This window comes from Polaromonas sp. P1_A2, from assembly GCF_056406895.1.
Map to the genome: position 1 here is coordinate 1 of NZ_JBFTZI010000002.1, position 113,240 is coordinate 113,240.

At 65.0% G+C, this 113,240-nt stretch carries 101 protein-coding genes, 6 tRNA genes and 1 pseudogene (1 of these 108 running past the window's edge); 69 read left to right on the forward strand and 39 right to left on the reverse strand.

The window, feature by feature from the left end; genetic code table 11:
* Together AC1D09_RS06970 and trhA are read left to right on the forward strand one after the other, a co-directional pair.
* Positions 1-719, forward strand: a pseudogene (locus tag AC1D09_RS06970) (DUF349 domain-containing protein); the annotation flags it as partial.
* Positions 716-1,393: a PAQR family membrane homeostasis protein TrhA gene (gene trhA, locus AC1D09_RS06975; RefSeq protein WP_477664043.1), complete on the forward strand. Its 678-nt coding sequence runs from the start codon at positions 716-718 to the stop codon at positions 1,391-1,393. The pseudogene AC1D09_RS06970 and the gene trhA, both read left to right, overlap by 4 nt.
* A gap of 33 nt (positions 1,394-1,426) precedes the next feature.
* Here trhA and AC1D09_RS06980 read toward each other — a convergent pair whose 3' ends face one another.
* The 10 genes from AC1D09_RS06980 to AC1D09_RS07025 all read right to left on the reverse strand — a co-directional run bounded on the left by AC1D09_RS06980 (position 1,427) and on the right by AC1D09_RS07025 (position 10,330).
* Positions 1,427-2,032, reverse strand: coding sequence for a DUF4337 domain-containing protein (locus AC1D09_RS06980; RefSeq protein ID WP_477664044.1), 606 nt, complete (start codon positions 2,030-2,032; stop codon positions 1,427-1,429).
* 90 nt (positions 2,033-2,122) lie between these two features.
* Positions 2,123-3,283 carry an ankyrin repeat domain-containing protein gene (locus tag AC1D09_RS06985; protein WP_477664045.1) on the reverse strand — a complete coding sequence of 387 codons (1,161 nt, stop codon included), beginning with the start codon at positions 3,281-3,283 and terminating at the stop codon, positions 2,123-2,125.
* Positions 3,280-3,876 (reverse strand): sigma-70 family RNA polymerase sigma factor, encoded by a 597-nt coding sequence (locus AC1D09_RS06990; RefSeq protein ID WP_477664046.1) that lies wholly within the window; start codon positions 3,874-3,876, stop codon positions 3,280-3,282. The genes AC1D09_RS06985 and AC1D09_RS06990 overlap by 4 nt, the downstream gene beginning before the upstream one ends.
* Positions 3,877-4,027: 151 nt before the next feature.
* On the reverse strand, positions 4,028-4,906 hold the full coding sequence (locus AC1D09_RS06995; RefSeq protein WP_477664047.1) for a hypothetical protein: 879 nt from the start codon (positions 4,904-4,906) through the stop codon (positions 4,028-4,030).
* A 116-nt stretch (positions 4,907-5,022) separates the two neighbouring features.
* Positions 5,023-5,793: a M90 family metallopeptidase gene (locus tag AC1D09_RS07000; RefSeq protein WP_477664048.1), complete on the reverse strand. Its 771-nt coding sequence runs from the start codon at positions 5,791-5,793 to the stop codon at positions 5,023-5,025.
* A 49-nt stretch (positions 5,794-5,842) separates the two neighbouring features.
* On the reverse strand, positions 5,843-6,646 hold the full coding sequence (locus AC1D09_RS07005; protein WP_477664049.1) for a UDP-2,3-diacylglucosamine diphosphatase: 804 nt from the start codon (positions 6,644-6,646) through the stop codon (positions 5,843-5,845).
* 17 nt (positions 6,647-6,663) lie between these two features.
* Positions 6,664-7,173 (reverse strand): peptidylprolyl isomerase, encoded by a 510-nt coding sequence (locus AC1D09_RS07010; RefSeq protein WP_007873399.1) that lies wholly within the window; start codon positions 7,171-7,173, stop codon positions 6,664-6,666.
* Positions 7,174-7,199: 26 nt separating this feature from the next.
* Entirely contained in the window at positions 7,200-7,910 is a 711-nt protein-coding gene (locus AC1D09_RS07015; protein WP_477664054.1) for a peptidylprolyl isomerase, read from the reverse strand.
* Positions 7,911-7,933: 23 nt separating this feature from the next.
* Positions 7,934-9,172: a L,D-transpeptidase family protein gene (locus tag AC1D09_RS07020; protein WP_477664050.1), complete on the reverse strand. Its 1,239-nt coding sequence runs from the start codon at positions 9,170-9,172 to the stop codon at positions 7,934-7,936.
* A gap of 72 nt (positions 9,173-9,244) precedes the next feature.
* The gene (locus AC1D09_RS07025; protein ID WP_477700990.1) at positions 9,245-10,330 is read right to left on the reverse strand and encodes a L,D-transpeptidase Cds6 family protein; all 1,086 of its coding nucleotides are present in this window, start codon (positions 10,328-10,330) and stop codon (positions 9,245-9,247) included.
* Between the two features lie 322 nt (positions 10,331-10,652).
* Between AC1D09_RS07025 and cysS the strand changes: the two genes are divergently transcribed.
* The 6 genes from cysS (at position 10,653) to AC1D09_RS07055 (ending at position 16,332) form a co-directional block, all read left to right on the forward strand.
* Positions 10,653-12,029: a cysteine--tRNA ligase gene (gene cysS / locus AC1D09_RS07030; protein ID WP_477664632.1), complete on the forward strand. Its 1,377-nt coding sequence runs from the start codon at positions 10,653-10,655 to the stop codon at positions 12,027-12,029.
* 61 nt (positions 12,030-12,090) lie between these two features.
* Complete coding sequence (locus AC1D09_RS07035; RefSeq protein ID WP_007870432.1) at positions 12,091-12,816, forward strand: DNA-3-methyladenine glycosylase family protein; 726 nt, start codon at positions 12,091-12,093, stop codon at positions 12,814-12,816.
* A gap of 10 nt (positions 12,817-12,826) precedes the next feature.
* Entirely contained in the window at positions 12,827-13,804 is a 978-nt protein-coding gene (locus tag AC1D09_RS07040) for an acetyl-CoA carboxylase carboxyltransferase subunit alpha (protein WP_007870434.1), read from the forward strand.
* A gap of 30 nt (positions 13,805-13,834) precedes the next feature.
* Positions 13,835-14,803 carry a tRNA lysidine(34) synthetase TilS gene (gene tilS, locus AC1D09_RS07045; protein WP_477700991.1) on the forward strand — a complete coding sequence of 323 codons (969 nt, stop codon included), beginning with the start codon at positions 13,835-13,837 and terminating at the stop codon, positions 14,801-14,803.
* 132 nt (positions 14,804-14,935) lie between these two features.
* Positions 14,936-16,204, forward strand: coding sequence for an aspartate kinase (locus AC1D09_RS07050; protein WP_477664634.1), 1,269 nt, complete (start codon positions 14,936-14,938; stop codon positions 16,202-16,204).
* 35 nt (positions 16,205-16,239) lie between these two features.
* Positions 16,240-16,332, forward strand: a tRNA-Ser gene (locus AC1D09_RS07055).
* Between the two features lie 49 nt (positions 16,333-16,381).
* Here AC1D09_RS07055 and bla read toward each other — a convergent pair.
* A complete protein-coding gene (gene bla / locus AC1D09_RS07060; protein WP_477664635.1) occupies positions 16,382-17,290 on the reverse strand; it encodes a class A beta-lactamase in 909 nt (302 codons plus the stop codon).
* A 111-nt stretch (positions 17,291-17,401) separates the two neighbouring features.
* Between bla and AC1D09_RS07065 the strand changes: the two genes are divergently transcribed.
* The gene (locus AC1D09_RS07065) at positions 17,402-18,265 is read left to right on the forward strand and encodes a LysR substrate-binding domain-containing protein (RefSeq protein ID WP_477664636.1); all 864 of its coding nucleotides are present in this window, start codon (positions 17,402-17,404) and stop codon (positions 18,263-18,265) included.
* Positions 18,266-18,286: 21 nt separating this feature from the next.
* On the opposite strand, the gene AC1D09_RS07070 is transcribed toward AC1D09_RS07065, so the two are convergent.
* Positions 18,287-18,682, reverse strand: coding sequence for a response regulator (locus AC1D09_RS07070; protein WP_074575365.1), 396 nt, complete (start codon positions 18,680-18,682; stop codon positions 18,287-18,289).
* A 207-nt stretch (positions 18,683-18,889) separates the two neighbouring features.
* On the opposite strand from AC1D09_RS07070, the gene AC1D09_RS07075 reads away from it, so the two are divergent.
* Positions 18,890-19,789 (forward strand): LysR family transcriptional regulator, encoded by a 900-nt coding sequence (locus AC1D09_RS07075; protein WP_477664637.1) that lies wholly within the window; start codon positions 18,890-18,892, stop codon positions 19,787-19,789.
* Positions 19,790-19,798: 9 nt separating this feature from the next.
* On the opposite strand, the gene AC1D09_RS07080 is transcribed toward AC1D09_RS07075, so the two are convergent.
* Entirely contained in the window at positions 19,799-21,010 is a 1,212-nt protein-coding gene (locus AC1D09_RS07080; RefSeq protein ID WP_477664638.1) for a D-amino acid dehydrogenase, read from the reverse strand.
* Between the two features lie 257 nt (positions 21,011-21,267).
* Between AC1D09_RS07080 and AC1D09_RS07085 the strand changes: the two genes are divergently transcribed.
* Both AC1D09_RS07085 and AC1D09_RS07090 read left to right on the forward strand, forming a co-directional pair.
* Positions 21,268-22,161, forward strand: a complete 894-nt coding sequence (locus tag AC1D09_RS07085; RefSeq protein ID WP_007870531.1) for a transporter substrate-binding domain-containing protein — start codon at positions 21,268-21,270, stop codon at positions 22,159-22,161.
* A gap of 181 nt (positions 22,162-22,342) precedes the next feature.
* Entirely contained in the window at positions 22,343-23,080 is a 738-nt protein-coding gene (locus AC1D09_RS07090) for an aspartate/glutamate racemase family protein (RefSeq protein WP_477664639.1), read from the forward strand.
* A 7-nt stretch (positions 23,081-23,087) separates the two neighbouring features.
* Here AC1D09_RS07090 and AC1D09_RS07095 read toward each other — a convergent pair whose 3' ends face one another.
* Genes AC1D09_RS07095 through AC1D09_RS07105 form a run of 3 tightly spaced genes read right to left on the reverse strand, consistent with a single transcriptional unit; the run spans position 23,088 to position 25,661 of the window.
* On the reverse strand, positions 23,088-23,489 hold the full coding sequence (locus AC1D09_RS07095) for an RNA-binding S4 domain-containing protein (RefSeq protein ID WP_477664640.1): 402 nt from the start codon (positions 23,487-23,489) through the stop codon (positions 23,088-23,090).
* Positions 23,490-23,541: 52 nt separating this feature from the next.
* Positions 23,542-24,975, reverse strand: a complete 1,434-nt coding sequence (locus AC1D09_RS07100; RefSeq protein WP_477664641.1) for a sensor histidine kinase — start codon at positions 24,973-24,975, stop codon at positions 23,542-23,544.
* The gene (locus AC1D09_RS07105; protein ID WP_477664642.1) at positions 24,972-25,661 is read right to left on the reverse strand and encodes a response regulator transcription factor; all 690 of its coding nucleotides are present in this window, start codon (positions 25,659-25,661) and stop codon (positions 24,972-24,974) included. Before AC1D09_RS07105 ends, AC1D09_RS07100 begins: the two co-directional genes overlap by 4 nt.
* Before the next feature lie 168 nt (positions 25,662-25,829).
* Between AC1D09_RS07105 and AC1D09_RS07110 the strand changes: the two genes are divergently transcribed.
* From AC1D09_RS07110 to AC1D09_RS07130, 5 genes are all read left to right on the forward strand, one after another.
* Entirely contained in the window at positions 25,830-26,789 is a 960-nt protein-coding gene (locus tag AC1D09_RS07110) for a Bug family tripartite tricarboxylate transporter substrate binding protein (RefSeq protein WP_413328371.1), read from the forward strand.
* 148 nt (positions 26,790-26,937) lie between these two features.
* The gene (locus tag AC1D09_RS07115) at positions 26,938-27,462 is read left to right on the forward strand and encodes a tripartite tricarboxylate transporter TctB family protein (RefSeq protein ID WP_477664643.1); all 525 of its coding nucleotides are present in this window, start codon (positions 26,938-26,940) and stop codon (positions 27,460-27,462) included.
* A 1-nt stretch (position 27,463) separates the two neighbouring features.
* On the forward strand, positions 27,464-28,966 hold the full coding sequence (locus tag AC1D09_RS07120) for a tripartite tricarboxylate transporter permease (protein ID WP_477664644.1): 1,503 nt from the start codon (positions 27,464-27,466) through the stop codon (positions 28,964-28,966).
* Between the two features lie 25 nt (positions 28,967-28,991).
* Entirely contained in the window at positions 28,992-30,017 is a 1,026-nt protein-coding gene (locus tag AC1D09_RS07125; RefSeq protein WP_477664645.1) for a Bug family tripartite tricarboxylate transporter substrate binding protein, read from the forward strand.
* A gap of 151 nt (positions 30,018-30,168) precedes the next feature.
* On the forward strand, positions 30,169-31,143 hold the full coding sequence (locus AC1D09_RS07130) for a Bug family tripartite tricarboxylate transporter substrate binding protein (protein ID WP_477664646.1): 975 nt from the start codon (positions 30,169-30,171) through the stop codon (positions 31,141-31,143).
* 21 nt (positions 31,144-31,164) lie between these two features.
* Here AC1D09_RS07130 and hemH read toward each other — a convergent pair whose 3' ends face one another.
* Positions 31,165-32,295, reverse strand: a complete 1,131-nt coding sequence (gene hemH, locus AC1D09_RS07135; protein WP_477664647.1) for a ferrochelatase — start codon at positions 32,293-32,295, stop codon at positions 31,165-31,167.
* A gap of 33 nt (positions 32,296-32,328) precedes the next feature.
* Here hemH and AC1D09_RS07140 point away from each other — a divergent pair, with 33 nt between their 5' ends.
* On the forward strand, positions 32,329-33,024 hold the full coding sequence (locus tag AC1D09_RS07140) for an HAD family hydrolase (RefSeq protein ID WP_477664648.1): 696 nt from the start codon (positions 32,329-32,331) through the stop codon (positions 33,022-33,024).
* Between the two features lie 36 nt (positions 33,025-33,060).
* Entirely contained in the window at positions 33,061-33,693 is a 633-nt protein-coding gene (locus AC1D09_RS07145; protein WP_477664649.1) for a glutathione S-transferase family protein, read from the forward strand.
* Positions 33,694-33,703: 10 nt separating this feature from the next.
* On the opposite strand, the gene hpnE is transcribed toward AC1D09_RS07145, so the two are convergent.
* From hpnE to hpnC, 3 genes are read right to left on the reverse strand one after another with little or no spacing between them, the layout of a single operon-like run.
* The gene (gene hpnE / locus AC1D09_RS07150) at positions 33,704-34,984 is read right to left on the reverse strand and encodes a hydroxysqualene dehydroxylase HpnE (RefSeq protein ID WP_477664650.1); all 1,281 of its coding nucleotides are present in this window, start codon (positions 34,982-34,984) and stop codon (positions 33,704-33,706) included.
* A 2-nt stretch (positions 34,985-34,986) separates the two neighbouring features.
* Entirely contained in the window at positions 34,987-35,829 is an 843-nt protein-coding gene (gene hpnD / locus AC1D09_RS07155) for a presqualene diphosphate synthase HpnD (RefSeq protein ID WP_477700992.1), read from the reverse strand.
* A 42-nt stretch (positions 35,830-35,871) separates the two neighbouring features.
* A complete protein-coding gene (gene hpnC / locus AC1D09_RS07160; RefSeq protein WP_477664565.1) occupies positions 35,872-36,735 on the reverse strand; it encodes a squalene synthase HpnC in 864 nt (287 codons plus the stop codon).
* A 122-nt stretch (positions 36,736-36,857) separates the two neighbouring features.
* Here hpnC and AC1D09_RS07165 point away from each other — a divergent pair, with 122 nt between their 5' ends.
* The 11 genes from AC1D09_RS07165 (at position 36,858) to AC1D09_RS07215 (ending at position 48,889) form a co-directional block, all read left to right on the forward strand.
* Complete coding sequence (locus AC1D09_RS07165) at positions 36,858-38,018, forward strand: efflux RND transporter periplasmic adaptor subunit (protein ID WP_477664564.1); 1,161 nt, start codon at positions 36,858-36,860, stop codon at positions 38,016-38,018.
* Between the two features lie 7 nt (positions 38,019-38,025).
* Positions 38,026-41,271, forward strand: a complete 3,246-nt coding sequence (locus tag AC1D09_RS07170) for an efflux RND transporter permease subunit (RefSeq protein ID WP_477664563.1) — start codon at positions 38,026-38,028, stop codon at positions 41,269-41,271.
* A 117-nt stretch (positions 41,272-41,388) separates the two neighbouring features.
* Positions 41,389-41,475, forward strand: a tRNA-Leu gene (locus tag AC1D09_RS07175).
* A 115-nt stretch (positions 41,476-41,590) separates the two neighbouring features.
* Positions 41,591-42,901, forward strand: coding sequence for a trigger factor (tig, locus tag AC1D09_RS07180; protein ID WP_413328385.1), 1,311 nt, complete (start codon positions 41,591-41,593; stop codon positions 42,899-42,901).
* Positions 42,902-43,059: 158 nt separating this feature from the next.
* Positions 43,060-43,716 carry an ATP-dependent Clp endopeptidase proteolytic subunit ClpP gene (gene clpP / locus AC1D09_RS07185; RefSeq protein WP_477664562.1) on the forward strand — a complete coding sequence of 219 codons (657 nt, stop codon included), beginning with the start codon at positions 43,060-43,062 and terminating at the stop codon, positions 43,714-43,716.
* 150 nt (positions 43,717-43,866) lie between these two features.
* Positions 43,867-45,132 carry an ATP-dependent Clp protease ATP-binding subunit ClpX gene (gene clpX / locus AC1D09_RS07190; RefSeq protein ID WP_074575347.1) on the forward strand — a complete coding sequence of 422 codons (1,266 nt, stop codon included), beginning with the start codon at positions 43,867-43,869 and terminating at the stop codon, positions 45,130-45,132.
* A gap of 116 nt (positions 45,133-45,248) precedes the next feature.
* Positions 45,249-47,678: an endopeptidase La gene (gene lon / locus AC1D09_RS07195; RefSeq protein ID WP_477664561.1), complete on the forward strand. Its 2,430-nt coding sequence runs from the start codon at positions 45,249-45,251 to the stop codon at positions 47,676-47,678.
* Positions 47,679-47,748: 70 nt separating this feature from the next.
* A tRNA-Gly gene (locus AC1D09_RS07200) sits at positions 47,749-47,824 on the forward strand.
* A gap of 98 nt (positions 47,825-47,922) precedes the next feature.
* Positions 47,923-47,996: transfer RNA gene (locus tag AC1D09_RS07205), tRNA-Cys, on the forward strand.
* 104 nt (positions 47,997-48,100) lie between these two features.
* Positions 48,101-48,193, forward strand: a tRNA-Leu gene (locus AC1D09_RS07210).
* A gap of 63 nt (positions 48,194-48,256) precedes the next feature.
* Complete coding sequence (locus AC1D09_RS07215; RefSeq protein ID WP_007870593.1) at positions 48,257-48,889, forward strand: DUF6806 family protein; 633 nt, start codon at positions 48,257-48,259, stop codon at positions 48,887-48,889.
* Here AC1D09_RS07215 and AC1D09_RS07220 read toward each other — a convergent pair.
* The gene (locus tag AC1D09_RS07220) at positions 48,886-49,563 is read right to left on the reverse strand and encodes a TetR family transcriptional regulator (RefSeq protein ID WP_477700993.1); all 678 of its coding nucleotides are present in this window, start codon (positions 49,561-49,563) and stop codon (positions 48,886-48,888) included. The two genes, AC1D09_RS07215 and AC1D09_RS07220, sit on opposite strands and share 4 nt — an antisense overlap.
* A 171-nt stretch (positions 49,564-49,734) precedes the next feature.
* Between AC1D09_RS07220 and AC1D09_RS07225 the strand changes: the two genes are divergently transcribed.
* The 8 genes from AC1D09_RS07225 (at position 49,735) to oppF (ending at position 61,670) form a co-directional block, all read left to right on the forward strand.
* Positions 49,735-51,006 carry an efflux RND transporter periplasmic adaptor subunit gene (locus AC1D09_RS07225; protein ID WP_477700994.1) on the forward strand — a complete coding sequence of 424 codons (1,272 nt, stop codon included), beginning with the start codon at positions 49,735-49,737 and terminating at the stop codon, positions 51,004-51,006.
* 12 nt (positions 51,007-51,018) lie between these two features.
* Positions 51,019-54,198 carry an efflux RND transporter permease subunit gene (locus AC1D09_RS07230; RefSeq protein WP_477664558.1) on the forward strand — a complete coding sequence of 1,060 codons (3,180 nt, stop codon included), beginning with the start codon at positions 51,019-51,021 and terminating at the stop codon, positions 54,196-54,198.
* Positions 54,191-55,693 (forward strand): efflux transporter outer membrane subunit, encoded by a 1,503-nt coding sequence (locus tag AC1D09_RS07235; protein ID WP_477664557.1) that lies wholly within the window; start codon positions 54,191-54,193, stop codon positions 55,691-55,693. The genes AC1D09_RS07230 and AC1D09_RS07235 overlap by 8 nt, the downstream gene beginning before the upstream one ends.
* A 341-nt stretch (positions 55,694-56,034) precedes the next feature.
* On the forward strand, positions 56,035-57,648 hold the full coding sequence (locus tag AC1D09_RS07240) for a peptide ABC transporter substrate-binding protein (protein ID WP_477700995.1): 1,614 nt from the start codon (positions 56,035-56,037) through the stop codon (positions 57,646-57,648).
* 165 nt (positions 57,649-57,813) lie between these two features.
* On the forward strand, positions 57,814-58,734 hold the full coding sequence (oppB, locus tag AC1D09_RS07245) for an oligopeptide ABC transporter permease OppB (protein WP_477664555.1): 921 nt from the start codon (positions 57,814-57,816) through the stop codon (positions 58,732-58,734).
* A gap of 11 nt (positions 58,735-58,745) precedes the next feature.
* Positions 58,746-59,675, forward strand: a complete 930-nt coding sequence (locus AC1D09_RS07250) for an ABC transporter permease subunit (RefSeq protein ID WP_477700996.1) — start codon at positions 58,746-58,748, stop codon at positions 59,673-59,675.
* 8 nt (positions 59,676-59,683) lie between these two features.
* Complete coding sequence (locus AC1D09_RS07255) at positions 59,684-60,688, forward strand: oligopeptide/dipeptide ABC transporter ATP-binding protein (protein ID WP_477664553.1); 1,005 nt, start codon at positions 59,684-59,686, stop codon at positions 60,686-60,688.
* Positions 60,681-61,670 (forward strand): murein tripeptide/oligopeptide ABC transporter ATP binding protein OppF, encoded by a 990-nt coding sequence (oppF, locus tag AC1D09_RS07260; RefSeq protein ID WP_477664552.1) that lies wholly within the window; start codon positions 60,681-60,683, stop codon positions 61,668-61,670. The genes AC1D09_RS07255 and oppF overlap by 8 nt, the downstream gene beginning before the upstream one ends.
* Before the next feature lie 15 nt (positions 61,671-61,685).
* On the opposite strand, the gene AC1D09_RS07265 is transcribed toward oppF, so the two are convergent.
* The 5 genes from AC1D09_RS07265 to AC1D09_RS07285 form a co-directional block, all read right to left on the reverse strand.
* Positions 61,686-62,696 carry a YeiH family protein gene (locus AC1D09_RS07265; protein ID WP_477664551.1) on the reverse strand — a complete coding sequence of 337 codons (1,011 nt, stop codon included), beginning with the start codon at positions 62,694-62,696 and terminating at the stop codon, positions 61,686-61,688.
* 105 nt (positions 62,697-62,801) lie between these two features.
* A complete protein-coding gene (metC, locus tag AC1D09_RS07270; RefSeq protein ID WP_477663773.1) occupies positions 62,802-64,010 on the reverse strand; it encodes a cystathionine beta-lyase in 1,209 nt (402 codons plus the stop codon).
* A gap of 27 nt (positions 64,011-64,037) precedes the next feature.
* Complete coding sequence (locus AC1D09_RS07275; protein WP_477663772.1) at positions 64,038-65,033, reverse strand: Bug family tripartite tricarboxylate transporter substrate binding protein; 996 nt, start codon at positions 65,031-65,033, stop codon at positions 64,038-64,040.
* Positions 65,034-65,098: 65 nt separating this feature from the next.
* Entirely contained in the window at positions 65,099-66,685 is a 1,587-nt protein-coding gene (locus tag AC1D09_RS07280) for a rhodanese-like domain-containing protein (RefSeq protein ID WP_477663771.1), read from the reverse strand.
* A gap of 54 nt (positions 66,686-66,739) precedes the next feature.
* On the reverse strand, positions 66,740-67,330 hold the full coding sequence (locus AC1D09_RS07285) for a cysteine dioxygenase family protein (protein WP_477663770.1): 591 nt from the start codon (positions 67,328-67,330) through the stop codon (positions 66,740-66,742).
* Between the two features lie 130 nt (positions 67,331-67,460).
* On the opposite strand from AC1D09_RS07285, the gene AC1D09_RS07290 reads away from it, so the two are divergent.
* The gene (locus AC1D09_RS07290; protein ID WP_477663769.1) at positions 67,461-68,372 is read left to right on the forward strand and encodes a LysR substrate-binding domain-containing protein; all 912 of its coding nucleotides are present in this window, start codon (positions 67,461-67,463) and stop codon (positions 68,370-68,372) included.
* A gap of 258 nt (positions 68,373-68,630) precedes the next feature.
* Positions 68,631-69,620, forward strand: coding sequence for a Bug family tripartite tricarboxylate transporter substrate binding protein (locus tag AC1D09_RS07295; protein WP_477663768.1), 990 nt, complete (start codon positions 68,631-68,633; stop codon positions 69,618-69,620).
* A gap of 21 nt (positions 69,621-69,641) precedes the next feature.
* Here AC1D09_RS07295 and murI read toward each other — a convergent pair whose 3' ends face one another.
* Positions 69,642-70,439, reverse strand: a complete 798-nt coding sequence (murI, locus tag AC1D09_RS07300) for a glutamate racemase (RefSeq protein WP_477663767.1) — start codon at positions 70,437-70,439, stop codon at positions 69,642-69,644.
* Positions 70,436-71,986, reverse strand: coding sequence for a fumarate hydratase (locus tag AC1D09_RS07305; protein WP_477663766.1), 1,551 nt, complete (start codon positions 71,984-71,986; stop codon positions 70,436-70,438). Before AC1D09_RS07305 ends, murI begins: the two co-directional genes overlap by 4 nt.
* Before the next feature lie 138 nt (positions 71,987-72,124).
* On the opposite strand from AC1D09_RS07305, the gene fumC reads away from it, so the two are divergent.
* Together fumC and nhaA are read left to right on the forward strand one after the other, a co-directional pair.
* Positions 72,125-73,516, forward strand: a complete 1,392-nt coding sequence (fumC, locus tag AC1D09_RS07310; protein WP_477700997.1) for a class II fumarate hydratase — start codon at positions 72,125-72,127, stop codon at positions 73,514-73,516.
* A 164-nt stretch (positions 73,517-73,680) separates the two neighbouring features.
* Positions 73,681-74,883: a Na+/H+ antiporter NhaA gene (gene nhaA, locus AC1D09_RS07315; RefSeq protein ID WP_477663764.1), complete on the forward strand. Its 1,203-nt coding sequence runs from the start codon at positions 73,681-73,683 to the stop codon at positions 74,881-74,883.
* A gap of 3 nt (positions 74,884-74,886) precedes the next feature.
* On the opposite strand, the gene AC1D09_RS07320 is transcribed toward nhaA, so the two are convergent.
* Entirely contained in the window at positions 74,887-75,501 is a 615-nt protein-coding gene (locus AC1D09_RS07320) for a YqhA family protein (RefSeq protein WP_477663763.1), read from the reverse strand.
* A 152-nt stretch (positions 75,502-75,653) separates the two neighbouring features.
* Here AC1D09_RS07320 and acs point away from each other — a divergent pair, with 152 nt between their 5' ends.
* The gene (acs, locus tag AC1D09_RS07325) at positions 75,654-77,651 is read left to right on the forward strand and encodes an acetate--CoA ligase (protein WP_477700998.1); all 1,998 of its coding nucleotides are present in this window, start codon (positions 75,654-75,656) and stop codon (positions 77,649-77,651) included.
* Positions 77,652-77,834: 183 nt separating this feature from the next.
* Here the strand turns inward: acs and AC1D09_RS07330 are convergent, their stop codons facing one another.
* A complete protein-coding gene (locus AC1D09_RS07330) occupies positions 77,835-78,149 on the reverse strand; it encodes a c-type cytochrome (protein ID WP_477663761.1) in 315 nt (104 codons plus the stop codon).
* A 126-nt stretch (positions 78,150-78,275) separates the two neighbouring features.
* Here AC1D09_RS07330 and AC1D09_RS07335 point away from each other — a divergent pair, with 126 nt between their 5' ends.
* Positions 78,276-78,524 carry a TIGR04438 family Trp-rich protein gene (locus AC1D09_RS07335; protein ID WP_477663760.1) on the forward strand — a complete coding sequence of 83 codons (249 nt, stop codon included), beginning with the start codon at positions 78,276-78,278 and terminating at the stop codon, positions 78,522-78,524.
* Positions 78,525-78,665: 141 nt separating this feature from the next.
* Here the strand turns inward: AC1D09_RS07335 and ilvD are convergent, their stop codons facing one another.
* Positions 78,666-80,366 carry a dihydroxy-acid dehydratase gene (ilvD, locus tag AC1D09_RS07340; RefSeq protein ID WP_074575323.1) on the reverse strand — a complete coding sequence of 567 codons (1,701 nt, stop codon included), beginning with the start codon at positions 80,364-80,366 and terminating at the stop codon, positions 78,666-78,668.
* A 130-nt stretch (positions 80,367-80,496) separates the two neighbouring features.
* On the opposite strand from ilvD, the gene AC1D09_RS07345 reads away from it, so the two are divergent.
* On the forward strand, positions 80,497-81,468 hold the full coding sequence (locus tag AC1D09_RS07345; protein WP_477663759.1) for a LysR family transcriptional regulator: 972 nt from the start codon (positions 80,497-80,499) through the stop codon (positions 81,466-81,468).
* Here the strand turns inward: AC1D09_RS07345 and AC1D09_RS07350 are convergent.
* The gene (locus AC1D09_RS07350) at positions 81,455-82,024 is read right to left on the reverse strand and encodes a DUF4124 domain-containing protein (RefSeq protein ID WP_477663758.1); all 570 of its coding nucleotides are present in this window, start codon (positions 82,022-82,024) and stop codon (positions 81,455-81,457) included. The genes AC1D09_RS07345 and AC1D09_RS07350 overlap by 14 nt on opposite strands.
* Positions 82,025-82,117: 93 nt before the next feature.
* Here AC1D09_RS07350 and lgt point away from each other — a divergent pair, with 93 nt between their 5' ends.
* The 6 genes from lgt to AC1D09_RS07380 all read left to right on the forward strand — a co-directional run bounded on the left by lgt (position 82,118) and on the right by AC1D09_RS07380 (position 88,778).
* Positions 82,118-82,933, forward strand: coding sequence for a prolipoprotein diacylglyceryl transferase (lgt, locus tag AC1D09_RS07355; RefSeq protein ID WP_477663757.1), 816 nt, complete (start codon positions 82,118-82,120; stop codon positions 82,931-82,933).
* A 255-nt stretch (positions 82,934-83,188) separates the two neighbouring features.
* Positions 83,189-83,857 carry a GntR family transcriptional regulator gene (locus tag AC1D09_RS07360; RefSeq protein ID WP_477663756.1) on the forward strand — a complete coding sequence of 223 codons (669 nt, stop codon included), beginning with the start codon at positions 83,189-83,191 and terminating at the stop codon, positions 83,855-83,857.
* Positions 83,854-85,323 (forward strand): malonyl-CoA decarboxylase domain-containing protein, encoded by a 1,470-nt coding sequence (locus AC1D09_RS07365; RefSeq protein ID WP_477663755.1) that lies wholly within the window; start codon positions 83,854-83,856, stop codon positions 85,321-85,323. The genes AC1D09_RS07360 and AC1D09_RS07365 overlap by 4 nt, the downstream gene beginning before the upstream one ends.
* A gap of 111 nt (positions 85,324-85,434) precedes the next feature.
* Positions 85,435-86,433: a Bug family tripartite tricarboxylate transporter substrate binding protein gene (locus AC1D09_RS07370; RefSeq protein WP_477663754.1), complete on the forward strand. Its 999-nt coding sequence runs from the start codon at positions 85,435-85,437 to the stop codon at positions 86,431-86,433.
* Positions 86,434-86,440: 7 nt separating this feature from the next.
* Positions 86,441-87,271 (forward strand): enoyl-CoA hydratase/isomerase family protein, encoded by an 831-nt coding sequence (locus tag AC1D09_RS07375; protein WP_477663753.1) that lies wholly within the window; start codon positions 86,441-86,443, stop codon positions 87,269-87,271.
* Entirely contained in the window at positions 87,258-88,778 is a 1,521-nt protein-coding gene (locus AC1D09_RS07380) for a malonate--CoA ligase (RefSeq protein ID WP_477663752.1), read from the forward strand. The genes AC1D09_RS07375 and AC1D09_RS07380 overlap by 14 nt, the downstream gene beginning before the upstream one ends.
* Positions 88,779-88,785: 7 nt before the next feature.
* Here the strand turns inward: AC1D09_RS07380 and AC1D09_RS07385 are convergent, their stop codons facing one another.
* Positions 88,786-90,921, reverse strand: a complete 2,136-nt coding sequence (locus AC1D09_RS07385) for an acyl-CoA dehydrogenase (protein WP_477663751.1) — start codon at positions 90,919-90,921, stop codon at positions 88,786-88,788.
* 244 nt (positions 90,922-91,165) lie between these two features.
* On the opposite strand from AC1D09_RS07385, the gene AC1D09_RS07390 reads away from it, so the two are divergent.
* The 4 genes from AC1D09_RS07390 to AC1D09_RS07405 all read left to right on the forward strand — a co-directional run bounded on the left by AC1D09_RS07390 (position 91,166) and on the right by AC1D09_RS07405 (position 95,419).
* The gene (locus AC1D09_RS07390; protein ID WP_074575313.1) at positions 91,166-92,329 is read left to right on the forward strand and encodes an extracellular solute-binding protein; all 1,164 of its coding nucleotides are present in this window, start codon (positions 91,166-91,168) and stop codon (positions 92,327-92,329) included.
* Between the two features lie 110 nt (positions 92,330-92,439).
* Complete coding sequence (locus AC1D09_RS07395) at positions 92,440-93,546, forward strand: ABC transporter ATP-binding protein (protein ID WP_477663750.1); 1,107 nt, start codon at positions 92,440-92,442, stop codon at positions 93,544-93,546.
* Positions 93,547-93,582: 36 nt separating this feature from the next.
* Positions 93,583-94,527 (forward strand): ABC transporter permease, encoded by a 945-nt coding sequence (locus AC1D09_RS07400; protein ID WP_477663749.1) that lies wholly within the window; start codon positions 93,583-93,585, stop codon positions 94,525-94,527.
* Position 94,528: 1 nt separating this feature from the next.
* Positions 94,529-95,419: an ABC transporter permease gene (locus AC1D09_RS07405; RefSeq protein ID WP_477663748.1), complete on the forward strand. Its 891-nt coding sequence runs from the start codon at positions 94,529-94,531 to the stop codon at positions 95,417-95,419.
* Here the strand turns inward: AC1D09_RS07405 and AC1D09_RS07410 are convergent.
* Positions 95,364-96,311, reverse strand: coding sequence for a DMT family transporter (locus tag AC1D09_RS07410; protein WP_477663747.1), 948 nt, complete (start codon positions 96,309-96,311; stop codon positions 95,364-95,366). The genes AC1D09_RS07405 and AC1D09_RS07410 overlap by 56 nt on opposite strands.
* Before the next feature lie 139 nt (positions 96,312-96,450).
* Here AC1D09_RS07410 and AC1D09_RS07415 point away from each other — a divergent pair, with 139 nt between their 5' ends.
* The 12 genes from AC1D09_RS07415 (at position 96,451) to AC1D09_RS07470 (ending at position 107,480) form a co-directional block, all read left to right on the forward strand.
* Complete coding sequence (locus AC1D09_RS07415; protein ID WP_477663746.1) at positions 96,451-96,864, forward strand: gamma-glutamylcyclotransferase family protein; 414 nt, start codon at positions 96,451-96,453, stop codon at positions 96,862-96,864.
* A 350-nt stretch (positions 96,865-97,214) separates the two neighbouring features.
* The gene (gene aceA / locus AC1D09_RS07420; protein ID WP_007870714.1) at positions 97,215-98,534 is read left to right on the forward strand and encodes an isocitrate lyase; all 1,320 of its coding nucleotides are present in this window, start codon (positions 97,215-97,217) and stop codon (positions 98,532-98,534) included.
* A 167-nt stretch (positions 98,535-98,701) separates the two neighbouring features.
* Entirely contained in the window at positions 98,702-98,881 is a 180-nt protein-coding gene (locus tag AC1D09_RS07425; RefSeq protein WP_139200899.1) for a hypothetical protein, read from the forward strand.
* A gap of 280 nt (positions 98,882-99,161) precedes the next feature.
* A complete protein-coding gene (gene thrS / locus AC1D09_RS07430; RefSeq protein WP_477663745.1) occupies positions 99,162-101,069 on the forward strand; it encodes a threonine--tRNA ligase in 1,908 nt (635 codons plus the stop codon).
* A 104-nt stretch (positions 101,070-101,173) separates the two neighbouring features.
* Entirely contained in the window at positions 101,174-101,773 is a 600-nt protein-coding gene (infC, locus tag AC1D09_RS07435) for a translation initiation factor IF-3 (protein WP_477663774.1), read from the forward strand.
* A gap of 261 nt (positions 101,774-102,034) precedes the next feature.
* A complete protein-coding gene (gene rpmI / locus AC1D09_RS07440; protein WP_007870723.1) occupies positions 102,035-102,238 on the forward strand; it encodes a 50S ribosomal protein L35 in 204 nt (67 codons plus the stop codon).
* A 25-nt stretch (positions 102,239-102,263) separates the two neighbouring features.
* Positions 102,264-102,623: a 50S ribosomal protein L20 gene (rplT, locus tag AC1D09_RS07445; protein WP_007870727.1), complete on the forward strand. Its 360-nt coding sequence runs from the start codon at positions 102,264-102,266 to the stop codon at positions 102,621-102,623.
* Between the two features lie 181 nt (positions 102,624-102,804).
* Entirely contained in the window at positions 102,805-103,869 is a 1,065-nt protein-coding gene (pheS, locus tag AC1D09_RS07450) for a phenylalanine--tRNA ligase subunit alpha (protein ID WP_413328439.1), read from the forward strand.
* 31 nt (positions 103,870-103,900) lie between these two features.
* Positions 103,901-106,327 carry a phenylalanine--tRNA ligase subunit beta gene (pheT, locus tag AC1D09_RS07455; RefSeq protein ID WP_477663744.1) on the forward strand — a complete coding sequence of 809 codons (2,427 nt, stop codon included), beginning with the start codon at positions 103,901-103,903 and terminating at the stop codon, positions 106,325-106,327.
* Positions 106,324-106,701: an integration host factor subunit alpha gene (locus tag AC1D09_RS07460; RefSeq protein WP_256375431.1), complete on the forward strand. Its 378-nt coding sequence runs from the start codon at positions 106,324-106,326 to the stop codon at positions 106,699-106,701. Before pheT ends, AC1D09_RS07460 begins: the two co-directional genes overlap by 4 nt.
* A gap of 177 nt (positions 106,702-106,878) precedes the next feature.
* A complete protein-coding gene (locus tag AC1D09_RS07465) occupies positions 106,879-107,367 on the forward strand; it encodes a MerR family transcriptional regulator (protein WP_074575302.1) in 489 nt (162 codons plus the stop codon).
* Between the two features lie 36 nt (positions 107,368-107,403).
* Positions 107,404-107,480 (forward strand) — tRNA-Pro (locus AC1D09_RS07470).
* Between the two features lie 60 nt (positions 107,481-107,540).
* Here the strand turns inward: AC1D09_RS07470 and AC1D09_RS07475 are convergent.
* Complete coding sequence (locus tag AC1D09_RS07475) at positions 107,541-108,263, reverse strand: aspartate/glutamate racemase family protein (RefSeq protein WP_477700999.1); 723 nt, start codon at positions 108,261-108,263, stop codon at positions 107,541-107,543.
* A 121-nt stretch (positions 108,264-108,384) separates the two neighbouring features.
* Complete coding sequence (locus tag AC1D09_RS07480) at positions 108,385-109,233, reverse strand: LysR substrate-binding domain-containing protein (RefSeq protein ID WP_477663742.1); 849 nt, start codon at positions 109,231-109,233, stop codon at positions 108,385-108,387.
* Positions 109,234-109,315: 82 nt separating this feature from the next.
* On the opposite strand from AC1D09_RS07480, the gene AC1D09_RS07485 reads away from it, so the two are divergent.
* Complete coding sequence (locus tag AC1D09_RS07485) at positions 109,316-110,017, forward strand: HAD-IA family hydrolase (RefSeq protein ID WP_477701000.1); 702 nt, start codon at positions 109,316-109,318, stop codon at positions 110,015-110,017.
* 19 nt (positions 110,018-110,036) lie between these two features.
* Complete coding sequence (locus tag AC1D09_RS07490; protein ID WP_477663740.1) at positions 110,037-110,819, forward strand: aldolase; 783 nt, start codon at positions 110,037-110,039, stop codon at positions 110,817-110,819.
* Here AC1D09_RS07490 and AC1D09_RS07495 read toward each other — a convergent pair.
* From AC1D09_RS07495 to AC1D09_RS07505, 3 genes are all read right to left on the reverse strand, one after another.
* Positions 110,816-111,796 (reverse strand): recombination-associated protein RdgC, encoded by a 981-nt coding sequence (locus tag AC1D09_RS07495; RefSeq protein ID WP_477663739.1) that lies wholly within the window; start codon positions 111,794-111,796, stop codon positions 110,816-110,818. The two genes, AC1D09_RS07490 and AC1D09_RS07495, sit on opposite strands and share 4 nt — an antisense overlap.
* Positions 111,797-111,937: 141 nt before the next feature.
* Entirely contained in the window at positions 111,938-112,492 is a 555-nt protein-coding gene (locus AC1D09_RS07500) for an NUDIX hydrolase (protein WP_477663738.1), read from the reverse strand.
* Positions 112,493-112,559: 67 nt separating this feature from the next.
* Positions 112,560-113,240, reverse strand: partial view of an MBL fold metallo-hydrolase gene (locus tag AC1D09_RS07505; RefSeq protein ID WP_477663737.1) — the 3' portion only. 282 nt of this gene lie beyond the right edge of the window; 681 of the gene's 963 nt are visible here — the last part of the coding sequence; the start codon falls outside the window, past its right edge; its stop codon occupies positions 112,560-112,562.

Here is a 113,240-nt window from a genome sequence, read left to right on the forward strand (position 1 = left end):
CGCCCAAGCCCGCGCCCAAGCCCATCGTGGCAAGGCGCGGCGACGACCGCCCCGGCATGAAGAAAGCCGACCCCGTGGCCGCGGGGCGCGGCGGCAAGTTCGGCGACCGCAAGGACGCGCGTCCCGGCGGCAAGCCGGGCGGCCCGCGCCAGGGCACTGACAACAAATTCGAACCCTACCGCCCCGACCGCGACGCCCGCCCGGGCCGTGACGAGCGCGGCCCGCGCGGCAGCGAGCGCCCGGCCTTTGAAGAGCGCGGCCCGCGCCTGGGCGACGCCGCCTTCCGCGCCCAGCGCGAAGCCTTTGAGGCGGCCAACCAGGCCCTGAAAAAGCTCGCCGTGCAGGCGCACGGCGAGGTGCTCACGCACCTGCTCAGCGCCTGGGAAAAACGCGACCCGGCACAGTTGCCCAGCGCACAGGAGCTCGGCAAGGCCGTGCCGCCCGCGGTGCGCAACCGCTGGGTGCAGGCCGTCGGCACGCCTTCGGGCAAGGACGCCTCCGAAGCGCTGCTGCGCCTGGAAATCGCCGCCGACCTGCCCACACCGGCCGAGCACATCAGCGCGCGCCGCATGCTGCAGCTGCAGCTGCTGACCAAACGCAACGCACCCGCGCCGGCCGAAACCTGGGGCGAAGACACGGCCCAGGTGCTGGCGGCCGACTTTGACGCCGGCAATGCGCGGCGCGTGCAGAACGTGCTCAAGACGCTGCTCAAACGATGAGCGCTGCTGCCGCTGCTGAGGTTTTGCCCCAGGAGCGGCCGCAAACCTTGGGCGAGGAAATCGCCAACAGCGTGAGCCACGGCGTGGCGCTGCTTGCCGCGGTGGCGGCGGCGCCCTTTCTGGTGGTGGGCAGCATGCGGCAGGGCGATGCCATCGATATCGCGGGCGCCTCGGTGTTTGCCGCCAGCATGGTGTTGCTCTACTTCACGTCCATGCTGTATCACGCGCTGCCGGCGGTGCGCGCCGCGCGCGCCAAAAGCGTGTTCCAGGTGCTGGACCACGGTGCGATTTTTCTGCTGATCGCGGGAACCTACACGCCCTTCACGCTAGGCGTGTTGCGCGGACCCTGGGGCTGGACGCTGTTCGGCCTGGTCTGGGCCATGGCGCTGGCCGGCGTGGCGGTCAAAGCCGTCGCGGGCATACGCTACCCGCGCGTGTCCACGGCGCTGTACCTCGCGATGGGATGGATTGCCGTGATCGCCGTCAAGCCCATGCTGGAACTCATTCCAGGCTGGGGCCTGTTCTGGCTTGTGGCCGGCGGGCTTTTCTATACCCTGGGCGTGGGCTTTTTCGCCACCGATTCCAGGCTGCGTTACGGGCACTTCATCTGGCACCTGTTCGTGGCGGCGGGCACCGCCTGCCACTGCGTGGCCGTGCTGTATTACGCGGCCTAGGCCTTACCCGGGCTTGAACGCCTTCCCGCGCCGCTAGGACAGCAGCCGGATCAGCATATCCGGGTGAATGCCCCAGCCTGCCAGGCCGGCCAGGCCCATCATCACGCCAAAACCCGTGGGCACCAGCGCCAGGAAATAGAGCCACCAGAAATGGGTCAGCGCCGTGACGGCCAGCAGTGAAATGGCAATGGCCAGCAGGGCGTCGGCCAGGTCGAACTGGTCGTCGCGGAAATTCGCGGCGTCATAGTCTTTCTGGTCCTGCTCGGCCAGGGTTTTCAGCTCGTCTTTTTTTCTGGCCTGCTCGGCCGCCAGTTGCTCGTACTGCGCAATGGCCTTCTGGTAATTGGCTTGCTCCGACGCTGGCTGTGACGGGGCGGCCAGCCGCAGTTGCAGCAGCGTGCCTTTGGCGACTTCCTCGCGGATGTTGCGCGCCTGGTAGAAGTTCCAGTGGTCCAGCTTGTTGGCCTGCGCCTGCTGCATCGCCTGGACGATGTTGTCGTCCTTGACCTTGCAGATGCCCATGAAGGTGGCCAGCAAGGCAATCGTGATGGCTACAAACTGGTTGAGTTTGCGGAACTGCGCAAAGGATGCGTCGTCGGCGTCGTCGCCCTTGGCAACTTCAAGGGGATCTATATCCATGGGAAGGACCTGTTCGTGAAAAAGGGTTCGGGGGCAAGCGGGCTGCAATGGTACCCCGTGCCATCAGCCTGGCCTGGCGCCGCCGCAAGCTCAGCGGGCCGCTTCGATCAGGTGGGCAATTCCGTCATAGCCCAGCCGCCGCGCATGCTGCAGCGCGTTCAGGCCGTCGTGGTCTATCAATGCCGTGTTCGCGCCTGCCGCGAGCAGTCGCTGGACCACGGCCGTGTGCCCCTGCATGGCGGCCAGCATCAAGGGCGTGCGGCCCGCCGCATCGGCGGCATTGAGGGCCGCGCCTTGCTGGAGCAAACGCCCCACCTGCGGCAGGTCGCCCGCGCGGGCCGCGTTTTGCAATGCGCTTGCCAGTTTGGGTGTGCCGGGTGCTTCCGCGCGCGGGGAGGGCGCAGAAGCGCTGAGTTTTTCCCGTCGCTGCTCTGGTGCTGCGGCCTCGGCTGGCGCAGCGGCGGCGCGTGCCGCCGGCGCTGCCATGGCGGGGGCCGCGGCTGGCGCAGCGACCGGTGCGGCGTCCCGCATGGAAGAGGCCGCCTGCCCGCCCACCACCGCCTCGGCCGGGGGGGCAGGACGTGCGAGTTGCGAGCTTTCTTTGGCGGCGGTAACTTCCGGCGCGGGTGGCGGTGGAGCCGCCGGGGCGGGGGGCGGCGAAGGCGCGGGTGAAGGCGCAGATGGGGGCGCAGGTTGGGGCGCAGGTTGGGGCGCAGGTTGGGGCGCCGCGCTTGCCTGGGGCGGCGGCGCGGCTTCGGTTTCGGCCTTGCGTGCCACCGAGCCTGTGACGGAGGGCTGGGGTGAGGGTTTTCCGGCGGAGGGTGCCGCGGGGGCTTTCAGGGGCGGCGGCTGGCCCGTCTTGGCGCTGCGGCTATCGGCCTGGGGTGTTTGTTGCGGTGCGGCGGCTGGCGCTGCCTCAGCTGCGGGTGGCGCGCTCGCACTGGGCTGGCCAAACGCCAGGTCTTTTTCTTCGTCGGTGCCGCGGTCGTATTGCAGCACCAGCAAGCCGGTCAAGCCGGCCAGCGCCAACCCGGCCAGCGCGGAAATTTTCCAGCGCGACTGGTTGGCGGCGGTCGCTGTGGGTGCGCTGTCCGCCGTCGTGGAGGCTTTGTTTGCGGCGATCACCATCTGCGCGTGGGCGCGCACCGCCTCCCGCACATGGGCGCCGGGGCGGCGCGTGTCCTGCGCGCTGGCCTCGCGGTAGCGCTGCGTCAGCTCATCGCCGGGCGGGCTGCGGTCAGGCTCTGTCATGCAAACTCCTGTAGCTGCTGGCGCAGGCTGTTTCGCGCATAGCGCAAACGGCTTTTGGCGGTCTCGAAATTCACGCCGGTGGCGGCGGCGATCTCGTCCACGCTGAGGCCGGCTTCGGCCTGCAGCAAAAAGGCTTCGCGCTGTTCGCGCGGCAGGCGCTCGACCGCGGCGATCAGCGCCGCCGCCTGCTCGCTGGACTCGAGCCGGCGCAGCGGGCCGAAGCCGGAATCGGCCGCCAGCGTGTCGCCGATTCCCGGGCTGTCTTCGTCGCCGCCTGCCTCAAGGCTCACATGGTGGCGCGCGCTGCGAAAGTGGTCAACGAGCCGGTTGTGCGCCATGGTGAACAGCCAGGTCTTGAAGCGCGCCGACACCGTGTAGGTGGGCGCGCTGCGCGCCACGGCAAACCACACGTCCTGCAGCAGGTCGTCGGCCACCGCCTGCACCCGCACGCTGCGAAACACATAGCGCCACACGCCGAGCTCGTGGCGCGCATAGAGCGCATCGAAAGCCGCGATGTCGCCGGCTGCATAGCGCAGCATCAGCGATTCGTCGCTGTCTTCGGCTGCGTTGTCTGGCGTCGGGGCGCTGGGCATGCGCCACTTTATCAGCCCCCACGGTCGCGCACTGCGTGTCGCTCCCTGCCCCCCGAGGGGGCCGCTGCGCCTGCGGTCTGGCAAAGCCAGTCCCGCGGCCCCGGCTGGCTTGGAGAAGCCCCACCCCCACTGCGTGTAGCTTCTTGCGCCATCAAGAGGGATCAGGCACATAAGAAGGGTTGCGAGACTCCGGGAATGGATTGGGGCCGGGAATCGTCGGTATCGGCTGACGGATCACGCCGGCGGCAACCAGGTTCTCGCGGCTGTCATAACGGATGCGTATCACCTCGTTGGGCTGGGCTTGCAGGCGCGCGAAGCTGGTGTGCGAGACCACCGAGCTTTCGCGCGCGCCGTGGCCCGTGCCCAATTTGGGAGCCGGCAAGGGGGCGGCCTGCGGCTTTCTGAGCAGGCCTTCAGCGGAGGCTGATGCCTCCGCGCCGCCGAGGATGCGATCTGCCAGTGCGGATTTGCCGGCGGCCGGTGATTCCGCGGCGGGTGCTGCAGGGGCCGCGGGGGCGTCGGCCTCACGCTCGCTGCGGCGGGGGCTGGAATACACGGGTGCCTGTGCCACCGGCTCGGGCGGCTGTTCGCGAAACAGCGCCACGCCGATCACGCCGATATTGGCGGGCCGGCCGGTGCGGCCGGCATAAGAGTCCCCCAGCGCGGAAAACTCGAACGCGGCGACCTCGCTGCTGCTTTTGCGCCAGCCCGTCACCTGGTACTGCTGCCAGGGCGAAAACACATAGCCGGTCTGGTCCCAGGCGGCGGTTTCGCCGCTCAGCACATTGACGCCGTCGACGGCGGTTACGGCCAGCAGCCGCTCGCCAAGTTTGTTGCGCACGGCGATCGCGTATTTGGCGCCGTACTGGCCGGCCACCCAGTATTCGCCGCGGTGGTAGTACAGCGGCAGTGTGGCGCCGGTATTGCGGTCCACCACGGTGACGTCGGCCAGGCGGCCTATGGCATGGGCTGGCAGGGCCCAGGCGGACAGGGCCAGCAGGAGGGAGGCGGGGAGGATAAGGGGTTTCATGGGGGCTCCAGAAAGAGGGTGGAGCTCCCTGAAACGGGGCAACTGGGGAAAAGGGGTTAAGCGCGGCGCTCAATACCCCGGTTTCGGAGCTTTGAGGCCCTTGCGGCCCCTCACGCCTATTTGGCGGGAATGAAGAATTTGTCGAACAGCACCGTCAGCGCCGGGAATTCCCGGGTGAAACGTTCGCGGTTGACGAAATAGGCCTCGCAGGCCACGGCAAAAAACTCGGCCGGCGAGTTCGCGCCATAGTCGTCCAGCCACGGCGGCTCGGCGCCGAAGCGTTTGGCCATGGCGACTTTCTCGCAAAATTCATCAAAGGCCGGCTGCATCACCGAGTGCCATCCGCTCATGGCGCTGCGGGTGGACATGGGCGGGCAGCCGTCGGCCGCGCCGTCGCGCATGTCCATCTTGTGGACGAATTCGTGGATCACCACGTTGTGCCCATGTTCGGCCGCGCTGCCCGCGGCGGCTACGTCCTGCCAGCTCAGGGTGACGGGGCCGCCGTCCATGGCTTCGCCCAGCAGTTCTTCACTGTAGCGGTGCACCACGCCGGCCTGGTCGGTGACTTCGCGGCGCGCCAGCATGGCACCGGGATGCACCACGATGCCCTTGAAGTCGTCATACCAGCGCAGGCCCAGGTGCAGCACCGGCAGGCAGGCCTGCGCGGCGATCGCGACGGCCATCTCGTCGGTGACTTTCAGCCCCTGCGCGCCGGTGAACTCTTTTTGCTTGAGGAATTTCCCGGCCATCTCGTGCAACTGCTGCAGTTCGGCCACCGGACGGCGGGCCAGGAAGGGAAACTGCAGCAGGGTGTCCATCCACAGGGTATCGGGAATGGTCTTGGTGGGGGCGCTTTGGCGCCCCAGCGTTCTTAACCAGTTCAGCATGGGGTGGGTGTCTTGGTCGTGGGCAAGGCTTAAAGAGTGGAAAAAAGGGTCAGCACAGGGCGATGCGCTGCAGGCCGGCGGCGGACAGGCGCAGCACGTCTGCGCGCGGAACCGGGGCGGCCGGGTCCCAGTCGCTAAGCACCACCCGCGCCAGGCCCTCGCCCAGATCGTGCATGGCCGGCTTGTGGGTGTGGCCGTGGATCAGGGTGGGGGCCTTCGCGGCGCGCAGCCATTGGCGCGCGGCTTCGGCATCGACGTCGGCGTAGGATGCGCCCGATTGCTTGCGCGCCTCGCTTTGCCGGCGCAGCGCGCGTGCGATCTCCTGGCGCTCGGCCAGCGGCTTGGCCAGGAAGGCGCGCTGCCATTCAGGGCTGCGCACCTGCTGGCGGAACGCCATGTAGTCGGTGTCGTCCAGGCACAGGGCGTCGCCGTGCGACAGCAGCCAGCGCCGGCCCGAGCCCGCGGGAAATTCCAGCACCGTCGGGTCGTGCAGCAAGGTGGTGTTGCACAGGTCCATCAAGGCCTGGCCTACCAGGAAGTCGCGGTTGCCGTGCATGAAAAAGAGCGCCAGCCGGCCGGCGGCTTCGCCCATGGCGCGCGCGCAGCGCGCGTCAAAACCAGCCGCGGGCGAGGACAAATCTTCGCCCACGGCATCGTCACCGACCCAGACTTCAAACAGGTCACCCAGGATGAAGACCGCGTCGGCGGGCGTGCTTTCAAGGTAATGCCGCCAGGCCTCGAAGGTGGCCGGCTCGCCGGCCTGCAGGTGCAGGTCGGAAATGAAATCGACCGTGCGCCAGGACGGCGGCGCCAAAAGCTCCGCGATCTCGGGGACGGCCTGGGGGGTGTTCACCGGCTGGGTGGGCGGGCTCAGTCCAGCGAGATGGCTCGCTGGATGATCACGTCTTCCATGGGCACGTCGTCGTGAAAGCCCTTGCGGCCGGTCTTGACGGCCTTGATCCTGTCGACCACGTCGGTGCCGGCAATCACCTTGCCGAACACGGCATAGCCCCAGCCCGAAGCGCTGGGCGCGGTGTGGTTCAGGAAGCCGTTGTCGGCCACGTTGATGAAGAACTGCGAGCTGGCCGAGTGCGGCGCGTTGGTGCGCGCCATGGCGATGGTGTAGTTGTCGTTCTTCAGGCCGTTGTTGGCTTCGTTCTCGATTTCAGCGTCGGTGGGCTTTTGTTTCATGCCGGGCTCGAAGCCGCCGCCTTGCACCATGAAGCCGGGAATCACGCGGTGAAACACGGTGTTGGCGTAGTGGCCCTTGTTGACGTAGTTCAGGAAGTTGGCGACGGTCTTGGGCGCCTTGGCGGCATCCAGTTCCAGCGTGATGACGCCGTATTCGGCGATGTGGAGTTCGACTCTGGGCTTGCTCATGATGGTGTCCTGTAGGGGGAGGGCGGTTAATTGACGAGGGTTGCTGATTTGATGAGGACGGGCGTTTTGGGAACGTCGCTCGGGAAGGGGCCGCCCGCGCCGGTCGGCACCGACTTGATTTTGTTGACCACGTCCATGCCGCTGACGACCTTGCCGAAGACGGTGTAGCCGTACAGCTGGGGCGCGTTGACGAGCTGCGCGCGCGGGGTGTTTTCATAGACACGGCCCTGGTATTCGAATTTGGGCACCGGGTCGCCGGGCGGGATGACGGTGGGGTCCAGGAAGTCGTTGTCCTTCACGTTGATGAAGAACTGCGCCGAGGCGGAGTTGGGGTCGTTGGTGCGCGCCATGGCCAGGGTGCCGACCACATTCCTCGGGCCGCCTTTGGCCAGCGCCTCACGGCCTTCATGCGGCACGGGCGGGCGGGTTTTCTTCTCGGCGTAGGTGGCGTCGTAGCCGCCGCCCTGCACCATGAAGTTGCTGATCACGCGGTGGAAAATCGTGCCGTCGTAGTGTTTGTCCTTGACGTATTGCAGGAAGTTCTCGACGGTCTTGGGGGCTTTGTCGGGATAGACCTCGACCACGAAGTCGCCCTCGCTGGTGGCGAATTTGACCTTGGGCGCGCTTTGCGCGAGCGCCGGGCCGGCCAGCAGGGCCAGGCTCGCGGCGGCGGCCAGCGCGAACGCCGCGCGGCGCAAGGGGGAATGGAGGGAATGCAGGAAAGAGGCCGCGGACATCGCCGGCCTGGGGTGAACTGCCATCAAATGGCTCCTTCGAAAAATATTTTCCACTGGCTGCCCTGGCGGACCCAGTATTGGCGCTTGGTGCGGCCTGTCTTGGCGCCCTTGACCAGCTCGCCAAAGGTTACCACCATCGTGTCGGTGCTGTCGGTCCAGCGCAGGTAAGACACATCCTTGAGCTGGATACCGCGCCCGCCCAGCTGCTTGAGCTCGCTTTGCAGGGCCGGCGTCCATTCAGCCAGGGTCTTGCCGTAGCTCGTGAAGTCGGGGGTGTACCAGGCGGTGAGCTTGGCGATGTCGCCGCTGGACTTGGCGCTGTGCCAGCCCTGCAGCACGTTTTCAAAGGATTTGATGTCGGACGCCAGCGATTGCGGCGCCACCCATTTGAGGCTGTGCGCGATGACGACGGGCGTGCTGCGCACCTCGACGGTGCGAATGATGCGTTCCAGGTCGGGATTGGCCAGCACCACGCAGCCGTCGGTGGACAGCGGCGCCCGCGAAAACTGCGCCGGCGGCGTGCCGTGCAGCCAGATGCCGCCGCCGGTCTTGCCGCGCTTGACGTCGAGCTGGTTGGGGTAGTTGATGGGCAGCGCGCCCGAGCCGTAGAAGTCGCGCAGCGATTTGGGGTCCAGGTTGCTGGTGATGAAGTACACCCCCAGCGGCGTGCGCAGGTCGCCCTCGACGGATTTTTCAATGCCGGACTTGCCGACCGAGATGTAGTAATCGGCCACCAGCTTGATGCCGGTGGGCGTGTTCTCGAACAGGTAGAGGCGCGACCTGGAGGCGTCGACGGCGATCGCATGCTTGTTGCGCGGCGACAGCGCCAGGAACTGCGAGGGCACGGTGCCCGGCGCCGGGCGCTCGCGCAGCGCACGCAGCCTGAGCAGCGATTCCTGGCGCAGCTCGGCCAGCAGCGGGGCCGCGGCCTTGTTGGCGGTGATGTCGGGCACGTCGCCGGGCGCGCGCAGCGGGCGCGTGAAGCCGGCCAGCAGGTCGCCGTAGACCAGTTGCGCGAGCTGGAAATTGGGGTGGTCCTTGACCAGGCTCTCGGCCTTGCGCAGCGCTTCGCGCGGGGCGGCCTGGCCGATCAGCTTGTAGATTTCAATCAGGCGGGCTTCCGCCTCGCCGTCGCGTGCCGCGCGTTGCGGCGCGGCGGCGCTGCGCGCCACGGCCTTGGCCGCGGTTTCAACACGCGCGGACGCAAGTGCCGGCACCAGGCAAGGTGCCACGAAAAAAAGGGCGGTGAGCACCTTTTTCATGCAAGTTTCCGAGGCAGGGTGCCGGCCGGCGAAGAGGGGCAGGGACGGGCTGGGTAAAACACGTGGGCCAGGTCAGCCGCCGGTGGATTCCTTGACGATCACCCAGCGGTCACCCACCTTGGCGAGGTCCAGGGTCTTGCGGCTGGAGATGTTCAGCGAATCGGCGCTGTAGTCCTGCTTGAAGCGGGCCGTGGCCTTGTTGCCCTGCACCGAAATCGACAGGTTGGAAAGTTTCACGCTGATTTTGGACTTGCCGACGATGCGCGCGCGGCGGTCTTCTTCCCAGGCCTTGCGGGCTTGCTTGCCGGGCGGCTCGAAGTTCTGCCCGTAGCTGCCGAGGTAGCCGCCCATGTCCTTGTCGGACCAGGCCTGGGCCCAGCCGCGCACGGCGGCCTCGACTTCCTTCTCGGCGCCGGTGGCCGCGGCGGGTGCGGCTGCAGGTGCCGGGGCGGTGGCGGCGGGCGCCGGCGTCGCGGCGGGTGCTGGGGCGGCGGGAGCAGCCGCAGGCGCGGGTGTGGGCTTGGCGGCCGGTGCCGGGGCTGCTGCCGGCGCGGCGGCCGTGACCTGGCCGGAAGCCTGGGCGCCGGCGGCGGGCTTGGCGGCGGCTTGCGGCTGGGCCTTGGCGTCGGCCGAGAACAGGTTGCGGATCAGGGCCAGCTTGGGCGGAACGGCCGCATTGCCGCCGTCCAACTGCAGTGCCTTGCTATAGGCCTGGCTGGCCAGGCGGGCATAGACGTCGCCCAGGTTTTCGTGCGCGGTGGCATAGCTGGGGTTGGTGCGTATGGCCATTTCCAGCGCGGCGCGGGCCTTGTCGAACTGGCTCTGGCCGGCGTACAGCACGGCCATGTTGTTGTAGGGCTCGGGCAGCTCGGGGTAGTCTTCGGTGATCTTGGTGAAGGTGGCGATGGCCTCGTTGGCCTTGCCGGTCTCGGTCTGGATCACGCCCTTGAAGAAACGCATTTGCGGGTCGCGCGGCTTGCTGGCGAGGTATTGGTCGACCTTGGCCATCGCCTCGGCGAACTGGCCGGCGCGCATCAGGCGGCTGACATCGGCATAGTCGTCGGCATGGGCCGCGGACATCGACAGGGCGGCGGCAGCCACCAGCAGGCGCAGGACGGCTGACAGGGGTTTGCGTTTAAAAAAGTTTTGCGTGGGCATAAGAACTTCTCGCTATTGTTTTGGGTCCCCTGGGGCTGGTTGAGGGCCGTGGGTCGAAAGTTGCCATAAACAGCCCGGCTTTTCAGGTGGCCAGAGGGGCCGCTGAATGTTGTCCATCGGGCTGGATATACTGGCCGATTGTAGCTGAGGGGGTATAGTCCATGGCCGCCCGGATTCCGTACTTTTCCGTTTTGTCGCAGGTTTTTGCGCGTATGCCAACCGGCCCTTGTCCGCCCCCGGTGTCCGTGAGATAAACCTTTCTGTTCCCCCTGTCCAATTGATAGTCGGTTTTCGACCGATGTCTCCCGCCGCCCCAATTTTCATGAGCCTTCGCATTTACAACACGCTGTCGCGTGCCGTGGAAGAATTTTCCCCCCTGGAGCCCGGCCATGTTCGCATGTATGTGTGCGGCATGACGATTTACGACCTGTGCCATATCGGCCATGCGCGCATGATGATGGCCTTCGACGTGGTCCAGCGCTGGTTCAAGGCCAGCGGCCTGCGCGTGACCTATGTGCGCAACATCACCGACATCGACGACAAGATCATCAAGCGGGCGGTCGAGCGCGGCATCAGCATCCGGGCGCTGACCGACGAGATGATCCAGGCCATGCACCAGGACATAGGCGCGCTGGGCATGGAGCCGCCCTCGCTGGAGCCGCGCGCCACCGAGTACGTGCCGCAGATGCTGGGCCTGATCGCCACCCTCGAGGGCAAGGGCCTGGCCTATAAGGGCTCGACCGGCGACATGAACTATGCGGTGCGCAAGTTCCCCGGCTACGGCAAGCTCTCGGGCAAGTCCCTGGACGAGCTGCGCGCCGGCGAACGCGTGGCGGTGCTGGACGGCAAGGACGACCCGCTGGACTTCGTGCTCTGGAAGAGCGCCAAGCCCACCGAGCCCGAAGACGCCAAGTGGGACAGCGACTACGGCCCGGGCCGCCCCGGCTGGCACATCGAGTGCTCGGCCATGAGCTGCCAGACATTGGGCGAGACCTTCGACCTGCACGGCGGCGGCGCCGACCTGCAGTTTCCGCACCATGAAAACGAGATCGCCCAGAGCGAAGGCGCGAGCGGCAAGCCGCTGGCCCGCTTCTGGGTGCACAACGGTTTTGTGCGGGTGGACAACGAAAAAATGTCCAAGTCGCTGGGCAATTTTTTCACCATCCGCGACGTGCTCACGCGCTACGACGCCGAGACCATCCGCTTCTTCCTGGTGCGCACGCACTACCGCAGCGCCCTCAACTACAGCGACGCCCACCTGGACGATGCCCGCAGCGCGCTCAAGCGCCTGTACACCGCGCTGGACGGGGTCGCGGCGGACACCGTCGCCATCGACTGGGCGCAGCCCTTCGCCGCCCGCTTCAAGGCGGCCATGGACGAGGACTTCGGCACACCCGAGGCGGTGGCCGTGCTGTTCGATCTGGCCGGGGAAGTCAACAAGACGCGCTCGCCCGCGCTGGCGGGCCTGCTCAAAAGCCTGGGCGGCTGCCTGGGCCTGCTGCAGGGCGAGCCCGGCGCCTACCTGCAGGCCGGCGCCGGCCTGGACGAGGCCAGCATCCAGGGCCTGATCGCCCAGCGCGCCGCCGCCAAGGCCGCGAAAAACTTCGCCGAGGCCGACCGCATCCGCCAGGACCTGCTGGCCCAGGGCATTGTGCTCAAGGACTCCGCCGCGGGCACGACCTGGGAGGTCCAGTCGTGAGCCTTGCCCGACCGGTCGGCCCCCAGCCGCCGCTGAACCCGCAGACCCTGCGCAAGGCGCCATGAAACAGGTCGTCAAAAGCGGCCCGGCCAGCGCCGAACTGGCCGACGTGCCGGGCCCGGTCGCCGCGGCCCCCGCCTACTGGGCCGAGGCCTGCAAGCACCTGGTCAAGAAAGACCGCGTAATGAAGCGCCTGATCCCGCAGTTCGGCGACGCCCACCTGCAGGCCCGCGGCGACGCCTTCAGCACGCTGGCGCGCAGCATCGTGGGGCAGCAGATCTCGGTCAAGGCCGCGCAAACGGTGTGGCACCGTTTCGAGGCCCTGCCCAAAAAGATGACGCCGGCCAATGTGCTCAGGCTCAAGGTCGACGACATGCGGGCCGCCGGCCTGAGCGCGCGCAAGGTCGAATACCTGGTCGACCTGGCCATCAACTTCGACGCCGGCACGGTGCACGTGAAGGACTGGCAGTCCATGGACGACGAGGCCATCATCGCCGAGCTGGTCGCCATTCGCGGCATAGGGCGCTGGACGGCCGAGATGTTTTTGATCTTTTACCTGATGCGCCCCAATGTCCTGCCGCTGGACGACATAGGCCTGATCAGCGGCATCAGCCAGAACTATTTTTCCGGCGAATCGGTCAGCCGCAGCGACGCGCGCGAGGTGGCCGCCGCCTGGGCGCCGTACTGCAGCGTCGCAACTTGGTATATTTGGCGCTCGCTGGATCCCTTGCCGGTCCTGGGTGCCCCTGGCGGCACCGAGCAAGATCTAAGTTTGAAGAAGCCCTGAGGAGCAATACATGGCGAAGAAAACCTTCCTTGATTTCGAGCAGCCGATCGCGGAACTCGAAGGAAAAATTGAAGAACTGCGCTACGTCCAGACCGAGTCGGCCGTCGATATCTCCGAAGAGATCGACCAGCTGGCCAAAAAAAGCCAGCAACTCACCAAAGACATCTACAGCGACCTGACGCCCTGGCAGATCACCAAGATCGCCCGCCACGCCGAGCGTCCCTACACGCTGGACTACATCAACGAAATCTTCACCGATTTCGTCGAGCTGCACGGCGACAGGCACTTCGCCGACGACCTGTCCATCGTCGGCGGCCTGGCCCGCTTCAACGGCACCGCCTGCATGGTGCTGGGCCACCAGAAGGGCCGGGACACCAAGGAGCGCGGCCTGCGCAACTTCGGCATGAGCAAGCCCGAGGGCTACCGCAAGGCGCTGCGCCTGATGAAGACCGCCGAGAAGTTCAAGCTGCCGGTGTTCACCTTCGTCGACACGCCCGGCGCCTATCCCGGCATTGACGCCGAGGAGCGCGGCCAGTCCGAGGCCATAGGCCGCAACATCTTCGAGATGGCGCAGCTTGAAGTGCCCATCATCACCACCATCATCGGCGAGGGCGGCTCCGGCGGCGCGCTGGCCATCTCGGTGGCCGACCAGGTGGTGATGCTGCAATATTCGATTTACTCCGTCATCAGCCCTGAGGGCTGCGCCTCCATCCTCTGGAAGACCTCCGACAAGGCCCAGGAGGCGGCCGAAGCCCTGGGCATCACCGCGCACCGCCTCAAGGCCCTGGGCGTGATCGACAAGATCGTCAACGAGCCCGTGGGCGGCGCCCACCGCGACCACAAGCAGATGGCGGCCTTCCTCAAGCGCGCCCTCAACGACGCCTTCCGCCAGGTCAGCGACCTGAAGGTCAAGGAGTTGCTGGACCGCCGCTATGAACGCCTGCAAAGTTATGGCCGCTTTACCGACACCAAGGCCGACGCTAAATAAACTGCCGGCCGCCCGCGCGCCGGGCACGGCGTGAGCGGCCCTAACCCGGCGCTGCCGGCGCTGGCGGCGCTGGAATCCCTTGATCCCGTTTTACCTGTGGGCGTGGCCTACAGCGGCGGCGCCGACTCCACGGCGCTGCTGCTGGCCGCCGCGCAGCGCTGGCCGGGGCAGGTGACGGCGCTGCACATCCACCACGGCCTGCAGGCTGCCGCCGACGACTTCGCGCGGGTTTGCGACGTCACCTGCGCGCGCCTGAAGGTGCCGCTTCAGGTGCTGCGCGTGCAGGCCGGCAACGCGGCGGGCCAGAGCCCCGAGGATGCGGCGCGGCTGGCGCGCTATGCCGCGCTGGCGCAGGCCGCCACCGAAAAGGGCCTGGGTGCGGTGCTGCTGGGCCAGCATGCCGACGACCAGGTCGAGACCCTGCTGCTGGCGCTGAGCCGCGGCGCGGGCCTGCCGGGCCTGGCCTCCATGGCCGCGCGCTTTGAGCGCGGCGGCGTGCTGTTCCTGCGGCCGCTGCTGCAAGTCCCCGCGGCGGCCCTGCGTGCCTGGCTGCTGGAGCAGCAGATCCCCTTTGTCGACGACCCGACCAACAGCGATGAGCGCTACACCCGCAACCGCATACGCGCCCGCCTGCTGCCGGCCCTGGCCGAATCCTTTCCGCAGTTTCGCGAAACCTTCGCGCGCAGCGCCCAGCACGCGGCCCAGGCGCAGGCCCTGCTGGCCGAGGTGGCCCGTGAAGACCTGGCCCGTGTCGGCACGCCACCCGCCATTGCGGCCCTGCAGGCGCTGTCCGCGCCGCGCCAGGCCAATGTGCTGCGCCACTGGTTGCTGGAATCGCATGGGGCCACGCCCAGCGCCGCGCAGCTCGAGCAGCTGCTGTCGCAGATCGCCGCCTGCACCACCCGCGGCCACCGCATCCACCTCAAGGTCGCGACCGGCCATGTCACGCGGGCCGGCGCGGCCCTGCGCTACGAAGCCGCGGCGGATAAGCCGGCTTAACCAGATAGTAGTCCTAGGTATAATTGAAGGCTTTGCTGGCGCCGCAGCACCGCTAAAAAGACTCTCAAATAGCGCTTTTTGCCGGTAACAGCCCGCAAAAAATTCGCAACAACTTCTGATTGACATCCTGCAATGGCATTGATCGTTCATAAATATGGCGGCACGTCGATGGGCTCGACCGAGCGCATCCGCAACGTGGCCAAACGCGTGGCCAAGTGGGCGCGGGCCGGCCACCAGATGGTCGTCGTCCCCAGCGCCATGAGCGGCGAAACCAACCGCCTGCTGGGCCTGGCCAAGGAACTGGCGCCCGCCAAGGCCGGCGACGCCTACAGCCGCGAACTCGACGCCCTGGCCGCCACCGGCGAACAGGCCTCCAGCGCGCTGCTGGCCATTGCGCTGCAGGCCGAAGGCATGCAGGCCGTGAGCTACGCCGGCTGGCAGGTCACCATCAAGACCAACAACGCCTATACCAAGGCCCGCATCGAGTCCATCGACGACGAGCGCGTGCGCGCCGACCTGGACGCCGGCAAGGTCGTCATCATCACGGGCTTTCAGGGCGTGGACGAGGGCGGCAACGTCACCACGCTGGGCCGCGGCGGCTCCGACACCTCGGCGGTCGCCATCGCCGCGGCGCTCAAGGCGCATGAATGCCTGATCTACACCGACGTCGACGGCGTCTACACCACCGACCCGCGTGTGGTGCCCGAGGCGCGCCGCCTGCACACCGTGAGCTTCGAGGAGATGCTGGAGATGGCCTCCATGGGCTCCAAGGTGCTGCAGATCCGCTCGGTGGAATTCGCCGGCAAGTACAAGGTGCCGCTGCGCGTGCTGTCCAGCTTCACCGAATGGGACATCGACATCAACGAAGAAGCCAAGTCAGGCACTTTGATCAGCTTTGAGGAAGACGAAAACATGGAACAAGCCATCGTATCGGGCATCGCTTTCAACCGCGATGAAGCCAAAATCTCCGTGCTCGGCGTGCCCGACACCCCCGGCATCGCCTACCAGATCCTGGGCGCCGTGGCCGACGCCAACATCGAAGTCGACGTCATCATCCAGAACATCAGCAAGGACGGCAAGACCGACTTCAGCTTCACCGTCCACCGCAACGACTACTCCAAGGCCGTCGACCTGCTCAAGACCCAGGTCGTCCCCAAGCTGGGCGCCCAGGAAGTCACCGGCGACGCCAAGATCTGCAAGGTCAGCATCGTCGGCATCGGCATGCGCAGCCATGTGGGCATCGCCAGCAAGATGTTCCGCGTGCTGAGCGAGGAGGGCATCAACATCCAGATGATCTCCACCAGCGAAATCAAGACCTCCGTGGTCATCGACGAGAAGTACATGGAGCTCGCCGTGCGCGCCCTGCACAAGGCTTTTGACCTGGACCAGCCGTCCACCTGAAAATGGCCCGCAAGTCGTGAGATAATCGATTTATTGGAAACGTGACCGAGTGGCCGAAGGTGCTCCCCTGCTAAGGGAGTATGGGGTGTAGAGCCTCATCGAGGGTTCGAATCCCTCCGTTTCCGCCAGTATAAAAAGCCGCCTTCGGGCGGCTTTCTTGCGTCTGCCAAAAACTCATCACTGCACCAACGAAGCCGCAAGCTGCCCCACCTGTGCCAGCGCGGCATCACGCTCCGCAGCCGGCCGTTGTGTGCCGGTCAGGTAAGCCGCCACCAGCAAAGGCGCGCGCCCACCAGGCGGCCAGACCAGGCCCACGTCGTTGGTGGAGCCGCGGGCCCCGCTTCCTGTCTTGTCGCCGACACGCCAGCCCGGCGGCAGCAACGCGCGCAGGCGGCGGTCGCCGGTGGTGTTGGCTTGCAGCCATTGGACTAGCAACTGGCGCGAGGCATCGGACAGCGCCGAGCCCAGCGTGAGCCTGTGCACCGTGGCCAGCATGGCGTCCGGCGTCGTGGTGTCGCGCACGTCGCCGGGCGCCGATTCATTGAGTTCGGGCTCTGTGCGGTCCAGCCTTGTCATCTTGTCGCCCAGGCTGCGCAGGTAGGCCGTGAGCCCGGCTGGGCCGCCGAAGCTGGCGAGCATCAGGTTGGCGGCCGCGTTGTCGCTGACGATGATGGAGGCCTCGCACAGCGCCGCCATGGGCAGGCCTTGCGGGCCTATGTGCTGCTGGGTCGTGGGCGAGTGGGGCAGGATGTCGCCTGCCGCGATGGGGATTCTTCGGTCCAACTGCTCCTGGCCGCTATCGACGCGGTGCAGCACGAGTGCGGCCGCCAGCAGCTTGAAGGTGCTGCACATCGGAAAGCGTTCGCCGGCGCGGTAGCCGTATTTCGCGCCGCTGCCGGTATCGAGGATGGAAACGCCCAGCCGGCCGCCGCTGGTTTTCTCGATGGCCGCCAGGCGCCGGGTGAGGGATGCCGGGGTCGTACTACCGGGCCTGCCGCCGGAACCCAATGATTTCTGGGTGTAACTGAACAATCCACCTGCGACCACCAGACCGCTCAATGCACCTGAAAACTGCCGTCTCTGCATGTTTTTTCCTCTGAGATTGTTGAACAAGGCCGTGACGATAACAAGGGCCTGGCGATCCAACAAACGGCAATAATCAAGGCTATCCATAAGTAAATCTGGGGCTTAACGCTTATGCACCTTCCTCTCAATGCCTTGCGCGCCTTTGAGGTCTCGGCCCGGCACCTGAGTTTCACGCGGGCGGCCGACGAGCTCAACGTGACGCAAACCGCCATCAGCCAGCATGTGAAGAACCTCGAGGAGCGCATGGGCGTGCCGCTGTTTCGCCGACTGCCGCGCGGGCTGGCGCTGACCGATGAAGGGCTGGCCCTGTTGCCGGTGCTGGCCGAGTCTTTCGGCCGCATGGGCTCGGTGCTGGAGCAGTTCAAGGACGGGCAATTCCGCGAAGTGCTGACGGTGGGCGCCGTCGGCACCTTCGCCGTGGGCTGGCTGATTCCGCGCCTGCGGGATTTCCAGCGGGCCCATCCCTTTATCGACTTTCGGCTCTTCACCAACAACAACCGCGTCGACCTGGCCGGCGAGGGCCTGGACTATGCGATCCGCTTCGGCGACGGCGCCTGGCACGGCACCGAGGCCGAGCCCCTGCTGGTGTCGCCGCTGTCGGCCATGTGTTCGCCCGCGCTGGCCCGGGGCCTGCGCGAGCCCGCCGACCTGGCCAGGGAGCTGCTGTTGCGCTCCTACCGGGCCGATGAATGGGCGCGCTGGTTTGCCGCGGCCGGGGTGGCCTGCCCAGTGGTCCGGGGCGTGGTGTTTGATTCTTCGCTGACCATGGCCGAGGCGGCCGCGCAGGGCGCCGGTGTGGCGCTGCTGCCGGTGAACATGTTCGCGCGTGAATTGCAGGGCGGGCGCCTGGTGCGGCCGTTCGCGGTGGAAATCGAAACCGGCGGCTACTGGCTGACCCGGCTCAAATCGCGGCGGGCGACGGCCGGCATGCGCATCTTCAGGGACTGGTTGCTGGCCGCGGCGGCCGCTGTGTGATTCGCGAACGCCCTGACCGCTTCACCACTGCGTGGAGCCCGCGGCCCGCTCGACTTCCTCAAGCGCGTAGCGGGTGAACTCGTCGATCTCATTGGACTTGTCGAACACCGCGTCTGCCCCTATGGCCAGGCAGCGTTCGCGCACGGCGGGTGTGGCGTAGTTGGTCAGGACGATGACCTTCTGCCTCAAGTCCCTCTCGCGGCAATTCATCACCACGCCCAGGCCGCTGCCCTCGAGCAAAAACAGGTCGACGATGGCGAGGTCCCAGGAGGCCTTGTTTTCGTTCAGCCACTGGACCGCTTCGCTTTCCTTGCTGGCCCAGCCCACGATGCGCGCGCGAGCCAGTTCCTCCAGTGATTCCGCGAGGCTGTCGCGGATGACGGGGCTGTCTTCAACCAGGTAGATTCTGAGGCGCATGCAGCTTGGGGTAACGGGGATTCGGGTCCGGTGGAATATGCCGAAGTTTACTGAGCGAACGCGTATTTCCGACTTGGGAAAAACGTGGACGGACGATTATGAAACAAAGCGTGAAAAAATCCCCTGGGCCGAGCGACCTTCGCGCCTTGGGGCCCGTTCGCCATAATTCGCGGTGTTCCACGCCGAAACAGATTACGGACCCCCATCATGCGCCTGCGCCACATCGAAGTCTTCAACGCCGTCATGCTGACCGGCAGCGTGAGCGGGGCCGCTCGCCTGATCAACGTCACGCAGCCGGCCGTGAGCCGCATCCTGCAGCACGCGGAACTGCAGCTGGGCTTCGCGCTGTTCCAGCGCAGCAAGGGCCGGCTGACGCCGACCTCCGAAGCGCTGACGCTGTACCCGCACATCGAGCGCCTGTTCGCCCAGCTCGACGAAGTGCAGCGCCTGGCCGCCAACCTCAAGACCGGCGGCAGCGCGGGGGAGCTGCGCATCCTCACGGTGCTGGCGCTCAGTTATGAAATCCTGCCGCATGCCCTCAAGCTGTTTCGCGTCAAGCATGCCGACGTGGCCATCACCTTGCAGGCCCTGCATTCGCCGCAAATCGTTTCGGCTTTGGCCTTGCAGGAGGCCGATGTCGGCTTCCTCTTCAGCCCGGTCGCGCATTCGGCGCTCGCGCAGGAGCACCTGGCCGACGGCCGCATGGTGTGCGTGGCGCCCAAGGGCATGCTGGCCTCGCGCCTGGTCAAGCGCGGCAGTGTCACGCTGGCCGACCTGAGCAAGTCGCCGGTGGTCGGGCTGGACGCGCTGGACCCGGTGGGCCGCAGCCTCAACCAGGCCTGCCGCGAAGCCGGCGTGGGCCTGGAGTTCCCCATCACGGTGCAGACCTACCACTCGGCGCTGGCGCTGGCCCACCACGGGCTGGGCATCGCCGTGATAGACACCTGCACCGCGGCCTCGGCCGACCCGGCGCGCGTGGACGTGCTGGAGCTGGAGCCGCTGATCCCCGTGCCCATCAAGGCCTTGTTTCCGGCCGGCAAGCCCGGCTCGGTGGTGGTCAGGGCCTTTGTGCGCTGCTTCCAGCAGGCCTTGACGCATAGGGCCTGAGAGCGCCGGTCACCTCGCGATCATGCGGCTGATACGCTGCGCCGAACCGAAGGCCAGGGTAAAGCCCAGCGCGCCGTGGCCGGTGTTGAAAAACAGGTTGTCCGGCCCTTTGGCGTGCCGGCCTATCACCGGCAGGCCGGTCGGTGTGGCCGGGCGCATGCCGGCCCAGGGGTTCAGTTCCTCAAAGCGGCTGCAGCCCGGGAAAACCGTCTCGGTTGAAGCCTGCAGCGAGGCGATCTGCGCCGGGTCCACGGCCGTGTCGTAGCCCGAGAGTTCGGCCATGCCGGCCACGCGCAGGCGCGAGCCTATGCGGGCGAACACCACCTTGCGCGCGCTGTCGGTCACGCTGACCGAGGGCGCCGCATGCTTCCCTGGGGCGACGTCCACCGTGATGCTGTAGCCCTTGAGCGGATAGACCGGCAGGTGCAGGCCCAGGCCTTGCGCCATCAGGGCCGAGTCCGCGCCCAGCGCCATGACAAAACGCTCGGCCTCGATGTGGCCTTGCGGCGTGGCCACTGCGGCGAGGGACTTGCCGCGCTGCACCAGCTGCTCGATGGGCGTGCCCAGCAGAAAGCGCACGCCCAGCCGGCGCAGCACCACCCCCAGCGCGTCGCAGGTTTTCTGGCAGTCGGCGGCGCATTCGCCCGGTGTGTAAATGGCGCCGGCGATCTGCCCATGGCGGCTTTTGAGTGCGGGCTCTATCTCCACGCAGCGGTCGGCGTCGACGGCTTCCTGGTTGCTGCCCAGTTCGCGCTGCAGCAGCATCTGGCGCTGCGCGGCCGCGAAAGCGGCTTCGTCGGAATACAGCACCAGCTTGCCGGTGGCGGAAAAATCGTTGTCGAGTTTTTCCTCGGCCATCATGGCGTCGAAGGACTGGCGGCTCAGCGCCGCCAGCGACAGCAGCTGGCCCGTGGTGTCGCGAGAGGTCTTGCTGTTGCAGGCTGCCAGGAAGCGCAGGCCCCACAGCCACTGCCGCGTGTCCAGGCGCGGGCGCAGCTTGAGCGGCGAGGAGGGCGACAGCAGCAGCTTGGGCAGTTGCCGCCAGATGGCCGGGTCGGCCAGCGGCTGGACGTAGGAGTAGCTCAGCTGGGCGCCGTTGCCGCCGCTGGCGCCGCTGCCGGGGCTGGCGCGGTCCACCACGGTGACTTCATGGCCGGCGCGGCGCAAGCTGTAGGCGGTCGCGAGGCCCACGATTCCCGCACCGAGCACGCACACATGCATAAAAACCCTTGTTGTTTCTCGAATGGACGCGACTGTACGCAAGGCGCGCGGGTTTGAACAATGCTGAATTCGCCCACGGCCATGACCTTTGGTTATGCCCCGGGCCCCATGGCGGTGCGCTTGGGTAAACCATGAGTTTTTGTCATGGGTTTGACGCGAAAATGAATGACACGCCGGGCGCCGCAGTTCCTACACTAGCGATGCCAGTTTCACCCGGTTACCGAAACTACCAACCCATTGCCCCCGAAAGGACACGCATGAAATTCACTACCCTCATGAGCGCCGTGCTGCTGACAGCCGGCCTGGCCGCCAACGCGGGCGCGCAAACCGTGCCGACGCTGAAAAAGGTCGCCGACAGCAACAAGATCACGGTGTCCTACCGGGAAGCATCGGTGCCTTTCAGCTACCTGATCGGCTCCAAGACCTCCGTGGGTTTTTCCGCGGAACTGACCGAAGCCATCATTGACGACGTGCGCAAGAAGGTGAAAAAGCCCAACCTCGAAGTCGCCTACATGCCCGTGACCTCGCAGAACCGTATCCCGCTGCTGGTCAACGGCACTTACGACCTTGAGTGCGGCTCGACCACCAACAACTCCGCGCGCGGCAAGGACGTGGCCTTTGCCATCAACCACTTCTACACCGGCACCCGCCTGCTGGTCAAAAAATCGTCCGGCATCAAGAACTACGCCGACCTGGCCAAAAAGACGGTGGCCAGCACCACCGGCACCACCAATGCGCAGGTGATCCGCAAGTACAGCGCCGACAAGAAGCTGGACATGCAGCTGATCCTGGGCAAGGACCATGACGACTCGCTGCTGCTCGTCGAAAGCGACCGCGCGCTGGCCTTCGCCATGGACGACATCCTGCTGTTCGGCCTGATGGCCAATTCCAAGAACCCGGCCTCGCTGGAAGTTGTCGGCGACTCGCTGCAGGTCGAGCCCTATGCCTGCATGCTGCGCAAGGACGACCCCGAGTTCAAGAAGCTGGTCGACGGCACCATCACCCGCCTGATCAAGTCCGGCGAGTTCACCAAGATGTACGCCAAGTGGTTCACCTCGCCGATCCCGCCCAAGGGCGTGAACCTGAACCTGCCCATGAGCGAGGAGCTCAAGGCCAACCTGAAGGCGCTGAGCGACAAGCCGGCGCTGTAAGCCCGCCGGGGAGCGCCGGCGCGCCGCTCCCCGCTGATGGCTTCGGCCATCCCGCTGCCGCCCTCGGTGAGGACGGCAGTTCTTCCCCCCAACAACACGATACGGCCAAGCCACCAGGCACAGGCGGCCGGCGTGTGCCTGGATTTTGCTGTCCGGGCCCACTGACACTGAAAGGCATGACATGAACAGACCCCGCGTGGTCGGCATCCTGGGCGGCATGGGGCCTGCCGCGGGCGCGGATTTTGCGCGCCTGTTTGTCCAGGCTTGCGCGGACCACATGCGCGCGCTGGACATTCCGGTCTCGGATCAGGGCTTTCCCGAGCACTGGCTGGCCCAGGTGCCGGTGCCCGACCGCAGCACGGCGCTGGAGTTGCCCGGGCCGGGCGGCCACCAGCCGCTGGACCCCATGCTGCAGGCCATGGGCAAACTGGCGGCGCTGGGCGCCACCACGGTCGCGGTGGCCTGCAACACGGCCCATGCCTGGCACGGCCAGCTGCAGGAGCGTTTTCCGCAGCTCGAAGTGCTGCACGTGGCGCGCGAGGTGGCGCAGACGTTGGCCGCGCGCGGCGTGCGCGAAGTGGGCCTGCTGGCCACCGAAGGTACATACCGCGCCGGCCTGTACGACCAGGCGCTGCGCCAGGCCGGCCTGCAGTGCCACACACCCACGGCCGGCGAACGCGAACGCCTGATGCGCGGCATTTATGAGGGCGTGAAAATGGGCAACATGGACCTGGCGCGCGAATGCTTCACCGGCGTGGCCGAAGCGCTGGCCGCGCGGCATGGGCTCTCCACGTTGATACTGGGCTGCACCGAGATACCGCTGGCCCTCAGCGCGGTGCCCGGCATGGAAACGCTGGACCTGGTGGACCCGGCGGCGCTGCTGGCGCAGGCTTTGGCGCAGCGGGCCTACGCGGCTTGAGCGGCTCTTAGTCCGCGGAGGCGCTCCAGCGGTTATTCCAGGCCTTGTCCAGCGTGCGGCGGTCGCGCTTGGTGGGTCGGCCGTGTTCCTGGGCGCCGGCCGGGTCGCTGTTCAGGCGGCGCTGCTCGGCGGCCTCGGCCTTCAGGCGCAGGCTTTCTTCGGTTTCCTCATAAAGCTGCTGGGCCACCGGGGCCGAGCCGCGCTGGCTGCTGATGCTGCGTACCACCACGGTGCGGCTGACCTGGCCCTGGCGCAGCGACACGGTGTCGCCGGCTTTGACCTCGCGCGCGGGCTTGGCCTCGGCGCCGTTGACCTTGACCCGGCCCTTGTCGATCTCCTCGACCGCGAGCGCGCGGGTTTTGTAAAAGCGGGCCGCCCACAGCCATTTGTCGATGCGCAATTTATCCATTGGCGGCTATTTTGAACCAAGACCCAACGCCCCTGCCGGGCGCGTGGGCGCTTCAGGCCGTGGGGAGGCGGACTACCGCGTCCAGCCCCGTGACCTGGCCGTGCACGACGCGGTTTTCCAGGGTGATGCTGCCGTGCATGGTTTCGACGATCTCGCGGCAGATGGCCAGCCCCAGGCCGGAGCCGTGGCGCACGTCGCCCGCCGAAAACGGCTCGTAAAGCCGCGCCGACAGCTCGGCCGACACGCCGGGCCCGCTGTCACTCAAGGTCATCGCCACAAAGCTGGCGTCGCGCACGATGCGCACGGCCAGCGGGCCGCCGGCCGGCGTGTGCTTGATGGCGTTGTGCAGCAGGTTGCGTGTGAGCTCGCCCAGCATCCATTCATGCGACCGCACCTGGGCGGGCACGGTTTCAATCTCGAAGTCGATGTCTTTTTCGGCGATCAGCGGCGAGAGGTCCAGCGCCACCGAGCGCACCACCTGCGCCAGGTCTATGGCCTGCAGGTCGGCCTGCTGGCGCAGCTGCTCCACCTTGGCCAGGGCCAGCATCTGGTTGGCCAGCACGGTGGCGCGGTCCACGGTCTGGTTGATCTCGCCGAGCGCGTCGCGCGCTTCCATGTCGCCGCGCAGCGCCGACTGTACCTGCACCTTGAGCACCGCCAGCGGCGTGCGCAGCTGGTGGGCCGCGTCCCGCACAAAACGCTTCTGGTTGTCCAGCAGGTGCTGCAACCGGCCCATGACCTGGTTGGTGGCCTCGATCAGCGGCAGCAGCTCGCGCGGCGCGTCAGGGGCGGCAATGGCCGTCAGGTCGCCTTCGGGGCGGGCCTTGAGCTCGGCGCTGAGCCGGCGCACCGGCCGGGTGGCGCGCTGTACCACCACCACCGCCACCAGGGCGATCACCGCGAGCAGGACGGCCTGGCGCCACAAGGTGTCAAAGAGTATCTTGCGCGCCAGTGTCTTGCGCAGCTCGAGGGTTTCGGCCACCTGCACCACGGCCATGGCCCGGCCCTTGCCGCTGGCCACGGGCTGCAGCAGCACGGCGACGCGAACCGGTTCCTCGCGGAACACGTCGTCATAAAAATCCACCAGCGCCGAATACGGCGGGCGTATGGGGATCTCGCCGCGCCAGAAGGGCAGCTGCGCAAAGCCCGAGACCAGGTCTCCCTTGAGGCTGGAGACGCGGTAGAACAAACGGCTCTGGTTGTCGGCCTCGAAGGCCTCCAGCGCGGCATAGGGCACGGTCACGCGCAGTTCGGACTGTTCGTCGTAGCCGGTCACGTCCAGCTGTTCGCCGATGGACTTGGCCGAGGCCAGCAGGGTGCGGTCATAGGCGGTGTTGACCGCGGCCAGCGCCTGGCGGTACAGGCTGGCGGTGTTCACGATGATCAGCAGGCCCACGGGAAGCAGGATGCCGGTCAGCAGATAGCGTCGTAGCGAGATGGCCCGCTGGCTCGTGGGTTCGATCGGCGCAGGCTCCCGGCCGCTCATGCATCCACTTTCAGCAGGTAGCCCAGGCCGCGCAAGGTGACCAGCGTGACGCCGGTCTGGGCCAGCTTTTTGCGCAGGCGGTAGACCACCACTTCGACAGCCTCGTACTGCACGTCGGTCTCGCCGGGAAACACCAGCTCGAAGAGGCGTTCCTTGGACACGGCGTGGCCCAGTTTGCCTATCAGGGTCTGCAGCAGGGCCAGTTCGCGCGGCGTGAGTTCCAGCACCTGGTCGCGGTGGTAGATGGCGCCGCTTTCCCTGTCATAGCGCAGGTGGCCGACGAACTGGGGCGCGGCGCCGGGCTCCGCGCCGGCCGCGGGGCGGCGCCGGCTCAGGGCGCGCAGCCGCGCCTCGAGTTCGTCCAGGTCAAAGGGCTTGGGCAGGTAGTCGTCGGCGCCGGTGTTCAGGCCGACGATGCGGTCGCCCACGGTGCCGCGGGCCGTCAGGATCAGCACCGGGGTCGTCAGGCCCTGGCCGCGCGCCTGCGCCAGCACCTGCAGGCCGTCCAGGCCGGGCAGGGTCAGGTCCAGCACCACCACGTCGGGCTGCGTGGCCTTCCACTGCGCCAGGGCCTGGCGGCCGTCGGTGCAGCTGAAAACCTCCATGCCGCGCCGCCCCAGGGCGCGCTGCAGCGCCGCCTGCATGGAGGCGTCATCCTCCACCAGCAGCAGTTTGACCGTGGACATCACCGTGGGCATCATGGGTTAGGGCTTGCAAACACAGTGTTAACAGGCCCCCGACATTAGCACTTTCCCCAGTCCCGCCGGACAGCCGTTTGACAGCCAGGGGGTGCATGATAGGCGGGTTATCAGCCATCCGGGCGCCCCGGGCGCCCATCCACAGGAGACATTCCCATGCGTCGCGATACCTTTCTGAAATCCCTGGCGGCTCTGGCCGCGACCGGTGCCTTGCCCCTGTCGGCCTCCGCGGCCGCCAACATCAAGATGTTGATTCCGGCCAATCCCGGCGGCGGCTGGGACACCACGGGCCGCGCCCTGGGCAAGGCCATGACCGACTCCAAGGTCGCCGACACGGTGACCTACGACAACAAGGGCGGCGCCGCCGGCGCGCTGGGCCTGGCCCAGTTCGTCAACGGCTCCAAGGGCGATCCCAATGCGCTGATGGTGATGGGGGCCGTGATGCTGGGCGGCCTGATCACCGGCAAGCCGCCGGTGAGCCTGTCGCAGGCCACGCCGATCGCGCGCCTGTCCAGCGAATACAACGTGTTCGTGCTGCCCGCCAATTCGCCTTTCAAGACCATGAAGGACGTGGTCGACCAGCTCAAGAAGGATCCCGGCAGCGTGAAGTGGGGCGGCGGTTCGCGCGGCTCCACCGAGCACATCGCGGCGGCCATGATCGCGCAGAAGGTCGGCGCCGATCCTTCCAAGATCAACTACGTCGCCTTCCGCGGCGGCGGTGAGGCCACGGCGGCCATTCTGGGCGGCAACGTCACGGTGGGCGGCAGCGGCTACAGCGAGTTCGCGGAGTACATCAAGGCCGGCAAGATGCGCGCCATCGCCGTGACCTCCGGCAAGCGCCTGCCCGGCGTGGATGTGCCCACGCTCAAGGAGCAGGGCATAGACGTCGAAATCGGCAACTGGCGCGGTGTCTATGGCGCCCCCGGCATCACGGCCGAGCAGCGCAAGGCCCTGACCGACCTGGTGCTGGCCGCGCTGAAATCGCCGGCCTGGGCCGAAGCCGTGAAAAAGAACGACTGGACGCCAGCCGTCCTGTCGGGCGATGCTTTTGCCAAGTTCGTCGACGACGACTTCGCCGCCCTGCGCGCCACCATGGTCAAGTCCGGCATGGTCTGACGCTTCACGCCTTTGCGCGTGTAAGCAAGCATGTAAGCGTGCAAGGGCGCCACGCCGTCCCGGGTTCAGATTTGATGAAAATTTGACGAAAGGGCGGCGTGCCGCCAGACTGTCCACGTCCGTCCCACGTCTTTCGGGAACTATAACGATGACAACAACAACTTCGGATCCCGCGGCCGTCTGGCCGCAAACCCTGGTCGGCGCCGGCGTGCTGCTGACCGGTTTGGCGCTGGCCTTCGGCGCGATCAGCATTTCCTCCGAGGCCGGCTACGGCGGCGTCGGCCCCAACTTCCTGCCCTGGCTGGTCTCCGTCGGCCTCACGGTCTGCGGCGCCTGGATCATCTGGGAAGCGCGCAGCGGCGGCTTTCGCGAGCTGGACCCTCCCTCCGGCGCCGCGCAGGCCTACTGGCCCGGTTTTGCCTGGGTCTCTGCGGGGCTGCTGCTCAACGCGGCGCTGATCACCACCATAGGCTTCATCCTGAGCTGCACGCTGTGCTACCTGCTGGCGGTGCAAGGCCTGCGCCGCGCCAGCGGCCAGACGGGCGTCAATGCGCCGCGCACCTGGGTCACCGACTTCATGGTGGGGCTTCTGATCTCCGCGCCGGTGTTCTGGATGTTCACCAAATTCCTGGCGATCAACCTGCCGGGCCTGACGAACACGGGGTGGATCTGACATGGACATCTTCAATGCCCTGATGGCGGGTTTCGCCACGGCGATCACGCCGGTCAACCTGATCTGGTGCCTGGTGGGCTGTGCCCTGGGCACGGCCGTGGGCGTGCTGCCCGGCATAGGCCCGGCGGTGGCGGTGGCCATGCTGCTGCCCATCACCGCCAAGGTCGACATCACCGCCTCGATGATTTTTTTCTCGGGCATCTACTACGGCGCCATGTACGGCGGTTCGACGACCTCCATCCTGCTGAACACGCCCGGTGAAACCGCCAGCATGGTCACGGCCATGGAGGGCAACAAGATGGCCAAGAGCGGGCGCGCCGGCGCGGCGCTGGCCACGGCGGCGATAGGCTCGTTTGTGGCGGGCACCATCGCCACCGTCATCGTCACGCTGTTCGCCCCCTTTGTGGCGGAGTTCGCCGTCAAGCTGGGCCCGCCCGAGTATTTCCTGCTGATGCTGCTGGCCTTCACCACGGTGAGCGCCGTGCTGGGCAAAAGCACCTTGCGCGGCATGACGGCGCTGCTGGTCGGCCTGGCCGCCGGCTGCGTCGGCCTGGACCAGATCTCGGGCCAGGGCCGTTACACCGGCGGCATCCCGGAACTGCTGGACGGCATTGAAATCGTGCTGGTGGCCGTGGGCCTGTTCGCGGTGGCGGAAGTGCTGTACGCCGTGCTCTACGAGGGCAAAACGGTGGAAGACCAGAACAAGCTCAGCCGCGTGCACATGACCAAGGCCGACTGGAAGCGTTCGATTCCCGCCTGGCTGCGCGGCACCGCGATCGGCACGCCCTTCGGCTGCATCCCGGCCGGCGGCACCGAGATACCGACCTTCCTGAGCTATGCCACGGAAAAGAAACTGGCGAGCCCCGAAATCAGGGCCGAGTTCGGCGGCAAGGGCGCCATCGAAGGCGTGGCCGGCCCCGAGGCGGCCAACAACGCCACGGTGACGGCGGCGCTGATCCCGCTGCTCACGCTGGGCATCCCGACCTCGAACACCACGGCCATCCTGCTGGGCGCTTTCCAGAACTACGGCATCCAGCCCGGCCCGCAGCTGTTCACCACCTCCGCCGCGCTGGTGTGGGCGCTGATCGCCTCGCTGTACATCGGCAACGTCATGCTGCTGGTGCTCAACCTGCCCATGGTGGGCCTGTGGGTCAAGCTGCTGAAGATTCCCAAGCCGCAGCTTTACGCGGGCATCCTGATCTTCGCGACGGTGGGCGCCTACGGCATGCGCCAGAGCGCGTTCGATTTGTTCCTGCTCTATGCCATCGGATTGCTGGGCGTGCTGATGCGCCGTTTCGACTTCCCCACGGCGCCCGTGGTGGTCGGCATGATCCTGGGCCCTCTGGCGGAGGCGCAGCTGCGCAACGCCGTGTCGATAGGCGAGGGCAGCGCCATGGTGTTTTTCCAGCGCCCCATGTCGATCACGCTGGTCGTGATCGTGGTGGCGGTGCTGGTGCTGCCGCGCCTTGCCAAATACTGGACGAGGAGCAAATCTGTAAGCTGAGGGTTCCAACGACGAAGGAGACGACATGCTGACCATCAAACGACGCGCTGCCCTGGGAGGACTCGCTGGGCTGGGATTGGCGACATGGGGCGGGGCCATCCCCGCATGGGCGCAGACGGCGGCCAAGCCGCCGGCGGCCGCGCAGCCCAAAGCCCGGGTGGTCAAGCTGGCGCCCAAGCTGCGCATCGTGATCCCGGCCAACGCCGGCGGCGGCTGGGACCAGACCGGCCGCGCCCTGGGCACGGCGCTGGTGGGGGCGGGCGCGACGGATGAGATCGAGTATGAAAACAAGGGCGGCAAGGGCGGCACCATAGGCCTGGCCTACTACGCCGAAAAATACAGCGGCGACGCCAACACCCTGCTGATGGGCGGCATGGTGATGGTGGGCGCGGTGGCCCTGCAAAAGCCCGCCGTCGACATGAGCCGCATTCGCCCGATCGCGCGCCTGACCAGCGACTACCTCGTGGTGGTGGTCGCCGCCAATTCGCCGGTGCGCACGATTGCGGACCTTGCCGGCCGCATGCGCGCCAATCCCAAGGACGTTCCCATCGCGGGCGGCTCCGCCGGCGGCGTGGACCATGTGTTCGCCGGTGTGTTCACCCGCGCGGCCGGCAGCAAGCCGGAAGAACTGGTGTACCTGCCCTTTGCCGGCGGTGCCGAAGTGGTGCAGGCCGTGCTGGGCGGCAAGGCGGCGGCCGGCATCTCGGGCTACAGCGAATTTGCCGACGAGCTGGCCAGCGGCAAGCTGCGCGCCATCGGTGTGTCGTCCAAGCGCACGGTGTTCGGCATTCCCTCCATCCGCGAGCAGGGGGTGGACGTGGACATGGCCAACTGGCGCGGCGTGTTCACCGGCCAGAACGTGGCCGAGGCGCGCCAGGCGGAAATGCTGGAAGCCGTGAAGGCGGCCACCGGCCATGAATCCTGGCAGAAAACGCTCAAGCAGAACCACTGGGAGTCCTCGCTGCTTTCGGGCCCCAGCCTCACGAGCTTCATCGATTTTGACCTGACCACCTCGCGGGTCATGGTGCATTTGCTCAAGCTCAAGGCCTGAGCCGCGCATGCGCCCCGGGCGCGAAGCCCGGGTGCCTGCGTTCCCGCGTGTGGCATGAAAAGTGCTCCGGTGCAAGCGTCCGGGCACTGGATCAAACACCTAGCCATTGCCCTGGAAACTCCATCTACCATGGGCTCGGGAGGAAAAAGACATGCTGACCATCCAACGACGCACGGTTCTGGGCGCACTTGCGGGCCTCGGAATGGCCGCACCGCTTTGGGCCCAGTCCGCCAAGGGCAAGCTGGCGCCCAAGCTGCGCATCGTCATTCCCGCCATGTCCCGCACCGCGCTCGATGAAGCCGGCCGCGCCCTTGGTGACGCGCTGGTGGGCCAGGGCCTGAGCGACGAGATCGAGTACGAGAACAAGGAAGGCGGCAGCGGCACCGCGGGCCTGGCCTGGTTTGTGCAGAAGTACAGCGCCGACCCCAACGCCTTGTTCATGGGCGACAGCAACCTCGTTGGCGCACTGGCATTGCAAAAACCGGCCGTGGACCTCGGCAAGGTCAAGCCGATTGCGCGCCTGACCAGCGACTACCCGGTGGTTGTGGTGGCGGCCGCGTCGCCGCTCAAGACCATCAACGAACTGGTGGAGCGCCTGCGCAGCAACGCCAAACAGACGTCCATGGCCATAGGCGCGGTCGGCGGCGCCGACCATGTGTTCGCGGGCCTGCTGGCCAAGGCCGCCGGCGCCAGGCCGGAAGACGCGGTCTACCTGCCGTTCGCGCGCAACTTCGAGCTGGTCGATGCGGTGATGGGCGGCAAGGCGGCGGCCGGCGTTTCGAGCTACGGCACCTTCAGGGCGGAGCTGGCCGGCGGCAAGCTGCGCGCCCTCGGTGTCTCCTCCAAAAAAGCCGCTTACGGCGTCAAGTCGGTGCGCGAGCAGGGCCTGGACGTGGACCTCACCAACTGGCGCGCCGTGTTCACCGGCGCTGCCGTGCCGGCCGCGCGCCAGGCCGAGATGGTGGAGGGCGTGAAGGCTTCACTGGCCTATGAGCTCTGGAAGAAGACGCTCAAGGAAAGCTATTGGGAGCAGTCCTGGATGTCGGGGCCGGACCTCGGCAGCTTTATCGACTTCGATGTGAAGACCACGCAGCTGATGGTGCAACTGCTCAAGCTCAAGGCCTGATTCAAGCTTGGGCCGGCCCGGCTATTTCTTCGCGCCCAGGGCCAAAGCCCGTTCGCGCGAAGCCGCCAGCGCCTTGGCCGCTTCGGCGGCATCGGCCTGCACCGGCCAGCCCGCCAGGTGTTGCTGCGCGATCTCGGCCAGCCCCGCGATCCACTCATGGCTGTCATTGAGGCAGGGGATGTAGCAGAACTCCTTGCCGCCCGCCTGCAGAAAGGCCTCGCGCGCCTCCATGTTGATCTCTTCCAGTGTCTCCAGGCAGTCGCCGGTAAAACCCGGGCAGATCAAATCGACCCGCTTGACGCCGGCCCGGGCCATGGCCACCAGGGTGGGCTCGGTATAGGGCTCAAGCCATTTGGCCTTGCCGAAGCGCGACTGGAAGGTGACTTTGTACTGCGCGGGCTCCAGGCCCAGCTGCGCGGCCAGCAGGCGCGCGGTCTTGTGGCATTCGCAGTGATAGGGGTCGCCCAGCGTGAGCGTGCGTTCGGGCACGCCGTGAAAGCTCATGACCAGCTGTTCGGCGCGGCCCTGGGTGCGCCAGTGCTCGCGCACGCGGGCCGCCAGGGCCTTGATGTAGCCCTCGTGGTCGTGGTAATGGTTGACGAAGCGCAGCTCGGGGATGCGGCGTATGCGCGCCGCCCACTGGTAGACCGCGTCAAACACGCTGGCGGTGGTGGTGCCGCTGTACTGCGGGTAGGCCGGCAGGATGAGCACGCGTTCCACGCCGTCCGCTTTGAGCCGGCTCAGCTGCGAGGCGATGGACGGGCTGCCGTAGCGCATGGCGTAGCGCACCTCAACAGGGTGGCCGCGCACCGCCAGGTAGCCGCGCAGCAGGGTGGCCTGCTTCTGCGTCCAGACCCGCAGCGGCGAGCCCTCCTTCATCCAGATGCTGGCGTATTTGGCGGCCGATTTTTTGGGCCGCACGCGCAGGATGATGCCGTGCAGGATCAGCCACCACAGCGGTTTGGGGATCTCGACCACGCGCGGGTCGCCCAAAAACTCGGCCAGGTAGCGGCGAAGCGCCGGCGCCGTGGCTTCGTCAGGGGTTCCCAGGTTGCACAGCAGCACGGCGGTGGTGGAGGTGGCCGACGGGCCGACGGGCGGCGCGCCGTGGGAGAAGGGCGGTTCGGGAGCGAAGCGGGGGCGAAAAAACATGGGTTATTCTCGCCTATCCATTTCCTGCTTACCATGCTCGACCTGACCACCATCAAAGCCATCACGCTAGACCTCGATGACACGCTGTGGCCCATCTGGCCGGCCATCGAAAGAGCCGAGAAAGCCCTGGACGACTGGCTCAGCCGGCATGCCCCCATGACCGCGGCGCTGTTTTCCAACCCCGCCGCGCGGCACGAAATCCGCGAGCATGTCACGCGCTCGCGCCCCGAACTCAAGTACAACCTCAGCGCCATACGCCGCGAGGCGATACGGCTGGCGCTGTACCGCTCGCGCGAGGACCCGCTGCTGGCCGAGCCCGCCTTCGATGTTTTTTTTGACGAGCGCAACAAGGTCACGCTGTTTGAGGACGCGGTGCTGGCACTCGAGTTCCTGTCCGACCGCTACCCGCTGGTGGCGGTGTCCAACGGCAATGCCGACATCAGGCGCATAGGCATAGACGGCTATTTCAAGGCCAGCATCAGCGCCCAGCAGTTCGGCGTGGGCAAGCCCGACCCCCGCATCTTCCATGCCGCGGCCGGCGCGGTGGAGGTGCAGCCCGGGGAGGTGCTGCATGTGGGCGACGATGCCACGCTGGACGTGCTGGGCGCGCTCAATTGCGGCATGCAGACGGTGTGGGTCAACCGCTCCGACCAGTTGTGGGCGCACCCGGCCGTGCCGCACGAGACGGTGGCCACGCTGACCGAGCTCTGTGATTTGTTCCCGCGCTGACACTGCAGAGACAAGGTCTTTCATAAGGGGCTTCTCATGACGCTCAAGATTTACGGAACGGCGGCCTCGCGCGCGGCGCGCCCGCTGTGGCTGGTCCATGAGATGGGCCTGGCCCATGAACACATCCCGCTGCCCTTCACGGGCGGCGCCACACGCACCCCGGAGTTCCTGGCCATCAACCCGAACGGCCGGATTCCCGTGGTGGACGACGAAGGCGTGCTGGTCTGGGAGTCCATGGCCTGTGTGCTCTACCTGGCCGAGCGTTTCAAGGCGCCCGGCGTGCCGCTGCTGGCCGCGCAGGACCATGCCGAGCAGGCGGAGATTTTGCGCTGGAGCTTCTGGGTGGTCACCGAGTGCGAAAAAGACGCGCTGGCGTTTTTGATGCACCGCATCCTGATGCCGGCCGACCGCCGCAAGCCCCAGCTGGCCGACGACGCCGAGCGCCACCTGCTGACGCCGCTGCGCGTGCTGGACCAGCACCTGCAGGCCCGCCCCTACCTGGCCGGCGAGCGCTTCACCGCGGCCGACATCTGCGTGGCCTCGGTGCTGGCCTGGGTGCAGGGCGCGGCCGGGCTGATGGAGAAATGCCCGAAGGTGGATGAATGGCTGCAGCGCTGCCTGTCGCGGCCGGCTTACCGCACGGTGCGTGTGCTGGCCAAAAGCGCCTGAATCCGCCCGCTCAATGAAGATGCCGGGCCGCCTCCAGCCCGGAGCGCACCGCGCCTTCCAGCGTGGCGGGGTAGGGCCCGGCGATGTAGTCGCCGCAGGCATACAGGCCGGGCGCGACCTCGGCGCCGGGCCGCAACAGGCCGGGCGTGCAGGCAAAAGTGGCGCGTTTTTCCACAATGGTCTGCACGGCCTGCATGCCGCCCAGCCCCAGGTGCCAGAGTTGCGATTTCGCCTGCGCCAGCACCTGCGCGGTCAGCGTGGCGCTGTCGCCGCTGCTGGCGCTGATCACAAAGGCCAGCAGGCCGGCCGGGCCGCCCAGCTGCCCGCGGTCAAACACGAACTGGGCCGGCTCCGCGGCATTGGACGGCAAGGCCATCATGGGCAGCGGCAGGCACGCGCCTGAAGCCCAGGCATAGACGGTCGTCAGGGCCTCGTGCTGCAGGCCGTGCGTGCGCGCCAGCCAGTCCACCGCGGCCACGCCGCTGCCTTCAACCAGGCGCGCGGCCTCTTGCGGCGGACAGGCCAGCACCACGCAGTCGAAGGCCGCGCTGGCATCGGCGCTCACGACCCAGCCCGAGCCTAGAGGCGCGATGGCCTGCACGCGCGCGCCCAGCTGCGGCGCATTGCCCTGCGCGGCCAGCCAGGACAGCGCCGCATCGGGCAGCAGGGTGCTGAGGTCGGTGCGCGGCAGCAGCAGGTTGGAGCCGCCGCTCTCCGAAAAAAGCGCGTCATGCATCACGCGCAGGAACACCTGGCCGCTGGCGCGTTCGGCGGGCGTGTTGAGCGCCGAGACGCACAGCGGTTCGATCAGCGCGGCCATGGCGCCGGGCGCCAGGCCGCGGCACAGGTCGGCCACCGACTCGCCGGGCTTGCACTGGAATTTCTTGAGCTGCCAACCCACCGCGAGCTTGAGCATGGAAAATTTGTCGCCCAGTGGCCAGTCGCGCGCCAGCAGGATGCCGGCCAGCGCATCGACCGGGGCTGGCAGCTGCGGCAGCTTCAGGCCGCCGCCATCGGGAAACTGCAATGTCAGCGGCATCCTCAGCAGCGTGGCCTCGGTGTCCACGCCCAGGTCTTTCATCAGGCGCAGCGTTTCGGCGTAGGCGCCTATCAGGATGTGCTGGCCGTTGTCCAGCACCACCGGTTCGCCCTGCAGGGTGGCGCCCACCCGGCGCGCGCGGCCGCCCGCTGTGCGGGTGGTTTCAAACAAGGTGGCCTGGTAGCCCAGGCGGGTGGCTTCGACGGCAGCGGCGCAGCCGGCCCAGCCCGCGCCAATCACTGCAACCCTCATGGTCAGACAACTCGTCCGAAAGCCTGCGTTTTCCAGGCCAGCCAGAATTTGCGCAGCGGCGTGAGGCTCACGCGCTGGTGCAGCACCTGGTAGCCGTCGGCGGCGATTTCGCGCAACAGGGTGCGGTAGATGCTGGCCATCATCAGGCCGGGCTTTTGCGCGCGGCGGTCGGTTTCGGGCAGCATGGCCAGCGCTTCGTCGTAAAGCGCCAGGGCGCGCTCGGTCTGGAATTTCATGAGCGCGGTAAAGCGGTCGGAGTACTGGCGCTTCAAGATCTCGTGCGCTTTCACGTCGAACTGCTGCAGCTCGTTGACGGGCAGGTAGATGCGCCCGCGCATCGCGTCTTCACCCACGTCGCGGATGATGTTGGTGAGCTGGAAGGCCAGGCCCAGCTTGTGGGCGTAGGCGGTGGTGGCCTCGTCGGCCTGGCCGAAAATCCGCGCGGCCACCTCGCCCACGATGCCGGCCACCAGGTGGCAGTACTGCTTGAGCCCGGGATAGTCGAGGTAGCGGTTTTGCTCCAGGTCCATCTGGCAGCCGTCGATCACGGCCTGCAGGTGGCGCGCCTCGATGCGGTAGGTGGCGGCCAGCGGCATCAGCGCTTTCATGACCGGGTGTGTCGGCTCGCCGGCATAGGATTTCAGGACCTCGTTTTGCCACCAGGCCAGCTTGGTGCGGGCCACGCCGGGGTCGGTGACCTCGTCGACCACGTCGTCGATCTCGCGGCAAAAGGCATAAAAAGCCGTGATGGCGGCGCGCCGCTCTTTGGGTAAAAACAGGAAGGCGTAATAAAAACTGCTGCCGGATGCGGCGGCTTTTTGCTGGACATACTGCTCAGGCGTCATGCGGCGATTGTCACATGGGATGCCGCGTCTTCATGGGCCGGATCAGCGCATCCACAAGGCGCGCCAGCCCATCAGCAGCAAGTCCCAGGGCTTGAGCTTGGGGCGCCGCTGCAAGGTGTTAAAGCCCTGCGCTTCTATCTTGTCCAGGATGCGCAGGCCGCCTTGCACCACCAGGCGCAGCTCCCAGCCGCCGCGCCCGGGAATCTTCTTGCACAGGGGCGCACCTCTGAGCATCATGGCCCGCGCGGCATGCACATGGGCCGCGATCAGCGCGAGGGTGGCCGGGTTGGCTTGCAGCGCCAGCAACTGCGCTTCATCGACGCCGTGGCGGGCCCAGGCGTCGGCCGGCAGGTAGATGCGGCCGCGCGGAATGTCCACGCCCAGGTCTTGCCAGAAATTGATCAGCTGCAGGGCGGTGCAGATGTCGTCGCTCATCCGCAGCGAAGCGGCGTCCTGGATGCCGTAGAGGTGCAGCAGCAGCCGGCCCACGGGGTTGGCCGAACGCTTGCAGTAGTCCAGCAGTTCAGCTTCGTCGGCATAACGCTGCTTGACCGCATCCTGCTCAAAAGCGCTGAGCAAATCGGCCAGCAGGTTGACGGGCAGTTCGAACCGGGCCAGCTGGGGGCGTAGCTGCTCAAAGACCGGCGCCCAGCGCGGGGAGGGCGGCAGGCCCGCTGCGGTCGCCATCAAGTCGGCGCGGTAGGCGGCCAGCTCGTCCAGCCGGGCCTGCGGCGTGGCTTCGCCCTCATCGGCGATGTCGTCGGCCGTGCGGGCAAACCAGTAAATCGCCGCGATGGGCGGGCGTAGCTGCGGCGGGCATAGCAGCGAGGCCACGGGGAAGTTTTCATAGTGCGACACCCCCTGAAGGGGAACCGGGGCGCTGGGCTGTTGGAGGCCTGGGGTCATGCGGGCGATTGTCGCTTGACAAGCCTCAGCATTTACCCTAGATTACTAACCGGTCAGTCAGTAGTGAGTTTTCCAAGCTTCTCCTGGCTGCATGCCGTCCGAGTTTTCACACCAATCCGACCATGAATAAAACCGTTTTCTCCGTGGTGGGCGCTGCTCTATTGCTGGCCGCCTGTTCCAAGCCCGCCCCACCCGAAGAGCCGGTTCGCGCCGTGAAGGTGCTCACCGTGGGGACCGACGCGTTTTCGTCCAGCCATGAATATGCGGGCGAAGTCAAAGCCCAGGTCGAGTCCAGGCTGGGCTTTCGGGTCGGCGGCAAGATCATCAAGCGCCAGGCCGAGCTCGGCCAGCGCGTCAAGGCCGGGCAGGTGCTGGCCCAGCTGGACCCGCAAGACTTCAGGCTGGCCGCCGATGCGGCCCGTGCCCAGGTGGCTGCGGCCAGCACCAACCGCGACCTGGCCGCTGCCGACTTCAAGCGCTACAAGGAGCTCAAGGAGCAGAACTTCATCAGTGGCGCCGAGCTGGAGCGCCGCGAAACCACCCTCAAGTCGGCGCAGGCGCAGCTCGAGCAGGCGCAATCGCAGTTCGCCGTGCAGGGCAACCAGGCCAATTACGCGGCCTTGGTCGCCGATGTGTCGGGTGTGGTGACGGCCATCGAGGCCGAGCCGGGCCAGGTCGTGACGGCGGGAACGCCGGTGGTGCGCATCGCGGCCGACGGCGTGCGCGACGTGGTGTTCTCGGTGCCCGAAGACAAGGTGGCGAGCATCAAGGCCGGCTCGGCGGTCAAGATACGCGTCTGGTCGCAAAACGCCGATCTGGCCGGCAAGGTCCGCGAAGTCGCCGCCAGCAGCGATCCGGTCACGCGCACCTATACCGTCAAGGTTTCCATCGATGCCAAGGAGCCGCCGCCGCTGGGCGCCACGGTGTATGTGGTGCCGGAATCGGGCAGCGCCGTCGGCCTGCCGGTGATCAAGCTGCCGACCACGGCGCTGCGCCAGGAAGGCAAGGCCACGGCCGTGTGGGTGGTCGACAAGGCCAGCATGACGGTCAAGCCGCAAATCATCCAGGTCGCCACGGCCGACGGCAACGATGTGGTCGTGGCCTCGGGGCTGCAGGCCGGCATGCTGGTGGTGAGCGCCGGTGTGCATGTGCTGTCGCCGGGCCAGAAAGTCACTTTCTACCAGCCCAGTGTGGCCCTGGCCGGCGCCACGCCGGCGCAGACGAGTCCGAATGCCATGGCTGCCGCCGCGGCGCCCGCATCCGCTGCCTCCGGCGCGAAGTGAGGCGGCCATGACGCAAGCCCACCACGACGGCAACAGCCCTGCCGGCGAACTCGCTCCGCCCTCGACCCGCTTCAATCTCTCCAAATGGGCGCTGGACCATCCGGCGCTCACGCGTTACCTGCTGCTGGTGCTGATGATCCTGGGCTTCGCGTCCTATTTCCAGCTCGGGCAGGACGAGGACCCGCCTTTCACCTTCCGCGCCATGGTGGTACGCACCTACTGGCCGGGCGCCACGGCACAGCAGGTGGCCGAGCAGGTCACTGACAAGCTGGAGCGCACGCTGCAGGAAGCGCCGTATGCCGACCGCATCCGCAGCTATTCCAAGCCCGGCGAGTCGCAGATCATTTTCCAGATCAAGGACTCCTCCAAACCCAGCGAGGTCGCCAACGTCTGGTATTCGGTGCGCAAGAAGATCGGCGACATGCGCGGCACCTTGCCGGGCGGCATCCAGGGGCCGTTCTTCAACGACGAGTTCGGCGATGTCTACGGCGTGATCTACGCGCTGGAATCCGACGGCTTCAACTATGCCGAGCTCAAGACCTTTGCCGACGACGTGCGCCAGCAACTGCTGCGCGTGCCGGACGTGAGCAAGGTCGAGCTCTTCGGCGTGCAGGACGAAAAAGTTTTCATTGAGATCTCGCAAAAGCGCCTGGCGCAGCTGGGGCTGGACCTGAACCAGGTACTGGCCCAGCTCGGCCAGCAAAACGCCGTTGAGGCGGCCGGGGCGGTGCAGACGCCGCTGGACGTGGTGCAGGTGCGCGTGGCGGGCCAGTTCGAGGTGATAGAGCAGTTGCGCGCCATGCCGATCCGCGGCAGCTCGGGCGGCCAGCTGCGGCTGGGTGACATCGCCGAGATCAAGCGCGGCTATGTGGACCCGCCTTCCGTGAAGGTGCACCACCAGGGCAAGGAAGTGATCGCGCTGGGCGTGTCCATGGCCAAAGGCGGCGACATTATCGCGCTGGGCAAGTCGCTCACGGCGCTGTCGGCCCGTATCGACAAAACCCTGCCGGCCGGCATCAAGCTGGTGAACGTGCAGAACCAGCCCAAGGCGGTGTCCACCTCGGTGAACGAGTTCGTGCGCGTGCTGATCGAGGCCGTGGTGATCGTGCTGGCGGTCAGCTTCATCAGCCTGGGCTTTCACAAACGCCCGGACAACGGGTCTGGCCCCTTGCCGCTGTGGAAGCGCTATTACATCGACATGCGGCCCGGCCTGGTGGTGGGCATCACCATCCCCCTGGTGCTGAGCCTGACTTTCCTGGCCATGTGGTACTACGGCATAGGGCTGCACAAGATTTCGCTGGGCTCGCTGATCATCGCGCTGGGCCTGCTGGTGGACGACGCCATCATTGCCGTCGAGATGATGGTGCGCAAGATGGAGGAGGGCTACGACAAGGTGCGCGCCGCCACCTTTGCCTATGAGATCACCGCCATGCCCATGCTGACGGGCACGCTGATCACCGCCACCGGCTTTTTGCCCATCGGCCTGGCCAAGTCCACCACCGGTGAATACACCTTCGCGATTTTCGCGGTGACGGTGATCGCGCTGGTGCTGAGCTGGATCGTCTCGGTGTACTTCGTGCCCTACCTGGGCACGCTGCTGCTCAAGGTACCGCCGCACGTGCAGGAGGTGGCTGCCGGCAAGGACAGCCCGCACGAGATGTTCGACAGCCCGTTTTACAGCAACTTCCGCAAGACGGTGGACTGGTGCGTGGAGCACCGCTGGCTCACCATAGGCGCCACCGTGCTGATCTTCGTGCTGGGCATCGTGGGCATGGGCAAGGTGCAGCAGCAGTTCTTCCCCGACTCCAGCCGGCCCGAGATCATGGTCGACATCTGGTTCCCCGAAGGCACCTCCTTTGCCGCCAACGAGGCCACCGCCAAACGCGTGGAGCAGCGCCTGATGCGGGAAGAGGGCGTGAGTTCGGTCAGCACCTGGCTGGGCTCGGGCGTGCCGCGCTTTTACCTGCCGCTGGACCAGGTCTTTCCGCAGACCAACGTCTCGCAGATGATCGTGCTGCCCAAGGACCTGAAGGTGCGCGAGTCGCTGCGCATCAAGCTGCCGGCCCTGCTGGCCACCGAGTTCCCCGAGGTGCGCGGCCGCGTCAAGCTGCTGCCCAACGGCCCGCCCGTGCCTTACCCGGTGCAGTTCCGCGTGGTGGGCATAGACCCGCTGGTGCTGCGCGAGCGTGCCGACGAGGTCAAGGCGGTGATGCGCGAAAGCGGCAACACGCGCGGCGTGAACGACAACTGGAACGAGTCGGTGAAGGTGCTGCGCCTCGAGGTAGACCAGGCCAAGGCGCGCGCGCTGGGCGTGACCAGCCAGTCGATCGCCCAGGCCTCGCGCACCATCCTGGCCGGCACGCCCGTGGGCCAGTTCCGCGAAGGCGACAAGCTGATCGACATCGTGCTGCGCCAGCCGCTGGACGAGCGCAACGCGATCACCGACATCGGCAACGCCTACCTGCCCACGGCGTCGGGCAAATCAATTCCGCTCACGCAGATCGCCAAGCCGGTGTTCACCTGGGAGCCGGGCGTGATGTGGCGCGAGAACCGCGACTACGCCATCACGGTGCAGAGCGACATCGTCGAAGGCCTGCAGGGCGCCACCGTCACGCAGGAACTGATGCCCAAGCTCAAGGCACTGGAAGCGAAATGGCTGGAAAAAGGCCTGCAGGGCTACCGTATCCAGGTGGCCGGCGCGGTGGAGGAAAGCAGCAAGGGCTCGTCCTCGATTGTTGCCGGCCTGCCGGTCGCGCTGTTTATCGTGCTGACCCTGCTGATGCTGCAACTGCACAGCTTCAGCCGTTCCATCCTGGCCTTTGTGACGGGCTTCATGGGCATCGCGGGGGTGGCCGGGGCGCTGCTGGCGCTGAACCGGCCCTTCGGTTTCGTGGCGCTGCTGGGCGTGATCGCGCTGTTCGGCATGATCATCCGCAACTCGGTGATCCTGATCGACCAGATCGAGCAGGACCGTGCCCGCGGCGTGCCGACCTGGAACGCGATCGTCGAGGCGGCCGTGCGCCGGCTGCGGCCCATCGTGCTGACGGCCGCCGCCGCCGTGCTGGCCATGATCCCGCTGTCGCGCAGTGTGTTCTGGGGGCCGATGGCGGTCGCCATCATGGGCGGGCTGATTGTGGCGACGGTGCTCACCTTGTTGGCTTTGCCGGCGATGTACGCTGCGTGGTTCCGGGTCAAACGGGAAGACAGGCTGCACGTCGAGCCGCCTACGGCCGAAAAGCCATTGCCGGCCTGATTCTCTGCGGCCGGCCACCCGGACGCAAAAACCGGGCGCGATACGGCTAAAATAGAGAGTTGACCGATTTCAAGCGGGGATTCGGAGGTTTTTCGGATTCCCGTTTTTATTTCCGGCGCGCGGGTGGCGAAATTGGTAGACGCACCAGGTTTAGGTCCTGACGCCAGCAATGGTGTGGGGGTTCGAGTCCCCCCCCGCGCACCACCCTGAGGCTTGCGGGCGGCAGTTCTTGCGTCCATGCGCTCAGTCGTTGCGGAAAACCCGCGACATGCCAGGTGAAAACCTGTTTTGACTACTTTTTGATCTTAGGAAGACCATCATGGCCGTGACTGTTGAAACCCTTGAAAAGCTCGAGCGCAAGATGACGCTCACGCTGCCCGTCAACACCATCCAGTCGGAAGTTGACACCCGCCTCAAGCGCCTGGCCCGCACGGTCAAGATGGACGGCTTCCGTCCCGGCAAGGTTCCCATGAATGTCGTGGCCCAGCGCTACGGCTACTCGGTGCACTACGAGGTCATGAACGACAAGGTCGGTGAAGCCTTTGCCGTGGCCGCCAACGAAGCCAAGCTGCGCGTTGCCGGCCAGCCCCGCATCAGCGAAAAAGAGGGCGCCCCCGAAGGCGAACTCGCGTTCGACGCGGTCTTCGAGGTCTATCCCGAAGTCAAGATCGCCGACCTGTCGAACGCCCAGGTCGAAAAAGTCAGCGCCGAAGTCAGCGACGCGGCCATCGACAAGACCCTGGACATCCTGCGCAAGCAGCGCCGCACCTTCGCCCAGCGCGCCGCCGATGCGCCCGCGCAGGACGGCGACCGTGCCACCATCGACTTTGAAGGCAAGATCGACGGCGAACCCTTTGCCGGCGGCAAGGCCGAGGACTACCAGTTCCTGATCGGCGACGGCCAGATGCTCAAGGAATTCGAAGACGCCGTGCGCGGCATGAAGACCGGCGAAAGCAAGACTTTCCCGCTGAACTTCCCGGCCGATTACCACGGCAAGGACGTGGCCGGCAAACAGGCCGACTTCCTCGTGACCGTCAAGAAGATCGAAGCCGCCCACCTGCCCGAAGTCAATGAAGCCCTGGCCAAGTCCCTGGGCATCGCCGATGCGACGGTTGAAGGCCTGCGCGCCGACATCAAGAAAAACCTCGAGCGCGAAGTCAAGTTCCGCCTGCTGGCCCGCAACAAGAACGCCGTGATGGACGCGCTGGTCGCCAACGCCGAACTCGACCTGCCCAAGTCCAGCGTGCAGGCTGAACTGGACCGCATGGTCGAAGGCGCCCGCGCCGACCTGAAGCAGCGCGGCATCAAAGACGCCGACAAGGCGCCGATTCCCGAAGAAATCTTCCGCCCGCAAGCCGAAAAGCGCGTGCGCCTGGGTCTGGTGGTGGCCGAACTGGTGCGTACCAACGAACTGCAGGCCAAGCCCGAGCAGCTCAAGGCCCACATCGAAGAGCTGGCCGCCAGCTACGAAAAACCGCAGGACGTGGTGCGCTGGTACCTGAGCGACAACCGCCGCATGGCCGAAGTCGAGGCGGTTGTGATCGAAAACAACGTCACCGACTTCGTGCTGGGCAAGGCCAAGGTCACCGAAAAAGCCATTTCCTTCGACGACCTGATGGGCCAGAACTGATTCTTCAGCGTCTTTGCTGACATTGGGGCTTGTGCTTTGCGGCGCAGGCCCCAATTTCTTTGGGCTACGGCATCGGCAGCCCGCGAGTGCGCCGCCAGCCTTCGCCGGAATTCCCGGGTGGAATTTTTGGGTACAGTACAAACATCTCTGGAGAACACATGATGGTCCGAAACAATATTTACGGCGGCGCCCATACCGGCCCGCAAGCCGGCGCCCTGGATGCGCAAGGCCTGGGCATGGTGCCCATGGTCATCGAGCAGTCCGGTCGCGGCGAGCGCTCCTACGACATTTACTCGCGCCTGCTCAAGGAACGCGTGATCTTCCTGGTGGGCCCGGTCAACGACCAGACGGCCAACCTGGTGGTGGCCCAGCTCCTGTTCCTGGAAAGCGAAAACCCGGACAAGGACATTTCCTTCTACATCAACTCGCCGGGCGGCTCCGTCACCGCCGGCATGGCGATTTACGACACCATGCAGTTCATCAAGCCCGACGTCTCCACGCTCTGCGTGGGCATGGCGGCCAGCATGGGCGCTTTCCTGCTGTCGGCCGGCGCCAAGGGCAAGCGCTTTTCGCTGCCGAATTCGCGCGTGATGATCCACCAGCCCTCGGGCGGTGCCCAGGGCCAGGCGACGGACATCGAAATCCACGCCCGTGACATCCTCAAGACGCGCGACCAGCTCAACCGCATCCTGGCGGCCAATACCGGCCAGCCGATCGAGAAGATCGAGCGCGACACCGAGCGTGACTACTTCATGTTCGCGGACGACGCCAAGGAATACGGCCTGGTCGACCAGGTGATCGCCAAGCGGCCTTAAGCGTCCCCGGGGCGGTCAAGCCGGCTTGGCCGGCCCGACCCCCTCAAGTTGCTCTGCAACAACGGCGTTTTCTGTAACAGAAACGCCGTTTTTTTATTGGTTATCATTAGGTAACAGTTCCCTTCAGGCTCCTTAAAGGCATCCCCACCAATGGCCGAGAAAAAAGGCTCCTCCAGCGAAAAGACTTTGCACTGCTCTTTTTGCGGTAAAAGTCAGCACGAAGTCAAAAAACTGATCGCTGGCCCCTCGGTATTCATTTGCGACGAATGCATCGATCTCTGCAACGAGATCATTCGCGACGAACTCCCCGCCGGCGAAGATGTCCGCGAAACCCGCACCGATTTGCCCACTCCCCTGGAAATCAAGGGAACCCTCGACGGCTATGTGATCGGACAGGAACCGGCCAAGCGCACGCTGGCCGTGGCCGTCTACAACCACTACAAACGTCTGCGCCACAAGGAAAAAGCCAAAAAAGACGACGTTGAGCTGACCAAGAGCAATATCCTGCTGATCGGCCCCACCGGCTCGGGCAAGACCCTGCTGGCCCAGACGCTGGCGCGCACCCTCAATGTGCCCTTCGTGATGGCCGACGCCACCACGCTGACCGAGGCCGGTTACGTGGGTGAGGACGTCGAAAACATCATCCAGAAGCTGCTGCAGAGCTGCAACTATGAAGTCGAGCGCGCCCAGCAGGGCATCGTCTACATCGACGAAATCGACAAAATCTCGCGCAAGTCCGACAACCCGTCCATCACGCGCGACGTGTCGGGCGAGGGCGTTCAACAGGCGCTGCTCAAGTTGATCGAAGGCACCATGGCCTCGGTGCCGCCGCAGGGCGGCCGCAAGCACCCGAACCAGGATTTCCTGCAGGTGGACACCACCAACATCCTGTTCATCTGCGGCGGCGCCTTCGCCGGCCTGGAAAAAGTCATCGAAAACCGCACGGAAGCCTCGGGCATGGGTTTTGGCGCGACCGTCAAGAGCAAAAAATCCCGCACCCTGACCGAAGCCTTCAAGGAGGTCGAGCCGGAAGATCTGATCAAGTTCGGACTGATCCCCGAACTGGTCGGCCGCATGCCCGTGGTCGCCACGCTGGCCGAGCTCAGCGAAGACGCCCTGGTGCAGATCCTGACCGAGCCGAAAAACGCCGTCGTCAAGCAGTTCAGCAAGCTGCTGGCCATGGAAGGCGTGGACCTCGAGATTCGCCCCTCTGCGCTCAAGGCCATCGCCCGCAAGGCCCTGGCCCGCAAAACGGGTGCGCGCGGCCTGCGCTCCATCCTGGAGCAGTCGCTGATCGACACCATGTTTGACCTGCCCAATGCCAGCAATGTGGACAAGGTTGTTGTGGACGAGTCCACAATCGAAGAAAACAAGGCCCCCCTGCTCGTGTACCGTGAAGCGGCCAAGAAAGCCTGAATCCCCCAAAGGCTGGCCGGAATGCTTGAAAAGCGCTCCCCTGCGCCCCATGTCTGGGTTGATTGTGTTTCGCCGGGCCATGCAACTGGCCGTCACGGCTAACGTTTAAGGTTTATATGTCCGGACAAACTTCATTGCCTTCCACCCCCATTGACCTCCCCCTCCTGCCTTTGCGGGACGTGGTGGTCTTTCCGCACATGGTGATCCCGCTGTTCGTGGGCCGCCCCAAGAGCATCAAGGCGCTGGAGTCGGCCATGGAAGCCGAGCGCCGCATCATGCTGGTGGCGCAAAAAGCCGCCGCCAAGGACGAGCCCTCGGTCGAGGACATGTTTGAGGTCGGTTGCGTGGCCACCATCCTGCAACTGCTCAAGCTGCCCGACGGCACCGTGAAGGTGCTGGTTGAAGGCCAGCAGCGCGCCAGCGTCAACAAGATTGAAGAAGGCGAGCAACATTTCTCGGCCAACGTCACGCCCGTCGAAACCGTGGCCGTGGTTGCCGGCGACAAGACCAGCGAAATCGAGGCCTTGCGCCGGGCCGTGATGCAGCAGTTCGACCACTACGTCAAACTGAACAAAAAGATTCCGCCCGAAATTCTCACTTCGATCTCCAGCATCGACGATGCCGGCCGCCTGGCCGACACGATTGCCGCGCACCTGCCGCTCAAGCTCGACGCGAAGCAGGTCATCCTGGACCTGGCCAACGTCAAGGCGCGGCTCGAAAACCTTTATGAGCAGCTCGAGCGCGAAGTCGACATCCTCAATGTCGACAAGAAGATCCGCGGCCGCGTGAAGCGCCAGATGGAAAAGAACCAGCGCGACTTCTACCTCAACGAGCAGGTCAAAGCCATCCAGAAGGAACTGGGCGAAGGCGAAGAGGGCGCCGACATCGAGGAGATCGAGAAGAAGATCAAGACGGCCAAGATGCCGCAGGAAGCCCGTAAAAAAGCCGAGAGCGAGCTCAAGAAGCTCAAGCTCATGTCGCCCATGTCCGCCGAGGCGACCGTGGTGCGCACCTACATCGACGTGCTGACCGGCCTGCCCTGGAGCAAGAAGACCAAGATCAAGCACGACCTGGGCAATGCCGAGAACGTGCTCAACGAAGACCACTACGGGCTCGAGAAGGTCAAGGACCGCATCGTCGAGTACCTCGCGGTGCAGCAGCGCGTCGACAAGCTCAAGGCGCCCATCCTGTGCCTGGTCGGGCCTCCCGGCGTGGGCAAGACCTCGCTGGGCCAGTCCATCGCCAAGGCAACCGGTCGCAAGTATGTGCGCATGGCCCTGGGCGGCATGCGCGACGAAGCGGAAATCCGCGGCCACCGCCGTACTTATATCGGTGCCTTGCCGGGCAAGGTGCTGCAAAGCCTGACCAAGGCCGGCACGCGCAACCCGCTGTTCCTGCTCGACGAGATCGACAAGCTGGGCACCGACTTCCGCGGCGACCCCTCCAGCGCCTTGCTGGAAGTGCTGGATCCGGAACAGAACCACACTTTTGGCGACCACTACGTCGAGGTTGATTTCGACCTCAGCGACGTGATGTTCGTGGCCACCTCGAACTCGATGAACATTCCGCCGGCCCTGCTGGACCGCATGGAAGTCATACGCCTGTCCGGCTACACCGAGGACGAAAAAACCAGCATCGCCATGCGCTACCTGCTGCCCAAGCAGGTCAAGAATAACGGCGTGAAGGAAGGCGAACTCGAGGTGCAGGAGCAGGCCGTGCGCGACATCGTGCGCTACTACACGCGCGAAGCCGGCGTGCGTTCGCTGGAGCGCGAACTCTCCAAGATCTGCCGCAAGGTCATCAAGGGCATACAGCTCAAGAAGATGGAACCCAAGGTCGTGGTCACGCCGGACAATCTCAATGAGTTCCTGGGCGTGCGCAAATACAACTACGGCCGCGCCGAGCAGCAGAACCAAGTCGGCCAGGTCGTGGGCCTGGCATGGACCGAAGTCGGCGGCGACCTGCTGACCATTGAGGCGGCCATCATGCCCGGCAAGGGCGTGATCACGCGCACCGGTTCGCTCGGCGACGTCATGAAAGAGTCCGTGGAAGCCGCGCGCACGGTGGTGCGCAGCCGCGCCAAGGTGCTGGGCATCAAGGACGAGATGTTCGAAAAGCGTGACATCCACATCCACGTGCCCGACGGCGCGACGCCCAAGGACGGCCCGAGCGCCGGCGCCGCGATGACGACGGCCTTTGTGTCCGCATTGACCGGCATCCCGGTGCGCGGCGACGTGGCCATGACGGGCGAGATCACGCTGCGTGGTGAAGTCACGGCGATCGGCGGCCTGAAGGAAAAACTGCTGGCAGCCTTGCGCGGCGGCATCAAGACGGTGTTGATCCCCGAAGAAAACGCCAAGGACCTGCAGGAGATTCCCGACAACGTCAAAAGCGGCCTGGAGATCGTGCCGGTGAAATGGATAGACCAGGTGCTGCAGGTTGCGCTGGAGCGCCAGCCTGTTCCCTTGACGGATGAAGAAGCCGCCGTTGCCGCGCAGGCCGCCGCGGCTGCGCCGGCGGAAGCCGCGGGCACGGTCAAACATTGAATCTTTCGCAAAGTTTTTTTGGACAGTTTGGAAAAGCCGAAAAACTACGCTATAATTTGAGGCTGTTATCGCGGGAGTAGCTCAGTTGGTAGAGCGCAACCTTGCCAAGGTTGAGGTCGAGAGTTCGAGACTCTTCTCCCGCTCCAATTCAAAGGGCAGCACTTCAAAATGCTGTCCTTTTTCATTGGGGTTTCACGGATAGTCGGCAAGGCCATGGTGCCGAAGCCGGTGGCAGACAGAATACGGCGCGGTAACAAAGCGGTTATGTACCGGATTGCAAATCCGGCTAGCCCGGTTCGACTCCGGGCCGCGCCTCCATCAAACCCTGCAATCAGCCCCAGCCATGGGGCTTTTTTGTTTGACAATAGGCCACAGACGCCGGGCCGGATGTTTGCACGGGGCCTTTGAAATAAAGCGTTTGAGCCTGAGTGGTGAAATAGGTAGACACAGCGGACTTAAAATCCGCCGCTTCGTGAATAGCGGGCGTACCGGTTCGATTCCGGTCTCAGGCACCACAGCACAGCGGCTCACCCATGCGCCGGGCACGCCTTCGAAAACTGGGTAAGATAAATTCCATCATGTCCCGCTACAACACACCTTTTGAGATCCACGTGCACGGTGAAGTGCCTTTGCGTGTGGAAGTTACCTTTGAGCAGCTGCAGGAGGCCCTGAAGCCGCTGTGGAAGTACACGGGCTCCAAATCCCTGGCGGCGGCCGCCGCGAGTGCCTATGAGGAAGAACCGGGCATTCGCTTCGACGTTCATAAACACCTGCTGCAGATGTGCTGGACCGTGCCGGGTGACGAGGATTTCCGCCAGGCCCTCGACGAAATGTGCATGGGCCTGAACGACCTCGCCGAGGCGGGCGCGCCCATCGAGGTGACCTTCTACGACTCCGACTTCGATGAGGAGGAGGGCGACGAGGATGAAGAAGCGCGCGACGACTTCGCGATGTACTTCGTCGGCCCGACGCCGGCCGCCATCATGCAGGTGCAGCGCGACTTGCTGGTGCAGGACATGATCGGCCTGATGGAGCGCCACTTCGACGGCTCCGAACTCGGCGAAGTCGTCGCGGCCGTCGACAGGTTGTTCGAGCAGCGTTTTGACGCCTTGGTCAACTCCATGCAGCTCGGCAAGCCGCCACGGGGGCTGGGCGGGCCGCAGGGCGGCTCAGGCCACGGCGGCGGGCGCAAGCCCCGGCATCTGCACTAAGCGCGTTTGGACGTGCCGCCCTGCGTTTCCCCGGGAAATCCCAGGCCGCGCAGATAAACGTCGATCGCGCACTGGCCGACCTCCAGCAGGTCAAAAGCCTGCGGGTCCAGCAGCCAGTTCTGGATCAGCCCGTCGATCAGCGCATGCAGGCCCTGCGCCCCCACCGATGCCGGCACCGGCAAGGCAAGGTTCATCTGCTCCGCGGCGGTTCCCAGGCTTTGCGCTATGCGTTCCACGAAGCCGTTGCGCACCCTGAGGTGGCGAAGCCGCACGGCCTGCAGTTCCTCCACATATTCGACTTTCTGGGTCGCGACCTCGAACACCCGGCGGGTCTGCATATCGGTCACGATTTGCCGTAAAGCATTGACGGTGGACAGCCGTATCCGGTCTATGGCGTTGGGGCCGGCCCCGCCATCCAGGCCGGGGGCTTCCTGTTGTTCGTTCTCATGGTGAAAGGACTCTTCCATGGGCAGCGTGACCCGATCAATCATCGCGTTGAACAGGTCCGCCTTGTCCTTGAAATGCCAGTAGACCGCGCCGCGGGTGGCGCCGGCGCGCCTGGCGATGTCCTGCAGGCTGGTGCGCGACACCCCTTGCGCCTGGAACAGGTGCTCAGCGGCGTCCAGCAGCTTGTGGCGTGTGGCCAGAGCCTCTTCTTTTGTTCGACGGGCCATTGACTGCCTCCAAGGTGAATTTCTGGATTTTTGTTATACATTCACAAATGTATGTAAACTATAACACTCGCAAAAACCCTTATTCTTTTTGTTTTCGGCAAATGGGCTGTGCCCCAATTGCCGGCTACGTCTTTTGCTTTGCGCTTTTTTCCCAAAAATTCGAGGAATAGCATGCCCAAGTCTCGCGTTGCCCATTCGTTTGTACTCCCCCCATTCCTGAAATACCAGCCCCTTGCCGCCGCGGCCGCATTGGCGCTGCTTCTGGCCGGATGCGGCAAAGGCGCAGGCGCTCCCGGCGGGGCACCGCCGCCTGCGGAAGTCGGCGTTGTCACCGTGACCCAGGGCGATGTCGGCCTGATCACCGAGCTGCCCGGCCGCCTGGAAGCCTCACGCGTGGCCGAAGTCCGGGCGCGCGCCGCCGGCATCCTGCAAAAGCGGCTGTTCCGCGAAGGCAGCGACGTCAAGGCAGGCCAGCAGCTGTTCAGCATTGACCCCGCGCCTTATGCGGCCGCGGCCGCCAGCGCCAAGGCCAGCCAGGCCCGCGCCGAAGCCAACCTGGCGCAGGCGACCGCGCTGGCTGAACGCTACAAGCCGCTGGTGGAAGCCAATGCCGTCAGCAAGCAGGAATACGCCAACGCCGTGGCCGCGCAGAAGCAGGCCGAAGCCGACGTGGCTGTGGGCAAGGCCAGCGTGCAGACCGCGAACATCAACCTGGGCTATGCCTCGGTGACGGCGCCTATCTCGGGCCGCATAGGGCGCGCGCTGGTGACCGAAGGCGCGCTGGTCGGTCAGGGCGAGGCCACGCAGCTCGCGGTGGTCCAGCAGATCAATCCGATGTACGTCAACTTCACGCAGTCGGCGCCCGAGATCATGAAGCTGCGCGCCGCGATGGACAGCGGCCAGTTCAAGCGCGCCAGCGGCGCCGAAGCCGCCAGCGTGCGCATCGTGCTTGAAGACGGCAGCGAATACGCGCGCCCCGGCCGCCTGCTGTTTTCCGACCTGACGGTGGACGCCACGACCGGGCAGGTGACCTTGCGTGCTGAAGTCCCCAACCCCGGCGGCCAGCTGCTGCCGGGCCTCTACGTGCGCGTGCGCCTGGAGCAGGCGCAGGTCAGCAATGCCATCACCTTGCCGCAACAGGCCGTCACGCGCACGGCGCAGGGCGATACGGTCATGGTGGTGGGGGCCGACGGCAAGGTCAGCCCGCGCCCCATCAAGATAGGTTCGGCCCAAGGCAACCAGTGGGTGGTGCTGGACGGCCTGAAGACCGGCGAGCAGGTCATGGTTGACGGCTTCCAGAAACTGCAGCCCGGCGCCACGGTCAAGCCCGTGCCGTGGCAGGCGCCCGGCGCCAAGCCCGCCGCCGGCGCGGCTTCCGCCCCGGCATCGGCCGCATCCGCCGCGAAACCCGCCGCTTCCGCCGCATCCGCGGCAGCGAAGTAAGGAGCCCCGCACATGGCCAAGTTTTTCATTGACCGGCCGATTTTTGCCTGGGTGATCGCACTGTTCATCCTGGTGGTGGGCGGCGTGGCGATCACGCAGCTGCCGATCGCCCAGTACCCGCCCGTGGCGCCGCCCGCCATCGTCGTCAGCACCGCCTACCCGGGCGCTTCGGCCCAGACGCTGGAGGACAGCGTGCTGTCGGTGATAGAGCGCGAAATGAACGGTTCGCCCGGCCTCATTTACATGGAATCGGTCGCGCAGGCCGACGGCACCGGCAGCATCACGCTGAGCTTTGAGCCCGGCACCAACGCCGACCTGGCGCAGGTGGACGTGCAGAACCGGCTCTCGCGCGCCTCGCCGCGCCTGCCCGCCGCGGTGACGCAGCAAGGCGTGCGTGTCGACAAGTCGCGCTCCAACTTCCTGCTGTTCACCATGCTCTCGTCCGACAACCCGGCGCATGACCCCATTGCGCTGGGCGACTATGCCTCGCGCAACATCGTGCCCGAGCTGCAGCGCGTCAAGGGCATAGGCCAGGCCCAGCTGTTCGGCAGCGAGCGCGCCATGCGCATCTGGCTGGACCCGGCCAAGCTGCAGGGCGTCAGCCTTTCGGCCAACGACGTCAACACCGCGATCCGCGCGCAGAACGCCCAGGTGTCCGCCGGCAGCATAGGCGACCGGCCCAACGTGGCGGGGCAGGGCATCGCGGCCACCGTGGTGGTCAACGGCCAGCTCGCCAATGTCGAGCAGTTCGGCAACATCGTGCTGCGCGCCAACACCGACGGCTCGTCGGTGCGCCTGAAGGACGTCGCGCGCATCGAGCTGGGCGGCCAGTCCTATGCGACCTCGGCCCGCCTGAACGGCAAGCAGGCCATCGGTATCGGTGTGCAGCTCGCGCCCAGCGGCAATGCACTGGCGTCGGCCCAGGCCGTGCGCGCCAAGATGACCGAGCTGGAGCGCTATTTCCCGCAGGGCATGAAGTGGAGCATCCCCTACGACAGCTCGCGTTTCGTCAAGATCTCGATCTCGCAAGTGGCCGAGACCCTGTTCGAGGCCGTGGCGCTGGTGTTCCTGGTGATGTTCCTGTTCCTGCAGAACTGGCGCTACACCATCATCCCGACCATCGTGGTGCCCATCGCGCTGCTGGGTACCTTTGCCACCTTGCTGGCGCTGGGTTTTTCGATCAACGTGCTGACCATGTTCGGCATGGTGCTGGTCATCGGCATCGTGGTGGACGATGCCATTGTGGTGGTCGAGAACGTCGAGCGCATCATGACCGAAGAAGGCCTGCCGCCGCTGGAGGCCACGCGCAAGGCCATGCAGCAGATTTCGGGCGCCATCATCGGCGTGACCGTGGTGCTGATCTCGGTGTTCGTGCCGCTGGCCTTCTTCGCGGGCTCGACCGGCAATATCTACCGCCAGTTCTCGGCGGTGATGGTGTCGTCCATCGCCTTCTCGGCCTTCATGGCCCTGTCGCTCACGCCGGCGCTGTGCGCCACGCTGCTCAAGCCCGTCGAGGCCGGGCACCACCATGCCAAGACCGGCTTCTTCGGCTGGTTCAACCGCGGCTTCTCGCGCACCGCCAAGAGCTACGAAGGCGTTGTCGCGCGCATCCTCAAGCGCGCGGCGCGCTACCTCATCATCTACGTGGCCATCATAGGCGCGGTCGCGGTGGTCTACCTGCGCCTGCCGACCTCCTTCCTGCCCAATGAAGACCAGGGCAACCTGCTGGTCAACGTGCAACTGCCGCCGGGCGCCACCTACGAGCGCACGCTGTCGGTGATGCAGACCGTCGAAGGCTTCATGCTCAAGCAGCCCGAGGTCGAAAGCATGGTCGGCGTGCTGGGCTTCAGCTTCTCCGGCCAGGGCCAGAATGCGGCACTTGCCTTCGTGACGCTCAAGGACTGGAAGGAGCGCGACGGCGACGCGCACTCGGCCAGCGCCGTGGCGGGCCGCGCCTTTGGCGCGCTCATGGGCGTGCGCGACGCCTTCATCTACCCGCTGAGCCCGCCGCCGATTCCGGAGCTGGGCACGGCTTCGGGTTTCAGCTTCCGCCTGCAGGACCGCGGCGGCGCGGGCCACCAGGCGCTGGTCAATGCGCGCAACCAGTTGCTGGGCATGGCTTCCAAGAGCCCGGTCCTCGCGCAGGTGCGCCCCGACGGCCTGGAAGACGCGCCCCAGCTGCAGATCGACATAGACCGCGACAAGGCCAACGCGCTGGGCGTCACCTTCGACTCGATCAACTCGGTGCTGTCGACTTCGCTGGGCTCGAGCTATGTGAACGACTTCCCGAACCAGGGCCGCCTGCAGCGCGTGGTGGTGCAGGCCGACGCGCCGGCGCGCATGCAGCCCGACCACCTGCTCAGGCTCAACGCCAGCAACAGCAAGGGGCAGCCCGTGCCGCTGTCGGCGTTTGCCACCACGCGCTGGATCACCGGCGCGATGCAGACGGTGCGTTACAACGGCTATCCCGCGATGCGCATAGGCGGCAGCGCCGCGCCGGGCTACAGCACCGGCGCCGCCATGGCCGAGATGGAAAAACTCGCAGCCCAGCTGCCGCAGGGCTTCGGCTTTGAATGGACCGGCCAGTCGCGCGAGGAAAAGCTCGCCGGCTCGCAGGCCACGCTGCTCTACGGTTTCGCCATCCTGGCGGTGTTCCTTTGCCTGGCCGCGTTGTACGAGAGCTGGAGCATCCCGCTGGCGGTGATCCTGGTCGTGCCGCTGGGCGTGATCGGCGTGCTTCTGGCCACCTTGTTCCGCGGCTATGCGAACGACGTGTACTTCCAGGTCGGCCTGATCACCATCATCGGCTTGTCGGCGAAGAACGCGATTCTGATCATCGAGTTCGCCAAGGACCTGCAGGCCCAGGGCCGCAGCGTGATCGAGTCCGCCCTGGCGGCGGCCCACCTGCGTTTCCGTCCCATCATCATGACCTCGCTGGCCTTCGGGCTGGGCGTGGTGCCGCTGGTGATCGCCTCGGGCGCGGGCTCGGCGAGCCAGCGCGCCATCGGCACCGGCGTGATAGGCGGCATGGTCACCGGCACGGCCCTGGCGGTGATTTTTGTTCCCGTGTTCTTCGTGGTGGTGCGCGGCCTCTTCAAAGGCAGCGAACGGCAAAACAGGATGTATTCCGAGCATGCCAAGGCGGCGGGCATCACCGGAGAGGAAGGAAATGAAGGTAAGGCCCATGAGTAAATCCCCATCCAGGTTCCCGCAGCTTCTGGCGCTGGGCGCGGCGGCGCTGCTCGCCGGCTGCTCCATGATCCCGAAGTACGAGCGGCCGGCCGCCCCGGTGGCCGACCAATACCCCACCGCCTCGGGCTGGATCGCCGGGTCGGCGCAGACCACCACGGGTAGTTCCGCCACCGCCAACACGCCGGCCGCGGCCGACATCGAGTGGCAGACCTTCTTCAGCGATCCACAGCTGCGCAAGCTGATCGATGCGGCTCTGCGCAACAACCGCGACCTGCGCATCGCCGTGCTCAACATCGAGCAGGCGCGCGCGCAGTACCGGATACGGCGCGCCGACCAGTTCCCGACCATCAACGCCGGCATCACCGGTTCGCGCCAGCCCAATGCCAACGGCAACGGCAGCATCACCAGCGCTTACACCGGCGGGTTGATCATGACCTCCTACGAGCTGGACTTCTTCGGCCGCGTCGCCGCCCTCAAGGAGTCGGCGCTGGCGCAGTACCTGGCGACGGAAGAAGGGCGCAAGACCACCCAGATCAGCCTGATCGCCGCGGTGGCCAACACCTATCTGAGCCTGCTGGCCGACGAGGAACTGCTGGCGATCACGCAGCAGACGCTGGTCACGCGCGAGGAGTCCTTCAAGCTCAGCAAGCTGCGTTTTGACAACGGCGTGAGCTCCGAACTGGACTTCCGCCAGGCCGAGTCGCTGACCGAGGCCGCACGCGTCTCGCTGGCCCAGCAGGTGCGCCAGCGCGCGCTGGACCAGAACGCCCTGACCTTGCTGATAGGCCAGCCGCTCACCGGCGAGCTGGCCGTGGCCCTGCCGGCCGACAAAGGACTGGCCGACGCGCCCATGATGGTTGACGTGCCCGCCGGCCTGCCTTCCGACCTGCTGACCCGGCGCCCCGACGTGCGCCAGGCCGAGCAGCAGCTGCTGTCCGCCAACGCCGACATAGGCGCGGCGCGCGCGGCATTTTTCCCGCGCATTTCGCTCACGGCCAGCGCCGGCAGCGCCAGCTCGCACCTGAACGGCCTCTTCAAGAGCGGCTCCTACGGCTGGACCATGGCGCCGCAGCTGATCCTGCCGCTGTTTGACGCGGGCCGCAACCGCGCCGGCCTGGATTCGGCCAACGCCGGGCGCGACATCGCCATCGCCCAGTACGAAAAATCCATCCAGACGGCCTTCCGTGAAGTAGCCGATGCCCTGGCCGGCCGAGCCACCCTGGGCGAGCAGTTGCGCGCCCAGCAGGCCCAAGCCAACGCCGAAGCCACGCGCTTCAAGCTGGCCGACCTGCGCTACCAGAACGGCGTGGCCAGCTACCTGGACCAGCTCGACGCCCAGCGCGCGCTGTTCACCGCGCGCCAGGCCGTGGTGCAGACCCGCCTGGCTCAGCTGCAAAGCCAGGTCACGCTGTACAAGACGCTGGGTGGCGGCTGGAAGGAGCCGCCCCCTGAAGAAGCCCTGAGCCTGAAGGCCGATACCCAGCTCAGCCGCTAAACCCGTCCGCCGTTAAATCCCGGCCGCCCGCTCCCCGTTCTGGGGGCGGGCTTTTTTTTGCCGGTTTTCCCGGCCGCGGTGCGACGCCGCCATGCACCCCATCTTTATTTGTGAGCAAGTGTGCCGAATGTATCCACGCAAGCCTTGCCCTGCGAGGTCTCTTAAGCGACACGGCATGCTAATTGCTGAAGGGTTACTCCCTACGAAGCGGCCTCGGGGGCGGCGGTATATTCGCGCCGACCGACAGGCCAAACGTCTAGCCTCCGATGGGAGGCGAGATGCTCCATCCACCACGGCGGGCCATAAGCCCGCCGGTTTTTTATTCGGGAGTGCAAACAAGCATGAACTCAAACTGGACGATGAAAACCCTGGCCGGCGCCGTGCTGCTGGCCTGTGCCGGCCTGGCCGCCGCTGCCAACGTGCCCGCCGGCGTGAAACTGCATGAGACCCAGGAACTGGTCCGCAACAACGGCTCCGAGCCCGAAACCCTGGACGCCGCGCTGGCGACGGGCGTGCCGGCCAACAACGTGATCCGCGACATGTTCGAAGGCCTGTGCGCCGCGGACAACAACGGCAAGATCGTGCCCGGCGTGGCGGAAAGCTGGAAGCAGGTCGACCCGCAAACCTGGGTCTTCAAGCTGCGCAAGAACGCCAAGTGGTCCAACGGCGACGCTGTGACCGCCGACGACTTCATCTACAGCATGCGCCGCTTCGTCGACCCGGCGACCGCTTCCAAATACGCCTCCACCTACGGCGTCTTCCTGCTCAATGCCAAAGAGATCATCGAAGGCAAGAAGCCCGTCACCGAGCTAGGCGTCAAGGCCATCGACCCCTACACCCTGGAAATCAAGACGCCTTTCCCGGTCAACTTCCTGCCCGAGGTCGTGTCCAACCCCCAGCTCGCGCCCCTGCACAAGGCCACCATCGAAAAATTCGGCAAGGACTGGACCCGGCCCGCCAACATGGTGAACAACGGCGCCTTCTCGCTCAAGGACTGGCAGGTCAACAGCAAGATCATCCTGGCCAAGAACCCCGCTTACTGGGATGCGAAGAACGTCCAGCTGACCAAGGTCACCTACCTCTCGGTCGAGGACGGCAATGCCGACGTCAAGCTCTATGAGTCGGGCGAAAACGACTGGGTCTACCAGCTCCCCCCCGGCACCTACGACAAGTACAAGGCGCAGTACCCCAAGGAGATCCGCAACACCGACATGCTGGGCCTGCGCTACTACTCGCTCAACAACGCCGACCCGGCCCTCAAGGACATCCGCGTGCGCAAGGCGCTGTCCATGGCGCTGGACCGCGACATCCTGGCGCAGCGGGTCACCGCCGACGGGCAGACACCGGCTTACGGCGTGATCGTCAAGGGCACTTCCGGCGCCGACGTGACCGCCTACGACTGGGCCAAATGGCCCGCCGACAAGCGCATTGCCGAAGCCAAGAAGCTGCTCAATGAAGCCGCGCTGCCGCCCGGCACCAAACTCAAGTTCTCCTACAACACCAGCGATTACCACAAGAAGATGGCCATCTTCGCGGCCTCCGAGTGGAAGACCAAGCTGGGCCTGGACGTTGAACTGGAAGCCATGGAATTCAAGGTGCTGATCAAGAAGCGCACCGACAAGGACTACCAGATCGCCCGCAACGGCTGGATCGCCGACTACAACGACGCCACCACCTGGCTGACCCTGGTGCAGTGCGACTCCGACCAGAACTACCACAACAGCTGCAACCGCAAGGCCTCCGCGCTGATCGATGAAGGCAACCAGCAATTGGACCCGGCCAAGCGCAAGGTCCTGCTGACCCAGGCGGCGAAGATGATCATGGAAGACTACCCCATCATCCCGCTGCTGCAGTACACCGTGCCGCGACTGGTCAAGCCCTATGTGGGCGGTTACTCGACCACCAACGCGCTGGACCGCTACCGCGGCAAGGACCTGTACATCATCAAGCATTGAGGGCGGGCCGGGCGGGCGCCGCCGCGCGCCTGCCTGTCCCTGGCCTGCTATTCACCGCTTTCCAAGATCTTTCTGACGCCATGCCGGCCGTTCAGGGCCAAGCTGTACCCGGCCCAGGCCTTCATGCGCTCATGCGTTCACACTGACTAGCCCGGAGATATCCTCATGTGGTCATACGCCTTCAGGCGCGTCCTGGCGACCCTTCCGACCTTGCTGGCCGTGGTCACCGTCTGCTACCTGCTGCTGCACGGCACGCCCGGCGGCCCCTTCGATGAGGAGCGCAAGGTGTCCGCCGCGGTGCTGGCCAACCTGCAGGCCAAGTACCACCTCGACCTTCCGTTGTGGCAGCAGTACCTGTATTACCTCAACAGCCTGCTGCACGGCGACCTGGGCGCCTCCTTCCGTTATGCCGACTGGTCGGTCAACGAGCTGGTGGCCAAGGCGCTGCCGGTTTCCGCGGCGATAGGCGGGGGCGCCATCGTCATCTCGCTCTTCGTCGGCGTCTTCCTCGGTACCATGGCCGCCTTGCGGCAGAACAGCGCTATCGACTACGGGGTCATGCTGCTGGGCAACGCGGGCCATGTATTCCCGTCTTTTGTGATCGGCCCGGTGCTGATCCTGGTGTTCGCGGTCTGGCTCAAGGTCGCGCCGGCCGGCGGCTGGGACGACTTTTCACCGCGCTTCATGGTGCTGCCCATGCTGCTGCTGATCTTCATCAACGTGGCCACCATAGGCCGCGTCATGCGCGGCAGCCTGATCGAGGTGCTGCACAGCAACTTCATACGCACCGCGCGCGCCAAGGGCTTGCCCACGCACACCATCATCCTGCGCCACGCCCTCAAGCCCGCGCTGCTGCCGGTGGTGTCCGTCATGGGCCCGCTGGCGATTTCCTCGATCACCTCGGCCATCGTGACCGAATCGGTGTTCTCGCTGCCGGGCATAGGCAAGCTCATCGTCAACGGCGCCGCCAACCGCGACTACACCCTGGTGCTGGGCCTGGTGGTGCTGGTGACCGTGATCGCCGTGACGCTCAACCTGCTGGTCGACCTGGCTTATGCCTTGCTTGATCCCAAGATCCGTTACTGAGGCGGGACGCCATGCTGTTCAGAAACAAAAACAAACAGGACCGGCTGGCCGCGGCGCTGGGTAATGCGCTGCAAGCAGCGCCGGCCGACATCGCGGGGCGCAGCCCCTGGGCCGACGCGCGCGTGCGTTTTCTGCGCAACAAGGCGGCGGTGTTCAGCCTGGGCCTGCTGGCCTTGATCACGCTGTGCTGTATCGCCGGCCCCTGGTTGCTGCCGCATGCCTTCGATGCCGCCGACTGGGACGCCATGAGCTTGCCGCCCACGCTCAAGAACGCGCATTTTTTCGGCACCGACGAGTCGGGTCGCGACCTGCTGGTGCGCAGCCTGGTCGGCGGCCGCGTGTCGCTGCTGGTGGGTTTTCTGGCCACCCTGTCGGCCGTCACGCTGGGCATTGTCTGGGGCGCGACGGCGGGCTTTATTGGCGGCAAGGTGGATGCCTTCATGATGCGCGTCGTCGACATGATGTACGCCGTGCCCTATCTGCTGATCGCCATCCTGATGGTGACCATTCTGGGGCGCGCCTTTTACCTGGTGGTGATCACCATCACGGTGTTCTCCTGGATGGACATGGCGCGTGTGGTGCGCGGCCAGACCCTGTCGCTGCGCTCGCGCGAGTTCATCGAGGCGGCGAGGGCGCTGGGCGTGCCGACGCGGCGCATCATCTTCCAGCACATCGTTCCCAACCTGCTGGGCATCGTGGTGATCTACACCACGGTCACCGTGCCGGCCGTGATCCTGGTCGAGTCGGTGCTGTCTTTCCTGGGGCTGGGCATCCAGGAGCCTATGACAAGCTGGGGCGTGCTGATCCACGATGGTGCGTCCGTCATGGAGGTGTCGTCCTGGATGCTGCTTTTCCCGGCCGGCCTGCTGTCGCTGACCCTGTACTGCTTCAACTACATCGGGGACGGCCTGCGCGATGCGCTGGACCCCAAGGAACGCTGAGCCGCATCATGAGCCTGATCGAAGTCAACAATCTCGGCGTCCAGTTCCAGACCCAGGACGGGCTGGTCTACGCCGTCAACGGCATCAACTTTTCGCTGGACCGGGGCCAGACCCTGGGCATCGTCGGCGAAAGCGGCTCCGGCAAAAGCCAGAGCGTGCTGGCCATGATGGGCCTGCTGGCCAGCAACGGCAAAGCCACCGGCCAGGCCCTGTACCAGGGCCGCGACCTGCTGGCCATGAAGCCGGCCGATCTCAACAAGATACGCGGCAACCGCGTGGCCATGATCTTCCAGGACCCGATGACCTCGCTCAACCCTTACCTCACGGTGGAGCGGCAGATGACCGAGGTGCTGCAGTTCCACAAGGGCCTGGACCGCAAGGCGGCGCGCGCCCGTTCGGTGCAGCTGCTTGATGCTGTCAAGATTCCCGATGCGGCGGGCCGCATCACCCTGTACCCGCATGAGTTTTCGGGCGGCATGCGCCAGCGCGTGATGATCGCGATGGCCTTGCTGTGCGAGCCCGAGGTGCTGATCGCCGACGAACCCACGACCGCGCTGGACGTCACGGTGCAGGCGCAGATCATCGCCTTGCTGCGCGAGCTGCAGCGCGATTTCGGCACCGCCATCATCATGATCACCCACGACCTGGGCGTGGTGGCGGGCCTTTGCGACGAGGTGATGGTGCTCTACGGCGGGCGCGTGATGGAGCAGGGCAGCGCCGACAGTGTTTTTTACCGCGCCTCGCATCCCTATACCGTGGGCCTGCTGGGCGCCATACCGCGCCTGGACGCGGAGGGCGAAACGCTGGTTGCCATCCCCGGCGCGCCGCCGAATATGGCGAAGCTGCCCAGGGGCTGCCCGTTCAGCGAGCGCTGTACCCTGGCCAGCGCGCAATGCGTGGAACTGCTGCCCGCGCTGCTGCCTGCCGAACACGACGCGGCCGTGCTCAGGGCCTGCCACCGCTCTGTCCAGGCTGTGTCGGAACTCGCGGCGAAGGAGGCCAGCCATGCGTGAGGCCGCCAAACCCATTCTGTCGGTGCGCGACCTCCAGGTGCACTTCAGGATCAAGGCAGGCGGCGCCTGGCCCTGGTCGCCGGCCCGCATCCTCAAGGCCGTGGACGGTATTTCCTTCGACATCCATGCCGGCGAAACCCTGGGCGTGGTGGGCGAGTCGGGCTGCGGCAAATCGACGCTGGCGCGCGCGGTGCTGAACCTGATCCCGGCCACCGCCGGCAGCATTGCCTGGATGGGCCGGGAGATGACAACGGCCTCCAGCGATGCTTGGCAGGCGGCCAGGGCGGACATCCAGATGATCTTCCAGGACCCGCTGGCCTCGCTGGACCCGCGCATGACCATCGCGCAAATCATTGCCGAGCCGCTGCGCACGCATCGCCCGGCCATGCCCGAGGCCGAGGTGATGCAGCGCGTCAAGGCCATGATGGGCCGCGTCGGCCTGATGCCGCAGCAGATCAACCGCTACCCGCACGAGTTCTCCGGCGGCCAGTGCCAGCGCATAGGCATTGCGCGGGCCCTGATCCTGGAGCCCAAGCTCATCATCTGCGACGAGCCGGTGTCGGCGCTGGACGTGTCCATCCAGGCGCAGATCATCAACCTGCTCAAGGAGCTGCAAAAATCCATGGGCCTGGCGCTGATCTTCATCGCGCACGACCTGGCCGTCGTCAAACACATCAGCGACCGCATCCTGGTGATGTACCTCGGGCATGAAATGGAAGTGGCGCACAAAAAGGCGCTGTACGCGTCGCCGCGCCATCCCTACACCCAGGCCTTGCTGTCGGCCATCCCGATTCCCGACCCGGTGCTGGAGCGTAAAAAGGTGATCCAGCTGCTGCAGGGCGACCTGCCTTCGCCCATGGCGCCGCCTTCGGGCTGTGTGTTCCGCACGCGCTGCCCGCTAGCGATTGCGCGCTGCGCCGAGGAGGTGCCGGCGCTGCGACGGCTGAGCGATGAGACGGAGGCGGCCTGCCTGCTGGCCTAGGCTCCTAGAACCTTTTCACCGGAGGGCGCACAGGTAGACCGCGAAGATGGCGACCAGCCACAGCGTCTCGACCAGCATCAGCGCCATGGGCCGCCAGCCCAGCTTGACCAGCTCCTCGAAAGAGGTCTTGATGCCCAGCGCCGCGATGGCGACCACCAAGCAGACGCGCGAAACCTGGCCCAGCGCCTCGTTGAGCCGCGGCGTGACCACGCCCAGGCTGTTGGCCAGCACCAGCGCCATGAAGCCGACCAGGAAGAAGGGCAGCAGCGGCGTGCGCGGGCCGGCATTGCCGGTGCTGCTGCGCCTGCGCCAGTACCAGGCCAGCACGGCGACCACGGGCACCAGCAGCGTGACGCGAAACAGCTTGACGATGACCGCGACGTCGCCGGTCTCGTGCGACATCATCAGGCCCGCGCCCACGACCTGCGCCACGTCATGGATGGTGCCGCCCAGGAAGATGCCGGCACCGCTGTCGTCCAGCCGCAAAATCCTGGCCAGCAGCGGGTAGACCACCATGGCCAGCGTCGACAGGCCGGTGACGCCGACCACGGTCAGCAGCGTGTGGCGCTCGTTGTCCGGCGTTTTGGGCATGACCGCTGCCACGGCCAGGGCCGCCGATGCGCCGCAGATGGACACTGCCGCGCCGCACAGCAGGCCGAAGTCGGTGCCCAGGCCCAGGCGCCGCGCCAGCCAGGCCCCCAGCGCGATGGCGCTGGCGACGGCGATCACCGCGGTGGCCAGCGGCCCCACGCCCAACTGCCCGATTTGCGCCAGCGTGATGCGCGCACCCAGCAGGGCCACGCCAATGCGCAGCAGCGTCCTGGCGCAAAACTCGATGCCGGGCCGGCAGCGCGCGTCCTGGTAGAGGAAGTGAAAGGCCAGGCCGAACAGCAGGGCGTAGAGCAGCTGCGGGCCGCCGTAGTGCTCGGAAAGAAAGGTCGCGCCCAGCATGATGAGCAGCGGCAGGGCCAGGCCAGGCCACAGGCTGCGGGTGCGAAGAAGCCAGGGACGCGCAGCGCTGGGCATGGTCGTGCAAACCTCGTGGAAAAAGAAACGAAGGGAAGAAGCGAAGGGAGGAGGCGCCTCGAAGGCGCGCAAGGCATGGAACAGGGGGCTCGAGGCCCCCCGGAGTCAGGCTTGCAGCGCGGCAAAGCCCTGCTGCAAATCGGCCAGCAGGTCGGCCGAGTCTTCGAGCCCGATGTGCAGCCGGATGATCTGGCCGTGGCCCGACCAGTCGGTCACGCTGCGGGCATTGCGCAGGTTGGCCAGCGTGACCAGGCTTTCATAGCCGCCCCAGGACGCGCCCAGGCCGAACAGCCGCAGGCTGTCGATCAGGCGCTCGGCGGCGGCCTGGTCGAAGCCCCGCTGCAGCTCGAAAGACAGCAGGCCGTTGGTGCCCTTGCAGTCGCGCTGCCAGATGGCATGGCCCGGGTGGCCTGGCAGGGCCGGGCAGAATACGGTCGCCACTTCGCTGCGCGCCTGCAGCCAGGCCGCCACCTTCAGGGCGCCGCTTTCGTGCACGGCCAGGCGCGCGGCCATGCTGCGCGTGCCGCGCAGCACCAGGAAGGCGTCGTCGGGGCTCACCGTCATGCCGAAGGCGTCGCTGCGCTCGTTGAGCGCCTGCCAGGCGGCTTGTGTGGTGGCGACGGTGCCCATCATCACGTCGGAATGGCCCGACAGGTATTTGGTGGCGGCCATGACCGACACGTCGGCGCCCAGCGCCAGCGGCCGGTACTGGTAGCCGGATCCCCAGGTGTTGTCGGCCACCAGCAGCGCGCCCCGCGCATGGGCGATGGCGGCCAGGCGCGGCAGGTCGCACATCTCGTAGACCAGCGAGCCCGGGCACTCGGTGTACACCATGCGCGTGCCCGGCTCGATTTTTTCTTCCACGTCACTGCCGTCGGCCGCAAAAAAAGTGCAGCGGATGTTGTAGGGCGTGAGGAAGGACTCGACCAGCTTGCGCGCCGGCTCATAGACGCCGTCGGACATCAGCACATGGTCGCCGGGCTTGAGGTAGGCCAGCAGCGTCATCGCGATGGCGGCCAGGCCCGTGGGGAAAAGCCGCGTGCGGTAGGCGCCCTCAAGCTCGCTGACCATGTCTTCCAGCGCGTAATTCGTCGGGTTGCCGCGGGCCCCGTAGGTGAACACGCGCTCCTCGCCGCGCCGCTGGCGCATCTCGCGCTGGTGCGCCGTGCTGTCGAACAGCACGGTGCTGGCGCGCACCACCGGCGGGTTGACCGGCCGTCCGCCCTCATAGGCCGGCAGCTTGCCGGCATGGACTAGGCGGGTCAGGGCGGATGGGCTGGTGGGCAAGTCGGCCGGCGGCGATTTTTTGTTCATGTCGGGAAAGCCTTGGTGGATGAGCGATCAGTCTAGCTTGGCGCCCGAGAGTTTGACGACGCGCGACCAGCGGGCGATGTCCGCCTTGAGCTGCGCGGCGAAGGCCGCCGACGTGTTGCCGACCACTTCGCTGCCGCCCTCGGTGATCAGCTTGCTGACTTCCGGCGTCTTCAGGGCGCGCACGATGCTGTCGTGCAGGTAGGCCACGCGCTCAGGGGGCGTTCCGGCCGGCGCGAAGAAACCGTACCAGTCTTCAAAGGTGGTGTTTTTGTAGCCCAGCTCTTCCAAGGTGGGCACCTTGGTGAACACGCCGATGCGGCGCGGGCTGGTGACGGCCAGGGCGCGCATCTTGCCGTTCTGGATGAAGCTGGATACCGAGGCGGTGGAGGTGATGAGCACGTCCACCTGGCCTCCCAGCAGGTCGGTGATGGCAGGCGCCGCGCCCTTGTAGGGCACGTGGGTCATGCCGATGCCGCTGTCCTTTTCCAGCACCACGCCGACCAGGTGCGAGAGCGTGCCGTTGCCGGGCGTGGCGTAGGTGACGCGCCCGCCGGGGGCCTTGGTTTGCGCGGCCAGGTCGGCAAAGCTTTTCAGGGGCGAGTTGCTGGGCACCACCAGCACCAGCGGCGCGGCGTTGATCTGGGTGATGGGCAGGAAGTTCTTCAGCGGATCGAATCCCGGCGAGGCGTAGAGCGTGGGGTTGACGGCCATCAGCGAAACCTGGCCCGTGAGCACGGTGTAGCCGTCGGGCTTGGCGTCGGCCACGGCCTTGGCGCCTATGTTGCCGCCGGCGCCGCCGCGGTTGTCGACGATGGCGCTCTGGCCGGTGATGTCGGACAGGCGGGTGGTCACAAAACGCGTGGTGGCGTCATTGCCGCCGCCGGCCGGGAAGGGCGAGACGAATTTGATGGCCTGGTTGGGGAAGCCGCCGACCTGGGGCATGGGCTGCGCGGAGGCGGCGCCGTGCACGGCGAGCAGGGCGCAGCAAAGTGAGGCGGCGGTGAATTTCAGCTGGGCAAGCATGGGGGCTCCTGAATGGATGGATGCAAAAATGAAAAAAGAAGAGCGAGGGCGCCGGGCCGGCGGGATCAGGCGTGGGCGACGGCTTCGGGCAGATGAAAGGCCTTGAGTTCCTGCGCGTCGAGCTGCCCGATCAAGTTGACTTCCCAGGCCAGGTACTGGCGGGCTGCTTCCTTGTTGCCGTCGTGCCGGTCGTGCACGAAGAACAGGTAGTCGATGCAGTCGCTGTCGGCCGGAATGTTTTCAGAGGCCTGCAGCGGCAGGCTGGCGGCGCGCCAGCCGTCCAGGCCGCCTTCGAGCAGGCTGGGTTTCAGGCCCAGTGCCTGCAGGTCCACGGCCGCGCACGCCGCCACGGCGGGCTCGTCGGCAATCAGCACCACCGGGCGGTGCTCACCGGCCAGGGCCTGCGCCAGGCGCGGCCGTATCGACCAGCGCGTGCCTGCGATGTGTTTCTGGCGGAACTGCATGCTGGGGCGCAGGTCGATGGCGCAGACGCTGCCGTCGGCCAGGCCGTCTTTCAGCGCCTGCGCGCTGGTGGCGGGCAGCGCGGGCAGGCCCACGGGTGCCGCGGCGGGCAGGGCCAGTCCGCTGGCCAGGCCCTGGCCCAGCACGCTGGCATCGTGGCCCAGCTGGCGCAGCCAGCTTGCCACCGTGAGTGCGCGCATGCCGTCGGTGTCGAACAGCACCAGGCGCGCCTTGCGCACGCCCACATACTGGTCGGTGGCCTGGATCAGCTGGCCGCCCGGTGTGTGCTGCGCGCCGGGCAGGCTGCCCTGCGCGAATTCTTCGGGGCTGCGGACGTCGCACAAAAACAGCGTGCGCTGCGTGTCACCGGCCCAGCCGCGAACCGTCTGCGCGTCGACGACAGGTACGTTGAAGCGCTTTGCCAGCGCCTGGGCTGCCTCGCGCATGCCGGCGGTCCCCTGGGGTTGCACCGATTCGGGGTAGCGGCGCGTGCCGCCGTGCTCGAGCTTGAGGTCGGCCAGGTACCAGCCCTGCGTGCCGTTTTCGAGTGCCGACACGGGGTTGCGCACACCCAGGTTGATCAGCGTCTGCGCACCTATGATGCTGCGCGTGCGGCCCGCGCAGTTGATCACGATGTGGGTGCTCTCGCTGGGTACCAGGTCGCGTATGCGCAGGGCCAGCTCGCCGTTGGGGCAGCTGATCGCCGTCGGGATGTTCATCTTGCGGAACTCCGAGAACGGCCGCCCGTCCAGCACCACGACGTCGTCCTTGCGCTCTATCATGGCCGCCAGTTCGGTCGCACTGACCCGGGGCGTGTGGTAGACCTGCTCGGCCAGTTCGCCGAAAGTCTTGGACGGCACGTTGACGCCCGCGAACAGCGCAAAGCCGGCCGCTTGCCAGCCGGCGGTGCCGCCTTGCAGCACCTGCACATCGCTGTAGCCGATCGCGGCCAGGCGGCGCGCGGCCAGGGGCGCGGCGCCCTTGCCGTCGTCGTCATAGACCACCAGCCGCACGCCTTTGCGCGGCGCCAGGCGCGGCGCATCCAGCTCGAGACGGCTGTAGGGCAGGGTGATGCCGTAAAACAAATGCGACTGGCCGTACTGGCCGTGCTCGCGCACATCGAACAAGGCGATTTCTTCGCCGTCGTGCAACCAGGCTTTGAGCGTGGCCGCGTCTACAAAACGTGTCATGGAGTAAATGCGTGTGGGTTCGGGAGATTCGAGGGGATCAGACGTACTGGGCGTTCAGCGGCGGGTCTGCACGCCTATGCCCATGGTTTCGTAGGTGCCTTTTTCCAGGTCGTAGCTGGTGCGCGAGGTCAGGGTCTCGAGCGCGCGGCCGTACATGTGCAGGTGGCGTATTACCTGGCCCGCGGGAATTTCCACCGAGTGGATGTCTTCCGGCAGCAGTGCGATGCCCGTGCCGGGCTCGACCACGACGGAGCTGACTTCCTTGAGCTGGGCTTTGCCCGGCACCGAGCCGTCGTCCTGGCGTTCGTACACGCGGTTGAGTTCCGTGCCTTCCACGGCGCTGATGCAGGCCCAGGTGGTGTGGTTGTGCGGCACGATGCGCTTGCCGGGGCGCATCACGTTGAGGTAGAGCGCAAAGCTCTGGTCGGCGTCTTCGGCAATCAGGTAGCGCGCCTGCAGTTCGGGGCTGACGGGAGCGTTGAACTCGGCCTCGCTCCACAGGTCCTTGCGGTCGGCCAGCTGGTTCAGCACCGCCAGCACCTTGGCCAGGGACTGGCGGGTGGCTTCGCCGCTTCCAACAATAAGTTTAATGTTTTCAATGGCGGCGCCAACGGCCTGGCTGCGCTCTGCTTTTGCGGTGTTCATAGGCGTTTCCTGGGTGAAATTCCGGTTTGAAGGGCTTAATATAGTCAAGTCATATTTTTCAAACAACTCAGAAATAGAGATAAACACATTAGCATTCGTAATATGAAGACAGCCCCGAGGAGGTCCTCGCATGAAAACCCTTGACCTGGAATTGCTGAGGTCGCTGGTCGCCATCGACGAGCAGGACAGCTTTGCCGGCGCCGCGGTCCAGCTGGGCAAGACGCAGTCGGCGGTAACGCAGCAGATGCAGCGCCTGGAAGACCAGATCGGCCACCCGCTGTTTGAAAAACAGGGGCGCAGCAAGCGGCTGACGCCGCACGGGCACAAGCTGCTCGAGTACGCGCGCCACCTGCTGGCCATCAACGACGATGCGCTGCGCAGCCTGCAGCAGGGCAGCCTGGAGGGCGTGCTGCGCATAGGCGCGCCGCACGATGTCGCCGACAACTTGCTGCCGACGCTGCTGGCGCAGGTGGCGCGCGTATCGCCGCTGCTGCAACTGGACATCCATGTGGGGCGCAGCCCCTTCCTGATGGAGTCGCTCAAGCGCGGCGAGATCGACATGAGTATTTCCAACCGCAACGATCCGGGGCTGGATGGCGTGGTGTTGCGCACCTCGCCCACGGTGTGGCTGTGTTCGGCCAACTATGTGCACGACCGCTCCAAGCCGGTGCCCTTGATCCTCGTGGAAGGGCCCAGCGTGTATCACCGGCTGGCGCGCGAGGCGCTGGATGCGGCCGGCATCGCATGGTCGCCCAACTACACGGCTTCCAGCCTGATCGGCATCAAGGCCGCGTTGCGCGCCGGCCTGGGTGTGACCGCGCGCGGCATCGAAACGGCGGGCCCCGAGCTGCGCGTGCTCGGTGAAAACGACGGCCTGCCGCGGCTGCCCGACCTCGACTATTACCTGTTCATCCGCAGGAATGTCATCAACCCGGTCACGCGCAAAGTCTTCGACATGCTCAAGGCCAACCTCGGTTTGATCCGCAGCGCGGCGGACCCGGCCTCGCCTGCGGGCAGGGCAGGGTCGATGCCGGGCGACTAGCGCATCGCCGGCGAATTGCCGGTGTTCTACTTTCTACTTACTTGCTCAAGAGCACTTGCGCCAATCAATAGCGGTCGTGGTTCTCGTAACCATGAGGCCGTAACAAATTGTTGGACGCAAGCCACATGAAGAGGCCAATCGCGCGAACAGATGCGGGACTTGCACCGCCACGGTGTACGCTTGCCGGACGCTGGTGATGCCCGGCATGGGCCGAGGTCATTGGACGTGTATGAGAACACATGCAAGGAGTGAGAGTTAATGTCTGTTTCAAAATTCCCCATCAAGCGGCGCACGCTGCTTGCTGGTTCCGCGGCCACCCTGGCGCTTGGCGCCGCACCCGCATGGGCCGCCTATCCCGACAAACCCATCAAGATCATCGTTCCCTGGGCGGCCGGCGGCAGCACTGACGCCATCACCCGTGTGCTTGCGCAGCGCCTGAGCGACGGCTTGAAGCAGCCCGTGATCGTCGACAACAAGCCGGGCGGCGCGGGCCACGTCGGCATTGACCAGGCCGCCAAGTCGGCACCCGATGGCTACACGCTGGCGATCGTCGAGCTGTCCCATGTGTACGCACCCGCGGTGGTCGCCAACCTGCCTTACGACATGCTGCGCGACTTCACGCCGATCACGCTGGTGGGCACCTCGCCCATGGTGTTGTTCACCGGCCCTGAAGTCACCGACTTCAAGACCTTCCTGAAAACCTCCGCGAACACCAAGGGCGGACCGCCCGCCATGGCGAACAGCGGCACGGGATCGATCAGCCACCTGGTCGGCGAGCTGTTCTCCCAGGAAACCAAAATCAAGTTCAACATGGTGCCTTACCGCGGTGGCGCGCCGGCCATGGTGGACCTGGCTGCCGGCCAGGTGGGTTCCTATTTCGCCACGCTGGCAACCGGCTCCAGCCTGATGGCTTCGGGCAAGGTCAAGGCGCTGGCCGTCACGGGCCGCAAGCGCTCCGACGTTCCCATCCTGCGCTCGCTGCCGACGATGACCGAACTCGGCCTGAAAAACATGGACGTCGCCCAGTGGTGGGCATTGGTTGCTCCGGCAACCACGCCTCTGGAAGTCACCGAGCGCCTTCGCCTGGAACTGCTGTCCGCGATGTCGGATTTGAAGGTGGTGGAGCGCATGTCGGCCCTGGGCGTGGAAATGAAGGGCACCTCGCGCGACCAGTTGCGCGGCTTCCTGCGCTCGGAGTCCGAGCGCTGGCGCACCCTGGCCCGCAACGTGGGCCTCAAGCCGCAATAAGCGGCACCCGGCGCGACAGCACTACAGGCCCAGCCAGCGTTGCGCGGCCGCCTGCAGCGCCTCTTGCGCGCCTGTGGTCAGCAAGGTGGTGTGGCCGGGCAAATCGCCCGGCTGCAACTGCCCGGCGGCCTGCAGCAGACGGCGGGCCTGCCGCGCGACAGGTTCGCCGGTTTCCACCAGCCGGACATCGGCGCCCACCAGCGCCTGCAGCGTGTCCCACGCGAAAGCGTAATGCGTGCAGCCCAGCACCAGGGTATCCATCTGGCCGGCCTGGCTGCCGAAGGGCCCCATCGCCCGCGTGTATTGCTCGCACAGCGCGCGGACCCGCGCAAGGTCATGGTTCTGTATCGCATCGGCCAGCCCGTCGCAGGGCTGCAGGATGAACTCGGCCTGGCCTTTCAATGAGTCGTGCAGGGTGCGCAGCTTGGTGCTGGCCACCGTGCCGTGTGTCGCCATCACGCCTATGCGGCCTGTCCTGCTCAAGGCGGCGGCCGGCTTGAGTGCCGGCTCCACGCCGACCAGCGGCAGGTCCGGGTGCTCGGCGCGCACAAGATGGCCGGCGGCCGCCGTTGCGGTGTTGCAGGCGATCACCAGCGCCTTGATTGCATGCTCGTCGCGCAATTGGTGCACGACGGCGCGCGTGCGCTCTATGACAAAAGCGTCGCCGCGTTCGCCATAGGGCGCAAAGCCCGCATCGGCCAGGTAGACGAAAGACTCGGCGGGCAGTTGCGCCCGCAGCGCCTTGAGGATGCTCAGGCCGCCCACACCGCTGTCAAAAACACCGACGGGCCGATCGGCGCCGGCCTGTCCTTCGCTCACGCCGCCGCGACGGGAATGTTTTTGAATTCGCCGCTGGCGATTTTTTTCTGCCATTCGGCCGGGCCGGTGATGTGGGCGCTGGTGCCGCCCGAGTCCACCGCCACGGTCACGGGCATGTCGACCACGTCGAATTCGTAAATCGCTTCCATGCCCAGGTCGGCGAAACCGATCACCTTGGCGGTCTTGATGGCCTTGCTGACGAGGTAGGCGGCGCCGCCCACGGCCATCAGGTAGGCGCTCTTGTGTTTCTTGATGGCCTCGATGGCGACCGGGCCGCGCTCGGACTTGCCGATCATGGAGATCAGGCCGGTTTCAGCCAGCATCATTTCCGTGAAGCCGTCCATGCGCGTGGCGGTGGTCGGGCCGGCCGGGCCCACGGCTTCGTCGCGCACCGGGTCGACCGGGCCGACGTAGTAGATGACACGGTTGGTGAAATCGACCGGCAGCTTTTCGCCCTTGGCCAGCATGCCCTGAATGCGCTTGTGCGCGGCGTCGCGGCCGGTCAGCATCTTGCCGTTGAGCAGCAGGGTCTGGCCGGGTTTCCAGCTGGCGACTTCTTCCCTGGTGAGCGTGTTGAGGTTGACCTTTTTGCTCTTGTTGTAGTCGGGTGCCCAGTTCACGTTGGGCCACAGGTCCAGCGAAGGCGGGTCCAGGTAGACCGGGCCGCTGCCGTCCATCACGAAGTGGGCGTGGCGCGTGGCGGCGCAGTTGGGGATCATGGCCACCGGCTTGCTGGCCGCATGTGTGGGGTACATCTTGATCTTGATGTCGAGCACGGTGGTGAGGCCCCCCAGTCCTTGCGCGCCTATGCCCAGCGCGTTGACTTTTTCGAACAGCTCCAGGCGCAGCTCTTCGGTCTTGCTCAGCTGGGCACCCGAGGACGACTTGGCCTGCAGTTCGTACATGTCCAGGTCGTCCATCAGGCTTTCCTTGGCCATCAGCACGGCTTTTTCGGCGGTGCCGCCTATGCCTATGCCCAGCATGCCGGGCGGGCACCAGCCGGCGCCCATGGTGGGCACGGTCTTGAGCACCCAGTCGACCACCGAGTCGCCGGGGTTGAGCATCACGAGCTTGCTTTTGTTTTCGCTGCCGCCGCCCTTGGCGGCCACGGTGACGTCGACCTTGTCGCCGGGCACCAGCTCGGTGAAGATCACGGCCGGCGTGTTGTCCTTGGTGTTCTTGCGCTCGAACTGCGGGTCGGCGACGACCGAGGCGCGAAGCGTGTTGTCGGGGTGGTTGTAACCGCGGCGCACGCCTTCGTTGACGGCGTCGTCAATGCTGCCGGTGAAGCCTTCCCAGCGCACGTCCATGCCGATCTTGAGGAACACGTTGACGATGCCGGTGTCCTGGCAGATGGGGCGCTGGCCGGTGGCGCTCATCTTGCTGTTGGTCAGGATCTGCGCGATCGCGTCCTTGGCCGCCGGGCTTTGCTCGCGCTCGTAGGCGCGCGCCAGATGGGCGATGTAGTCCGTGGGGTGGTAGTAGCTGATGTACTGCAGCGCGGCGGCTACGGATTCGATGAGGTCGGCTTGCTTGATCGTGGTCATGATGGGGTGGGGTCGTCGTTTTGGGGAATTCGGGCAAACCTCGTAATTATCCGTCTTCGCAAAACCCCTCAGATGAGAATTCTTCTCGTCTGCGGTCATACTTCAGTTTTCCCCTTTTTTGACAGCGCAGGACATTCCATGACGACAAGCAGCAGCACGCGCACCGAGCGCGACACCTTCGGCCCCATCGCGGTGCCGTCCGACAAACTCTGGGGCGCGCAGACACAGCGTTCCCTGCAGAACTTCGACATCTCGGGTGAGCAGCAGCCGCGCGAGATCATCAAGGCGCTGGCCCAGGTCAAGCGCTCCTCGGCCAGGGTCAACCATGCGCTGGGCCTGCAGGACGAGAAAAAAACCCAGGCCATCGTGGCCGCGGCGGACGAGGTGATCGCGGGCAAGCATGCGGACGAGTTCCCGCTGGTGGTCTGGCAGACCGGTTCAGGCACGCAGACCAATATGAACGTCAACGAGGTGCTGGCCAACCGCGCGAGCGAAATCCTGGGCGGCGAGCGCGGCGAAGGCCGGCTGGTGCACCCCAACGACGATGTCAACCGCAGCCAGTCCTCCAATGACGTCTTCCCGACCGCCATGCATGTCGCCGCGGTGGAGGCGCTGACCCACAAGCTGCTGCCGGCCATTGCGAAGCTGCGCGCCACGCTGGCGAAAAAAGCCCAGGACTTCGACGGCATCGTCAAGATTGGCCGCACCCATTTGCAGGACGCCACGCCGCTCACGCTGGGCCAGGAGTTTTCGGGCTATGTGGCGCAACTGGACCATGGCGAAAAACATGTGCGCGCCGCCTTGCCGCACCTGTGCGAACTGGCGCTGGGCGGCACTGCCGTCGGCACCGGCCTGAACGCGCCCAAGGGTTACGCAGTGCAGGTGGCGGCCGAGCTGGCCGCGCTCACGGGCCTGCCTTTTGTCACAGCGCCCAACAAGTTCGAGGCGCTGGCCTCGGTCGACGGCCTGGTGCATGCGCACGGCACGCTCAAAACCCTGGCGGCCAGCATGATGAAAATCGCCAACGACGTGCGCTGGCTGGCCAGCGGCCCGCGCAGTGGCATCGGCGAGCTCAGCATTCCCGAGAACGAACCCGGCTCGTCCATCATGCCGGGCAAGGTCAACCCGACGCAGAGCGAAGCCGTCACCATGCTGGCGGCCCAGGTGTTCGGCAACGACGTCGCCATCAACTTCGGCGGCGCTTCGGGCAACTTCGAGCTCAATGTGTTCAGGCCCATGGTGGCGCACAACTTTTTGCAGAGCGTGCGCCTGCTGGCCGACGGCATGGTGAGTTTCAACGACCACTGCGCCGTGGGCATAGAGCCGAACCGCGAACGCATCACCGAGCTGGTGGATCGCTCGCTGATGCTGGTGACGGCGCTGAACACCCATATCGGCTATGACAAGGCCGCCTTCATCGCCAAGAAGGCGCACAAGGAAGGCAGTAGCCTGCGCGACGCGGCGCTGGCCTCGGGTTTTGTCACGGGTGAGCAGTTTGACCAGTGGGTTGTCCCCGGGAATATGGTCTGACCCCCGTCCAGGGGAGGTAGGCACACCCCCGTCGGACGCTCACTTCGTGTAGCGCCTTCCCCCCTTGCAGGGGGCGGCGCCTGCGGCCTGGCAAAGCCAGTTCCGCGGCCCCTGCTGATGGGGGAGTACACGGTCGTGAGTCTGTGTGTCTGGGACAATAGGCGATGCTCAAATTTGTCCACCGCACACTGAACCAGTTCATCAACTCGCAGTCGCTGTCGGGCGTGGTGCTGGCGCTGGCGGCCGTGCTGGCGCTGGTCGCCAGCAACTCGCCGTGGAGCGAGGCCTATGTGCGTTTTGTGGAGCTGCCCGGCGAGCTGCGCCTGGGCTCCGACGCGCTGCTGCTGTCCAAGTCGCTGCTGCATTGGGTTAACGACCTGTGGATGGCGGTGTTCTTTTTCCTGGTGGGGCTGGAGATCAAGCGCGAGCTGCTGGACGGCGAACTGGCTTCGCGCAGCCAGGCCCTGTTGCCGGTGGGCGCGGCGCTGGGCGGCATGGTGGCGCCGGCGCTCATCTATGTGGCGATCAATGCCGGCAATCCCGTCGCGCTGCGCGGCTGGGCCATTCCGGCGGCCACCGACATCGCGTTCGCGCTGGGCATTCTGGTGCTGCTGGGTAGCCGGGTGCCGGCCTCGCTCAAGGTGTTTTTGACGGCCGTCGCCATCATTGACGACCTGGGGGCCATCCTCATCATTGCCTTCTTCTACACCGACAAGCTTTCCTTGTCGGCCCTGGCCGCCGCGGGCGCGGGCGTGCTGGTGCTGCTGGCCCTGAACCGCGCGAAGGTCATGGCGATAAGCCCTTATGTCGCGGTGGGGCTGGTGATCTGGCTCTTTGTCTACAAATCGGGCATACACGCCACCTTGGCCGGGGTGGTCACCGCGCTGGCGATTCCGCTGTCCGACGGCAAGGGCGGCTCGCCGCTCAAGGCGGCCGAGCACGCGCTGCATCCCTGGGTGGCGTTTGCGGTGCTGCCCATGTTCGCCTTTGTCAACGCCGGGGTGTCGCTGCAGGGCGTGACGCCGGCGACCTTGCTGCAAAGCGTGCCCATGGGCATCACGCTGGGCCTGCTGGTGGGCAAGGCGATAGGTGTGTTCGGCGCGTCCTGGCTGCTGATCCGCTTTGCCGGCGCGCGCCTGCCGGCAGGCGCCGGCTGGCGGCAGTTTTTCGGTGTCTGCCTGCTCTGCGGCGTGGGTTTCACCATGAGCCTCTTCATAGGCGCGCTGGCCTTTGCCGGCCAGGATGCCGCCTATGAAACGCAGCTCAAGCTGGGGGTGCTCTGCGGCTCGCTGCTGTCCGGCGCGCTGGGCGCGCTGATGCTGTTGCGCAGCAGCAGCGCCGTGGAGGCGGTGAAAACGCCCGCCTGAGGCTCAGTGCTTTTGCGCGGCGATGCCCGACATGATCTTGTCGGTGTAGGCGATCGCAATGGCCGACAGCAGGAAGGTGATGTGGATCACGGTCTGCGCGATCAGGACCTTGTCGGTGTAGTTGTCGGCGTTGATGAAGGTCTTGAGCAGGTGGATGGAACTGATGCCGATGATGGCTGTGGCCAGCTTGACCTTGAGCACCGAGGCGTTCACATGGCTCAGCCATTCCGGCTGGTCGCGGTGGCCTTCAAGGTTCATGCGGCTCACAAAGGTTTCGTAGCCGCCGACTATGACCATGATCAGCAGGTTGGAGATCATGACCACGTCGATCAGGGCCAGCACCACCAGCATGATGACCGTCTCGTTGAGGGACGCGACGGGTATGGCGGTTTTGTAGCCTATGCTGGTGATCAGCGACTGCAGGGCGGCCTGGCTGCCGAAGGCGGCTTCTATCAGGTGCCACAATTCGACCAGGAAGTGCATCACGTACACCGCCTGTGCGGCAATCAGGCCCAGGTAGAGCGGCAATTGCAGCCAGCGGCTGGCGAAAATCAGGTTGGGCAGCGGGCGCAGCGGGGAGATTTCTCCAGAGGGTTGGGCTTTTGTAGGTTCAGTCATGATGGCGTAAGCTGGGAGGGTTGCGGCATTGTAAGAGGGCGGCCTGCCATCCCCGGATTTGATGCATTTGTAAGGTTCAAGCCAGTCAGTGGCTTGTAAGTGCGGCAGAAGACAGTACCACGCATTCAGTGACAAACAGGAGACAAAGCCAAATGAGCGCCCCCAATTCCGCGATTGAATCAACCCTGGTGGAGAACCGCATTTTTCCGCCCGCCGCCGCCACCGTGAAGGCCGCGCGCATTTCGGGCATGCCGGCCTACCAGGCTTTGTGCGCCGAGGCTGAAAAGGATTTTGAGGGTTTCTGGGCGCGCCTGGCGCGTGACAACCTCAGCTGGAAAAAGCCCTTCACGAAGACGCTGGACGAATCCGCGGCGCCCTTCTACAAATGGTTTGCCGACGGTGAGCTCAACGCCTCCTACAACTGCCTGGACCGCCACCTGGGCACGCCGACCGAGAACAAAAAGGCCATCATTTTCGAAAGCGACGACGGCAAGGTCACCAACGTCACTTACAAGGAACTGCACGCCAAGGTCAGCCAGTTCGCCAGCGCGCTGAAAGGCGCGGGCATCAAGAAGGGCGACCGGGTCATCATCTATATGCCGATGACGGTGGAGGGCGTGGTGGCCATGCAGGCCTGCGCGCGCATAGGCGCCACGCATTCCGTCGTATTCGGCGGCTTCTCGGCCAAGAGCCTGCAGGAGCGCATCCAGGACGCCGGCGCCGTGGCCGTCATCACCGCCAACTACCAGCTGCGCGGCGGCAAGGAGCTGCCGCTCAAGGCCATCGTCGACGAAGGCATCGCCATGGGCGGCTGCGAGTCGATCAAAAACGTGATCGTCTACCAGCGCACCGCCACGGCCTGCGACATGGTGGCCGGGCGCGACAGCCTGATGCACGAAATCACGGCCAAGGCGGCGCCGGTGTGCGAGCCCGAATTCGTCGGTGCCGAGCACCCGCTGTTCGTTCTTTACACCTCGGGCTCGACCGGCAAGCCCAAGGGCGTGCAGCACAGCACCGGTGGTTACCTGCTCTGGGCCAAGCTCACGATGGACTGGACCTTCGACATCCAGCCCGCCGACGTGTTCTGGTGCACGGCCGACATCGGCTGGATCACCGGCCACACCTATGTGGCTTACGGCCCGCTGGCCGCTGGCGCGACGCAGATCATCTTCGAGGGCATCCCCACCTTCCCGAACGCCGGGCGCTTCTGGCAGATGATCGAAAAGCACAAGGTCACGATTTTCTACACCGCGCCCACGGCGATCCGTTCGCTGATCAAGGCCGCCGAGGCCGACGAGAAAGTGCACCCGGCGCGCTCCGACCTCAGCAGCCTGCGCATCCTGGGCTCGGTGGGCGAGCCCATCAATCCCGAAGCCTGGATGTGGTACTACAAAAACGTGGGCGGCGAGCGCTGCCCCATCGTGGACACTTTCTGGCAAACCGAAACCGGCGGCCACATGATCACGCCGCTGCCCGGCGCCACGCCGCTGGTGCCCGGCAGTTGCACCCTGCCGCTGCCCGGCATCATGACCGCCATCGTCGATGAAACCGGCAAGGACCTGCCCAACGGCTCGGGCGGCATGCTGGTCGTCAAACGCCCCTGGCCGTCCATGATCCGCACCATCTGGAACGATCCGGATCGTTTCAAGAAGAGCTATTTCCCCGAAGAAATGGGCGGCACGATTTACCTGGCCGGCGACGGCGCGGTGCGCAACGCCGACAACGGCTACTTCCGCATCACCGGCCGCATTGACGACGTGCTCAACGTCTCGGGCCACCGCATGGGCACCATGGAAATCGAATCGGCACTGGTGGCGCATTCCGCGCTGGTGGCCGAAGCCGCCGTCGTGGGCCGGCCCGACGACCTGACCGGCGAAGCCATCGTGGCCTTCGTGGTGCTCAAGCGCGCGCGCCCCACGGGCGAGGAGGCCAAGGCCATCGCCAAGGAACTTCGCGATTGGGTCGGCAAGGAAATCGGACCCATCGCCAAGCCCAAGGACATCCGCTTCGGCGACAACCTGCCCAAGACACGCAGCGGCAAGATCATGCGCCGCCTGCTGCGCGGCATCGCCAAGGGCGAGGCCATCACGCAGGACACGTCGACTTTAGAAAACCCCGCCATCCTCGATCAGCTGTCGGAAAGACAGTGATCGAGGGCGGCGAAGCCGCGCCAGCGAAGCTGTGGCGGGGTTGGGGGACACTCATATCGCGAAGCGATGTGATGTGGCCACAGAATCCGGCGATTCTGGAGCAATTGGCTGAAAAGCAGTAACTGGAGGCGCCAATGAAAAAAGCCCGTCATCGACGGGCTTTTTTGCGGGCTTGCGAGCCGCTTATTTGGTTGCCAGGACCCAGGCGGCCAGTTTCTTGGCTTCTTCAGGGTTGACCTGTGCATTCGCGGGCATGGGGACCGGGCCCCAGACGCCGGAACCGCCCTTGATGATTTTGGCGGCCAGCTTGTCGGCGGCGTCTTTCTGGCCGGCGTACTTGGCGGCGACATCCTTGTAGGAGGGGCCGACCAGCTTTTTGTCGATGGCGTGGCAGGCCATGCAGTTCTTGGCGGTAGCCAATTGCAGGTCGGCCAGGGCTGGCGTCGACACGGCAAAACCCGCGGTCACAAAAGCGATTACCGAAAGAATGCGTTTCATGGATTGTCCTCGTGGGGGAAGTTGTGGATTCGGTTACAGTCAATCAACGTGATTGTAGTGGTGCCGGTTGACCCTTGTTTCAAGGGGATACCCCTTGGCGCAGGTGGCATATTCAGGAGAAGTTTCATGTTTTTTTTATTGCTTGGCATTGTGGCCCTGGCCCTCAAATATTTCGAGATCGGGCCGGTCGCCACTTTGAACTGGTTCATCGTGCTGTCTCCCTTTGCAATGGCCGTCGCCTGGTGGGCCTGGGCCGACGCGTCGGGTTATACCAAGCGCAAGGAAGTTGAAAAGATGGCCAAGCGTAAGGACGACCGGATTGAAAAACAGCGTGAAGCCATGGGTATGCTTTCGGCCAAAAAGAGGAAGAAGTAAGCCCGAGCCGCCGCAAGTTCTTTATTCAAGGTACGACACCAATTTATCCGCTGTTCGCAAACGGCGAGGCAGTTCAAAGCAAAGAGCCCGTGAAGTCTGTAACTTCACGGGCTCTTGTCGTTTCAGTGGACCGGGGTCAGTTCAATAGTCGTCCAGCACCGCGCCCTTGCTGGCACTGGAGGCATTGAAGGCAAACTTGGCCTGTACGCCGCGGGTGTAACGCGGCGCCGGAGCCTTCCAGCCGACCTTGCGTTTGGCCAGTTCGGCATCGCTGATGTTCAGCTGCAGCAAGAGCTGCTTGGAATCGATGGTGATGGAGTCGCCTTCGTTGATGAAGGCGATGTTGCCGCCGGCCGCGGCTTCTGGTGCGACGTGGCCGACCACCATGCCCCAGGTGCCGCCGGAGAAACGGCCGTCGGTGATCAGGCCCACGCTTTCACCGAGGCCGGCGCCTATCAGCGCGCCGGTGGGGGCCAGCATTTCAGGCATGCCGGGCCCGCCCTTGGGGCCGAGGTAGCGCAGCACCATCACGTCGCCGGCCTTGATCTTGCCTGCCAGAATCGCGGCCAGGGCCGACTGCTCGTCGTCAAACACGCGCGCCGGGCCGGTCATGACCGGGTTTTTCAGGCCGGTGATCTTGGCGACGCAGCCCTCGGGCGAGAGGTTGCCCTTGAGGATGGCAAGGTGGCCCTGTGCGTACATGGGCTTGTCGATGGGGCGGATCACGTCCTGGTCGGCGCGCGGCACGTCGGGCACGTCCTTGAGCGTCTCGGCAATGGTCTGGCCGGAAATCGTCAGGCAGTCGCCATGCAGCAGGCCGGCGGCCAGCAGTGTTTTCATGACCTGGGGAATGCCGCCGGCGCGGTGCAGATCCACAGCGAGGTATTTGCCCGAGGGCTTGAGGTCGCACAGCACCGGCGTACGCTGGCGCACGCGCTCGAAGTCGTCGATCGTCCATTCCACGCCGGCCGCGTGGGCGATGGCCAGGAAGTGGAGCACGGCGTTGGTGGAGCCGCCGGTGGCCATGATCACGGCGACCGCGTTTTCAATCGCCTTCTTGGTGACGATGTCGCGCGGTTTGATGTCTTTTTTGATGGCCTCGACCAGAACCTTGGCCGACTCCTTGGCCGAGTTCATTTTCTCGTCGTGCGGATTGGCCATGGTGCTGGAGTAGGGCAGCGAAATACCCAGGGCCTCGAAGGCGCTGGACATGGTATTGGCCGTGTACATGCCGCCGCAACTGCCGGTGCCGGGGATGGCGCGGCGCTCGATCTCCAGCAGGTCTTCGTCGCTCATGCGGCCGGCGGCGTTTTCACCCACGGCTTCGAACACGCTGACGATGTTGAGGTCCTTGCCCTTGTAGCTGCCCGGCAGGATGGTGCCGCCGTAAACGTAGATTGCAGGCACGTTAGCGCGCAGCATGCCCATCAGGCCGCCCGGCATGTTCTTGTCGCAGCCGCCGACCACCAGCACGCCGTCCATCCACTGGCCCTGCACACAGGTTTCGATGCAGTCCGAGATCACCTCGCGGCTCACCAGCGAATATTTCATGCCTTCGGTGCCCATGGCCATGCCGTCGGAGATGGTGGGCGTGCCGAAGACCTGGGCGTTGCCGCCGGCCTCCTCGATGCCGGCAATCGCCGCATCCGCCAGTTTTTGCAGGCCGCTGTTGCAGGGCGTGATGGTGCTGTGGCCGTTGGCCACGCCGACCATGGGCTTTTTGAAATCGTCGGCCTCGTAACCCATGGCGTAGTACATGGAGCGGTTGGGCGCGCGCGATTTGCCCTCGGTGATGTTTTTGCTGCGCGGGTTGGCAACGATGTTGACGGTTTTGGTGTTCATGGTGCGTCTCGTGGTGGATGTCTGTTTGGGTGTGGCCGGGCTGCGCCGTGGCACTCAGGAATGCAGAGTATGCGTGCTTTGATTGATTCTTTCCAATCCATTATTTATGATCTATTAATATGTAATGCATATGAATGATGCCCTCAATGCCGTGCACACGGCGTCCCGCAAACCACCCCTGATCGAGCTTCGCCTATGGCGCCAGTTCCTGGCCGTGGCCGAGGAATTGCACTTCGGCCGCGCGGCGCTGCGCCTGAGCATGACCCAGCCGCCGCTCACCCAAGCCATTGCCCAGCTGGAGGCCTTGCTGGGCCTGAAGTTGTTCGACCGCACCAAGCGCAGCGTGCAGCTCACGGCGGCGGGTGCCGCCCTGGTGCCCGAGGCGCGCGACCTGCTGGCGCGCGCCCAGGCCTTGCCGGCGTATGCGCGCGCCAGCGCCGACGGCGAGGCGGGGCGCTTGCGGCTGGCTTTTGTCTCCACGGTGGGTTTCGAGTTGCTGCCGCGCTGGGTGCGCGCTTTTCGCGAGCACTACCCGAAAGTGCAGCTGGAACTGCTGGAGGCGACCGGCGACGTGCAATTGCAGGCCTTTGAGCGCGGCGAGATCGACGCGGGCTTCATGCTGCATTCCCCTGGTTTTGCGCCGCCCGGCCTGGCCTGCCGGCGCATCAGCCAGGATCCGCTGGTGGTGGCGCTGCCCGAGCAGCACCCGCTGGCAAACAAGGCTGCACTCACCCTTGCGGACCTGTTGGACCAGGCGCTGGTGATTTTTCCGCGGCGCATCGTTCCTTCGCTCTACGACGCGATTTTTGCGATGTATCACGCGGCCGGGCAATTGCCGCAGGTCGCGCAGGAAGCCATCCAGATGCAGACCATCGTGAACCTGGTATCCGCCGGGCTGGGCGTGGCCTGGGTGCCCGAGAGCGTGCGGCAATTCCAGCGGCCCGGCGTGGTGTACCGCAGCCTGCCGGCCGGCAGGCCTTCCGCGCGCGGTGGGGCTCGGGGGGCTTCAGTCGCGGTACCCGGCTGCGAGACCAGCTTGGTCTGGCCGGGTGCCAGCGCCAACCCGGCGCTCGCGCGCTTCGCGGCTTTTATCGGCGAGTAGACCGGTAAAAGGCTTCGTCCTGTTCGCGTTGCCGGCGCGCCGCCACCGCGCTTTGCTGCTGCTGTCTTTCCGACGCGGTGAGTTCGCGCTGCTCCATCCTGCGCTGGGCTATTTCGCCGGGGCTGCTGCAGCGCGCGCCATGGTTGGCCTCGCAGTTGGCAATGATTTGTTTGTCGGTGAGCGGGGCCTGGGCAGCGCCTTTGCGCAAGCCGCCCGATGCCGGGGACGAGCCCTGGCGCGATGTGTTGGCGGAGGCGTCCGCGGCCGCCCGCGCGTCGGCGGCTGCGTTTTCCGCCGCCCAGTCTTTTGGCGCGGCAGCGGCAGCAGCAGCGCCATTGCCATAGGGCCCGCCCTCGGCCGGCATCGGGGGCGCGGCGGACCTCGTAGGCGCCTGCATGATGAGCTTTTCGCTGCCGCCTTGGGCCGCGCAAGGTATTTGCGAAAACACTTTTTTGCCGTTCGCGTCCAGGCATTGGTAGACCTGGGCGGTGGCGGGCTGCATGAAGAACAGGCCCAGCAGGCTGAGAGAAAGGGCAGGGTGAAGGGCGTAGCGCATGGGCGGTATCCGTGACGGTGTTGCCGGCAGTCTAATCCAATGCCGTCTTCGCGTAAGCCCTTTCCTACGAGGCATGCGTGCAAAATACCGCCCATGCTTATCCACCCGCAAATCAATCCTGTCGCGCTCCAACTCGGCCCGTTGGGCATCCACTGGTACGGCCTGACCTACCTGGCGGCCTTCGGCTTGTTTTTCTTCCTGGCCACGCGGCGGCTGCGGCACCAGCCTTTTGCCTCCATCACCGGGCCGGGGGCCTGGTCGCGCAGGGATATTGAGGACATGCTGTTTCTGGGGGTGATGGGAGTGGTGATAGGCGGGCGGCTCGGTTATTGCCTTTTCTACAAGCCCGGCTACTACCTGTCGCATCCGCTGGAGATCTTTTTTGTGTGGCAGGGCGGCATGAGCTTTCACGGCGGCATGCTGGGGGTGCTGGCTTCGCAGTGGTGGTTTGCGCGCTCGCGCCGGCGGCCCTGGCTGCAGGTGATGGATTTTGTGGCGCCTTGCGTGCCCACGGGGCTGGCGGCGGGGCGTGTCGGCAACTTCATCAACGGTGAGCTGTGGGGGCGTTTCAGCGACCCGGCCCTGCCCTGGGGCATGGTGTTTCCGGGCAGCGGTTCCCCGCTGCCGCGCCATCCTTCGCAGGTCTACCAGTTCCTGCTCGAGGGCCTGCTGCTGTTCGTGCTGCTGTGGCTGTACGCGCGCAAGCCGCGCAAGACGGGCCAGGTCTCCGGCGCCTTCCTGCTGGGCTACGGCGTGTTCCGCTTTATTGCCGAGTTTTTCCGCGAGCCGGACGAGTTCCTCGGCATCCTGGCCCTGGGCATGAGCATGGGCCAATGGCTTTGCGTTCCCATGATCATTGGCGGCGCCTGGCTCTGGGTGTGGGCGACAAAACGCGCTGAGCCGGCCTGAGGCCCGGCAAAACCGTCACAAGGGGCGCTACCGGGGCGGCGCATGCTGTTCGCGTCCGCAATCCGCAAGCCTCCACTAGGGTTTCCCCCTGTCGTTTTCAAGCACAAGCTCTTGATGGTGTTTGGATTATTTCTCATAATTACACGTAATTACTTGAAATTACCGCGGAATTGGGCGTCAAAGTACCCGCGGTAAAGCAGGTTTTCAGCAGGGGTTCGCCATGCCGGCGGGCCGGGTCAGTCAAAGGGTCATGCCATGCGTCTTGTCCAGAATTCACTGCACCAGGAGGTCGCCGATACCCTGCGCGAGCAGATTTTCGCGGGCCAGCTGGCGCCCGGGAGCTTTCTGGATGAGGTCGCGCTGTGCGAGCGGCTGGAAATCTCGCGCACGCCGCTGCGCGAGGCGCTCAAGGTGCTGACTTCCGAGGGGCTGCTGCGCCATGAGCCCCGGCGCGGCTGCTTCGTCAACGAAGTGACCGAAAAAGACCTCGACGACATCTTCCCGGTGATCGCGCTGCTGGAAGGGCGCTGCGCCTACGAGGCGGCGCGCAACGCGACCGACGCCGACCTCGCGGCGCTGACCACCCTGCACGAGCGCCTCAACAGCCATGCGGCGGCCGGCCGCATCAACGACTACTACGCCACCAACTTCGCGATCCACGAGGCCATCATCCTGCTGGCCGACAACCGCTGGCTCGCGCAGGCCATTGCCGACCTGCGCAAAATCCTCAAGCTCGCGCGGCTGCAGCAGCTTCACGCGCCGGGCCGGCTGGCGCAAAGTCTGTCGGAGCACATGACGGTGTTCGCCGCCCTCAAGAGCCGCGATAGTGAAGGCGCGGAAGCCGCCATGCGCACGCACCTGACACGCCAGCGCGAAGCGCTGCGCGAACTGGCCCGCAACCAGCGCTCAAGGGTGGCATCATGAGCGCCGCCGAGTGGCTCAGCCGCAACGTCTCGCGCTTTACCAGCGACAAGGGCGCCGCGGGGAATGCGGCGGCGCAAGCCGCCCCGGCGGCAGCCAAAAAATCGGCGCCCGGCGCAAGCCTGCCCGCGCGCAGCACGCATGAGCGGCTGCAGGCGACGCTGAGCCAGAAAGACGAGGCGCTGTCGCCGCGCGTGCTGCGCCGCACCTTGCAGGAACTGCAGGCCATCATCGACCCGCGCGTAAGCGAGGTCGAGGGCGGGCGCCGCGCCATGGCCATCGCGGCCTGGTACGAGGGCGCCACACCAGCGCGCCGGCGCGACCTGTGGATGCTCATGAGCGAGCAATTCGTCGCCAACCCGCAAAAGGTCAAGGCCGCGCAGGCGCAGTTCGCGGCGGCGGTGGGCACGCCCGAGGAGGCGGTGGCCGAGGTGCGTTACCGGCGCGCCACGGTGTCGCCGCGCCGGCGCCTGCTGCAGCGCTTCAGCGTCTACCCGGGCGGCATCCAGTTCCTGGTCGACATGCGGGCCGAGATGCAGCCCAGCCTCAAGTCCGACAAGCGCCTGCTGGCGCTGGACGTGGAAATGGAATACATGTTTTCCACCTGGTTCGACGTGGGATTTCTGGACCTGCGTCGCATCACCTGGGATTCGCCGGCCTCGCTGATCGAAAAGCTCATCAAGTACGAAGCGGTGCATGACATCAAGGGCTGGGCCGACGTGAAGAACCGGCTCGACAGCGACAGGCGCTGCTACGGCTTTTTCCACCCGCGCCTGCCCGAGGTGCCGCTGATCTTCGTGGAGGTTGCCATGGTCGAGCAGATCGCGGGCGACATCATGCCGCTGCTCGACGAACTGGCCGCGCCTTCGGACCTGAGCCGCGCCACCACGGCCATCTTTTATTCGATCAGCAACACCCAGGCCGGGCTGCGCGGCGTGAGTTTCGGTGACTCCCTGATCAAGCGCGTGGTCGAGACGCTGAAGGAAGAATTTCCCAAGCTCAAGACTTTTGCCACGCTTTCGCCGATTCCGGGTTTTCGCAATTGGCTGGGCAAGAACGCCGGGGCCATGCTCGAAAAACTGGGCGAAAAAGAACTCACGGCGCTGGGCCGGGCCGTGGGCTTCGAGCCGCCCGGCGCCGGGCATTTGCTCACGGCCATTGAGAACCCGCTCGCGCTAAGCGAAAAATCGCCGGTGCGCAAAATGCTGCTGCACTGCGCCGCCCACTACCTTGGGCGGACCCTGGAAGAGGGCAAGCCGCTGGATCCGGTGGCGCGCTTTCACCTGGGCAATGGCGCGCGCATAGAACGCATCAACTGGGCGGGCGACCCCACACCGAAAGGGCTCAAGCAGTCCTACGGCCTCATGGTGAATTACCTCTACGATCTCAAGCGCCTGGACAGGCACCGCGCGCAGCTCGCACAGGGGGAAATCCCCGTGTCAGGGGACATCGAAGATTTGTATATTTGAATGTGTACTTAAGAACGTGTACTTCAATGGATTGGGGTGGCGGCAAGCCGGGTTCGCTGCACATGAACTTCCGGTTTGCTTTTCTGATTTCGACAACGACAGGAGACAACAATGACTTTCAGTTTTCATGCCCGGGCTTCCCGGCGCGACATCTTGCGCGCCGCGGCCGCCGGTGCCGCGACACTGTCCTTCGGCAGCCAAGCCCAGTCGGCCTGGCCCACCAAGCCTGTGACGATGATCGTGCCCTTCCCGGCGGGCGGCGGCACTGACGCCTTCGCCCGCCCCCTGTCCGCCCAGTTCGCGAAGCTGACCGGCAAGCAGCTCATCATCGACAACCGCGGCGGCGCCGGCGGCACGCTGGGGGCCAGCATTGCCGCCAGGGCCCAGCCCGACGGCTACACGCTGTTTATGGGCGCGGTGCACCACACCATCGCGCCTTCGATGTATCCCAAGCTCGACTACGACATCGAGAAAGATTTTGTGCCGCTGGCCCTGATGGCCAACGTGCCGCAGGTGCTGGTGGTCAACCCCCGCAACCTGCCGTTCCCCGATTTCAAGGCCTACCTTGAAGCTGTACGCAAGGCACCGGGCAAGTACAACTACGGATCGGCCGGCGCGGGCACCTCGCACCACCTGGCCGGTGAGCTGTTCAAGCAGCAGACCAAGACCTTCATCACCCACATTCCCTATCGCGGCGCGGGCCCTGCGCTGCAGGACTTGATCTCGGGCAATGTCGACATGATGTTTGACGGCCTGGGTTCCTCGGCCAACCACATCAAGGGCGGACGGATCAAAGCGCTTATGGTGTCCGGCACCAAACGCAACCCGGCATTCCCGGATGTGCCCTGCGCCGGCGAACTGGGCCTGCCCGACTACACCGTGACCACCTGGTACGGCATGTGGGCACCCAAAGGCACGCCGGCCGATGTGCAGGCGCGCATCGTCGAGGACCTGCGCAAGGCCGCCACCACCGATGAACTCAAGGCGATCTGGGCCAACAACGGCGCGGACTTCGGCAACCTCACGCCGCAGCAGTTCGGCGCTTTTGTGAGCAGCGAGGTCAAGCGCTGGTCGGCCGTGGTGAAAGCCTCCGGCGCCAAACTCGAATGACCGCTTGATGGCTGGAGCTGTTTTACTCGAGGTGAAGGGCTCCCTGGCCTTTGTGACCCTGTCCCATCCGGGCAAATTTAATGCCATGAGCCGCGCCATGTGGCGCGAGCTGCGCGCGGCCTTCGAAGGCCTGCAGCGGGCCGACTATGTGCGCTGCGTGCTGGTGCGGGGCGAGGGCGGGCATTTTTGCGCGGGAGGCGACATTTCCGAATACGCCGGCTTCCGGTTTGAAGAATCCGCCCTGCGTGAATTTCACGAGTGCGATGTGTGGAGCGGCTTGCGGGCCATGCTTGATTGCGACCTGCCCATGGTTGCGCAGATCGACGGCAACTGCATGGGCGCCGGCCTGGAGATCGCCAGCTGCTGCGATATCCGCATCGCGGGCGACAGCGCGAAGTTCGGCGCGCCCATCGCGAAGCTTGGCTTTCCGATGGCGCCGCGCGAAGCCGCGCTGGTGCTGCGCGCGGCGGGCGAGCTGACCGCGCGCGAAATGCTGCTGTCGGCTACCGTGCTGGACGCAGCCGAGATGAAACAGCGTGGTTTCCTCAATCAGGTACTGCCGGCTCACGAAGCGGGCGCCGCAGCCATGGCTTGCGTGGAACGCTGCGCCGCCCTGGCGCCCGGCGCCGCCAGGCTGAACAAGCAGGCTTTGCGGGCGTTGGCCCAGGCCGGCAGCGAGCAAGCCGTGACGGACCTGGCAGCGAGCGCTTACCGCTATGCTGCCTCGCCCGAACACCGGGAAGGCGTGACGGCCTTTACTGAAAAACGCCAGCCCCGGTTTGACGGCCGGGCCGCTGAATCTATGACCACTGACAGCCTGAGCCATGAAAAACCATAACCTGTTCGCGGCACTGCGAGCCGCCTTTCCTTCCTCGCTGGACGACGTCGCCATCGAAACCGACAACGGCTTGCGCTATTCATGGCGCGACCTTGAACGCGGCACCGCGATGATGGCCAACCTGCTGGCCTCGCTGGGCTTGCCCGCGGGGGCCAGGGTGGCGGTGCAGGTCGAAAAATCGGTGGAAGCAATGATGCTGTACCTGGCGACCTTGCGCGCCGGTTATGTGTTCCTGCCGCTCAACACCGCCTACCAAAGCGCCGAGATCGAGTACTTCATCGGCAATGCCGAGCCCTCGGTGATGGTATGCAGCAGCAAGAACTTCGGCTGGGTCAGCAAGATCGCCTTCAAGGCTGGCACGCGCAACGTTTTCACGCTGGACGACGACCGCACGGGCTCGCTGCTGGAGCGCGCCGCGCATTGCAGCGACCGGCATGAACCCGTGCAGAGGGAGGCCGACGACCTGGCCGCCATTCTTTACACCAGCGGCACCACGGGCCGCAGCAAGGGCGCCATGCTGACGCACGGCAACATGCTGAGCAACGCGCTGGTGCTCAAGGACTACTGGGGCTGGAAGAAGGGTGACGTGCTGATCCACGCCTTGCCGATTTTTCATGTGCACGGCCTGTTTGTCGCCATCCACGGTGCGCTGATCAACGGCAGCAAGATGATCTGGCTCGCGAAGTTCGACCCCAAGCTGGTGGTCAGCAAGCTGCCCGAGGCCACGGTGTTCATGGGCGTGCCCACGCTCTATGTGCGCCTGCTGGCCGAAGCCGGCCTGACACGTGAGGCCTGCCGTAACATGCGGCTTTTTGTCGCGGGATCGGCCCCCTTGCTGATCGAAACCTTCAACGAATGGAAGGAGCGAACCGGCCACACGATTCTGGAGCGCTATGGCATGTCCGAAACCGTGATGCTGACCTCCAACCCCTACCAGGGCGCTGAGCGGCGCGGCGGCACCGTGGGCTTTGCGCTGCCGGGCGTCAGCCTGCGCGTGCAGGGCGATGACGGGCAGTCCCTGCCGGCCGGCGAGATTGGCGGCATCCAGGTCAAGGGGCCGAATGTCTTCAAGGGCTACTGGCGCATGCCGGAAAAGACCAAGGAAGAGTTCACGGCGGACGGCTACTTCAAGACCGGCGACGTCGGCAAGATTGACGAGCGCGGCTACATCGTCATCGTGGGCCGCAGCAAGGACCTGATCATCAGCGGCGGCTACAACGTCTACCCGGCCGAGATCGAGGGTTATATCAACGACATGCCGGGCGTGGCCGAAAGCGCCCTGGTCGGCGTGCCGCACCCGGATTTTGGCGAAGTGGGCGTGGCCGTCGTGATCGCCAAGCCCGGCGCCTCGCTGGAAGGCGGCCGGATTGTGGGCGAGCTCAAGTCCAGGCTGGCCAACTTCAAGATTCCCAAGCAGTGTTTTGTGGTCAGCGAACTGCCGCGCAACACCATGGGCAAGGTGCAAAAGAATTTGCTGCGCGAGCAGTACAAGGGCCTGTTCGCTTAAAAACAGGCTAGGGCGCGAAGTCGTCGACCTGGATGACCTTGTCAGCCGCGCGCAGGTAGGCCAAGGCCAGTTCAGGCTTGCTTGACGCCTGCGCGGCGCGCTCCATGGACGCGCTGCGGCGCACGGCCTTGTTGAGCGACACCGTTTCTTCCCCCAACTGCTCGGCCAGGGCCAGCGCATCCATCAAATCCCGCAAGCCGCCGCCGGCCGGCGTGGCCAGGTCGGGGCACAGGCGCCGCATGAGCGCGTGCTGGGTGCGCAGCAGCCTGGCCAGGTCCAGCAGCTGGACATCCCGCAGCGGCGCCAGCCGCGTGCTGCGGTTGAGCACCATGGCCCCCACCACGCGGCGCAGCGGCGATGGAAAGTTGGCATAGAGCGCTTCCAGCGCATTACCGGCTTCGTCAAGCTGGACGCGAATCGCGGCCTTGGCCACCGGCAGCATGTCGCCGTCCTTTTCCACCGCATAGCGCCAGGCGCAGGCGCTGGCCATGTAAAGGTGGGCCAGCACGTCGCCCAGCCGGGCTGACAGCAATTCCATGCGCTTGAGCTTGCCGCCCAGCAAGCCCATGGCCAGGTCGCAGGTGAGCGCGTACTGGCTGCTCAGGCGGGCGATCAACCGGGCTTCTTTTTCCAGGCCCGCGGGCGGCGTGCCCCGCAGCGGCGCGCCCGCGATGCTGTACCAGAAGTTGCGCAGCACGTGCCCGCCATGGCCCACCAGCGCCTCGCCCAGCGCCTGGGCGTCCTTGTCCCGCACCGCCTGCATCTCCTTCATCACGTAAGGGTGGCAGCGCACCGCGCCCTGGCCGAAGATGATCAGCGAGCGGGTCAGGATGTTGGCGCCTTCTACCGTGATGGCAATCGGCGCACCGCGGTAGGCCACGGACAGCAGGTTGGAAGGGCCCTGGATGATGCCCTTGCCGCCCAGGATGTCCATGCCGTGGTTGACGGCGCGGCGGCCGGCTTCGGTCAAATGCACTTTCAGGATGGCGCTGGCCACGCTGGGCTGCTCGCCGTGGTCCAGCACCGCGGCGGTGTAGCGGCGCGCGGCGTCCGTTGCATAAAGCTCGCAGGCCATGCCGGCGATCACGCCGGCGATCGCGTCGAAGCGCCCGATCGGGAGCCCGAACTGCTCGCGCACCTGGCCGTAGCCGTTGGCGACGAAGAGCGCGGTCTGTTGCATGGCCGAGCCCAGTGCCGGCAGCGAAATGGCTCGCCCGGCCGCCAGGCATTCCATGAGCATGCGCCAGCCCTGGCCGACCCGGGCCTCACCGCCTATGACCCAGTCCATGGGGATGAAGACCTCGCGGCCTTCGATAGGGCCGTTCATGAATGCCGCGTCCATGGGCCGGTGCCGCCGGCCTATGTCCATGCCGGGCTGCGGCACCGGGATCAGCGCGCAGGTGATGCCCAGCTCGCGCTGGCCTTCGGGCAAGCTTTCGTCGATGGCATTGAAGGCCAGGCCCACGACGGAGGCCACCGGCGCCAGAGTGATATAGCGCTTGGAGAAGTTCAGGCTGAAGCCGCGTACCACCCGGCCTTCAAACTCCCGCTCGACCAGCAGGCCGCTGTCGGGGATGGAAGCCGCATCGGAGCCCGCATAGGGCGAGGTCAGCCCGAAGCAGGGCAGGTCGCGGCCGTCGGCCAGGCGCGGCAGGTAGTGCTGCTTCTGGGCATCCGTGCCGTAGCGCAGCAGCAGTTCGGCCGGCCCCAGGGAGTTGGGCACCATGACGGTCACGGCCGCGGAGATGTTCAGCGTGGCGATGCGCGTCACCACGGTGGCATGGGCATAGTGGCTGAAGCCCAGCCCGCCATGCGCCTCGGGAATGATCATGCCGAAGAAACGGTGTTCGCGCAGGTAAGCCCAGACCCCGGCGGGCAGGTCCCCGGCCTGGTCGATGGCAAAGTCATCCAGCATGGCGCACAGGGTGGTGACTTCCTTGTCCAGAAAGGCCTGTTCCGCGGCGCTGAGCACGTTGGGCCCGGCGGCCAGCAGGGCGTCAAAATCGGGCCGTCCGGAGAACAACCGGCCTTCAAAGCCGACAGTACCCGCTTCGAGCGCGGCGCGCTCTGTGTCGCCCATCACAGGCAATGCGCGGGCAAAGGGTTTCATGGCGGCCCGGCCCAGCCAGCTGGAAAATCCCATGGGGGTGTCTTTCGGAAGGGAAGTGAAAGCTTGCCCCCAGCCTACGAGGGGCACGGCGGGGTGCCTAGCGCCGTTCACCCCGTGTCGCTGTAGGCGGATTTGCCGGGCAGCTGGCCTTCCCGCAAAGCCCGGGCAAGAAAGGTTCCCGCGCTTGCGGCCCTCTTATACAATTGCTCCGGTCTGATTTTTGCTAGTGTTTCCTGGTTTTTACTTCCAAGTTTTTATAAGAGGAGTTGAGGACATTATGAAAAAGCATCTTGGGTATTGGGCGTTTTCGGCCATGCTGGTTGCGGCACTGACCGCCTGCGGTAAAAAAGACGAAGCGCCTGCCGCCGCCGCCCCGGCCGCCGCCGCGAGCGCGCCGGCCCCCGTGGCCGCCGAGGAAAAGGTACTCAATGTCTACAACTGGCCTGACTACGTCGCCAAGGACATGGTCGCCAACTTCGAAAAGGAAACCGGCATCAAGGTCAACTACCAGACCTTCGAGAACAACGAGGCCCTGCACGCCAAGCTGGTCGCCGGCAACACCGGCTACGACATCGTCGTGCCCGGCGCCGTGTTCGCCAAGCCGCAGATCGACGGCGGCCTGCTCGCCAAGCTCGACAAAACCAAAATCGCCAACTACGGCAACCTGGATCCGGCCATCATGGAGAAGCTGGGCACCATTGACCCGGGCAATGCCTACCTCGTGCCCTGGGCCTGGAGCTTCACCACGGTCGGCATCAACAAGGCCAAGGTCACCAAGGCCCTGGGCTCCACCCCCATGCCGGAAAACGCCTGGGACCTGGTGTTCAACCCGGTCTACACCGCAAAGCTCAAGGCCTGCGGCATCGCCTACCTCGACTCGCCCACTGAAGTGCTGCCGCCGGCCATGCACTATCTGGGCAAGAACGCGTACTCCAACGACCCGGCCGACCACAAGGCGGCGGCCGAGATGCTGGCCAAGGTGCGCCCGCACATCCGCATGTTCTCCAGCACCATGATTGACGACCTGGCCGGCGGCAAGGCTTGCGTGGCCCTGGCCTGGGCCGGCGACATCAACATCGCCCGCGGCCGCGCCCTTGAAAACAAGAGCGGCAACGAAGTCGAGGCCTTGCTGCCCAGCACCGGCGGCCTGATCTTCTTTGACACCCTGGCCATCCCCAAGGATGCCAAGCACCCCAACAATGCGCTGGCTTTCATCAACTACTCGCTGCGCCCGGAAGTGTCCGCCTCCCTGACCAACGAGCTGGGCTACGCCACCGCCAACAAGGCCAGCCTGGCCAACGTCAAGCCCGAAATCGCCAAGGACAAGGCGGTGTTCCCCGATGCCGACAACCTGAAGAAGATGGTGTCGCCGGCCAGCTTCAGCAACGAAGCCCGCGAATCCATGAGCAATGTGTTCACCGCCTTCAAAAAAGGCAAGTGACGTTTTACTGATCTCTGGCAAGCGCTGATTTCAGTGTGAACCCGGCTGTGCATGCAATGTGTTGTGTGCACAGCTTTTTTTCATTTTGATGAAGGCAGGAAATCCTGTTCATGAATCTACCTCTCTCGGCCGGCGACGGGTTTTTGCGGACCGACCAGCTGGTCAAGCGCTTTGATGGCGTGGCAGCGGTCGATGATGTCTCGCTGTCCATCCACAAGGGTGAAATCTTCGCGCTGCTGGGCAGCTCCGGCTGCGGCAAGTCGACCCTGCTGCGCATGCTGGCGGGTTTTGAAAAACCGACCTCCGGCGCGGTCTTCCTGGACGGCGTGGACATCGCGTCCTTCCCGCCCTACGAGCGGCCCATCAACATGATGTTCCAGTCGTATGCGCTGTTTCCGCACCTGACGGTCTGGGACAACATCGCTTTCGGCCTCAAGCGCGAAGGCATGCCCAAGCCCGAGATCGAGGCCCGCGTGCAGGAGATGCTCAAGCTGGTCCAGCTCGAGGCCTTCGCCAAACGCAAGCCGCACCAGCTTTCGGGCGGCCAGCAGCAGCGTGTGGCCCTGGCGCGCAGCCTGGCCAAGCGCCCCCAGCTGCTTTTGCTCGACGAACCCCTGGGCGCGCTGGATAAAAAGCTGCGCGAACGCACGCAGTTCGAACTCGTCAACATTCTTGAATCGGTGGGCGTGACCTGCGTCATGGTCACGCACGACCAGGAAGAAGCCATGGCCATGGCCTCCCGCATCGCCGTGATGAGCCACGGCCGCGTGCTGCAGGTCGGCACGCCCAAGGAAATCTACGAGCACCCCAATTGCCGTTTTGTGGCCGACTTCATCGGCAACGTCAATATGCTGGAAGGCGAGCTCACGCTGGACGAAGCCGACCGCTGCGAAGTCACCACCGACCAGGGCGTGGTCAGTGTGGGGCACGGCATCAGCGGCACGCTGGGCATGGCGGTGGCCATCGCGGTGCGGCCCGAGAAGATCCATATCGTCAAGGCTCGTCCATCTGGGGTCAGCAGCAACCTGTTTACCGGCAAGGTGCGCGAGATTGCCTATTTCGGCAGCTACAACACCTTTATCGTGGAAGCGGCCGGCGGGCGCACCCTCAAGATCACCGAGACCAACACCACGCGCCACGACAGCGACACGATCACCTGGGACGACCAGGTCTTCTTCTGGTGGGACGGCTCCGCGCCGGTGGTGCTGACGCAGTAGGCGCAGCCCACAGGCCTTAACGATTCAATCCCGGCGATGAACAACATCCCCTCCTGGCTTCAGCTCAACCTCGGGCGGCGCTTCGTGATCGCCGTGCCCTATGTCTGGCTGCTGCTGTTTTTTGTGCTGCCTTTCCTGATCCTGCTGCGCATCAGCGTGACGGACATGGGAGGCGGCGTCGATCCTTTCGCGCCGCTGATAGAGACGGTCAAGGGCTCCTGGCACGTCCTGCTGCGCTACAACAACTACGCGTCCATCTTCATCGACAACGCGCAGGACGCCGTGGGCGGCTTCGGCAACACCATTTACATGGAGGCCTACAAGACCTCGCTGAAGTACGCTTTGCTGACCACGCTGTCCTGCCTGGTCATAGGCTATCCCTTTGCCTACTTCATCGCGCGTTCGCGGCCCTCGATACGCCCGGCCTTGCTGATGCTGGTGATGCTGCCGTTCTGGACTTCCTTCCTGCTGCGTGTCTATGCCTGGAAGGGCATACTGGCCGACCAGGGTGTGCTCAACAACCTGCTGCTGTCGCTGGGCATCATCCAGGAGCCCATGGTGATGCTTTATACCGATGTCTCCATGCTGGTGGGCATGACCTATGTGTACTGCCCCTTCATGATCCTGCCGCTCTACGCCAACCTGGTGAAGATGGATTTCCGCCTGCTGGAGGCCGCACACGACCTGGGCGCCAGCGCCTGGAAGGCCTTTTGGCTGATCACCGTGCCGCTCAGCAAGTCGGGCATCGTGGCCGGCTCCATGCTGGTGTTCATTCCCAGTGTCGGCGAGTTCGTGATTCCTTCGCTGCTGGGCGGCGCCGAAAACATCATGATCGGCCGCGTGGTTTGGGACGAGATGTTCAGCAGCAACAACTGGCCGCGCGCGTCGGCGCTCGCGGTGGTGATGATTTTGCTGATCCTGGTGCCGCTGGCTTTTTATTACCGCTCCAGCAGCGACCGCGATGCGCGGGGAGGGCACTGAGATGAAGCTCAGCCTGAGGGGTTTTTCGCGCCTGGTGGAAAGCAACGTGGGCCGGCTCTGGATGGGGCTGGTCTACCTCTTTCTTTACATCCCGCTGTTTTTCCTCATCGTCTTTTCCTTCAACAGCACGCGGCAGGACGGTGTCTTCACCGGTTTTTCCACGCGCTGGTACGAGGCACTGCTGGCGGACTCGCGGCTGGTCGAAGGTTTCTTCCTGTCGCTCAAGGTGGCGCTGATCACCGGCACGCTGTCGGTGGTGCTGGGAACCTTTGCCGCCTTTGTGCTGGTGCGTTACCTGCGCTTTACCGGGCGCACGCTGTTTTACGGGCTGGTCAACGCGCCCCTGGTCATGCCCGAGGTCATCATCGGACTGTCCCTGCTGCTGCTGATGGTGGCGGTGCAGCGCGCCGTGGGCTGGCCAGACCGCGGCTTCATCACCATCGTGACCGGCCACACCTTGCTGGGCATGGCCTACGCGACCGTGGTGGTCCAGTCGCGCCTGAGCGAAATGGACCGAACCCTCGAAGAGGCCGCGATGGACCTGGGCTGCCGGCCCATGCAGGTGTTTTTCCTGGTGACCCTGCCCAACATCGCGCCGGCCTTGGTGTCGGCCTGGCTGCTGACGTTCACGCTTTCATTCGACGACGTGGTGATTTCGGAGTTTTTATCGGGCCCGGGCGTGACGACCCTGCCGCAGGTGATCTTCAGCTACGCCCGCCGCGGCGTGAACCCGTCGATTTACGCGGCGGCCACGATCCTGATCACGGTGGTGTCGCTGGGCATCATCAGCTACAGCATCTATGTGATGCGCCGGCAAAAGCGGCTGGACCGCGAGATCAGTGCGGCGGCTCGACCGGAGCAGGCTTTTCCAGACCCCGTCCCGGCAAAGTAGCCAGTACCACGCCGGCCAGCGCGATGCCGAAGGCGCCGATCTGGGTGGGGTTCAGTGTTTCGCCCAGCACCATGACGCCGACTGCGGCGGCGCTGATGGGCAGCAGCACGGCAAACACGCCGGCTTCGTTGGCCGGGATGGTTTTGAGGCCCGTCATCCAGAGCCACACCGTCCAGACACTGGCAGCCAGCGAATAGAACACCAGCAACAGCCAGAGGGAGGGCGTGACCCCGCCGAAGTCAAAACGCCAGGCCGCCCACAGGCCCAGCGGCGTGACGAGCGCAAAACCCCACAGGTTGATCAGGGCCGAAATGCGTTTGGGGCTCAGCACGCCGGTCAGCTTCTTGCCGATCACCGCATAGAAGGCCTCGCACAGCACCGCGCCCACCAGCAGCAGGTTGCCCAGCCAGGCGTAACTTGGCGCCAGCTCGGTTTGCGGCCCCGTTGCTGCGTGGCCCGCAGCAGGATTTTTGGCCAGCGACACCAGCGCGATGCCGACCACGGCACAGGCCACCGCACCCCATACCCGCAGGCTGATGCGCTCGCGCAGGAAGAGCCAGCTCATGAGCGCGACGGCGGCCGGGATGGACGCCATGATCACGCCGGCCGCGACCGCGCTGGTCATGCTCACGCCGAACAGCATGCAGAGGGAAAACAGGAAGTTGCCCAGGAAGGACTCCAGGAACAGCAGGCGGGCGGTTTGCCGGCTCATGGGAACCTCTCCAGCCGGTTTTTTAAGCCAGCGCAGCATGGCAGCGCCGCCTATGCCAAAACGCAGCCAGGCGAGCAAAAAGACGGGCAGGGCGGCGACCAGGGGCTTGGACAGCGCCACATAGCTGCCCACCAAGGACATGCTGAGCCCGAGACAGGCGTAAGCCACAATGCGGTTCATTAAACTGGGAGTTCCTGTTGCAGCGGCTCTGCTGCCCGTCGGTTGCACAGGCCGGCAGGGATGCCGGCGCAGGCCGAAATCATGCCTTAGTTTTTTCGGACCGGATCTCCCCACCTTCCGATACTCAGGATTCCAAGCGATGACCGCTCCCGCCACTCGCCATGTTTTTGTCTACGGCACCCTGCGCAGAGGGGAAGAGCGGGACATCAACCGCCTGCGGCCCGCGCCGCAGTGGGTGGGGCGGGCCCAACTGGCCGGCGTCATGCATCACCTCGGAAGCTACCCGGGCCTTGTGCTGGGCGGGACAGGTGTTGTACACGGCGAAGTCTATGCCGTCAGCCCGGAGCTGGAGCGGGTGCTCGATGAGATCGAGGAGGTCTGGCCGCAGCAAACCGGTGAATACACCAAGCGCGAAGTGATGGTGCAACTGGACACCACGCCGGCGCGCGAACTGCTGTGTGTGCTCTATGAAATTTCGCCGGAGCGCACCCTGGGCAAACCCGTCATTGCCGGTGGCGATTGGGTGCTGCACCGCACCGGCCGCCAGGCCTGAATTTCAGGGCGCCTGCTGCAAGCGCCCAGGCCCTTCTTTGCTCCTGGCTCAAGCGCGCTGCCGCTGCGCCGTTTTCGCCCTGCGCGGGCAGTGCCGCATATTTCACGATCCAATAAATTAATTTCACAATACAAAAATCGTAAATGCTGCGCTGCGCAAATATTTCTCAATCCGAGAAATATGATTTTATATTGCGATATTTTATTAATAGTTTGTTGATTTTATTGAATTTTATTTTTGTCTTATATAAGACATAAGAGCTTCACAAGGTCTTGTAGAAGACTTAAAGTGAGTCCATCGCAGTCACCACTTTTTCCCTTCTTCAATTCTTTCAACTCAAGGAGCCCACCATGCCACAAACCCTGACTGAACAACTGAGCCGCGACCAGCAGATTTCCGCCCTCGAAAAAGAATGGGCCACCAACCCCCGCTGGAAGGGCATCAAGCGCGGTTACAGCGCGGCCGACGTGGTGCGCCTGCGCGGCTCCTTTCCGATTGAGCACACGCTGGCACGCCGCGGCGCCGAAAAACTCTGGAACCTGGTCAACAACGAGCCTTATGTGAACTGCCTGGGCGCGCTCACGGGCGGTCAGGCCATGCAGCAGGTCAAGGCCGGCGTCAAAGCGATTTATCTCTCGGGCTGGCAAGTCGCCGCCGACAACAACAGCTATGCCTCCATGTACCCCGACCAGTCGCTGTACCCGGTCGACTCCGTGCCCACCGTGGTTGAGCGCATCAACAACACCTTCCGCCGCGCCGACGAGATCCAGCACTCCAAGGGCATAGACGCCGGCGACAAGGGCTACATCGACAACTTCGCGCCCATCGTGGCCGATGCCGAAGCCGGTTTCGGCGGCGTGCTCAACGCCTTCGAACTGATGAAGGCCATGATCAAGGCCGGCGCCGCCGGTGTGCACTGGGAAGACCAGCTCGCCTCGGTCAAGAAATGCGGCCACATGGGCGGCAAGGTGCTGGTGCCTACCGCTGAAGCCGTGCAAAAACTGGTGGCTGCCCGCATGGCCGCCGACGTCTGCGGCGTGCCCACGCTGGTGATTGCCCGCACCGACGCCGAAGCGGCCGACCTGCTGACCAGCGACTACGACGAAAACGACAAGCCTTTCATCACCGGCGAGCGCACGTCCGAAGGCTTTTACAAGACGAAAAAAGGCATTGACCAGGCCATCAGCCGCGCCATCGCCTACGCCCACTACGCCGACCTCGTGTGGTGCGAAACCGGCACGCCCGACCTGGAGTTCGCCAGGAAGTTTGCCGAGGCCGTGCACAAGGTGCACCCCGGCAAATTGCTGGCCTACAACTGCTCGCCGTCCTTCAACTGGAAGAAAAACCTCGACGACGCAACCATTGCCAAGTTCCAGAAGGAGCTGGGCGCGATGGGCTACAAATACCAGTTCATCACCCTGGCCGGCATCCATTCGATGTGGTTCAACATGTTCGACCTGGCCCAGGACTACGTCAAACGCGGCATGTCGGCCTATGTCGAGAAGGTTCAGGAGCCCGAATTCGCGGCGCGCGACCGCGGTTACACCTTTGTGTCGCATCAGCAGGAAGTCGGCACCGGCTACTTCGATGAAGTCACCACGGTGATCCAGGGCGGCAAGTCCAGCGTGACCGCGCTGACCGGTTCCACCGAAGAAGAACAGTTCCACTGAACTGCTTTCATTCCAACGATTACCCAGACGCTGGAGCCTTCACGGGCGCAGCTTTCAGCCCGGACAGGAACTTAGGGCCTGTCCGGGCTTTTTTGCGGGTGCTTTTTGGCGTAGAGTGATGTTTGTTACATAAAACACGACTTTGAACATCAACTGGAGGGGCTGCCGTGTCGGACTTAACCGTGGGTTTCAAGCGTATTTCCTGTCCTGATTGCGAGGGTTCCGGTGAACTGCGTATCGAGAGCGAAAACATCAACGAGCACTTCGAGGTCGAGAAACAGACCGTCATCACCGAATGCCCGCGTTGCCTGGGCCTGGGTTTTCTGCCGCCGAGCTCACCGCAATAGCGTTTCGCCACCACCGGATGCGCGGTGTGGGCGGTGCCCAGCCAACCTGCCGTAAAATACGCGCATGCAATCAATCAAACTGGAAACAGGAAGGATCGTTCGGGTTATGACACCGCGAACTAGGCCCTTGTCCGTTTTCTGGAGTCATCCAGGGCGCTAGTCCGCACCCCTTGGTGATTGTTAGCTACATATTTCATAGCTTAAATCCAAATACCCCTTCATCAAAGCGCGGCATGTTCCGCGCTTTTTTGTTTTCCCATTTCTCCTAAAAACTCATCCCATGATTCAGATCACGCTCCCCGATGCCTCCAAGCGCGAATATCCGCAAGCCGTCACGGTCGCCGAAGTCGCCGCCTCGATAGGCACCGGCCTGGCCAAGGCCGCCCTGGGCGGCAAGGTCGATGGCAAGGTGGTGGACACCAGCTACCTGATCGCCAAGGACAGCGCGGTTTCCATCATCACGGCCAAGGATGCCGACGGGCTGGAGATGATCCGCCACTCCACGGCGCACTTGCTGGCTTATGCCGTGAAGGAGTTGTTCCCCGATGCGCAGGTCACGATTGGCCCGGTGATTGAAAACGGCTTTTTCTACGATTTTTCGTACAAGCGCCCGTTCACGCCGGAAGACCTGGTCGCGATCGAAAAACGCATGACGGAGCTTGCCGCCAAGGACGAGCCAGTGACGCGCCGCGTGCTGCCGCGCGATGAGGCCGTGGCCTACTTCAAGAGCATAGGCGAGCACTACAAGGCCGAGATCATCGCCAGCATCCCCGCCAACGAAGACGTCTCGCTCTACCGCGAGGGCGCTTTCGAGGACCTTTGCCGTGGCCCCCACGTGCCCAGCACGGGCAAGCTGAAATTCTTCAAGCTCATGAAAGTGGCCGGTGCCTACTGGCGCGGCGACCACCGCAACGAGATGCTGCAGCGCGTCTACGGCACGGCCTGGGCCACCAAGGATGAGCTCCAGCAGTACCTGACGATGCTGGAGGAGGCCGAAAAGCGCGACCACCGCAAGCTCGGCAAGGAACTGGACCTGTTCCACATCGACGACCATGCGCCCGGCCTGGTGTTCTGGCACCCCAAGGGCTGGACGGTCTGGCAAGGCGTGGAGCAGTACATGCGCAAGGTCTACCAGGACAACGGCTACCAGGAGGTCAAGGGCCCGCAGATCATCGACAAGACGCTGTGGGAAAAAACCGGCCACTGGGACAAATACCGCGACAACATGTTCACGACCGAGAGCGAAAAGCGTGAATACGCGCTCAAGCCCATGAACTGCCCCGGCCACATCCTGATCTTCAAGCAGGGCATCAAGAGCTACCGCGACTTGCCGCTGCGCTACGGTGAATTCGGCCAGTGCCACCGCAACGAGCCTTCGGGCGGGCTGCACGGCATCATGCGCGTGCGCGGCTTCACGCAGGACGACGGCCATATCTTCTGCACCGAGGACCAGATCCTCAAGGAATGCGTGGACTACACGACTCTGCTGCAAAAGGTCTACGCCGATTTCGGCTTCAAGAACATCATCTACAAGGTCGCCACGCGCCCCGAGGCGCGAATCGGCTCAGACGAGAGCTGGGACAGGGCCGAGCACGCGCTGATGGAAAGCCTGCGCGCGTCCGGCTGCGAGTTTGAGATCGCCCCCGGCGACGGTGCGTTTTACGGCCCCAAGATCGAATACACGCTGAAAGACGCCATAGGCCGCCAGTGGCAGTGCGGCACCATGCAGGTCGATTTTTCGATGCCGGAGCGCCTGGATGCCGAATACGTCGGCGAGGACGGAAACCGCCACCGGCCGGTAATGCTGCACCGCGCGATTGTGGGCAGCCTGGAGCGGTTTATCGGGATTTTGATCGAGGAACACGCCGGCGCGCTGCCGACCTGGCTGGCCCCAGAGCAGGTTTCAGTCCTCAATATCACCGATTCCCAGGCCGAATATGCCCGGGAAGTTGCCAAAACGCTGCAAAATCAAGGGCTTAGGGTCAACCTGGACCTGCGCAATGAGAAAATTACGTATAAAATACGGGAGCACTCGATGAAAAAGCTGCCTTACATCCTGGTCGTGGGCGACAAGGAGAAGGAAGCCGGAGCCGTTGCAGTGCGCGCCCGGGGTAACAAAGACCTTGGAGTGATGCCTCTCGATGCGTTTGCCCGGCAAATTGCCTCTGACATCGCACAAAAAGCCTGAATCGCTGACAAACTCACCAGAGTTTGCTGGGATTGAGCTTCTCGTCCTTGTGGGACGGGCGCAAGCCGCTATAGCTTTTATAGCAAGAGTTAAAGGATAGAACCATCGCTACTGAATTTCGTGACCGCCGTCACCGTGAAGAACGCAAGCACCGCTTGAACCGTGAAATCATGGCCCCCGAAGTGCGTCTGACCGGGCCGGACAACGAGCCTTTAGGCATTGTCAGCATCGCGGAGGCCTTGCGCCTGGCAGGTGAAGCCGACGTTGACCTTGTTGAAATCTCCCCCACGGCGGTTCCGCCCGTGTGCAGGTTGATGGATTACGGCAAGTTCAAGTACGCCGAGCAGAAGAAGGCGGCGGAAGCGAAGTCCAAGCAAAAAGTGATCGAGATCAAGGAAGTTAAATTCCGGCCCGGCACTGACGATGGGGACTACAACATCAAATTGCGCAACATCAAGCGCTTTTTGGAAGAGGGCGACAAGTGCAAGATCACCTTGCGCTTTCGCGGCCGCGAAATCACGCACCAGGAACTGGGTTTGGCCCTGCTGGCGCGGATTCGCGACGAATTGGCGGATTTGATTGTGGTGGAGCAGTTCCCCAAGCTTGAAGGCAGGCAGATGGTCATGATGATCGCGCCGGGCCGCAAGAAGCCCGGCGGCAAGCCGGCTGCGGAAACTGCGGCAGCGCCCTCGGCGACGGCCTGAGGGTAGCCAGAAGAAATACGGGTTTGCCGGATTGATCCGGCGGACCTTTGAGGGGATGCCGCAAGGCGTTTCCTGTGAGGGTGGGCGACAAGCCTGCTTTCCGAAAGCGGTGGGATCAAACCCGTCGCGACCAGCGGATGTTGCAAAACATCCGCCGGCAGTGGCAAGTGTCATCACTGGCCACTGACAAGTGGCTCGGGGCCATCAAGTCTGCGGAAGGTTCGCGGCGCCTCACGAGCACAAATGAAAAGGAGCATTTACATGCCCAAAATGAAGACCAAGAGCGGCGCTAAAAAGCGTTTCCGCGTTCGTCCGGGTGGTACCGTCAAGCGCGGCCAAGCCTTCAAACGTCACATCCTGACCAAGAAGACCACCAAAAACAAACGCCATCTGCGTGGTGCGGTGACTGTCCATGAGACCAATATGGGTCACATGGCACAGATGCTCCCAGGCCAGGGCATTTAATTAACGACGAACAAGGAGTACACACATGCCTCGCGTCAAACGTGGTGTAACGGCTCGCGCCCGCCACAAAAAAGTTTTAACCCTTGCAAAAGGTTTCCGCGGCCGCCGCGGCAATGTCTTCCGTATCGCCAAAGAAGCGGTAATGAAGGCCGGGCAATATGCCTACCGTGACCGCCGTACCAAGAAGCGCGTGTTCCGCCAGTTGTGGATCGCCCGTATCAATGCTGCAAGCCGTTCATTCGGCCTGACCTACAGCCAGTTCGCCAACGGCCTGAAGAAAGCCGGCATCGAGATCGACCGCAAGGTTCTGTCCGACATGGCCATCAATGACAGCGCTGCTTTCGGCGCCATCGTTGAACAGGTGAAAGCCAAGCTGGCCGCCTGATTTTCAGGCCAGGCAGTATTGACGCTATTCAATCACTGCCTACGCAAGAAAATAAGGGCTGGAGCTTGAAAAGGCTCTGGCCCTTTTTTATGGTTTTTTCCGCAGCGCTTCCTCCTAGCTGGCGTGATGGGAGTACTGCCGAAAGCGCCTTTGCCGTTTTGTATTTCGAACAAGAGAACGTATGACCCAACCTGATGCCCTCCAAGAACTGGTCAGCAGCGCCCAAGCCAGCTTTGCGCAGGCCAACACGCCCGCCGACCTGGAAAACGCCAAAGCGCAGTTCCTGGGCAAGACTGGCCGCGTTACCGAGTTGATGAAGGGCATGGCGGCCCTCAGCGTCGAAGAGAAAAAATCCCGCGGCGCGGCCATCAACCTGGCCAAGCAGGCCATTGAAGCCGCGCTGAACGCGCGCCGCCAGGCGCTGGCTGATGCCGAATTGCAAAAACAGCTCAAAGCCGAAGCGCTCGACGTGAGCCTGCCCGGCCGCCAGCGCGTGCAGGGCGGCCTGCATCCCGTGTCGCTGACGCTGGAGCGCATCGAAGGCATTTTTGGCTCCATGGGCTTCGACGTGGCCCAGGGCCCCGAGATCGAGACCGACTGGTTCAACTTCACCGCGCTCAACACGCCGGAAGACCATCCGGCACGGTCCATGCACGATACCTTTTATGTCGAAGGCGGCACCGAGGCCGCGCCCAACCTGCTGCGCACCCACACCAGCCCCATGCAGATCCGCTATGCGGTGCAGCATGTCAAGAAACACCGTGCCTTGATCGATGCCGGCGGCCGCATGCCCGAGATCCGCGTCATCGCGCCGGGCCGCACCTACCGCGTCGACAGCGATGCCACCCACTCGCCCATGTTCCACCAGTGCGAAGGCCTGTGGATAGGCGAGAACGTGAGCTTCAAGGACCTCAAGTTCGTCTTCACCGATTTTTGCCGCACCTTCTTTGAAAGCGACGACCTGGTGCTGCGTTTTAGGCCCAGCTTTTTCCCCTTCACCGAGCCCAGCGCCGAGATCGACATCCAGTTCCAGACCGGCCCGCTCGCCGGCCGCTGGCTGGAAGTGGCCGGCTCCGGCCAGGTGCACCCGAACGTGGTGCGCAACATGGGCCTGGATCCCGAAAAATACATCGGCTTTGCCTTCGGCATGGGCCCGGACCGCCTGACCATGCTGCGCTATGGCGTCAACGACCTGCGCCTGTTCTTCGACGGCGATATCCGTTTTCTCTCGCAGTTCCAGTCATAAGCCACAAGAACAAGAACAACAAGGTCTCACCATGCAATTCCCAGAATCCTGGTTGCGCGAATTCTGCAACCCGCCGCTCAACACCCAGCAGCTCGCCGACACCCTCACCATGGCCGGCCTGGAGGTCGAAGAACTCAAGCCCGTGGCGCCGCCCTTCACCAAGATCGTCGTCGGTGAAATCAAGGAGGCCGTGCAGCATCCTGATGCCGACCGCCTGCGCGTCTGCCAGGTCGACGTGGGGCAGGGCAGCCTGCTCAACATTGTCTGCGGCGCGCCCAACGCCCGCGTCGGCATCAAGGTGCCCTGCGCCCTGGTCGGCGCCGAACTGCCGCCCGGCGAAGACGGCAAACCTTTCCTGATCAAGGTCGGCAAGCTGCGCGGCGTCGAGAGCCAGGGCATGCTGTGCTCGGCGCGCGAACTCAAGCTCTCCGAAGACCACGGCGGCCTGCTCGAACTGGCCGCCGATGCGCCGCTGGGCCAGGACATCCGCGAACACCTGCGGCTGGACGACACCCTGTTCACCCTCAAGCTCACGCCCAACCTCGCGCATTGCCTGAGCGTCTACGGCGTCGCGCGCGAAGTCGCCGCGCTCACCGGCGCGCCGCTGCACACACCGTCCATCCCGGCCGTGGCCGCGGTCGATGCCACCAAAGTGCAGGTCAAGATCAGTGCCCCCGATCTCTGCGGCCGCTTTTCGGGCCGCGTGGTGCGCAACGTCAACACCAAAGCCGCCACGCCGCAATGGATGGTGGACCGCCTGGCGCGTTGCGGCCAGCGCAGCGTGACCGCGCTGGTCGATATCTCCAACTACGTGATGTTCGAGCTGGGCCGCCCCTCGCATATCTTTGACCTCGACAAGATCCACGGCGCGCTCGACGTCCGCTGGGGCAAGCCCGGCGAGACGCTCAAGCTGCTTAACGGCAATACCGTGACGGTCGACGAAAAGGTTGGCGTGATCGCCGATGATGCCCAGGTTGAGTCCCTGGCCGGCATCATGGGCGGGGACGCCACCGCGGTGTCCGACGACACGAAACATGTTTACGTCGAAGCCGCTTTCTGGTGGCCCAAGTCCATCGCCGGCCGTTCGCGCCGCTACAACTTCTCGACCGATGCAGGCCATCGTTTCGAGCGCGGCGTTGACCCCGGCCAGACCGTGGAGCACATCGAGCGCATCACCCAGCTGATCATCGACATCTGCGGCACGCCACAAACCGTGTGCGGCCCCATGGACGACCAGCAGGTCAATGTGCCCAAGGCGGCGCCCGTCACCCTGCGCGTGGCGCGTGCCGCCAAGGTGATCGGCATGCCGCTGACCCAGGCGCAGTGCCTGGACTCGCTCCAGCGCCTGGGCTTGCCGGTGACGCAAGGCGAGGGCATCCTCACGGTGACGCCGCCCAGCTACCGCTTTGACCTGCAAATCGAGGAAGACCTCATCGAAGAGGTGGTGCGCATGGTGGGCTACCAGCAGTTGCCCGACATGCCGCCGCTGGCGCCCATCACGGCGCGGCTGCGTCTTGAGGCCGAGCGCAGCCCCTTTGCCGTGCGCCGCGCGCTGGCTTCGCTGGGTTACCAGGAAACCATCAACTTCAGCTTTGTGGAAGAGCGCTGGGAGCACGAACTCGCCGGCAACGCTAACCCCATCAAGCTGCTCAACCCGATCGCCAGCCAGATGAGCGTCATGCGCTCTTCGCTGCTGGGCTCGCTGCTGCAGGTGCTCAAGTTCAACCTGGACCGTAAAGCCTCCCGTGTGAACGTGTTTGAGCTGGGCCGTGTTTTCCTGCGTGATGCGCGGGCCCAGAACACCGACACCAGCGTAGCCGGCTTCAACCAGCCCATGCGCGTGGCCGGCCTGGCCTACGGGCCGCGGGCTGCCCTCAATTGGAGCCAGTCCGACAAGGCGGTGGATTTCTTCGACGCCAAGGGCGATGTCGAGGCTTTGCTCGCACCGCTCCAGGCCGTCTTTGCGCCCGCCGCGCATCCCGCCATGCACCCCGGCCGCTGCGCCAGCGTGTCGGTGGGCGGCAAGGCCATAGGCTTTGTGGGCGAGCTGCATCCGCAGTGGCGCCAGGGCTATGACCTGGCCCAGGCGCCGTTGCTGTTCGAGCTCGAACTGGACGCGGTCCTGCAGCGCCCGGTGCCTGAGTTCAAGCCGGTCAGCAAACTGCAGCCCGTGGAGCGCGACATCGCCGTCATCGTGCCGGAGGGCGCCACGCACGCCGCACTCATGGCGGCCATCCACGGCGCGGCCACGCAAGGCCTGCTCAAGGACGCCACCTTGTTTGACGTCTACAGGCCGCAGCAGGCCAGCGCCAGCATGCAACTGGGTGAAAAAAGCCTGGCCGTGCGCTTGGTGCTTTCGAGCGACACCGCTACACTGACCGACGAGGAGATTGAGGCGGCCGTTCAGGCGGTTCTCGCGAATCTGCAAGGTCAACTCGGGGCGCGACTGCGTGCCTGAGGCTTCCACGAACCTTCCAAAATAAAAAACGCCAGGAGCACTGCCGTATGGAATTTTCTGTAGAAAGCCTGGAGACCCCGGCGCTGACCAAGGCGCACCTTGCCGAATTGCTGTTTGAGCAGATCGGGCTCAACAAACGCGAATCGAAAGACATGATCGACGCGTTTTTCGACCTGATTTCAGACAGCCTGGTGGACGGAAATGATGTAAAAATTTCCGGTTTTGGCAATTTCCAGATCCGTACCAAGGCGCCGCGCCCCGGCCGCAACCCCCGCACTGGCGAAGCCATCCCCATCCAGGCCCGCCGCGTGGTCACTTTCCACGCCAGCCACAAGCTCAAAGACCAGATCCAGGGCGAAAACCCGGCCGAATAAGCTGGGCCCGCGCTCCGGTAGCACAGACACCCGTCTTATTGCACCGCAGCGATGAGTTGGTAACTTCGTGTTACTTGTGTGACGGAGCAACAGATTTCAAAAAAGCCAAGCAACTCTTTGCGCTAACTTTCGACTTAGAGTAGATTTGGAGGTTTCCTCCTTAGCGCATTGATTTAATTGGAGAAAACTCTTCCACCCATTCCGGCGAAACGCTATTTCACTATCGGTGAAGTCAGCGATTTGTGCGGCGTCAAACCTCACGTGCTCCGTTATTGGGAGCAGGAGTTCACGCAGCTGCGCCCGATGAAAAGGCGCGGCAACCGGCGCTACTACCAGCACCATGAGGTGCTCATGATCCGGCGCATCCGCGACCTGCTCTACGACCAGGGCTTCACGATCAGCGGTGCGCGCAACAAGCTCCAGGAAATCGTCCAGATCGAACGCGACAAGCGCCGCAACGGGGAGGTCATGCTCGACGGTGTTGAAGTGCTTGAAGGCGGCGATTCGCTGCTCGAGGATTTTGAGGATTCCACCGATCACGCCGACTTTGAAGACAGCGAACCCGAGGGCGCCGACCTGCCCACAGGGGCTGCCGCGCAGCAAAGGTTGCTGCTGGTGCGCCGCGAGTTGTTCGAAATCCGTGATCTCCTGAGCAACAACCACTGAGAAGTGCTTTGCAGCAGGCTATAATCTAAGGCTTGTCGGTGTGTGGCGCAGCCTGGTAGCGCACTTGCATGGGGTGCAAGGGGTCGAAGGTTCGAATCCTTTCACACCGACCATTAAAACCAGCAGAGAGCCGGTTAGCGTTAGCTAACCGGCTTTTTTGTTTCTGCTTGCGATTACGCCGCGGCGACGGCGCCTTGCACCGCCCGGTGAAGCGCGGCCCGCGCCAGCAGGCGTGTCGAGTCCAGGGTCGGCAAGGGCGAGTTCGCGTCGCTCATGATCAGCGGAATCTCGGTGCAGCCCAGCACGACGGCATCGCAGCCAGCGCCTTTCATGCGCGACATGACTTGCTGGAAGCAGGTGATCGCCTCGGGTTTGAACACGCCGTACACCAGCTCGTCCATGATGATGCGGTTGATCTCGTCGCGTTCGGCGTCGGTGGGCCGCAGGTAGTCCAGCCCGCGCGCGCGGAGTTTTTCAGGGTAGACCTCGCTGTCCACCAGCCAGCGGGTGCCGGTGATGCCCAGGCGCAAAAATCCGCGCTGCGCGGCTTGCGCGGCGACGACCTCGGCAATATGCAGCCAGGGCAGGGGCGAGCGCGCCTCAACGTGAGCAAAGGCCTGGTGAATGGTGTTGTCGGGGCAGATCAGGAAGTCGGCGCCCGCTGCCTTGAGCTTATGGGCCGAGGCCAGCATGATGTCGCCCACACCGCGCCAGTCGTTTTGGTAAATGCAGGCCATGTAGTCGGAGAGCGAGGGCGTGTGCAGCGATACCTCGGGATGGGCATGCGGGCCCAGCAGCTTGGCGCCTTCGGTGCAGATGGTCTGGTAACAAAGCGCCGCGCCTTCCGCGGAGCAGCCGACGATGCCGATGTGTTGGGGTTTGGTGCTGGGGTTCATGGGCTTGGGTGGGTATTGATGTGCGAAGGCCTGTTTGCTGGCGCCATGTTGATCAGCTAGCGCCGCTGTTGCGTGTTTTCAATCCCCCGGAAAACCCTGAGCGCGCGGTTGCCTGTTTTGTTTATTTTCCGATGGAGTCGGCAAGAAATGCGACCAGCTGGCGTTGCGCAGTGTTCAGGGGCATGGGCGAAGAGACCAAGGCCAGCTCGGTGGCCGGCAACGGCGGGAACCCGTCCGCCTCGCCCAGCGCGCGATGCCCCGGCAGGACGGCCGTCGTCGGCAGCACACTGATGCCCAGGCCCGACGCGACGGCGGCCTGTATGCCGGTGAGGCTGTGGCTGCCAAACACCACGCGCCAGCGTTTGCCGATCTTGTCCAGCGCCCGGATGGCGCGCTGCCGGTAGACGCAGCCTTGCGGAAACACCGCTAGCGGCACCTCTTCTTCTTTGTGCATGGCGGCTATCCCTGCGACCCATACCAGGGATTCAGGCCAGGACGCGATGCATTCTCCGCTGCCGGGTTCCCGCTTGACCAGCGCGATGTCGATCTCGCCCAGGTGCAGTTTGTGGTGCAGGTCGGTGCTCATGCCGCTCACGGTGTCCAGTCGTGTGCCCGGGTGGAGGGCCAGGAAGTCCGACAGCATCGCCGACATGCGCTGCGCGTTGAAGTCCTCGGGCACGCCCACGCGCACCGGCGCCAGCACCGTGGGGGCTGACAGCATGTCTTCGGCCTCCTGGGCGATGGCAAGCAGGCGGCGCGCATAGGCCGCGAGGATCTCGCCATGCTCGGTGGGGTTGACGCGCTTGCCTGTCCTGTCACGCACCAGCAGGGCGCGGCCGACGTTGTCTTCCAGCTTGCTGATTTGCTGGCTCACGGTGGACTGGGTGCGGTGCACGCGCTCAGCGGCCCGCGTGAAGCTGCGCTCGTCGACGACGCAGACCAGGGTTTTGAGGAGTTCGAGATCCAGCATGGATTACTTATTTATAAATCAACTGATACTCAGATAGTAATTTAATTTGTAAATATCATGCTGGGATCGCATAGTTCCCGACATGACACTTGAAAACACACCCCGGCCGGACTGGCTCACTTTTGATTGCTATGGAACCCTGATCCAGTGGGACGAAGGCCTGCGGGCGGCAGTCGGGAAAATCCTGCGGTTCAAGGGCGCGCCCGATGTCGATCCCGCAAGCCTGATCTCGCTACACGACCGCTACGAGCACCAGCTTGAGCAGGAAAAGCCGCACCGTTCGTTCCGCGAGGTCTCCGGCCAGTCGCTGCGCATGGCACTCGAGGCGCTGGGCCTGCGCAGCGGCGCGGACGACGGCCGCATCCTGACGGACGGCATAGGCGCGATGCCGCCTTTTCCCGAGGTCGTCGCCACGCTGAAGCGGCTCAAGGCGCTTGGCTTCAGGCTCTGCATCGTTTCCAACACGGACGACGACATCATCGCCGGCAATGTGGCGCAACTGGGCGGGACCATAGATCGCGTCATCACGGCCCAGCAGGCCGGCGCCTACAAGCCGGCCCGGCGCTTGTTCGACTACGCCCATGCCGAACTCGGGGTCGGCAAGGACGACGTCGTGCACATCTGCGCGAGCCCGCACCTCGACCACGCGGCGGCGCGCGACATCGGGTTTCGATGCGTGTGGATAGACCGCGGCGTCAGGGCCCCCTTGCCGGACTACACGCCCGATGCAACACTGTCCACGCTGGACCAGGTGCCGGGCCTGTTGCAGAAGCTCGGCTGGTAAATACCAAGGAGATTTTCAGATGGCCCATACCCTTTCAGTGGCGGCGCCTGCGGCAAAGAGCCGGCGTCTGGACCTGTCTTCAGCCGCCGTCCGGCAAACCCGCATGGAGCTGGCCGCCTGCTTCCAGCTCGCGGCCAGGTTCGGCCTGGAAGAAGGTATCTGCAACCACTTCTCCGCGCTCGTGCCGGGCCATGAAGGCCTGTTCTTCGTGAACCCCTACGGTTATGCCTTCCGGGAAATCACCGCGTCGCGCCTGCTGGTCTGTGACTTTGACGGCAATGTGCTGGACGGCGAGGGCCAGCCCGAGGCGACCGCGTTTTTCATCCATGCGCGCCTGCACCGCCTGCAGCCGCGCGTGCGCGTCGCCTTTCATACCCACATGCCCAACGCCACGGCGCTCAGCATGCTGGAAGGCCCGCCGCTGCTGTGGCTGGGCCAGACCGCGCTGAAGTTCTACGGGCGCGTCGCGGTTGACGAGCACTACAACGGCCTGGCGCTCGACAACTCCGAGGGCGACCGCATCAGCGCCACGCTGGGCGACGCCGACGTGGTGTTTCTCAAGAACCACGGCGTGATCGTGACCGGTCTCACGGTGGCCGAAGCCTGGGATGACCTGTATTACCTGGAGCGCGCCGCCGAAGTCCAGCTCAAGGCCATGAGCACAGGGCGGCCGCTGCGCGGCATTCCGCATGAGGTGGCGCAGCGCGCCTACGAGCAGATGCGGGTGGGCGACCCTGCGAGTGCGCGGGCGCACCTGGACAGCATGCTGCGCCTCCTGGAGGAAGACGGCGTGCGGTTTTAGGCCGGCTCGGGCACCGGTTCGGCCGCCGTGGCCTGCCCGGGAGCGGCCTCGCCTTCGCCCAGTTCACCACCCAGCGCATCCAGCAGGTCGGGGATCAGCGAGGACAGCTCGCCGGTGATGATGGCCGCATCGGTGTCAAAACCGTCGTCGTCCTTGCCGCTTTCCTGCACACCGTCCAGCACCACGTCGAGCAGCTTGAGTTTTTTGAGCTGCGCGGTTTCGGTGAGCACAAAGGACACGCGCTCGTTCCAGGTCATGGCCAGCTGTGTGGGCAGCTTGCCGGCGGCGATGTGCTGGGCTACCTCGTCGATGTCCAGGGTGTGGCGCGAATAGCGCACCGTGGCTTTCTGGTCGTCGGGCGTCTTGAGTTCGCAGTCGCGGTCCACGGTGAAGTTGTAGGGCGCTTCGCGCGTCGACAGCCAGTGCGACATCGCGGCGGCGGCCGACATCTGCGTCTGTATGGGGCTGGCCTTGAGGCCGGGCAGGGCGCCGGGGATTTCGCTGAGCGCCTCCACCAGGTAGCTGATCACTTTGTCGGCGCCCGTGAGATTGCCGGAATCGACCACCAGGAATTTGTTCACCGGGTCTATCCACAGCGTGGTGGTGGATCGTTTGGTGAAGGCGCGCGGCAACAGGTCCAGCATGGCTTCCTGCTTGAACTCTTTTTTGATCTTGGCGCCCACGCGCTCGCGGCCGGTTTCTTCCTTGTACTTCTCAATGCGTTCGTCCACCGCGGCCTTGACGGCCGAGGAGGGCACGGGCCGGCGCTCGGTGCACAGCCGCGCGATCACCGAGCGGCCTACGCTCTCGAGCAGCACGGTGCTTTTGTTGCCGCGCGGCGGCACCCAGCCGCTGGACTCCGGCTCGGTCGCGCCGCAGGGCACAAAGCGGTGGGACTGGAAAATTTCTTCCAGTGCCTCCAGGGGCGGCAACACAAAATCATCGGCAATGCGGAAAAAGATCGCGGTATTGAACATGGATTCCGGGGAGGGTGTGGGAGACAGGGAAAAGAGCCTGGCCGCGGGGCCGGGTGAAAGCGAAGGCCTTGTGGGGGATTCGCGGGTATGCGGGAAATTCTACCGGGTCTGCCGGCACGGGCTTGCGCGCTCCGCCGGCGCTCAGGCGATGTCGGCGGTATGAACGCCAAAGGCGCCCTTGCGCCTGTCTTCAAAATAACGTTCCAGCGTTTCCTTGACCGTCTTGAAGGCGATTTCATCCCAGGGAATTTCGGCTTCGGTGAACAGCCGTGCTTCTATGGTTTCGTGGCCGGGATTGAACTCGGTGCTCAAAAGCCGCGCCCGGTAAAACAGATGGACCTGGCCGACGCGCACCACGTTCATCACGGTGAAAAGGCCCAGCATTTCAAACTGCGCCCCGGCCTCTTCATCGGTCTCGCGGGCCGCGCCCTCGGCGGTGGTTTCCCCCAGCTCCATAAAACCGGCGGGCAAGGTCCACTTGCCCCAGCGCGGTTCGATGTTGCGCTTGCAGAGCAGCACCTGCGCGCCGTCCTCGCCCCAGGTGGGCACGGTGCCGACCACATTCAGCGGGTTTTCATAGTGGACGGTATTGCAGGCCGGGCAGACCGCGCGCTCCTTGGTGTCGCCGTCATCCGGCAGCCTGTAGGCCACGGCGGTGCCGCAGACGCGGCAGTGTTTCAGGGGAAGGCGATGCATCAAATGAGTGTAGCGGCTTCGTGCCCGGCCCAAACCGCCCGGGCACGCGGCCGCCCTCAGGGCTCGCCTATTTGAGCGAGGAGTAGTTGAGCGGTACCCAGGCGTAGGACTTGCCGGCCACCTTGCGCACATGGCCCAGGCCTGGGAAGGCGATGTGGGCCGAGCCGACCAGGTAGCCGCCCTTGGCCGCTGCGGCATAGGCCAGAGCCCGCTCTTTGGCGGCCGGTGCGGAATCGTTGTCGAACTTGATGGTGACGCCGGGATCGTCGAACTGGACAGCCGCCACATGCATCAGGTCGCCCCACAGCACCAGCTTCTCGCCCTTGCTTTCCACCACATACACGCTGTGGCCGGCCGTGTGGCCGTGGGTGGGTTGCGCGCTGATGCCGGGCACGAGCTCGGTGCGGCCCTCGAAAGTCTTGAGCTTGCCGGCCGCCGCGTAGGGCTTGATGGAGGCCATTGCGCCCTGGAAGAAGCCCTGCGACTCCTTGGGCGCCGCGTTCATCTTGGCTTCGTCGAGCCAGAAGTCGGCGTCGGCCTTGTCCACGCGCACGATGGCGTTGGGAAAGGCGACAGCGCCCCCAGCCGCCAGGCCGCCCACATGATCGGGGTGCATATGGGTGATGTAGATTTCGTCGACCTGCTCGGGCTGGTAGCCGGCCGCCTTGAGGTTGGCCTGCAGGCTGCCCAGCGTGGGGCCGAAGAGGCCCGCGGCGCCGGTGTCTATCAACACCAGCTTGCTGCCGGT

Coding starts and splice junctions, on each gene's coding strand:
- AC1D09_RS07100 (WP_477664641.1), bottom strand. CDS start 24,975: ATGAGCGGCCGGGAGCCTGCGCCGATCGAACCCACGAGCCAGCGGGCC.
- AC1D09_RS07365 (WP_477663755.1), top strand. CDS start 83,854: ATGAGCGCCGCCGAGTGGCTCAGCCGCAACGTCTCGCGCTTTACCAGC.
- clpX (WP_074575347.1), top strand. CDS start 43,867: ATGGCCGAGAAAAAAGGCTCCTCCAGCGAAAAGACTTTGCACTGCTCT.
- AC1D09_RS07405 (WP_477663748.1), top strand. CDS start 94,529: ATGAAGCTCAGCCTGAGGGGTTTTTCGCGCCTGGTGGAAAGCAACGTG.
- AC1D09_RS07230 (WP_477664558.1), top strand. CDS start 51,019: ATGGCCAAGTTTTTCATTGACCGGCCGATTTTTGCCTGGGTGATCGCA.
- AC1D09_RS07015 (WP_477664054.1), bottom strand. CDS start 7,910: ATGTCCGCGGCCTCTTTCCTGCATTCCCTCCATTCCCCCTTGCGCCGC.
- AC1D09_RS07305 (WP_477663766.1), bottom strand. CDS start 71,986: ATGACCACGATCAAGCAAGCCGACCTCATCGAATCCGTAGCCGCCGCG.
- rplT (WP_007870727.1), top strand. CDS start 102,264: ATGCCTCGCGTCAAACGTGGTGTAACGGCTCGCGCCCGCCACAAAAAA.
- AC1D09_RS07050 (WP_477664634.1), top strand. CDS start 14,936: ATGGCATTGATCGTTCATAAATATGGCGGCACGTCGATGGGCTCGACC.
- AC1D09_RS07490 (WP_477663740.1), top strand. CDS start 110,037: ATGGCCCATACCCTTTCAGTGGCGGCGCCTGCGGCAAAGAGCCGGCGT.
- AC1D09_RS07020 (WP_477664050.1), bottom strand. CDS start 9,172: ATGAAAAAGGTGCTCACCGCCCTTTTTTTCGTGGCACCTTGCCTGGTG.
- AC1D09_RS07110 (WP_413328371.1), top strand. CDS start 25,830: ATGCGTCGCGATACCTTTCTGAAATCCCTGGCGGCTCTGGCCGCGACC.
- tig (WP_413328385.1), top strand. CDS start 41,591: ATGGCCGTGACTGTTGAAACCCTTGAAAAGCTCGAGCGCAAGATGACG.
- lon (WP_477664561.1), top strand. CDS start 45,249: ATGTCCGGACAAACTTCATTGCCTTCCACCCCCATTGACCTCCCCCTC.
- AC1D09_RS07065 (WP_477664636.1), top strand. CDS start 17,402: ATGCACCTTCCTCTCAATGCCTTGCGCGCCTTTGAGGTCTCGGCCCGG.
- AC1D09_RS07380 (WP_477663752.1), top strand. CDS start 87,258: ATGAAAAACCATAACCTGTTCGCGGCACTGCGAGCCGCCTTTCCTTCC.
- AC1D09_RS07385 (WP_477663751.1), bottom strand. CDS start 90,921: ATGGGATTTTCCAGCTGGCTGGGCCGGGCCGCCATGAAACCCTTTGCC.
- AC1D09_RS07080 (WP_477664638.1), bottom strand. CDS start 21,010: ATGCATGTGTGCGTGCTCGGTGCGGGAATCGTGGGCCTCGCGACCGCC.
- AC1D09_RS07130 (WP_477664646.1), top strand. CDS start 30,169: ATGCTGACCATCCAACGACGCACGGTTCTGGGCGCACTTGCGGGCCTC.
- AC1D09_RS07225 (WP_477700994.1), top strand. CDS start 49,735: ATGCCCAAGTCTCGCGTTGCCCATTCGTTTGTACTCCCCCCATTCCTG.
- AC1D09_RS06985 (WP_477664045.1), bottom strand. CDS start 3,283: ATGACAGAGCCTGACCGCAGCCCGCCCGGCGATGAGCTGACGCAGCGC.
- AC1D09_RS07285 (WP_477663770.1), bottom strand. CDS start 67,330: ATGAACACCGCAAAAGCAGAGCGCAGCCAGGCCGTTGGCGCCGCCATT.
- AC1D09_RS07115 (WP_477664643.1), top strand. CDS start 26,938: ATGACAACAACAACTTCGGATCCCGCGGCCGTCTGGCCGCAAACCCTG.
- hpnD (WP_477700992.1), bottom strand. CDS start 35,829: ATGACGCCTGAGCAGTATGTCCAGCAAAAAGCCGCCGCATCCGGCAGC.
- AC1D09_RS07220 (WP_477700993.1), bottom strand. CDS start 49,563: ATGGCCCGTCGAACAAAAGAAGAGGCTCTGGCCACACGCCACAAGCTG.
- AC1D09_RS07415 (WP_477663746.1), top strand. CDS start 96,451: ATGACCGCTCCCGCCACTCGCCATGTTTTTGTCTACGGCACCCTGCGC.
- bla (WP_477664635.1), bottom strand. CDS start 17,290: ATGCAGAGACGGCAGTTTTCAGGTGCATTGAGCGGTCTGGTGGTCGCA.
- AC1D09_RS07215 (WP_007870593.1), top strand. CDS start 48,257: ATGTCCCGCTACAACACACCTTTTGAGATCCACGTGCACGGTGAAGTG.
- oppF (WP_477664552.1), top strand. CDS start 60,681: ATGCGTGAGGCCGCCAAACCCATTCTGTCGGTGCGCGACCTCCAGGTG.
- AC1D09_RS07125 (WP_477664645.1), top strand. CDS start 28,992: ATGCTGACCATCAAACGACGCGCTGCCCTGGGAGGACTCGCTGGGCTG.
- aceA (WP_007870714.1), top strand. CDS start 97,215: ATGCCACAAACCCTGACTGAACAACTGAGCCGCGACCAGCAGATTTCC.
- AC1D09_RS07235 (WP_477664557.1), top strand. CDS start 54,191: ATGAGTAAATCCCCATCCAGGTTCCCGCAGCTTCTGGCGCTGGGCGCG.
- AC1D09_RS07290 (WP_477663769.1), top strand. CDS start 67,461: ATGAAAACCCTTGACCTGGAATTGCTGAGGTCGCTGGTCGCCATCGAC.
- trhA (WP_477664043.1), top strand. CDS start 716: ATGAGCGCTGCTGCCGCTGCTGAGGTTTTGCCCCAGGAGCGGCCGCAA.
- AC1D09_RS07480 (WP_477663742.1), bottom strand. CDS start 109,233: ATGCTGGATCTCGAACTCCTCAAAACCCTGGTCTGCGTCGTCGACGAG.
- AC1D09_RS07265 (WP_477664551.1), bottom strand. CDS start 62,696: ATGCCCAGCGCTGCGCGTCCCTGGCTTCTTCGCACCCGCAGCCTGTGG.
- cysS (WP_477664632.1), top strand. CDS start 10,653: ATGAGCCTTCGCATTTACAACACGCTGTCGCGTGCCGTGGAAGAATTT.
- AC1D09_RS07375 (WP_477663753.1), top strand. CDS start 86,441: ATGGCTGGAGCTGTTTTACTCGAGGTGAAGGGCTCCCTGGCCTTTGTG.
- ilvD (WP_074575323.1), bottom strand. CDS start 80,366: ATGAACACCAAAACCGTCAACATCGTTGCCAACCCGCGCAGCAAAAAC.
- AC1D09_RS07170 (WP_477664563.1), top strand. CDS start 38,026: ATGACGCAAGCCCACCACGACGGCAACAGCCCTGCCGGCGAACTCGCT.
- acs (WP_477700998.1), top strand. CDS start 75,654: ATGAGCGCCCCCAATTCCGCGATTGAATCAACCCTGGTGGAGAACCGC.
- lgt (WP_477663757.1), top strand. CDS start 82,118: ATGCTTATCCACCCGCAAATCAATCCTGTCGCGCTCCAACTCGGCCCG.
- AC1D09_RS07140 (WP_477664648.1), top strand. CDS start 32,329: ATGCTCGACCTGACCACCATCAAAGCCATCACGCTAGACCTCGATGAC.
- nhaA (WP_477663764.1), top strand. CDS start 73,681: ATGCTCAAATTTGTCCACCGCACACTGAACCAGTTCATCAACTCGCAG.
- metC (WP_477663773.1), bottom strand. CDS start 64,010: ATGAACAAAAAATCGCCGCCGGCCGACTTGCCCACCAGCCCATCCGCC.
- AC1D09_RS07040 (WP_007870434.1), top strand. CDS start 12,827: ATGGCGAAGAAAACCTTCCTTGATTTCGAGCAGCCGATCGCGGAACTC.
- clpP (WP_477664562.1), top strand. CDS start 43,060: ATGATGGTCCGAAACAATATTTACGGCGGCGCCCATACCGGCCCGCAA.
- AC1D09_RS07035 (WP_007870432.1), top strand. CDS start 12,091: ATGAAACAGGTCGTCAAAAGCGGCCCGGCCAGCGCCGAACTGGCCGAC.
- AC1D09_RS07360 (WP_477663756.1), top strand. CDS start 83,189: ATGCGTCTTGTCCAGAATTCACTGCACCAGGAGGTCGCCGATACCCTG.
- AC1D09_RS07105 (WP_477664642.1), bottom strand. CDS start 25,661: ATGTCCACGGTCAAACTGCTGCTGGTGGAGGATGACGCCTCCATGCAG.
- AC1D09_RS07240 (WP_477700995.1), top strand. CDS start 56,035: ATGAACTCAAACTGGACGATGAAAACCCTGGCCGGCGCCGTGCTGCTG.
- AC1D09_RS06995 (WP_477664047.1), bottom strand. CDS start 4,906: ATGAAACCCCTTATCCTCCCCGCCTCCCTCCTGCTGGCCCTGTCCGCC.
- AC1D09_RS07145 (WP_477664649.1), top strand. CDS start 33,061: ATGACGCTCAAGATTTACGGAACGGCGGCCTCGCGCGCGGCGCGCCCG.
- hpnE (WP_477664650.1), bottom strand. CDS start 34,984: ATGAGGGTTGCAGTGATTGGCGCGGGCTGGGCCGGCTGCGCCGCTGCC.
- AC1D09_RS07485 (WP_477701000.1), top strand. CDS start 109,316: ATGACACTTGAAAACACACCCCGGCCGGACTGGCTCACTTTTGATTGC.
- AC1D09_RS07400 (WP_477663749.1), top strand. CDS start 93,583: ATGAACAACATCCCCTCCTGGCTTCAGCTCAACCTCGGGCGGCGCTTC.
- AC1D09_RS07390 (WP_074575313.1), top strand. CDS start 91,166: ATGAAAAAGCATCTTGGGTATTGGGCGTTTTCGGCCATGCTGGTTGCG.
- AC1D09_RS07395 (WP_477663750.1), top strand. CDS start 92,440: ATGAATCTACCTCTCTCGGCCGGCGACGGGTTTTTGCGGACCGACCAG.
- AC1D09_RS07280 (WP_477663771.1), bottom strand. CDS start 66,685: ATGACACGTTTTGTAGACGCGGCCACGCTCAAAGCCTGGTTGCACGAC.
- AC1D09_RS07085 (WP_007870531.1), top strand. CDS start 21,268: ATGAAATTCACTACCCTCATGAGCGCCGTGCTGCTGACAGCCGGCCTG.
- rpmI (WP_007870723.1), top strand. CDS start 102,035: ATGCCCAAAATGAAGACCAAGAGCGGCGCTAAAAAGCGTTTCCGCGTT.
- AC1D09_RS06980 (WP_477664044.1), bottom strand. CDS start 2,032: ATGGATATAGATCCCCTTGAAGTTGCCAAGGGCGACGACGCCGACGAC.
- AC1D09_RS07500 (WP_477663738.1), bottom strand. CDS start 112,492: ATGCATCGCCTTCCCCTGAAACACTGCCGCGTCTGCGGCACCGCCGTG.
- AC1D09_RS07335 (WP_477663760.1), top strand. CDS start 78,276: ATGTTTTTTTTATTGCTTGGCATTGTGGCCCTGGCCCTCAAATATTTC.
- AC1D09_RS07250 (WP_477700996.1), top strand. CDS start 58,746: ATGCTGTTCAGAAACAAAAACAAACAGGACCGGCTGGCCGCGGCGCTG.
- AC1D09_RS07370 (WP_477663754.1), top strand. CDS start 85,435: ATGACTTTCAGTTTTCATGCCCGGGCTTCCCGGCGCGACATCTTGCGC.
- AC1D09_RS07320 (WP_477663763.1), bottom strand. CDS start 75,501: ATGACTGAACCTACAAAAGCCCAACCCTCTGGAGAAATCTCCCCGCTG.
- AC1D09_RS07000 (WP_477664048.1), bottom strand. CDS start 5,793: ATGCTGAACTGGTTAAGAACGCTGGGGCGCCAAAGCGCCCCCACCAAG.
- thrS (WP_477663745.1), top strand. CDS start 99,162: ATGATTCAGATCACGCTCCCCGATGCCTCCAAGCGCGAATATCCGCAA.
- oppB (WP_477664555.1), top strand. CDS start 57,814: ATGTGGTCATACGCCTTCAGGCGCGTCCTGGCGACCCTTCCGACCTTG.
- AC1D09_RS07255 (WP_477664553.1), top strand. CDS start 59,684: ATGAGCCTGATCGAAGTCAACAATCTCGGCGTCCAGTTCCAGACCCAG.
- AC1D09_RS07120 (WP_477664644.1), top strand. CDS start 27,464: ATGGACATCTTCAATGCCCTGATGGCGGGTTTCGCCACGGCGATCACG.
- AC1D09_RS07295 (WP_477663768.1), top strand. CDS start 68,631: ATGTCTGTTTCAAAATTCCCCATCAAGCGGCGCACGCTGCTTGCTGGT.
- AC1D09_RS07070 (WP_074575365.1), bottom strand. CDS start 18,682: ATGCGCCTCAGAATCTACCTGGTTGAAGACAGCCCCGTCATCCGCGAC.
- pheS (WP_413328439.1), top strand. CDS start 102,805: ATGACCCAACCTGATGCCCTCCAAGAACTGGTCAGCAGCGCCCAAGCC.
- AC1D09_RS07090 (WP_477664639.1), top strand. CDS start 22,343: ATGAACAGACCCCGCGTGGTCGGCATCCTGGGCGGCATGGGGCCTGCC.
- fumC (WP_477700997.1), top strand. CDS start 72,125: ATGACGACAAGCAGCAGCACGCGCACCGAGCGCGACACCTTCGGCCCC.
- AC1D09_RS07165 (WP_477664564.1), top strand. CDS start 36,858: ATGAATAAAACCGTTTTCTCCGTGGTGGGCGCTGCTCTATTGCTGGCC.
- AC1D09_RS06990 (WP_477664046.1), bottom strand. CDS start 3,876: ATGCCCAGCGCCCCGACGCCAGACAACGCAGCCGAAGACAGCGACGAA.
- AC1D09_RS07345 (WP_477663759.1), top strand. CDS start 80,497: ATGAATGATGCCCTCAATGCCGTGCACACGGCGTCCCGCAAACCACCC.
- AC1D09_RS07495 (WP_477663739.1), bottom strand. CDS start 111,796: ATGTTCAATACCGCGATCTTTTTCCGCATTGCCGATGATTTTGTGTTG.
- AC1D09_RS07475 (WP_477700999.1), bottom strand. CDS start 108,263: ATGAACCCCAGCACCAAACCCCAACACATCGGCATCGTCGGCTGCTCC.
- AC1D09_RS07025 (WP_477700990.1), bottom strand. CDS start 10,330: ATGCCCACGCAAAACTTTTTTAAACGCAAACCCCTGTCAGCCGTCCTG.
- hpnC (WP_477664565.1), bottom strand. CDS start 36,735: ATGACCCCAGGCCTCCAACAGCCCAGCGCCCCGGTTCCCCTTCAGGGG.
- AC1D09_RS07275 (WP_477663772.1), bottom strand. CDS start 65,033: ATGCTTGCCCAGCTGAAATTCACCGCCGCCTCACTTTGCTGCGCCCTG.
- AC1D09_RS07095 (WP_477664640.1), bottom strand. CDS start 23,489: ATGGATAAATTGCGCATCGACAAATGGCTGTGGGCGGCCCGCTTTTAC.
- pheT (WP_477663744.1), top strand. CDS start 103,901: ATGCAATTCCCAGAATCCTGGTTGCGCGAATTCTGCAACCCGCCGCTC.
- AC1D09_RS07330 (WP_477663761.1), bottom strand. CDS start 78,149: ATGAAACGCATTCTTTCGGTAATCGCTTTTGTGACCGCGGGTTTTGCC.
- AC1D09_RS07410 (WP_477663747.1), bottom strand. CDS start 96,311: ATGAACCGCATTGTGGCTTACGCCTGTCTCGGGCTCAGCATGTCCTTG.
- AC1D09_RS07075 (WP_477664637.1), top strand. CDS start 18,890: ATGCGCCTGCGCCACATCGAAGTCTTCAACGCCGTCATGCTGACCGGC.
- hemH (WP_477664647.1), bottom strand. CDS start 32,295: ATGTTTTTTCGCCCCCGCTTCGCTCCCGAACCGCCCTTCTCCCACGGC.
- AC1D09_RS07010 (WP_007873399.1), bottom strand. CDS start 7,173: ATGAGCAAGCCCAGAGTCGAACTCCACATCGCCGAATACGGCGTCATC.
- AC1D09_RS07350 (WP_477663758.1), bottom strand. CDS start 82,024: ATGCGCTACGCCCTTCACCCTGCCCTTTCTCTCAGCCTGCTGGGCCTG.